Annotated in this window: 117 protein-coding genes and 2 pseudogenes (2 of these 119 running past the window's edge); 62 read left to right on the top strand and 57 right to left on the bottom strand. The window is 62.1% G+C overall.

Going from position 1 to position 111,670, the window contains the following annotated elements:
* A protein-coding gene (locus NMG46_RS16900) for a Gfo/Idh/MocA family protein (RefSeq protein WP_254818777.1) crosses the window boundary here: on the top strand, positions 1–958 show its 3' portion. 119 nt of this gene lie to the left of the window's left edge; 958 of the gene's 1,077 nt are visible here — the last part of the coding sequence; its start codon lies off the left edge, out of view; it ends in the stop codon at positions 956–958.
* Between the two features lies 1 nt (position 959).
* Positions 960–1,436, top strand: coding sequence for a MaoC/PaaZ C-terminal domain-containing protein (locus NMG46_RS16905; protein ID WP_254818778.1), 477 nt, complete (start codon positions 960–962; stop codon positions 1,434–1,436).
* Positions 1,437–1,679: 243 nt separating this feature from the next.
* Here NMG46_RS16905 and NMG46_RS16910 read toward each other — a convergent pair whose 3' ends face one another.
* The 9 genes from NMG46_RS16910 to NMG46_RS16950 form a co-directional block, all read right to left on the bottom strand.
* Positions 1,680–2,636: a C-terminal binding protein gene (locus NMG46_RS16910; RefSeq protein ID WP_254818779.1), complete on the bottom strand. Its 957-nt coding sequence runs from the start codon at positions 2,634–2,636 to the stop codon at positions 1,680–1,682.
* Between the two features lie 12 nt (positions 2,637–2,648).
* A complete protein-coding gene (locus tag NMG46_RS16915; protein ID WP_254818780.1) occupies positions 2,649–3,407 on the bottom strand; it encodes an HpcH/HpaI aldolase/citrate lyase family protein in 759 nt (252 codons plus the stop codon).
* Between the two features lie 41 nt (positions 3,408–3,448).
* Positions 3,449–4,162, bottom strand: a complete 714-nt coding sequence (locus NMG46_RS16920) for a hypothetical protein (protein ID WP_254818781.1) — start codon at positions 4,160–4,162, stop codon at positions 3,449–3,451.
* A 26-nt stretch (positions 4,163–4,188) separates the two neighbouring features.
* The gene (locus NMG46_RS16925) at positions 4,189–5,499 is read right to left on the bottom strand and encodes a TRAP transporter large permease subunit (protein WP_254818782.1); all 1,311 of its coding nucleotides are present in this window, start codon (positions 5,497–5,499) and stop codon (positions 4,189–4,191) included.
* Between the two features lie 3 nt (positions 5,500–5,502).
* A complete protein-coding gene (locus NMG46_RS16930; RefSeq protein ID WP_254818783.1) occupies positions 5,503–6,015 on the bottom strand; it encodes a TRAP transporter small permease in 513 nt (170 codons plus the stop codon).
* 77 nt (positions 6,016–6,092) lie between these two features.
* Positions 6,093–7,070: a TRAP transporter substrate-binding protein DctP gene (gene dctP / locus NMG46_RS16935; RefSeq protein ID WP_254818784.1), complete on the bottom strand. Its 978-nt coding sequence runs from the start codon at positions 7,068–7,070 to the stop codon at positions 6,093–6,095.
* A gap of 89 nt (positions 7,071–7,159) precedes the next feature.
* Positions 7,160–7,705 (bottom strand): flavin reductase family protein, encoded by a 546-nt coding sequence (locus NMG46_RS16940; protein WP_254818785.1) that lies wholly within the window; start codon positions 7,703–7,705, stop codon positions 7,160–7,162.
* Complete coding sequence (locus NMG46_RS16945) at positions 7,705–8,799, bottom strand: LLM class flavin-dependent oxidoreductase (RefSeq protein ID WP_254818907.1); 1,095 nt, start codon at positions 8,797–8,799, stop codon at positions 7,705–7,707. Before NMG46_RS16945 ends, NMG46_RS16940 begins: the two co-directional genes overlap by 1 nt.
* Positions 8,799–9,515, bottom strand: coding sequence for a GntR family transcriptional regulator (locus NMG46_RS16950; RefSeq protein ID WP_254818786.1), 717 nt, complete (start codon positions 9,513–9,515; stop codon positions 8,799–8,801). The genes NMG46_RS16945 and NMG46_RS16950 overlap by 1 nt, the downstream gene beginning before the upstream one ends.
* 443 nt (positions 9,516–9,958) lie before the next feature.
* Here NMG46_RS16950 and NMG46_RS16955 point away from each other — a divergent pair, with 443 nt between their 5' ends.
* A complete protein-coding gene (locus NMG46_RS16955; RefSeq protein WP_254818787.1) occupies positions 9,959–10,225 on the top strand; it encodes a hypothetical protein in 267 nt (88 codons plus the stop codon).
* Positions 10,226–10,266: 41 nt separating this feature from the next.
* Here NMG46_RS16955 and NMG46_RS16960 read toward each other — a convergent pair.
* The 7 genes and pseudogenes from NMG46_RS16960 to NMG46_RS16990 all read right to left on the bottom strand — a co-directional run bounded on the left by NMG46_RS16960 (position 10,267) and on the right by NMG46_RS16990 (position 15,413).
* Positions 10,267–10,484, bottom strand: a pseudogene (locus tag NMG46_RS16960) (hypothetical protein).
* 3 nt (positions 10,485–10,487) lie between these two features.
* Positions 10,488–10,673 (bottom strand): hypothetical protein, encoded by a 186-nt coding sequence (locus NMG46_RS16965; RefSeq protein ID WP_254818788.1) that lies wholly within the window; start codon positions 10,671–10,673, stop codon positions 10,488–10,490.
* 135 nt (positions 10,674–10,808) lie between these two features.
* Positions 10,809–11,021: a hypothetical protein gene (locus NMG46_RS16970; RefSeq protein WP_254818789.1), complete on the bottom strand. Its 213-nt coding sequence runs from the start codon at positions 11,019–11,021 to the stop codon at positions 10,809–10,811.
* Positions 11,022–11,115: 94 nt separating this feature from the next.
* Complete coding sequence (locus NMG46_RS16975) at positions 11,116–11,553, bottom strand: GFA family protein (RefSeq protein WP_254818790.1); 438 nt, start codon at positions 11,551–11,553, stop codon at positions 11,116–11,118.
* A 27-nt stretch (positions 11,554–11,580) separates the two neighbouring features.
* Positions 11,581–11,799 carry a hypothetical protein gene (locus NMG46_RS16980; protein ID WP_254818791.1) on the bottom strand — a complete coding sequence of 73 codons (219 nt, stop codon included), beginning with the start codon at positions 11,797–11,799 and terminating at the stop codon, positions 11,581–11,583.
* Between the two features lie 153 nt (positions 11,800–11,952).
* Positions 11,953–12,312 (bottom strand): response regulator, encoded by a 360-nt coding sequence (locus NMG46_RS16985; protein WP_254818792.1) that lies wholly within the window; start codon positions 12,310–12,312, stop codon positions 11,953–11,955.
* Positions 12,309–15,413, bottom strand: a complete 3,105-nt coding sequence (locus NMG46_RS16990; protein WP_254818793.1) for a CheR family methyltransferase — start codon at positions 15,411–15,413, stop codon at positions 12,309–12,311. Before NMG46_RS16990 ends, NMG46_RS16985 begins: the two co-directional genes overlap by 4 nt.
* A 366-nt stretch (positions 15,414–15,779) precedes the next feature.
* Here NMG46_RS16990 and NMG46_RS16995 point away from each other — a divergent pair, with 366 nt between their 5' ends.
* A complete protein-coding gene (locus tag NMG46_RS16995; protein ID WP_254818794.1) occupies positions 15,780–16,376 on the top strand; it encodes a response regulator in 597 nt (198 codons plus the stop codon).
* 29 nt (positions 16,377–16,405) lie between these two features.
* Here NMG46_RS16995 and NMG46_RS17000 read toward each other — a convergent pair whose 3' ends face one another.
* On the bottom strand, positions 16,406–16,678 hold the full coding sequence (locus NMG46_RS17000) for a hypothetical protein (RefSeq protein ID WP_254818795.1): 273 nt from the start codon (positions 16,676–16,678) through the stop codon (positions 16,406–16,408).
* A 257-nt stretch (positions 16,679–16,935) separates the two neighbouring features.
* Here NMG46_RS17000 and NMG46_RS17005 point away from each other — a divergent pair, with 257 nt between their 5' ends.
* Genes NMG46_RS17005 through NMG46_RS17040 form a run of 8 tightly spaced genes read left to right on the top strand, consistent with a single transcriptional unit; the run spans position 16,936 to position 25,892 of the window.
* Positions 16,936–18,042 carry an NAD-dependent epimerase/dehydratase family protein gene (locus NMG46_RS17005; RefSeq protein ID WP_254818796.1) on the top strand — a complete coding sequence of 369 codons (1,107 nt, stop codon included), beginning with the start codon at positions 16,936–16,938 and terminating at the stop codon, positions 18,040–18,042.
* Entirely contained in the window at positions 18,039–19,118 is a 1,080-nt protein-coding gene (locus tag NMG46_RS17010; protein ID WP_254818797.1) for an NAD-dependent epimerase/dehydratase family protein, read from the top strand. The genes NMG46_RS17005 and NMG46_RS17010 overlap by 4 nt, the downstream gene beginning before the upstream one ends.
* On the top strand, positions 19,115–20,407 hold the full coding sequence (locus NMG46_RS17015) for a TIGR04295 family B12-binding domain-containing radical SAM protein (RefSeq protein WP_254818798.1): 1,293 nt from the start codon (positions 19,115–19,117) through the stop codon (positions 20,405–20,407). Before NMG46_RS17010 ends, NMG46_RS17015 begins: the two co-directional genes overlap by 4 nt.
* The gene (locus NMG46_RS17020) at positions 20,392–21,492 is read left to right on the top strand and encodes a glycosyltransferase family 4 protein (RefSeq protein ID WP_254818799.1); all 1,101 of its coding nucleotides are present in this window, start codon (positions 20,392–20,394) and stop codon (positions 21,490–21,492) included. Before NMG46_RS17015 ends, NMG46_RS17020 begins: the two co-directional genes overlap by 16 nt.
* Before the next feature lie 2 nt (positions 21,493–21,494).
* On the top strand, positions 21,495–22,625 hold the full coding sequence (locus NMG46_RS17025) for a glycosyltransferase (RefSeq protein WP_254818800.1): 1,131 nt from the start codon (positions 21,495–21,497) through the stop codon (positions 22,623–22,625).
* Entirely contained in the window at positions 22,622–23,716 is a 1,095-nt protein-coding gene (locus NMG46_RS17030) for a glycosyltransferase (RefSeq protein ID WP_254818801.1), read from the top strand. Before NMG46_RS17025 ends, NMG46_RS17030 begins: the two co-directional genes overlap by 4 nt.
* Positions 23,713–24,822, top strand: a complete 1,110-nt coding sequence (locus NMG46_RS17035; RefSeq protein WP_254818802.1) for a glycosyltransferase — start codon at positions 23,713–23,715, stop codon at positions 24,820–24,822. The genes NMG46_RS17030 and NMG46_RS17035 overlap by 4 nt, the downstream gene beginning before the upstream one ends.
* A 23-nt stretch (positions 24,823–24,845) precedes the next feature.
* Positions 24,846–25,892, top strand: coding sequence for a UDP-glucuronic acid decarboxylase family protein (locus NMG46_RS17040; RefSeq protein WP_254818803.1), 1,047 nt, complete (start codon positions 24,846–24,848; stop codon positions 25,890–25,892).
* Positions 25,893–26,135: 243 nt separating this feature from the next.
* Here the strand turns inward: NMG46_RS17040 and NMG46_RS17045 are convergent, their stop codons facing one another.
* Positions 26,136–27,968, bottom strand: coding sequence for a hypothetical protein (locus tag NMG46_RS17045; protein WP_254818804.1), 1,833 nt, complete (start codon positions 27,966–27,968; stop codon positions 26,136–26,138).
* Between the two features lie 160 nt (positions 27,969–28,128).
* Here NMG46_RS17045 and NMG46_RS17050 point away from each other — a divergent pair, with 160 nt between their 5' ends.
* The 11 genes and pseudogenes from NMG46_RS17050 to NMG46_RS17100 all read left to right on the top strand — a co-directional run bounded on the left by NMG46_RS17050 (position 28,129) and on the right by NMG46_RS17100 (position 37,076).
* A complete protein-coding gene (locus NMG46_RS17050; RefSeq protein ID WP_254818805.1) occupies positions 28,129–29,232 on the top strand; it encodes an inositol-3-phosphate synthase in 1,104 nt (367 codons plus the stop codon).
* On the top strand, positions 29,229–29,825 hold the full coding sequence (locus NMG46_RS17055) for a histidine phosphatase family protein (protein WP_254818806.1): 597 nt from the start codon (positions 29,229–29,231) through the stop codon (positions 29,823–29,825). Before NMG46_RS17050 ends, NMG46_RS17055 begins: the two co-directional genes overlap by 4 nt.
* Positions 29,826–29,840: 15 nt before the next feature.
* Complete coding sequence (locus NMG46_RS17060) at positions 29,841–30,944, top strand: glycosyltransferase (RefSeq protein WP_254818807.1); 1,104 nt, start codon at positions 29,841–29,843, stop codon at positions 30,942–30,944.
* Positions 30,944–31,744 carry a nucleotidyltransferase family protein gene (locus NMG46_RS17065; protein ID WP_254818808.1) on the top strand — a complete coding sequence of 267 codons (801 nt, stop codon included), beginning with the start codon at positions 30,944–30,946 and terminating at the stop codon, positions 31,742–31,744. The genes NMG46_RS17060 and NMG46_RS17065 overlap by 1 nt, the downstream gene beginning before the upstream one ends.
* A gap of 2 nt (positions 31,745–31,746) precedes the next feature.
* Positions 31,747–32,508 (top strand): TIGR04290 family methyltransferase, encoded by a 762-nt coding sequence (locus NMG46_RS17070; protein WP_254818809.1) that lies wholly within the window; start codon positions 31,747–31,749, stop codon positions 32,506–32,508.
* Positions 32,501–33,433, top strand: coding sequence for a beta-xylosidase (locus NMG46_RS17075; RefSeq protein WP_254818810.1), 933 nt, complete (start codon positions 32,501–32,503; stop codon positions 33,431–33,433). The genes NMG46_RS17070 and NMG46_RS17075 overlap by 8 nt, the downstream gene beginning before the upstream one ends.
* Before the next feature lie 20 nt (positions 33,434–33,453).
* Positions 33,454–34,518 (top strand): glycosyltransferase family 4 protein, encoded by a 1,065-nt coding sequence (locus tag NMG46_RS17080; protein WP_254818811.1) that lies wholly within the window; start codon positions 33,454–33,456, stop codon positions 34,516–34,518.
* Between the two features lie 7 nt (positions 34,519–34,525).
* Complete coding sequence (locus NMG46_RS17085; RefSeq protein WP_254818812.1) at positions 34,526–35,512, top strand: GNAT family N-acetyltransferase; 987 nt, start codon at positions 34,526–34,528, stop codon at positions 35,510–35,512.
* 62 nt (positions 35,513–35,574) lie between these two features.
* A pseudogene (locus NMG46_RS17090) lies at positions 35,575–36,309 on the top strand (class I SAM-dependent methyltransferase); the annotation flags it as partial.
* Between the two features lie 192 nt (positions 36,310–36,501).
* On the top strand, positions 36,502–36,720 hold the full coding sequence (locus tag NMG46_RS17095) for a hypothetical protein (protein ID WP_023676213.1): 219 nt from the start codon (positions 36,502–36,504) through the stop codon (positions 36,718–36,720).
* Positions 36,721–36,899: 179 nt separating this feature from the next.
* Positions 36,900–37,076, top strand: a complete 177-nt coding sequence (locus NMG46_RS17100) for a hypothetical protein (protein WP_254818813.1) — start codon at positions 36,900–36,902, stop codon at positions 37,074–37,076.
* An 11-nt stretch (positions 37,077–37,087) separates the two neighbouring features.
* Here the strand turns inward: NMG46_RS17100 and NMG46_RS17105 are convergent, their stop codons facing one another.
* Entirely contained in the window at positions 37,088–37,672 is a 585-nt protein-coding gene (locus NMG46_RS17105) for a sigma-70 family RNA polymerase sigma factor (RefSeq protein WP_254818908.1), read from the bottom strand.
* Between the two features lie 294 nt (positions 37,673–37,966).
* Here NMG46_RS17105 and NMG46_RS17110 point away from each other — a divergent pair, with 294 nt between their 5' ends.
* The 3 genes from NMG46_RS17110 to NMG46_RS29940 all read left to right on the top strand — a co-directional run bounded on the left by NMG46_RS17110 (position 37,967) and on the right by NMG46_RS29940 (position 38,968).
* Positions 37,967–38,170 (top strand): hypothetical protein, encoded by a 204-nt coding sequence (locus tag NMG46_RS17110; protein WP_254818814.1) that lies wholly within the window; start codon positions 37,967–37,969, stop codon positions 38,168–38,170.
* Positions 38,171–38,288: 118 nt separating this feature from the next.
* A complete protein-coding gene (locus tag NMG46_RS17115) occupies positions 38,289–38,636 on the top strand; it encodes a DUF982 domain-containing protein (protein WP_254818815.1) in 348 nt (115 codons plus the stop codon).
* A gap of 32 nt (positions 38,637–38,668) precedes the next feature.
* Positions 38,669–38,968, top strand: a complete 300-nt coding sequence (locus NMG46_RS29940) for a DUF982 domain-containing protein (protein WP_352476454.1) — start codon at positions 38,669–38,671, stop codon at positions 38,966–38,968.
* A 41-nt stretch (positions 38,969–39,009) separates the two neighbouring features.
* Here NMG46_RS29940 and NMG46_RS17120 read toward each other — a convergent pair whose 3' ends face one another.
* From NMG46_RS17120 to NMG46_RS17135, 4 genes are all read right to left on the bottom strand, one after another.
* On the bottom strand, positions 39,010–39,507 hold the full coding sequence (locus NMG46_RS17120) for a hypothetical protein (protein ID WP_254818816.1): 498 nt from the start codon (positions 39,505–39,507) through the stop codon (positions 39,010–39,012).
* 82 nt (positions 39,508–39,589) lie between these two features.
* Positions 39,590–40,180, bottom strand: a complete 591-nt coding sequence (locus NMG46_RS17125) for a LysE family translocator (protein ID WP_254818817.1) — start codon at positions 40,178–40,180, stop codon at positions 39,590–39,592.
* A gap of 49 nt (positions 40,181–40,229) precedes the next feature.
* Positions 40,230–40,388 carry a hypothetical protein gene (locus NMG46_RS17130; RefSeq protein WP_254818818.1) on the bottom strand — a complete coding sequence of 53 codons (159 nt, stop codon included), beginning with the start codon at positions 40,386–40,388 and terminating at the stop codon, positions 40,230–40,232.
* A 110-nt stretch (positions 40,389–40,498) separates the two neighbouring features.
* Entirely contained in the window at positions 40,499–41,251 is a 753-nt protein-coding gene (locus NMG46_RS17135) for an SIR2 family protein (protein WP_352897881.1), read from the bottom strand.
* A gap of 292 nt (positions 41,252–41,543) precedes the next feature.
* Here NMG46_RS17135 and NMG46_RS17140 point away from each other — a divergent pair, with 292 nt between their 5' ends.
* The 10 genes from NMG46_RS17140 to NMG46_RS17185 all read left to right on the top strand — a co-directional run bounded on the left by NMG46_RS17140 (position 41,544) and on the right by NMG46_RS17185 (position 50,927).
* Complete coding sequence (locus tag NMG46_RS17140) at positions 41,544–42,323, top strand: heme-binding protein (RefSeq protein WP_254818820.1); 780 nt, start codon at positions 41,544–41,546, stop codon at positions 42,321–42,323.
* A gap of 104 nt (positions 42,324–42,427) precedes the next feature.
* Positions 42,428–44,185 (top strand): methanol/ethanol family PQQ-dependent dehydrogenase, encoded by a 1,758-nt coding sequence (locus NMG46_RS17145; protein WP_302895836.1) that lies wholly within the window; start codon positions 42,428–42,430, stop codon positions 44,183–44,185.
* Positions 44,166–45,035, top strand: a complete 870-nt coding sequence (locus NMG46_RS17150; protein ID WP_254818822.1) for a substrate-binding domain-containing protein — start codon at positions 44,166–44,168, stop codon at positions 45,033–45,035. The genes NMG46_RS17145 and NMG46_RS17150 overlap by 20 nt, the downstream gene beginning before the upstream one ends.
* Positions 45,032–45,565, top strand: a complete 534-nt coding sequence (locus NMG46_RS17155) for a c-type cytochrome (protein WP_254818823.1) — start codon at positions 45,032–45,034, stop codon at positions 45,563–45,565. Before NMG46_RS17150 ends, NMG46_RS17155 begins: the two co-directional genes overlap by 4 nt.
* Before the next feature lie 38 nt (positions 45,566–45,603).
* Positions 45,604–46,578, top strand: coding sequence for a cytochrome c oxidase subunit II (coxB, locus tag NMG46_RS17160; RefSeq protein WP_254818824.1), 975 nt, complete (start codon positions 45,604–45,606; stop codon positions 46,576–46,578).
* Positions 46,575–48,551, top strand: a complete 1,977-nt coding sequence (gene ctaD / locus NMG46_RS17165; RefSeq protein ID WP_254818825.1) for a cytochrome c oxidase subunit I — start codon at positions 46,575–46,577, stop codon at positions 48,549–48,551. The genes coxB and ctaD overlap by 4 nt, the downstream gene beginning before the upstream one ends.
* Positions 48,548–49,153 (top strand): cytochrome c oxidase subunit 3, encoded by a 606-nt coding sequence (locus NMG46_RS17170; RefSeq protein ID WP_254818826.1) that lies wholly within the window; start codon positions 48,548–48,550, stop codon positions 49,151–49,153. Before ctaD ends, NMG46_RS17170 begins: the two co-directional genes overlap by 4 nt.
* A 1-nt stretch (position 49,154) precedes the next feature.
* Positions 49,155–49,496, top strand: a complete 342-nt coding sequence (locus NMG46_RS17175; protein ID WP_254818827.1) for a hypothetical protein — start codon at positions 49,155–49,157, stop codon at positions 49,494–49,496.
* Positions 49,493–50,377 carry a cytochrome c oxidase assembly protein gene (locus NMG46_RS17180; RefSeq protein ID WP_254818828.1) on the top strand — a complete coding sequence of 295 codons (885 nt, stop codon included), beginning with the start codon at positions 49,493–49,495 and terminating at the stop codon, positions 50,375–50,377. Before NMG46_RS17175 ends, NMG46_RS17180 begins: the two co-directional genes overlap by 4 nt.
* Entirely contained in the window at positions 50,358–50,927 is a 570-nt protein-coding gene (locus tag NMG46_RS17185) for a cytochrome c (protein WP_254818829.1), read from the top strand. Before NMG46_RS17180 ends, NMG46_RS17185 begins: the two co-directional genes overlap by 20 nt.
* 538 nt (positions 50,928–51,465) lie before the next feature.
* Here the strand turns inward: NMG46_RS17185 and NMG46_RS17190 are convergent.
* From NMG46_RS17190 to NMG46_RS17230, 9 genes are all read right to left on the bottom strand, one after another.
* Positions 51,466–52,395 (bottom strand): hypothetical protein, encoded by a 930-nt coding sequence (locus tag NMG46_RS17190; protein ID WP_254818830.1) that lies wholly within the window; start codon positions 52,393–52,395, stop codon positions 51,466–51,468.
* Positions 52,392–52,787, bottom strand: a complete 396-nt coding sequence (locus NMG46_RS17195) for a phage holin family protein (protein WP_254818831.1) — start codon at positions 52,785–52,787, stop codon at positions 52,392–52,394. Before NMG46_RS17195 ends, NMG46_RS17190 begins: the two co-directional genes overlap by 4 nt.
* The gene (locus tag NMG46_RS17200; RefSeq protein ID WP_254818832.1) at positions 52,784–53,512 is read right to left on the bottom strand and encodes a WXG100 family type VII secretion target; all 729 of its coding nucleotides are present in this window, start codon (positions 53,510–53,512) and stop codon (positions 52,784–52,786) included. The genes NMG46_RS17195 and NMG46_RS17200 overlap by 4 nt, the downstream gene beginning before the upstream one ends.
* A gap of 269 nt (positions 53,513–53,781) precedes the next feature.
* Entirely contained in the window at positions 53,782–54,255 is a 474-nt protein-coding gene (locus NMG46_RS17205; protein WP_254818833.1) for a DUF2269 family protein, read from the bottom strand.
* On the bottom strand, positions 54,255–55,541 hold the full coding sequence (locus tag NMG46_RS17210; protein WP_254818834.1) for an SDR family oxidoreductase: 1,287 nt from the start codon (positions 55,539–55,541) through the stop codon (positions 54,255–54,257). Before NMG46_RS17210 ends, NMG46_RS17205 begins: the two co-directional genes overlap by 1 nt.
* A gap of 34 nt (positions 55,542–55,575) precedes the next feature.
* Positions 55,576–55,914, bottom strand: a complete 339-nt coding sequence (locus NMG46_RS17215; protein ID WP_254818835.1) for a hypothetical protein — start codon at positions 55,912–55,914, stop codon at positions 55,576–55,578.
* Positions 55,914–56,276 carry a hypothetical protein gene (locus tag NMG46_RS17220; protein ID WP_254818836.1) on the bottom strand — a complete coding sequence of 121 codons (363 nt, stop codon included), beginning with the start codon at positions 56,274–56,276 and terminating at the stop codon, positions 55,914–55,916. The genes NMG46_RS17215 and NMG46_RS17220 overlap by 1 nt, the downstream gene beginning before the upstream one ends.
* Positions 56,276–57,496 (bottom strand): NRAMP family divalent metal transporter, encoded by a 1,221-nt coding sequence (locus tag NMG46_RS17225; protein WP_254818837.1) that lies wholly within the window; start codon positions 57,494–57,496, stop codon positions 56,276–56,278. The genes NMG46_RS17220 and NMG46_RS17225 overlap by 1 nt, the downstream gene beginning before the upstream one ends.
* Entirely contained in the window at positions 57,493–57,963 is a 471-nt protein-coding gene (locus NMG46_RS17230) for a hypothetical protein (RefSeq protein WP_254818838.1), read from the bottom strand. The genes NMG46_RS17225 and NMG46_RS17230 overlap by 4 nt, the downstream gene beginning before the upstream one ends.
* A gap of 148 nt (positions 57,964–58,111) precedes the next feature.
* Between NMG46_RS17230 and NMG46_RS17235 the strand changes: the two genes are divergently transcribed.
* A complete protein-coding gene (locus NMG46_RS17235; protein ID WP_254818839.1) occupies positions 58,112–58,324 on the top strand; it encodes a DUF2934 domain-containing protein in 213 nt (70 codons plus the stop codon).
* A gap of 397 nt (positions 58,325–58,721) precedes the next feature.
* On the opposite strand, the gene NMG46_RS17240 is transcribed toward NMG46_RS17235, so the two are convergent.
* The 6 genes from NMG46_RS17240 to NMG46_RS17265 all read right to left on the bottom strand — a co-directional run bounded on the left by NMG46_RS17240 (position 58,722) and on the right by NMG46_RS17265 (position 64,469).
* Entirely contained in the window at positions 58,722–59,492 is a 771-nt protein-coding gene (locus NMG46_RS17240; RefSeq protein WP_254818840.1) for a GntR family transcriptional regulator, read from the bottom strand.
* A gap of 71 nt (positions 59,493–59,563) precedes the next feature.
* Positions 59,564–60,346 (bottom strand): SDR family NAD(P)-dependent oxidoreductase, encoded by a 783-nt coding sequence (locus NMG46_RS17245; protein ID WP_254818841.1) that lies wholly within the window; start codon positions 60,344–60,346, stop codon positions 59,564–59,566.
* 96 nt (positions 60,347–60,442) lie between these two features.
* Positions 60,443–61,357, bottom strand: a complete 915-nt coding sequence (locus NMG46_RS17250) for a PfkB family carbohydrate kinase (protein WP_254818842.1) — start codon at positions 61,355–61,357, stop codon at positions 60,443–60,445.
* A complete protein-coding gene (gene uxuA, locus NMG46_RS17255) occupies positions 61,354–62,550 on the bottom strand; it encodes a mannonate dehydratase (protein WP_254818843.1) in 1,197 nt (398 codons plus the stop codon). The genes NMG46_RS17250 and uxuA overlap by 4 nt, the downstream gene beginning before the upstream one ends.
* 150 nt (positions 62,551–62,700) lie before the next feature.
* The gene (locus NMG46_RS17260) at positions 62,701–63,360 is read right to left on the bottom strand and encodes a ThuA domain-containing protein (protein WP_254818844.1); all 660 of its coding nucleotides are present in this window, start codon (positions 63,358–63,360) and stop codon (positions 62,701–62,703) included.
* 11 nt (positions 63,361–63,371) lie between these two features.
* Positions 63,372–64,469, bottom strand: coding sequence for a Gfo/Idh/MocA family protein (locus NMG46_RS17265; RefSeq protein WP_254818845.1), 1,098 nt, complete (start codon positions 64,467–64,469; stop codon positions 63,372–63,374).
* A 265-nt stretch (positions 64,470–64,734) separates the two neighbouring features.
* Here NMG46_RS17265 and NMG46_RS17270 point away from each other — a divergent pair, with 265 nt between their 5' ends.
* Complete coding sequence (locus NMG46_RS17270) at positions 64,735–65,643, top strand: dihydrodipicolinate synthase family protein (RefSeq protein ID WP_254818846.1); 909 nt, start codon at positions 64,735–64,737, stop codon at positions 65,641–65,643.
* Here NMG46_RS17270 and NMG46_RS17275 read toward each other — a convergent pair whose 3' ends face one another.
* From NMG46_RS17275 to NMG46_RS17300, 6 genes are all read right to left on the bottom strand, one after another.
* On the bottom strand, positions 65,644–66,042 hold the full coding sequence (locus NMG46_RS17275) for a DUF1801 domain-containing protein (RefSeq protein WP_254818909.1): 399 nt from the start codon (positions 66,040–66,042) through the stop codon (positions 65,644–65,646). It abuts the gene before it with no gap.
* A gap of 91 nt (positions 66,043–66,133) precedes the next feature.
* Complete coding sequence (locus NMG46_RS17280; RefSeq protein WP_254818847.1) at positions 66,134–66,604, bottom strand: DUF1801 domain-containing protein; 471 nt, start codon at positions 66,602–66,604, stop codon at positions 66,134–66,136.
* Positions 66,605–66,608: 4 nt separating this feature from the next.
* Complete coding sequence (locus NMG46_RS17285) at positions 66,609–66,839, bottom strand: hypothetical protein (RefSeq protein WP_254818848.1); 231 nt, start codon at positions 66,837–66,839, stop codon at positions 66,609–66,611.
* An 86-nt stretch (positions 66,840–66,925) separates the two neighbouring features.
* Positions 66,926–67,318: a VOC family protein gene (locus tag NMG46_RS17290; protein WP_254818849.1), complete on the bottom strand. Its 393-nt coding sequence runs from the start codon at positions 67,316–67,318 to the stop codon at positions 66,926–66,928.
* 74 nt (positions 67,319–67,392) lie between these two features.
* Complete coding sequence (locus NMG46_RS17295; protein ID WP_254818850.1) at positions 67,393–67,803, bottom strand: SRPBCC domain-containing protein; 411 nt, start codon at positions 67,801–67,803, stop codon at positions 67,393–67,395.
* Complete coding sequence (locus NMG46_RS17300; RefSeq protein ID WP_254818851.1) at positions 67,800–68,123, bottom strand: helix-turn-helix transcriptional regulator; 324 nt, start codon at positions 68,121–68,123, stop codon at positions 67,800–67,802. The genes NMG46_RS17295 and NMG46_RS17300 overlap by 4 nt, the downstream gene beginning before the upstream one ends.
* Before the next feature lie 193 nt (positions 68,124–68,316).
* Here NMG46_RS17300 and NMG46_RS17305 point away from each other — a divergent pair, with 193 nt between their 5' ends.
* Positions 68,317–68,559 carry a type II toxin-antitoxin system Phd/YefM family antitoxin gene (locus NMG46_RS17305; protein WP_254818852.1) on the top strand — a complete coding sequence of 81 codons (243 nt, stop codon included), beginning with the start codon at positions 68,317–68,319 and terminating at the stop codon, positions 68,557–68,559.
* Positions 68,559–68,984 (top strand): type II toxin-antitoxin system VapC family toxin, encoded by a 426-nt coding sequence (locus NMG46_RS17310; protein WP_254818853.1) that lies wholly within the window; start codon positions 68,559–68,561, stop codon positions 68,982–68,984. The genes NMG46_RS17305 and NMG46_RS17310 overlap by 1 nt, the downstream gene beginning before the upstream one ends.
* A gap of 137 nt (positions 68,985–69,121) precedes the next feature.
* On the opposite strand, the gene NMG46_RS17315 is transcribed toward NMG46_RS17310, so the two are convergent.
* From NMG46_RS17315 to NMG46_RS17355, 9 genes are all read right to left on the bottom strand, one after another.
* Positions 69,122–70,378, bottom strand: coding sequence for an RNA polymerase sigma factor (locus tag NMG46_RS17315; RefSeq protein WP_254818854.1), 1,257 nt, complete (start codon positions 70,376–70,378; stop codon positions 69,122–69,124).
* Positions 70,379–70,463: 85 nt separating this feature from the next.
* The gene (locus NMG46_RS17320; protein WP_254818855.1) at positions 70,464–70,865 is read right to left on the bottom strand and encodes a YciI family protein; all 402 of its coding nucleotides are present in this window, start codon (positions 70,863–70,865) and stop codon (positions 70,464–70,466) included.
* 265 nt (positions 70,866–71,130) lie between these two features.
* Positions 71,131–71,913 (bottom strand): ABC transporter ATP-binding protein, encoded by a 783-nt coding sequence (locus NMG46_RS17325; protein WP_254818856.1) that lies wholly within the window; start codon positions 71,911–71,913, stop codon positions 71,131–71,133.
* A 10-nt stretch (positions 71,914–71,923) separates the two neighbouring features.
* On the bottom strand, positions 71,924–72,721 hold the full coding sequence (locus NMG46_RS17330) for an ABC transporter permease (RefSeq protein WP_254818910.1): 798 nt from the start codon (positions 72,719–72,721) through the stop codon (positions 71,924–71,926).
* Positions 72,722–72,818: 97 nt separating this feature from the next.
* A complete protein-coding gene (locus NMG46_RS17335; RefSeq protein WP_254818857.1) occupies positions 72,819–73,784 on the bottom strand; it encodes an ABC transporter substrate-binding protein in 966 nt (321 codons plus the stop codon).
* A gap of 260 nt (positions 73,785–74,044) precedes the next feature.
* Entirely contained in the window at positions 74,045–74,776 is a 732-nt protein-coding gene (gene hutC, locus NMG46_RS17340; RefSeq protein ID WP_254818858.1) for a histidine utilization repressor, read from the bottom strand.
* A gap of 30 nt (positions 74,777–74,806) precedes the next feature.
* Positions 74,807–75,829 (bottom strand): zinc-binding dehydrogenase, encoded by a 1,023-nt coding sequence (locus NMG46_RS17345; protein ID WP_254818859.1) that lies wholly within the window; start codon positions 75,827–75,829, stop codon positions 74,807–74,809.
* Between the two features lie 15 nt (positions 75,830–75,844).
* Positions 75,845–77,167, bottom strand: a complete 1,323-nt coding sequence (hisD, locus tag NMG46_RS17350) for a histidinol dehydrogenase (protein WP_254818860.1) — start codon at positions 77,165–77,167, stop codon at positions 75,845–75,847.
* Between the two features lie 80 nt (positions 77,168–77,247).
* Complete coding sequence (locus tag NMG46_RS17355; RefSeq protein ID WP_254818861.1) at positions 77,248–78,021, bottom strand: SDR family NAD(P)-dependent oxidoreductase; 774 nt, start codon at positions 78,019–78,021, stop codon at positions 77,248–77,250.
* Positions 78,022–78,219: 198 nt separating this feature from the next.
* Between NMG46_RS17355 and NMG46_RS17360 the strand changes: the two genes are divergently transcribed.
* The 4 genes from NMG46_RS17360 (at position 78,220) to NMG46_RS17375 (ending at position 85,076) form a co-directional block, all read left to right on the top strand.
* The gene (locus NMG46_RS17360; protein ID WP_254818862.1) at positions 78,220–80,280 is read left to right on the top strand and encodes a N,N-dimethylformamidase beta subunit family domain-containing protein; all 2,061 of its coding nucleotides are present in this window, start codon (positions 78,220–78,222) and stop codon (positions 80,278–80,280) included.
* 1,142 nt (positions 80,281–81,422) lie between these two features.
* Positions 81,423–82,637, top strand: coding sequence for a glycosyltransferase family protein (locus NMG46_RS17365; RefSeq protein ID WP_254818863.1), 1,215 nt, complete (start codon positions 81,423–81,425; stop codon positions 82,635–82,637).
* 1 nt (position 82,638) lies between these two features.
* A complete protein-coding gene (locus tag NMG46_RS17370) occupies positions 82,639–83,883 on the top strand; it encodes a glycosyltransferase (protein WP_254818864.1) in 1,245 nt (414 codons plus the stop codon).
* The gene (locus NMG46_RS17375) at positions 83,880–85,076 is read left to right on the top strand and encodes a glycosyltransferase family protein (protein WP_254818865.1); all 1,197 of its coding nucleotides are present in this window, start codon (positions 83,880–83,882) and stop codon (positions 85,074–85,076) included. Before NMG46_RS17370 ends, NMG46_RS17375 begins: the two co-directional genes overlap by 4 nt.
* A 96-nt stretch (positions 85,077–85,172) precedes the next feature.
* Here NMG46_RS17375 and NMG46_RS17380 read toward each other — a convergent pair whose 3' ends face one another.
* Positions 85,173–85,841, bottom strand: coding sequence for a class I SAM-dependent methyltransferase (locus NMG46_RS17380; RefSeq protein WP_254818911.1), 669 nt, complete (start codon positions 85,839–85,841; stop codon positions 85,173–85,175).
* A 79-nt stretch (positions 85,842–85,920) separates the two neighbouring features.
* Between NMG46_RS17380 and NMG46_RS17385 the strand changes: the two genes are divergently transcribed.
* The 4 genes from NMG46_RS17385 to NMG46_RS17400 all read left to right on the top strand — a co-directional run bounded on the left by NMG46_RS17385 (position 85,921) and on the right by NMG46_RS17400 (position 90,476).
* Positions 85,921–86,160 (top strand): hypothetical protein, encoded by a 240-nt coding sequence (locus NMG46_RS17385; protein WP_254818866.1) that lies wholly within the window; start codon positions 85,921–85,923, stop codon positions 86,158–86,160.
* Between the two features lie 17 nt (positions 86,161–86,177).
* Positions 86,178–88,892: an ABC transporter ATP-binding protein gene (locus NMG46_RS17390; RefSeq protein WP_254818867.1), complete on the top strand. Its 2,715-nt coding sequence runs from the start codon at positions 86,178–86,180 to the stop codon at positions 88,890–88,892.
* Positions 88,893–89,049: 157 nt separating this feature from the next.
* Complete coding sequence (locus tag NMG46_RS17395) at positions 89,050–89,499, top strand: cyclic nucleotide-binding domain-containing protein (protein ID WP_023675957.1); 450 nt, start codon at positions 89,050–89,052, stop codon at positions 89,497–89,499.
* Between the two features lie 122 nt (positions 89,500–89,621).
* Positions 89,622–90,476 carry an MBL fold metallo-hydrolase gene (locus tag NMG46_RS17400; RefSeq protein ID WP_254818868.1) on the top strand — a complete coding sequence of 285 codons (855 nt, stop codon included), beginning with the start codon at positions 89,622–89,624 and terminating at the stop codon, positions 90,474–90,476.
* Positions 90,477–90,527: 51 nt separating this feature from the next.
* Here NMG46_RS17400 and NMG46_RS17405 read toward each other — a convergent pair whose 3' ends face one another.
* Both NMG46_RS17405 and NMG46_RS17410 read right to left on the bottom strand, forming a co-directional pair.
* Positions 90,528–91,304, bottom strand: coding sequence for a polysaccharide deacetylase family protein (locus NMG46_RS17405; RefSeq protein ID WP_254818869.1), 777 nt, complete (start codon positions 91,302–91,304; stop codon positions 90,528–90,530).
* Positions 91,301–92,389: a glycosyltransferase family 4 protein gene (locus tag NMG46_RS17410; RefSeq protein ID WP_254818870.1), complete on the bottom strand. Its 1,089-nt coding sequence runs from the start codon at positions 92,387–92,389 to the stop codon at positions 91,301–91,303. Before NMG46_RS17410 ends, NMG46_RS17405 begins: the two co-directional genes overlap by 4 nt.
* A gap of 92 nt (positions 92,390–92,481) precedes the next feature.
* Between NMG46_RS17410 and NMG46_RS17415 the strand changes: the two genes are divergently transcribed.
* The 8 genes from NMG46_RS17415 to NMG46_RS17450 all read left to right on the top strand — a co-directional run bounded on the left by NMG46_RS17415 (position 92,482) and on the right by NMG46_RS17450 (position 103,290).
* Positions 92,482–93,642: a DUF3095 domain-containing protein gene (locus NMG46_RS17415; RefSeq protein WP_254818912.1), complete on the top strand. Its 1,161-nt coding sequence runs from the start codon at positions 92,482–92,484 to the stop codon at positions 93,640–93,642.
* A 63-nt stretch (positions 93,643–93,705) separates the two neighbouring features.
* Positions 93,706–95,091 (top strand): nucleotide sugar dehydrogenase, encoded by a 1,386-nt coding sequence (locus NMG46_RS17420; RefSeq protein WP_368389306.1) that lies wholly within the window; start codon positions 93,706–93,708, stop codon positions 95,089–95,091.
* Positions 95,092–95,142: 51 nt separating this feature from the next.
* Positions 95,143–96,483 (top strand): adenylate/guanylate cyclase domain-containing protein, encoded by a 1,341-nt coding sequence (locus NMG46_RS17425; RefSeq protein ID WP_254818872.1) that lies wholly within the window; start codon positions 95,143–95,145, stop codon positions 96,481–96,483.
* A gap of 149 nt (positions 96,484–96,632) precedes the next feature.
* A complete protein-coding gene (locus NMG46_RS17430; protein ID WP_254818873.1) occupies positions 96,633–98,528 on the top strand; it encodes an ABC transporter ATP-binding protein in 1,896 nt (631 codons plus the stop codon).
* Positions 98,525–100,423 carry an ABC transporter substrate-binding protein gene (locus tag NMG46_RS17435; protein ID WP_254818874.1) on the top strand — a complete coding sequence of 633 codons (1,899 nt, stop codon included), beginning with the start codon at positions 98,525–98,527 and terminating at the stop codon, positions 100,421–100,423. The genes NMG46_RS17430 and NMG46_RS17435 overlap by 4 nt, the downstream gene beginning before the upstream one ends.
* Positions 100,424–100,425: 2 nt before the next feature.
* Positions 100,426–101,424: an ABC transporter permease gene (locus NMG46_RS17440; protein ID WP_254818875.1), complete on the top strand. Its 999-nt coding sequence runs from the start codon at positions 100,426–100,428 to the stop codon at positions 101,422–101,424.
* Positions 101,421–102,602, top strand: a complete 1,182-nt coding sequence (locus tag NMG46_RS17445) for an ABC transporter permease (protein ID WP_254818876.1) — start codon at positions 101,421–101,423, stop codon at positions 102,600–102,602. The genes NMG46_RS17440 and NMG46_RS17445 overlap by 4 nt, the downstream gene beginning before the upstream one ends.
* 208 nt (positions 102,603–102,810) lie before the next feature.
* A complete protein-coding gene (locus NMG46_RS17450; protein WP_254818877.1) occupies positions 102,811–103,290 on the top strand; it encodes a class I SAM-dependent methyltransferase in 480 nt (159 codons plus the stop codon).
* A gap of 51 nt (positions 103,291–103,341) precedes the next feature.
* Here NMG46_RS17450 and NMG46_RS17455 read toward each other — a convergent pair whose 3' ends face one another.
* Complete coding sequence (locus tag NMG46_RS17455; RefSeq protein WP_254818878.1) at positions 103,342–104,757, bottom strand: adenylate/guanylate cyclase domain-containing protein; 1,416 nt, start codon at positions 104,755–104,757, stop codon at positions 103,342–103,344.
* 196 nt (positions 104,758–104,953) lie between these two features.
* On the opposite strand from NMG46_RS17455, the gene NMG46_RS17460 reads away from it, so the two are divergent.
* The 6 genes from NMG46_RS17460 to NMG46_RS17485 all read left to right on the top strand — a co-directional run.
* Complete coding sequence (locus NMG46_RS17460; RefSeq protein WP_254818879.1) at positions 104,954–105,367, top strand: hypothetical protein; 414 nt, start codon at positions 104,954–104,956, stop codon at positions 105,365–105,367.
* Positions 105,368–105,393: 26 nt separating this feature from the next.
* On the top strand, positions 105,394–105,777 hold the full coding sequence (locus NMG46_RS17465; RefSeq protein ID WP_254818880.1) for a hypothetical protein: 384 nt from the start codon (positions 105,394–105,396) through the stop codon (positions 105,775–105,777).
* 73 nt (positions 105,778–105,850) lie between these two features.
* Entirely contained in the window at positions 105,851–106,375 is a 525-nt protein-coding gene (locus NMG46_RS17470; protein ID WP_302895874.1) for a GNAT family N-acetyltransferase, read from the top strand.
* A 123-nt stretch (positions 106,376–106,498) separates the two neighbouring features.
* Entirely contained in the window at positions 106,499–107,884 is a 1,386-nt protein-coding gene (locus tag NMG46_RS17475; RefSeq protein ID WP_254818882.1) for a hypothetical protein, read from the top strand.
* A gap of 210 nt (positions 107,885–108,094) precedes the next feature.
* Complete coding sequence (locus tag NMG46_RS17480; protein WP_254818883.1) at positions 108,095–111,394, top strand: adenylate/guanylate cyclase domain-containing protein; 3,300 nt, start codon at positions 108,095–108,097, stop codon at positions 111,392–111,394.
* Between the two features lie 19 nt (positions 111,395–111,413).
* Positions 111,414–111,670, top strand: partial view of a redoxin domain-containing protein gene (locus tag NMG46_RS17485; protein ID WP_254818884.1) — the 5' portion only. It continues 424 nt past the right edge of the window; the window shows 257 of its 681 coding nt (coding positions 1–257); the start codon lies at positions 111,414–111,416; its stop codon lies off the right edge, out of view.

Consider the following 111,670-nt stretch of genomic DNA (forward strand, 5'->3'; position numbering starts at 1 on the left):
CTATGGGAAAGCCGGTTTCCCGGTTGTCGGGCTTTTCGACCCCGACCTGGCCAAGGCGGAAAAACTGGCGCAGAAATGGGGCGTCACCGCTTACCGGTCGCTCGAGGAAGCTGCGTCAATCAAGGACGCCGTCTTCGACCTGGCGACACCGCCGGCTAATCACGCCGGCGTGCTCAGGGCGCTGCCCGATGGTGCGGTGGCGCTGATCCAGAAGCCGATGGGCAGCGACCTCACCGAGGCGACGGACATCCTCGAAATCTGCCGCTCCAAAAACCTCAGGGCCGCTGTGAATTTCCAGCTCCGTTTTGCGCCGATGATGCTGGCGCTGAAGGATGCGATCGCCAAGGGCTGGCTGGGCGAAGTGGTCGATTTCGACGCATGGCTGGCGCTGGCGACACCCTGGCAGCTCTGGGAATTCCTGTTGCAGGCGCCACGTGTCGAGATCGCCATGCATTCGATCCATTATCTCGACCTGATCCGGCAATTGCTCGGCGATCCCAAGGGGGTTCACGCCAAGACACTCGGCCACCCCGGCCATAAGGTTGCGCAAACGCGAACCAGCGCGATCCTCGACTATGGCGACACCGTGCGCTGTGCGCTGTCGATCAACCACGATCACAAATTCGGTCGAAAACACCAGGCTTGCGAATTCCGCATCTGCGGCACCGAGGGCGCCGCTTACCTCAAATTAGGCGTCAACCTCGACTATCCGCGCGGCGAGCCGGACATTCTCGAAATCTACCCCAAAGGCGGCAAGGACTGGATGGCGGTTCCACTCGTCGGCTCATGGTTTCCCGACGCCTTTGCCGGCCGCATGGCCAATGTCCAGCGCTACGCGTCGGGCGAGGACGCCGAGCTTGTCAGTTCGGTCGAGGACGGCTGGAGCACCATGGCGCTGGTCGAAGCCGCCTATCAATCGAGCGCGGCGCCGGCAACACCGATAGCGGCGAGGCCCTGACATGCAGACGATCTACTTCGAGGACTACCAGATCGGGTCGTCGCGCGTGACCAGCGGGCGCACCATCACCGAGACCGATTTCGTCGTCCATGCCGGCCATACCGGCGATTTCTTTCCCCACCACATGGACGCCGAGTTCATGAAGACGACGCCGTTTGGCCAGCGCATCGCCCACGGCACGCTGGTCTTTTCGGTCGGCGTCGGGCTGACGGCAAGCGTCGTCAACCCGGTTGCCTTCTCCTATGGCTACGACAGGCTGCGCTTCATCAAGCCGGTGTTCATCGGCGATACGATCCGGACCCGCACCACCATCTCGGCCAGGGAAGACGACCCGAAGCGACCCGATTCAGGCCGGGTCGTCGAGCGCTGCGAGGTGATCAACCAGCATGGCGACGTGGTGTTGGTCGCCGACCACATCTACATCGTCGAGCGTCGCGACAAGCCGAGCAGAGCCTCGACGGATGGCGCTGAAACCTAGCTAAAAGCAAAAAACCCGCCTTGCGACGGGTCCTCGGTGCGAATCAGCACCATACATAGATTAGTAGCATAGCTGCCGGCACAAAGCAAGAACAAAATGTGGCGCTGTCGGCAAAAAATGCGAATTCGCTCTTCACCCCTTCCCGTCTCTATCCGCTAGCCGAGGTCGCGCTCAAGGGCGCCTGCCCGGACGTCAAGGTGGAACTGTCGACAGGCAGCGGATGGTGCCGACATCGGGAATTGGTCATATCCGGTTGACCGGATATACCGGCTTGCCGCCGCGCAGGACCGATGCGACATCGGCAAACACCTTGTTGCGAACCTCCGCGTAAGACTGGGTCGAGTAGTGCGCCGCGTGTGGACTGACCAGGACGGTGTCCAGCGCCAGCAGCGGATTGTCGGGCGAAGGCGGCTCCCGCTCAAAAGTGTCGATGCCGGCGCCAGCCAGATGGCGACGCCGGATCAGATCCGCCAAGGCGACCTCGTCGACGAGGCCGCCGCGGGACACGTTGATGAGTATCGCCCCTTCCTTCATCCGCGACAGGGCTTGCGCCGACATGATGTTTCTGGTCTCCGGTGTCGCGGGAACGTGCAGCGAGACGACGTCGGCGCTGGCAAGCAACTCGTCGAAGCCGACCGGTTCAGCACCACCGGCCGTGATGCGCTCGGCCGGCATGTACGGGTCGTAGGCGATGATGTGGTAGCCGAAGACCCGTGCCCGCTCGGCAGTCAGGCGCCCGATCTGGCCGAAGCCGATCAGGCCGATGATCTGCCTGTCGGGCCGTATGATGCCGGCGCCATCGGTCATTGCAGCCCAGCGGCCGGCGCGCACCGCGCTGTCGAACTGCTTCAGCCTGCGCGTCAAGGCCAGGATCAGGGCCATGGCGTGGGTGCTGACTTCAACCAGATTGGCGTCCGGCACGTAGGTTACCTGAACACCGGCACGGCTGGCGGCCTCGACGTCGATCGAGTCGAGCCCTACGCCGAACCGTCCGATGACCTTGAGCCTCTTCAGTTCCGCCAAAACGCGAGCCGTGATCGGCTCTCGCAATACCATCAATGCGTCGGCGTCGCGGCAGTGTTCGATCAGGGCATCTTCCGTGAGCAGCGTCTTTTCGACAAACTCGGCGCCCAAGCCGTCGAGGTAGCGCAACTGCTCTTCCTCGACTGACAACACGCCGTCGGTCTTGATGATCTTCATGCCAAACTCTTGCTATGAGGCACTGCGCGCCGACGCGACACCGGCGGTAAGGCCGGCTCCGAGAAACATCGTGTCGCTGGCCAGCACGTGGAAGCTGATGCCGTGCCGCGACCATGTGCCGACATCATCCGCCGAAGGGCGAAAGATGCCGACGGCCTTGCGGGCCGTGCGCGCCGCGGTCGCGATCCTCATAATCGCGGCATTGAGCTTGTCCTGGCCGGCCGGCCCCATGGCGTCGATCGAGACCGACAGGTCGCCGGGGCCGATGAAGACCACGTCGACGCCGTCGACCTGGACGATGTCGTCGATGTTGGCGAGGCCTTCGGCCGTCTCGACCTGGATGGCGACCGTCAGGACCTCGTTGGCCGATTTTAGGTAGTCCGGAATGCTGTAGCCATAACGGGCGGCGCGGCCTGGGCCGACACCGCGGGCGCCGACCGGCGGGTAACGGCAGGCCATGACCGCCATGCGGGCTTGCTCGGCCGTGGAGACGCGCGGCACCAGGACGCCCGACGCGCCGGCGTCGAGCGCGGCCGCGATCCACTCCGGCGTGTGGCCGGGAACGCGCACCATCGCGGGAACCTTGTGAACATCGGCGGCGCGGATCAGATCCTCGAGCCGTTCGCGGCCGATCTGCGAATGCTCCCAGTCGATGCACAGGAAATCGACCCCGCTCGCGGCCGCCACTTCGACCGCCACAGGGTGCGGGATGGCGCAGAAGGTGCCGATGAGGCGATCGAGAGAGATACATTTCTTGCGAAAGTCGTACATGAAATCTCCAGAAATTTTCGGCGTCGGCAAACCCTGTTTGCCTACGAGGCCCTTGACGAAGGATGCACGGCTTCCGTCGACATCGGAAAATGCCGGCTGCCGCCTGAAAACGGCGGAAAAGTCTTGTAGTCGGCGCGCATCTCCAGCCGCGCCGGCGATTGCAGCGCGTGCGTCAATGCAGCGGGACTGTCGAACATGACGCGATTGCGCTGCATATGGTCGATCCGCGGCCAAGGCAGCGAACCGCACCAATCCAGTCGCGACAGAACCTCGATGTGGCGAATGCCGGGGAAGCCCCGCATCAATTGCGGATGATGCGTCACATAGTGGTGGAGCCAGACATTCATGTCTTCGGCCGGCCCGGGATAGTGGACAAGATAGCTGCAGGGCAGCCCGGACGTCTTGACGCCAGCGTCATCGACGGGAAACGGACGCACGCACATTGCCTGTTGCGTCGGCCTCGAACCGGCGATGCTCGACAGCATACCAGGTGCGGCAAGTGCCTGCAGATGGCCGGACGGCGCCAGCGCCGCCTCCATGTCCGCCAAGTCGTCGAAATAGAGCTGGAAGCCAAAGACCGGCGGTGGACCATCGTTGTTGAACATGTCCGTCGCCACTTCGGGCAGGTAGATGTTGGCAAGCGCAAGGCCCGGGGTCGACACAATCACGCGCCGCACAGCGTCAACGTCTTCACCGGCGATGGCCAAACTTGCCTCGCGGTCGTCATGGAAGAAGGCAAGATAGGCAAAGCGCATGTGGAGACCCTCTGGATCGAGTTCGGCTAGATCAAATTCGGAAGAAAGAGAGCGATCTGCGGAAAGAGGACAATCAGCAGGATCAGCAGAAGCGTCAGCGCGATGTAAGGCGCCGCTGACATGGCAACCGTTTTGAGCGACGTGCCTTTCGGCGCGACACCGATCATGATGAACAGCAGCAGACCAAACGGCGGCGTGGTGAAGCCGACCTCGTAGGCGAGCAGCAGGATCAGCCCGAACCATACGGGCTCGTAGCCGAATTGCTGGGCGATCGGCAGGAAGATCGGCAGCGTGATCAGCATCATCGAGACCTGATCCATGAACATGCCGAGCAGCAGGATGACGAGCACCATCATAAGCAGCATGGGATACGGTCCAAGATCGTAGCCGACGATGAACTGGATAAAGCCGTTGGAGGCGCCGGAGAAGGCGAATATCTGCGAGAACGTCGTCGAAGCCGAGATGATCAGGAAGGTCATGCCGGTGACCTTCATCGCATCGTCCAGCGACTTCCAGACAACCGACCAGCTGAACCGTCGGTAGACAAACAACAAGGCGAAAACCGCGGCACAGCCGAGTCCCGCCGATTCCGTCGGCGTCGCTATCCCAAGGATGATCGTGCCGACCACCATGAACACGATGACGCTCATCGGAATGATGTTGACGGCGACCGCCCTCACCTTCTCGGCCGCGGGAACGGCGGGCACCGGATAGTGCGGAGCGGCGTCCGGGTCGATCTTCGTCTGGGCGAAGATCAGCGCTGCGTACATGACAACGAGCAGCAGCCCGGGCAGAGCCCCCGCTATGAGCAGCGCGCCGACGTCGATCTGGGCAAGCGAGCCGAGCAACACAGCCAGCGAGGATGGCGGGATGATGACGGCAAGGCTTCCGGCGCCAAGCACCGGGCCGTAGGCCATATGCGGCTTGTAGCCCCGCTTCAGCATCTCGGGCACCATCAGCGAGCCCATCATGCCGGTATTGGCGAGGCTCGAGCCCGACAGCGCGGAAAAGATCGTGCCGGCGGCGAGGACGACATAGGCGAGGCGTCCGCGCAGATTGCCGATGCACAGGTCGAGCGCGTAGATGACCTTCTCGCCGAGGCCGGAGCGGAAGAACAGGCTGCCCATGACAAGAAACATCGGCAGCGGGGCAAGCGCGTAGGTCGAGACAGCGTCGGAGAAGTTGGCGACCATCTGCGTCACGCCGATCGAACCGCCGAAGAACAGGTACAGCCCGATCACATTGGTGACGAAGAACGCGAAGGCGACCGGCAGCCCCAGCCCCATCAACACCAGGATGGTGCCAACGAGCACGGCGAATGGAAACAGCCAGGCCACCGGTCAGAGCCCTTCCATTTCCAGAGGATCCAGCGTGTACAGCGTGTCACGGACGAGAAGATATCTTAGCCATTCCAGCGCCGAGAGGTAGAAGGCGAGCATGATGGGCAGAAAGACCAGCCATTTCGGCATGTCGAAGCTGCGCGTTTCATATTCGCCGCCCGCCACGGCACTTGTCAGGGACGACAGAGCGACGCTGCCGAGGTAGAGGCTGACGGCAATGCAGGCGAGATAGACCAGCTTTTCAAGCACCGCCCGTGCCCGCACCGGCAGCGCCTTGCGCAGGAACTCGACGAAGACATGGCCCTTGCTGTGGACCAGCCAGGGCATCGGCAGAAATGCCGCGTAAAGCAGGCCGTATTCCGTCGCGGATACGGCCCAGGCAAGCGGCCTCAGGCCCAGATTGCGGACGCATACATCAGCAACCACCGCGACAATGATGAGGCCAAGCACCACTTTTGCCACCGCCGCCAACGCAAGGCTCAGCTTCCCAATCGCTGCAAACAATCTGTCCATGCCCGACGACCCTGATGTCCACCTTTGCCCCTTGGCCCAGCTTTGATGGAGGGCGCACAAGGCACCCTCGGCTCGGGCTACTGAAAGAATTTCTTCAACTGATCGATGTTGGTGGGATCGCGTTTGGCCATTCTCGCCCAGCTCGCCTGCGTGGCAGCCGCCAGGAATTTGTCGCGGCCGGCGCCGGTCAAGCTGACAACCTTCTGCCCGCCGTCGATCATCGCCTGTGCCTGCTTTTCGGATTCGGCAAGGTTGGCGTCATAGCTCGCGCGCTCGTATTCGACGGCCGTGTCGGCAAGCAGCTTCTGCGCCTCGGGCGACAGCGTGTCCCATCTGGCCTTGTTGATCGAGATCAGCACGTCGGTTTTGAAGAATTGCGGATCGACACGGTATTTGGTGAATTTGTCCCAGCCGAAGGATGCATAGCCAAATACAGTATAGGCGTTGGCATTGACGACGCCGCGCTCGAGCGAGGTATAGACATCCCCCGGCGCTTGCACGATCACTGTCGCGCCCAGGGATTCGAGGAAATCGCGATAGAGCGGCGACGAGCGGATCTTCAAACTGCCCCAGTCGATGCTGCCTTCGCTGTTGAGCTTGGGTTCGTCGACGGTGAAGACGTTGAAGCCCGAGCCCGCGTCGACATGCGCCAGCAGATGGGCATTGGCCTTCTTCTCGAAAATTGCGCTGATGAAGTCCCAGCCGCCATTGTCGCGAACCTCCCAGGGCGTCTTGGTCGATGCGGAGAAAACCTCGCCTTCGGGCACGAGTTCGAGGAACTGCCCTGCCGGTGTGTCGATCACATCGATCAGGCCGCTCCTGAGCGCCGCGCCCTGCTGGATCGGTGGAATGACCTCCGGCCCGCCACGCACGTTGATCTGGACCAAGCCCTTGCCCTTTTCGTTCACCTTCTGAACGAACTTCAGGAAGCTCTGGGCGTAGCCGTTCTGCGTCGGCGTAAAATGCACGGCGTTGAGGACGACCTCTTCGGCCATGGCGATACCCGCCACACCCGACATGAGTGCAGCCAGAACAAGGGATTTCCAAATGCGCATTGCCGTATTCCCTCTGATAGATTCACTTCGCCGGAGCCCATCATCGGGCCGATCTGAAATTGCACGCTTCGCCGCCACACGAACGGCGGTTAGTTGACATCATCTCCTACTGTCAGGAACCGCCCATGCGCGTAGAAGACCGGCGATCGGTGAGCGCGATCCAGCGCAACGCCCGAGACGATGCCGATGACGATCATGTGCGACGCCCGCACAATGATTTCGGCCACCCGGCATTCGAACATTGCCCTCGCGCCGACAAGCAAGGGCGCGCCGGTTTCGCCGCGCACCCATGATCCGGACGAGAACCGCGCGGCGCCCTTGGCTTTGGTCATGCCGCCAAACGCACGCACAACGTTCTCCTGGTCGCCGGCGGGAAGATTGACCGAAAAAGGCAAACCTTCGCGAATGGCCGAGGCAAAGGTGCTGCCGCGGTTGACACAGGCAAGCAGCGAAGGCGGCTCGGCACTGAACGAGCAGAGAGCGGTCGCCGTGATGCCGCAAAAGCCGATCTCGTCATGCTCCGACGCGAGGATGGCGACGGAGCCCGCCACGGCCCGCATAGCCTGTTTGAACGCGCGCGGATCGATGGCGTTGTGCCCATCCACCCATAGCGTCGGAATGGCGGCGGCCGGCATCAATTTACTCGAAGCCCGGCCTGGCGCATCAGCGGCAGCACGCGGTCGCAGAAGAAGGGCAGTTCGTAGGTGTAGTTGACGAATGTCAGGGCGGCGCCGGAATAACCCTGTTCCATAATCTCGGTGAGGTCGTCGACGATCTTTTCCGGCGTGCCGATGAGGGGGAAGGTCCCGGCACCGCCGGCGAACCTCTGCCGATATTCGGTGAAGGCCTTCGCGTCATGCGAGTTCGCGAATTCCTTCTTCTTGCGCATATGCTCGTCGACGGCACCCTCGTCCGCGCATTCCAGCGCGTAGTGCCGGTAGTAATCCTCGGCTTCCTGCTGGGTCTCCCGGCAGACGACGTGACAGACCGTATAGACGCCGACTTCGCGCCCGACTTCGGCCGCGCGGTTGGTAATGTCGACCACATGCGCACGGCCGTCGGCAATTTCGGAAAAAGTCGAAAACAGATAGTCACAGTGGCGCGCCGCGTAGTTGCGCCCCGGCGCGCCGAAGGCGGCGTTCATGGTCACCGGTCGTGGCACTTGCAAGCTTGACGGCCGGCTAACGACACTCTTCAGATCATAGAACTCGCCGCTGAAGTCGAACGGCTCCCTCGATTGATAGGCACGCACGATGATGTTGATCCATTCCTCGGCCTGATCGTAGGTCCGCTCGCCGACCGTCTGCCCGAACATGGCGAACTCGTCCGGGTTCCAGCCGCAGACGATGTTCAAGCCGGCACGCCCGTTGGAGATGTGGTCGACCGTCGCAAGCGCTTTGGCAGCCTGCAGCGGATGAACCAGCGGCACATGCACCGTCATGAACAGGCCGATGTTTTCCGTGGCGACAGCAAGACCCGCCGCCCAGGTGAACGTCTCGAACGACCATTCCCGCACATGCGTCAAACCGCCGAAGCCGCGCCAGCGGGCGATCGGCAGCAGAAACTCGAGGCCGGCGCGGTCGGCGATGCAGGCGGAATTGAGGTTGTCTTCCCAGCGGGCACGCCAGCGCTCGGGAACGGTGGTCATTGCCAGGCCGCCATCGGCGTTCATGGAAAAGACGCCGAGCTTGAACCTGTTCGGCCCTTTCAGCGGGTGCTGCTTCCTGATCATGGTTTCCCCCGCTGCGACATGCTCTCACCTTCACCGGTGGAATTTTGAGACGGAGGGCTCAGCTTCATGAAACGCTCCTCGGCGTTCTGAATGAAGTGGGTCATGCGGTCGTAAGCGGCGACGGCGTCGCGCTTGACGAATGCCTCATAGATTGCGCGCATGCCGGCTACGACGACGGCCTGCGTCGGCTGGTGCGACAGCGTCCTTAAACGGACGACGAGGACATGGTCGGCGAACCTTGCAATGGTTTGTGAAAGGCGCTGGTTCTCGACAGCGCCGAGCCAACAATTCCTGAATGCCGAATTGGCCTGGAAAAAGCGGTCGGCATCGCCGGCGGCGGCCGCAGCCTCCGCCTCCCGAAGCGCGGCCGCAAGCGTCTTGAGGCCAGCGGCGTCGAGTGTCCGCGCAGCGTGTGCGGCGGCCCGCGGCTCGAGCAAGCGGCGGACCTCGAAGATGTCGGCGACATCCGTTGCGGTAAGCGTGGGCAGCGTGAAGCCGCGTGTGGTGCCGACGAGATAGCCCTCATGCACCAACTGCATCAAGGCGTCGCGGACAGGCATTCTGGAAATACCGAGCTGGGCGGCAATGTCGACATCGACGAGCTTCTGGCCAGGCGCCAATTCGCCATGCTGTATGGTCAGACGGATTTGTTGATAGACCTGGGCACGCAGATTGCCATCGCCAACCCGTTTGAGCTCTATCGTTTCCGTCATCCACGCCTTCCCATGCGAAGATTTCGTATATCGTTTGAGGCTGGTGTTCTCGCAGTGATCCGTTGAATTGCAGCTACATATCGAGAGAATTCGACCTGCAGACCACGTTCCAGCGCGAAGTGGAGCACAGGCTGGATCGCCTGGCAAGATGTTTTAAGTTTATAATGTATACTGTTTGGGTTCGTTGTCCGGAAGGCAGAGGGTCACGCCATCCGTGCGGTCGCGCCGCGCGCCGCGGGGAGAGCCAGCGATCCGTGCGGTTCGGTAAAAACGTACAGACGTTTTCGCGTGACACATCGAGGCTGGCGGATTTAACTAAAAATACTTGCGATCTGCGCGCGCCGGCACGCCCACCCGATCCCCTCGCCGGTGCGCATTACTGGATCGCCCGCCGTATCGAAAGGTGCGGCGGGCTTTTCGTTTCGTTTGGCGGGGAGGCGCTTATGCGAGACTTGCCCAGGGATATCGACGCAGACGTCGTGATCGAAATCAGCAAGCTGCTCGACGACCGGGCGAAGTCCGTGCCGGTGCCGGTGCACAAGCTGGCGGCGATGATCCGACTGGGCGTCGAGACGCGTCTGACCAATCACTCCATCGAAGAGCTGATCGTGGAGATGGCCACGACGCGAGGGCTTCCGATGCTGTTTGATTTGCCGACGGCAAATGTCGACAATGTCGTGCCGTTCGCCTCGGCGCGCCGTCCCCGCTGAAATTTCGCTCGAGCCACCGATCTTCGCGTCGCCACCCGATTTCACTTGCCCTGATGCGCAGGCCGGGTGTCGCCTTTCTTTTCGGGGTCGTGGGTATGGTGGCTGTCGCGTTCGCCGCCGCCACCGGAGACCTTGCTGTGGCTGCGCCGGTCGGAATCGGCCGCGGCTTTTCGACGCTCAGCGGCTTCTTGGCGTTTTCGTGCGCCGCGCCGGGACCACCCTGGCGGATGCTGGCAGGAGTCTTCTTCGATGTGGACATGGCCTAGCGATCCTGGACGTTGCCTTGATGGGTGGTGTTGACCTTCGTATTGCCTTGCTGGCCCTGCTTGTCGGGATCCGGCACGGTCGATTGGCCGTGCGGTGCTTGGTCGGCGGCTACCGGTTTTTTGTCACCGGCTCCTTTTGGGCTCAGATTCTCCGGTGGAACAGGGGGAGGTTTTGTGCTCATGGCGTTTCTCCTTCCGCCACCCAAACAAGCGGCTCGGGAGAAAGGTTCCCGAGGGTCCGATACGAACGGCGCTTGTCGCAACGAGCCGGGTCCCGGACCACGGCTTGAGGCCAGGGGACGCCTGCACATCCCGGGTTATTTCTTGATGATGGTTCCGTGGTTCAGATCGAAGGCCTCGGTACCGAAGGCCTGCCTGTAGAAATCCTGCTGCAGTTCGCCCCATTCGCCGAGATAGGCGCCGCAATTGCTGCAATAGATCGGCGTCGAATCCTTCGGATTGTCGGGAATCTCCATCAGGATCGTCCCGCACGCCTTGCAATCGAGCTTGTCATCCAAACGGCGGCCCATCGGCGCATCATGGCGCGTTTTCGGCCGCGCGCCAATTGTTGTTTTCGTACCAAGCCCCGAATGGCACGTTTTCCAACCTGCAACGGATCGCAGGCTAGCGGTCCGCCGGATTTCCGAAGGCAGGATCTCGCCGCCTCGAATACGTCCCCACCCGCGGCAGATCGTCTGGAAAGTCGACCCAGGGCAGCCTCATGTCCCAATATGCATGGGCCTGTGGCGGAAATCGTACGGGATGATCGAGGAAGCCGATCGTCAGATAGAGTTCGTCCGGCAGGCCCTGGTCGACATAGCCGATCGATGTCCCGCAATCCGCGCAGAAGGACCGTAGCACGCCGGGGGTTTTCGAGAAGGTTTTCGGTGTGCCGGTGAGCAATGTGAATTCAGAAGGCCGATAGCCGACCCACACCGTTAGCGGGCTTCCTATCGCCTTGCGGCAGTCGTCATCGTGGTCGGAGCAAATCCAGAAAGGCTCGCCGCGCATCTCCGCCGTTATGGCGCCGCAAAAACAGGAGCCCGTTTCAGTTCGTGGCATTGGTTAACTTCATTGCTGGACCGGCCTTCATTGCTGGCCTGGCATTTCGGTATTTTCCTTGGGGTTCTTCTTGATGCCGGCGGCAGGCGAAGTATCGGCCGGAGCATTGCCACCCTGGTTCTGTTCAGGGGCTCTTTTGAGCGGCGAGGTTTGCCAGCCCATATCGCCGTACAAAAAGCCTATGAGAAAGCCGACGATGATGATGGCCGAAATCACCATCGCAATTAACGCGTTACGTCGCTCCATTTCGCGCGGCTCCTTTCTTCGAGCCGAACAAACGATGGCGGAAATGGTTCCGGCAGGCCTCGACCCGGAATCGGCGGCGGCAGGCTGGCACCATGCCGCGCCCGACCGACAAGCCGCTGGATTGAAAAGGCGGGCCGCTGGAATGACAGGAATTCAGCAAGCTCGCGCGAGTTCATCCACGGCATTCAGGATCGCGCTCTGGCTCGCCGGCTTCTGCACGATCCTGCAAGTGCGGAACTCGGCCGGAATTTCGCGTTCGCCGTACCCGGAGAGGAAGGCGAACGGAACACCGCTCGTTTGCAACGCTTCCGCGATCGGATAGCTGGTTTCGTCGTTCAACTGGATGTCCAACAACGCCGCGTCGATGCCGCCTTCGCCAACGAGCCGAAGTGCCGCCGTCACCGACGACACCGGTCCAACCACCTGATGGCCGGCTTTGCGCAGGTAAACCGCCGCGTCGTCGGCGATCAGCCATTCGTCCTCGACAATCAGCACGCGCATCTGTCCGGTCACGACGAGCCCTCGCGGGTCAGTGGGAATGCGATTTCCGCCTCCAAACCATTCGAGTGGAAAGTTGTTTCAACCTTTCCGCCCAGTCGGTAACCGATTTCTCCGCGTAGAAGGGTTAGGCCGAAGCCGCTGTCGGTTGGCTGCTTGATGCGAGGGCCGCCCTTCTCGCGCCAGACGAGCCTGAAGGTCACGTCCGCCACCGACCACTTAACAACTATCCGCCCGGCTGGCTTCGACAATGCGCCATATTTGGCGGCATTGGTCGCCAGCTCATGAATCGCCATGCCGAACGAAAGCCCTTGTGCCGGCTTGAGGCTTACCCTCTCGCCATCAAGCGTAAACCGTTCAGGCCCGAAGGGGTCGAGTTCCTGGCGCAGCAATTCCTCGACGGAGGCTTCCGTCCAGCTCTCACGCGAGAGCAGACTGTAGGCTCGTGACATCGCATGCAGGCGACCTATCAAGGCGTCGGCGAACTCGTCTTTCGACGCCGAGTATTCACGCGTACGGTTGGTGATGCTGGCGACAACCGCCAGCATGTTCTTGACCCGGTGGTTCAGCTCGGAGATGAGCACCTGCTGACGCTCTTCAGCCTGCGCCAGTGTCGTCACGTCGATCAGTGTCACGACCACGCCCTGGATGCTGCCGCTCTTGTCCCGATAGGGGTTGATGCGAACCAGGTGAGAGCGGTCGTTGTCGTCGCGCGCAAGATGATGGTTCAGGGTCTCTCCCGACTCGAACACAGCCTGGATGTGCCCCTTCAGCTCGGGGTAGTCGAGCCGGCTCGAAAGATCGGTCAGCGGCCGGCCGACATCGGATGGACGCAAGTTGAAGAAGGACGATGCCGCGGGCGTAAAAGTCCGCACCACAAGGTTGCGGTCGAGGAAGATGGTCGCGATTTCTGTGCTTTCGAACAGGTTTTTGAGATCGTTGTTTGCGCGATCGAGCTCCTCTATCTTGCCGGTCAACTCGGCGTTGATGGTGTTGAGCTCTTCGTTGAGCGACTGCATCTCCTCCTTCGAGGCCTCAAGCTCTTCGTTTGTCGACTGCGCCTCTTCATTGACGGAGACGAGCTCCTCGTTCGAAGACTTTACTTCCTCCAGCGCGGTTTCGTATTCTTCGATGGTCGACTGCAGCCGATCGCGCGTGTCGCGCAACTCCCGTTCGAGTTCAGACGCGCCGTCGGTGCCACTGCTTTTGCTTGCCGGCTCGAAGCGTAGCTGGGCCTGTGCCACCGGATTGAACAGGACGAGGTAGAGGGGCTCGCCATTGCCGCGCCCGGTGTACGGTTCGACCGTCAGCGTGATGAACTGAAGCTGTCCGTCGTCTTCCTCGACAGCTATGTTCTCCCGCACGACCGTGCGGCGCGTCGCGACTGCTTCCCGCAACGCGGCGCGCAGCTCAAGTCTCAGCCCGCGGCGGGCCAGGGTCAGCAACTGCCGGCTCGGGGCGCCTTGCGGCGCTTCCAGATATTTGCCAGTCCGCGCCGAATAGTAGACGATGTCGCCATCGCCATTGACCAGCACGTGAGGCGGGGCGAACCGCTCCAGCACCTGAGCCTCGATCGCCTGGCGGAGAGAACGGCCGGCGACATCCTTTTTGGAGCCGCCGCTTGCGACCGGAAAGGCAGCCGTGCGGCCATTGCCGACCAGGACCGGCGGCCGTGGCGTGGCATGTTCCCGCGCCTGGAATATCCGGTGCTTCTTGTCGACCGTGGCAAACAGGTCGCTGTACTGACCGACGCTTTCCGACGTGCCCAGGAACAGATAACCGCCCGGCCTCAGCGCGTAATGGAAGATCGGAATGACGCGGTTCTGGATCTGCGGGCCGAAATAGATCAGCAGGTTGCGGCACGAAATCATGTCGATGCGCGAGAAGGGAGGATCGCGGATTACGCTGTGCGGTGAAAAAATGCAGAGTTCCCGCACCTCTGGACCCAGCACATAGCTCTCGCCGTCGCTGTGGAAAAAGCGTTGCCTGCGCTGTGGCGATAGTCCGTGCAGCAACGCTTCGGGATAACGCGCCGCTCGCGCCACCGCGAGCGCCGGCTCGACGATGTCGGTCGCGAATATCTGGACGCGCGGCGGCGCCGAAAGCTTGTCAATGCGCTCGCGCATCAGCATGCCGATCGAGAATACTTCCTCGCCGGTGGCGCAGCCGGGCACCCAGACGCGCACCGCATCGGAGGCGCTCTTGCCTTCGAAAATCTGCGGTATGATCTTGTCCTCCAGCAATTTGAACGCTTCGGCGTCGCGAAAAAAGCTGGTGACATTGATGAGCAGGTCGCGAAACAGCTTCGCCACCTCGTCGGGATCCCTCTTCAGCCGCTCTATATAGGTGGTGATCGACTGTAGCTGCGTGATCTGCATGCGCCGCCTTACGCGACGCAGGAACGTCTTGGGTTTGTAGCCGGAAAAGTCGTGACCGGAATGGCTGCGCAAAATGGCGTAGATTTCATCGCGGGCCCGATCCATCTCTGCCTTGTGCTCGTCGCCCGCTTCGACGAGGCCGTTCAGCACATCGAAGCCGCGGGCAAACGCCTGAAGCTTTGCGCCGATCTGCTCGGCGGGCGCCGCTATGTCGATCAGGCCGCTCGAAATCGCACTCTGCGGCATATCTGGATTGCGGGGGCCGTAGCCGTTGGAGGCCTGGGCAATGGTCAGCCCGCCATGTTCCTTGATGGCCCGGGCGCCGAGCGTGCCGTCCGAATCGCCACCCGACAGGATAACGCCGACGGCATACTCGCCCTGGTCCTCGGCCAATGCGCTGAAGAAGATGTCGATCGGCTTGCGTTCGCGGTTGAGCGTGTTCGGCCGGCGCAGCGAAAGCGCGCCGTTACGGATGGTGAGGACGACGTTTTGCGGCATCACATAGACCTGGTCCGGTTGCACCGCCACGCCCTCCTCGGCCACGACGACCGGCATTTCGGTGTAATGTCGGATGACCTCGTGCAGCAGGCTCTCCCGTTCCGGGCTGAGATGCGTGACGACGACAAACGCCATGCCGGTGCCGCCGGTCAGTCCTTTGAACAGGCCCTCCATCGCGGGAATGCCGCCAGCGGATGCGCCGACGCCGACAATGGGAAATCTTCCATTCTGGAACACCATGCCATGCCTCGGTAACAGCCGCGCCGCGAAATCGCCAAATCGGCCCTCAGACTAAGACCGGGCCGAGCCTCGGGCCAGTAAATAGTTCACGAACGGAACAAAGCACCGCTGGTGGGCATTAACATCCGGTTTTCGAGGCGGTTCCAATGGCAAAACGACCATCTGAGACAAAGCCGGCAAAACAAATCTCGTTACGCTCGCCGGATCTGGCCAAGGTCCCGGTATCCGAAGAAATCCCGCCTCGCCTGCTCGCGCTCGCGGAACGGTTGCAAGAGGCGCGGAACGGTTGCAAGAGGCTATGGCCCGCCATTTTGGACAAGTCCGCGCCGACAGCCGTAAATCCCCGCAGGAAGAAGGAACAATGAGGTGCGCGACCTGCAAGGCTTGCATATTCTGATCGTCGAGGACGAATGGATGCTGGCGGGCGATCTTGCACGTTATTTCAGCAAGATGGGCGCCGTGGTGCTTGGCCCCGTGGCGACGGTCGAACAGGCATCGAAACATACGGATGAGGCGGAAGCCGCGATCCTGGACGTCAATCTCAACGGACGACGGGTATTCCCGATCGCGGACGAACTGATGCGCCGCGGCGTGCCATTCGTGTTTTTCAGCGGCGACGAAGACATCATCATTCCGGAGCGGCTTCGCCACGCCAGCAGCCTGAGAAAATCCTCGGACGGCCAAGCCGTGTTCGATGCTCTTTTCCCGCCCGATACGTCAGCATCGAAAGAGGGCCAGGTGCCGGAGCCGTCCGATGACGTATTCTCGCTTCTACCGAAGCTCAGGCTCGCGGCACGTCTGCTGCTGGGAGACGTGGACGCTTCCGACCGGCTGGTCGAGCGGACGCTGGAGCAGGCGATCGGCGAGATCGACAGCAGGCGATCCGGCTCCTCCACCGAGGACTGGCTCAACGGCATCATGCGAAACATTGTCAGGGCACGTGGAGCGAACCTGCTGCACTGACCGCGGCAGTTGCCGTCAATCTGACGAGGTCAGCCTTTCCGGCTGCGTTCGACGAATTTGTTGAAGCGGCTGGTTTTGCCGCCGCTGGTCTCTTCCTGGTAGAGGAAGGCCAGTTCGTTCTCATCGAATATCCTGAAGAACTCGTCCCACTCGACGGGGTCGAACGTCTCTTCAGGCTCGCCGAAGTCGATGCGCAGTATGCCGCCCTCGCCCTTGGTGCGCACCACCGCCGGCCGGCCATCGCGATTCTCGGCCCAACGGCGGATTTCATCATGATCGGTGGTCGTCTTCGATTCAGACATTCCAATCTCCCTTCGATTCCACCGCACACCGCGAGATCCTGGTCTGCCGTCGTACAACCAGCAGATGCATTGCTGCCGAGCATAGGCGCGCGGTTGGTCGATTATGGCTCCTAACACCAAGCGCGCTTCGATGTTCCCGTGCCCAGCCCAAGGCGGTCGCTTCCGGAGCGCAGCGGTCGGGAACTTTGTTGAAGCAAGGGAACAAACCTTTCGCCCGGAAGTTTGGGGCGGCAAAGCCATTCGTATGAGGAGTTGTCGTGAAACGTATACTGGTCACGGGAGGCTGCGGTTTTATCGGCCGCCACGTCGCCCAGGAACTCGTTGAACATGGCTATGGGGTTTCAATTCTCGATGCGTTGCTGGACCAGGTGCATGGCGGCGAGGCAATCAGCCTGCCGCCAGGCGCCAAGCTGATCAAAGGCGACGTTCGCGATCGCGAGGCCATCGCAGAGGCGGTCGACGATGTCGACGCGATCATTCACCTGGCGGCCGAAGTCGGCGTCGGCCAGTCCATGTACGAGATCGCCCGCTATGTCGGCGCCAACGACCTCGGCACCGCCACGCTGCTGGAGGCGCTGATCAAACGCCCCATCGAACGGATCGTCGTTGCTTCGTCGATGAGCGTCTATGGCGAGGGTCTCTATGCCACGCCGGACGGCCGGCGCATCGACAATGCAAGACGGCAGCCGGACGATATCCGCAGCGGCCAATGGAATCCCCTGTCGCCGGCAGGCGAAGTCCTGTCGCCGCTGCCCACGGACGAGCAGAAACCGGTCGACCTCGCCTCGATCTACGCGCTGACAAAATACGCCCAGGAACGCGCCGTACTGATCTTCGGTGAAGCCTATGGCGTCGACGCGGTGGCACTGCGCCTGTTCAATGTCTTCGGCGCCGGACAGGCGCTCTCGAACCCGTATACCGGCGTCCTGGCGAACTTCGCCTCGCGCATCGCCAATGGCCAGCGGCCGCTGATTTTCGAGGACGGCGAACAGCAGCGCGATTTCGTGCACGTGCGCGACGTTGCCCGCGCCTTCCGGCTGGCGCTGGAGCAGCCCCAGGCGCGCAGCCACGTCATCAACATCGGCAGCGGGCGGGCCTACGCAGTCAGCGACGTCGCCCGGCTGCTCGCCGAAGCAATGGGCGTGCCTGGCCGCCAGCCGGAAATCCTCGGCAAGGCACGCTCCGGCGATATCCGCAATTGCTTTGCCGACATATCGAAGGCGCGCGAACTGCTCGGCTTCCAGCCGCAATACCGGCTGGAGCATTCGCTCGGCGATTTCGTCGCATGGGTGCGCAACACCGTCGCCATCGATCGCAGCGCCGAGATGAAGCGGGAACTTGAAGCGCGAGGGCTGGTATCATGAGACCGGATTCACCCGATTTTCGCGAAGCGCCCGTCGCCATTATCGGCGGCAGCGGCTTCATCGGCTCCAACCTCGCCGACAGCCTGTTGTCGGATGGCGAACCGGTTCTGGTAATCGACAATCTGAGCCGTCCCGGCGTCGAGCAGAACCTCGAATGGCTGACGCAAAAGCACGGCAGCCGTCTCACCACTGAAATCATCGACATCCGCGAGGCCGAGGCGCTGATGCCGCTGGTGGCTGGTTCGAAGGCGGTTTTCCACTTTGCCGCGCAGACCGCCGTCACCACGAGCCTGGTTCGGCCGGACGAGGATTTCGACATCAACCTGCGCGGAACGTTCAACGTCCTGGAAGCCGCTCGCCGCAGCGGCAAACGCATCCCCGTCGTTTTCGCCAGCACCAACAAGGTCTATGGGCGGCTCGCTGACATTGCGATGCGCGAAGAGGACGGCAAATATGCGCCTTGCGACGCCAGCATCCAGGCGCACGGCATTGACGAGACGCGCGGCCTTGATTTCTGCACGCCCTATGGCTGCTCCAAGGGCGCGGCGGACCAGTATGTCCTCGACTACGCCAAGTCATACGATCTGCCGACGGCGGTGCTGCGCATGAGCTGTATCTATGGACCGCGCCAGTTCGGGACGGAGGATCAGGGCTGGGTCGCCCATTTCCTGCTTAGCGCGTTCTCCGACCGGCCGATCACCATCTATGGCGACGGCAAGCAGGTGCGCGACATCCTGCATGTTGCCGACGCGGTAGCGGCCTACCGCGCGGTGCTCGACCGGATCGAGGAAATCAAGGGCCAGGCATTCAATCTCGGCGGCGGACCGGAAAACGCCGTCAGCCTGCGCATGCTACTGAACGAGATTTGCGACATAACGAAACGGGACGTTTCGATCCGTTACGACCGCGAACGCACCGGCGACCAACCATTCTTCGTCGCCGACACACGCGCGATCGAGGCGGCGCTAGGATGGAAAGCGCATGTCTCGTGGCGAAACGGCATCCGCGACCTCGCCGACTGGCTGCATCGTCATCGCGTCGACCCGCATCCCGAACCGGCGAGGTACGTGGCATGAAGGTCGCTCTGGTCAATCCGTCCTGGACCTACCAGGACAGCATCTATTTCGGCTGCCGCCAGCCGCATCTGCCGCTCGAACTCGGCTATTCGAAAGCCTTGCTCGAAGCCGCCGGCCACGAGGTACTGATGCTGGACGGGCAGATCCAGAAGCTCGACAATGCCGCGCTTGCCGATCGCGTCGCCACTTTCGAGCCTGATATGACCGTCGTCAGCACCGCGCCGACCTACCTGTTCTGGCGCTGCGCACCGCCCGAGTTGCGCGTGCCGGCTGAGTTCCTCAACCATCTTGCCGGGCGCGGCGGCCGCACCGTCGCCGTCGGGCCGCATGGCTCGGCGACGCCGGCGCCGACTTTGCGCAAGCTTGGCGTCGACATTGTCGTGCGCGGCGAATGCGAGGAAGTGGTCGCGGAACTCGCCCGGCGCGACGACTGGAATGCTGCGCCGTCCACCGCCCATTTTGAGGATGGAGAACTGGTTTCGAACGGCGGCGTGCATGCGAGCTCGTTCATCGATCACCCAGCGCTCGAATGGCCATCGGACTGGATAGCCGCCCATTCGCACCACCATCACCGCTTCGACGACAACCAGGTCGGCTTTGGCGCCGAGGTCGAGGCGTCGCGCGGCTGCCCGTATAATTGCAGCTTCTGCGCCAAGATCGATTTCCGCGACGCCTATCGCCGCCGGAACCACGAAGCGGTGATCGCCGAGATCGACCGGCTGATCGCACAGGGCGTCGGCTACATCTACTTCATCGACGAGATATTCCTGCCGCAAAAGGCGTTGCTGGAAGCGTTGGTCGATCGCGATGTGAAGTTCGGCGTGCAGACGCGCATCGACCTCTGGAAACCGGAACTGCTGAAACTGCTCGGCGCCGCCGGCTGCGTCTCGATCGAGGCGGGGCTCGAAAGCCTGACGGTGGAAGGCCGCGCCATGCTGGCAAAACGCTGCCGGCTGGGCACCGAGGAACTGGCCGCGTTGCTGGTCGACGCAAGGCGCCATGTGCCGTTCGTTCAGGCCAATCTCATCGGCGTGGTCGAAGACGATCCCGCGCTGGTCGACTATTGGCGAAAGCACCTGATCGACAACGGCGTTTGGGCCAACGAACCGGTGCCGCTTTATCCTTATCCGAGTTCGCCCAGCTACCGCGAACTTTGGGGCGAGCCGGACGACCTCGCCTGGGAGCGCGCGCATGAACATTACCTCGCATCCTTCCGGACGTTCAGCGACATCCAGGAGAAGCGTCCGCGTCCGCTGGCTGAATTGGAGGCCACATGTTGCGGACACTGAGCCCGCCGCGTCGCATCCTGATGACTGTCGATGCCGTCGGCGGCGTCTGGCGCTATGCGCTCGATCTGGCCAGGCAACTGGTCGCCGGCGGCGACAGTGTCGTGCTTGCCGGGCTTGGTCCGGAACCGTCCAGGCAGCAGGCCGAGGAGGCGCAGTCATTCGCGGCGCTGACCTGGCTCAACACGCCGCCCGACTGGATGACCCGCGACGAGCAAGACCTCGACGCGTTGCAGCAGGAGCTGCTCCCGCTCATCCGTGACTACGCCATCGACATCGTCCATCTCAACGCGCCGACGCAGGCTGCGGGGCTCGACGTGCCCTGCCCGGTCGTGGCGGTGTCGCATTCCTGCGTGGTGACATGGTTCCACGCCGTCAAGGGACAGGCGGCGGACGGCGATTGGGCCTGGCAGAAGGACCGCAACCGGCGCGGTCTCGACGACGCAGGCATGGTCGTTGCACCCAGCCGCAGCCATGCCGACATGCTTGAAACCTGCTACGGGCCGATCGCCCGCCTGAGCGTCGTCAGCAACGGTGCACGGCCCGGGCCGAAGAGCGAAAGGCGGGAATCGGTCGTTTTCGCCGCCGCGCGCTGGTGGGACGAAGGAAAGAATGCGGCGGTGCTGGACCGGGCCGCCTCCCTGACGCAATGGCCGATCTTCGTCGCCGGCTCGCTGCAAGGGCCGGACGGCCAGCATGTTGGCTTCAGCCACGCCGTTCCCGTCGGGCCGGTACCGCATGAGGAAGTGCGCCTGCTGATGGCGCGGGCCGGCATTTTTGTATCGCCGTCGCTCTACGAACCGTTCGGTCTGGCCACGCTGGAAGCCGCGATGTCGAAGACGCCTTTGGTGCTCGCCGATATTTCGACCTATCGCGAACTGTGGGACGGCGCGGCCATGTTCTACGACGCGCGCGATCCGGGCGATCTCGCCAGATGCATCAGCAGCCTTTGCAGCGACGCGCAGCGCCGGCGAGAACTCGGTGAGGCGGCGGCCCGCCGAAGCCGCAGATTTTCATTGGCAAGACAGGCGACCGCTATGCGCGGCGTCTACGACAAGGCGGCCCTGGCCACCATGGCGGATAGTTGATTATGCGGTTTTTGTTCTACACCCATTCGATCGTTTCCGACTGGAACCACGGCAACGCACATTTCCTGCGCGGCATCATGCGTGAGCTGGTCGTGCGCGGGCACCAGGCTATCGCGCTGGAGCCTGCCGACGGCTGGAGCCGGTCGAACCTGCTGGCCGAGAAAGGGTCCTTCGCGATCGAACGATTCCGGAAGGACTTTCCCGAGTTGATGCCCCTCACCTATGACGCTGCCTTCGACCACGAAGCCTGGATCTCCGATGCCGATGTGGTGATCGTGCATGAGTGGACCGAGCCGGATCTTGTCGCGCGGCTGGGCAGGGCGAAAGCGAATGGCGGGCGTTTCACGCTGCTGTTCCACGACACGCACCATCGGGCTATATCGGCCACGCAAGCGATCTCCTGCTTGCGGCTTGAACATTATGACGGCGTGCTCGCCTTCGGCGAGGCGCTGCGGGAAAGCTATCTCCGTGCCGGATGGGGCAAGCGGGTCTTCACCTGGCACGAGGCAGCCGATGACCACCTGTTCCAGCCGCATCCTGAAATCGAGCGTAGTTCCGACCTTATCTGGATCGGCAATTGGGGCGACGACGAGCGCAGCGCCGAAATTAGGGAGTTCCTGGTCGGCCCGGTGCGTGAGCTCGGCCTGAGCGGAACCGTCCACGGCGTTCGCTATCCGCCGGAGGCGCTCGCCGACCTTGCGGCCGCCGGCCTGCGCTACGAAGGCTGGATCGCCAATGCCGACGTGCCGAAGGCGTTCGCGGCGAACCGCATCACGGTTCACATCCCGCGGCGTCCATATCGCGAAAGCCTGCCCGGCATCCCGACCATCCGCATGTTCGAGGCGCTCGCCTGCGGCATTCCGCTCGTTTCGGCGCCCTGGTCCGATGTCGAACGCTTGTTCAGGCCCGGCACCGATTTCCTGTTTGCAAATAATGGCTTCGAGATGCGGCGTCATCTTCGCGCCGTGCTGCACGATGCGGATCTCGCCGCTTCTCTGGCGACCTCGGGCCTCGAGACCATCCGCTTGCGGCACACATGCCGGCACCGGGCGGATGAATTGTTCGGCGTGCTCGCCGAATGCGGGCACCGCCGAGCCGCCGACACGATCCTTGCAAAGGAGGCCGCCGAATGAAGATCGCATTCTACGGATCGAGCCTGCTGTCGTCCTATTGGAACGGCGCGGCAACCTATTACCGCGGATTGCTCAAGGCCCTGGCAAGGCTCGGCTATGACATCACCTTCTACGAGCCGGACGTCTACGATCGCCAGAAAAACCGCGACATCGAGGCGCCGGACTGGTGTGCCGTGGTCGTCTACGAGGCCACCCCGCATGCCATGATGCAGGTGGCCGCGCGGGCGGCGGAGGCGGATATCGTAGTCAAGGCGAGTGGCGTCGGTTTCGCCGACGACGCGCTGTTGCGGGCGGTGCTCGATCACGCCCGTGCCGATGCGCTGACCGTATTCTGGGATGTCGATGCGCCGGCGACGCTCGGCCAGTTGCGCGACGAGCCCGACCATCCGCTGCATCGCGCACTGCAGGAAATCGACCTCGTGCTGACCTATGGCGGCGGCGACCCGGTGGTCTGGGCCTATCGGGCCATGGGAGCGGCCGAATGCGTGCCGATCTACAATGCGCTCGATCCGGAAACGCATCATCCGGTCGGCAAGGATATGCGTTTTGCCTGCGATCTCGCCTTCCTCGGCAACCGGCTGCCGGACCGCGAGGCGCGCGTCGAGGCCTTCTTCCTCGACCCGGCCGGCCGCTCGGCCGATCAGCGCTTCCTGCTCGGCGGGTCTGGCTGGGGCGACAAGCAGATGCCTGCCAATGTCCGATGGCTGGGCCATGTCGGCACGCGTGACCACAATGCACTGAACGTCACGGCTAAGGCGGTGCTCAACATCAGCCGCGACAGCATGGCGGCCAACGGCTTCTCACCGGCGACGCGCGTGTTCGAGGCAGCCGGCGCCGGCGCGTGCCTCATCACCGACGCCTGGCTCGGTGTGGACCTGTTCCTGAAACCCGGCGAGGAAATCCTGGTCGCGCGCGATGGCGAGGATGTCGCCGAGATCATGCAAAGCCTTAGCGCCGAACGGGCCAAGGCGATCGGGGCATCCGCGCTTCGGCGGGTACTTGGCGAACATACCTATACGACACGGGCCGTTTTGGCCGACGCCATTTTCAGGCGCCATTTCGAGCGTCCGACCGTGGAGGCGGCCGAATGACGAAGCCGCTCGACATCGTCTTTCTTGGGCTGTCGCTCTCCTCGTCCTGGGGAAACGGCCACGCCACCACCTTTCGGGGGCTGCTTAAAGGTCTCCACGAACTCGGTCACCGCGTCACCTTTCTCGAACGCGACGTGCCGTGGTACGCAAGTCACCGGGATCTGCGCGATCCCGATTTCTGCGCGTTGCGCTACTATGAAACGACCGATGATCTTCGCCGCAATTTTGCGCGCTGCCTGCGCGATGCCGATATCGTGGTCGTCGGCTCCTTCGTTCCGCAAGGCCCTGAAATCATCGACGTCGTGGCATCGCTGTGCACAGGTCAGTTCTGCTTCTACGACATCGACACGCCGGTCACGCTGGCAAAGCTTTCAAGCGATGATTGCGAGTATATTGCTAGGCGGCAGGTCCCGTATTTCGATGTCTACTTCTCCTTCACCGGCGGGCCGACGCTTGCCCGTCTGACGGCGGAATTCGGCGCGAGGCGGGCCGAGCCGCTCTACTGCTCCGTCGACCCGGAACGGCATCACGGAACCGGCGACCCGATCCGCTGGGATCTCGGCTATCTCGGCACTTACAGCCCCGACCGCCAGACGGCGCTGGAGGCCCTGCTGTTCGAACCGGCGCGTCGCATGCCGCAGCGTCGCTTCGTCGTTGCCGGCTCGCAATATCCGCGCGAAATCGCCTGGCCGGACAATGTCGATCGCATCGAACACCTGCCGCCGGCAGACCATGCCGCCTTTTACAGCCGCCAACGCTACACGTTGAACGTCACGCGCAGTTCCATGATCGCGGCCGGATGGTCGCCTAGCGTGCGACTCTTCGAGGCAGCCGCCTGCGGCACGGCGATCATCAGCGATTGCTGGGCCGGACTGGACAGCCTGTTTCCAGGGCGGACGATCCACACGGCGCGCAGGACCGAGGACGTAATCGGTATCCTGTCTGGAGAATCCGACGGCGCCCGGCTTGCCATGGCCAAGCAGGCGCGCGTGCTCATCCTGGCAGCTCACACTAGCATCGCAAGAGCCCGCGAATTCGTTGCGCTGTTGGGGCAGGCCAAATCGCCACGTTCTGTTCTCGATCTGGACGTCGAGAGCGCAGCATGACCCGCAGACGGGAGAAGATAGAGATGCAGCTATCAAGAAAGGCGCAACGGACCAGGACCGTACTTGTCGCCGGCGGCGCCGGCTTCCTCGGTTCGCATCTTTGCGAGACAATGCTCCAGGCCGGCTGGCGCGTGATCTGCGTCGACAATTTCCTTACCGGCCGCATGGAGAACATAGCATCGATCGCCGATCGTCCGGATTTTCGGCTGATCGAGCAAGACATTTGCCGGCCGTTGGAGCTTGGCGAACCGGTGGATCGCATCTTCAACATGGCATGCGCGGCATCGCCGCCGCGTTACCAGGCCGACCCGGTCCACACGACGCGGACTTGTGTCATCGGGACGCTCAATCTGCTGGAGCTCGCCGCCCGTAGTGGCGCCCGCTTCCTGCAGGCGTCCACCAGCGAAATTTATGGCGATCCCGAACAGCATCCGCAGAAGGAAGACTATGTCGGCCACGTGAACTGCATCGGCCCCCGCGCCTGCTATGACGAAGGCAAGCGCACCGCCGAAACCTTATGCTTCGATTATTTGAGAATGGGAAAAGCCGATATCCGTGTCGCGCGCATCTTCAACACCTACGGCCCCAGGATGGACCCTGCGGACGGACGGATCGTTTCCAATCTGATCATGCAGGCACTCGAGAGACGGCCGCTGACGATATTCGGCGACGGGCTGCAGACCAGGTCGTTCTGCTACGTTTCCGATCTGGTCGACGGCTTGATCCGGTTGATGGAGGTCGATCCCAATCCACGCCAGCCGGTCAATCTGGGCAATCCGGGGGAGTTCACCATCCTGCAACTGGCGAGCCTGGTGAGAGGCATGACCGCAACCAAATCGGGCCTGAAATTCCTGCCGCTGCCGCAAGACGATCCTCGTCGTCGGCAACCCGACATTTCCCGCGCAAAGAAGCTTCTCGGTTGGTCGCCAAAAGTGCCGCTCAGGCAAGGTTTGATGCGCACGATCGGCTATTTTGCCGAGCTTGAGACGGCGCAGATGATCGACAGAAGACGTCAAATTGCCGCCACCGTGCGTTCTGCCTCAGGCCGGCTGCAAAACCTGCCGGCCTGAGGCGGGGAGCGTCTGGCCGCTGCATGATCGCGCGGTCGTTTCGGATTTGGTCACTTTTTCTCGTCGCGGGAACAACCCGTCCAGCTTCTGGTTCTGCCAAGGTACCGGCATGGAGACGACCGTGCATCCGAAGCGATCCGCCAAAGACATCGAGCAAATGGCCGCAAAGGAGACGGCTGCCTTCCTGCGGCGCGCCTCCATCACCTATCTGGAATGTTGCGTGAGCCTGATGATGACGCATCTTCAGCGCGAGGAGGTAGTCGCCATCCTCGAAAAGGAAGCGGATATGCTTCGCCGGCTGGACTGATCCTGGTCGAAGGGCCGCAGCTCCCCTTGGTTCTCCAGGAAACGAAGCAACATCGAGGTATAACGTCTTGCCGCGGCCGCCAGCCGGATCTGTTCCCGATCATCGCCACATCGTGCAGCCATGCTCCACAAGCCAAGCTGGAACGCAAGATAGCAGGGCTCATAGTATTGGACCAGATTGGCATCGACGGGACGGGAGGCTCTCGCTTCCACGGCCTTGCAAAGCGCCCCAGTCGCCGGGTCGGAGAGGCTGTACTCGACACGGGCGCCGGCAATGTCCCAGGCGATGTCCTGGCAGCCGATCAGATCGTGCGATCGGCAATGATCGAGGGCGTCCGTCTTGACCAGCGTTCCACTGCGCGAAAGGATGAACTCCCACGGATGAAGCCGCCCGTCGATCTGGACCCGCTGCATGGTCTTGGGGGGAGCCTGTTTCGAGAACCAGGTCTGCAGCTCCGCCGCGCGGCGTTCGCCCAGCGCCTCACTTGTATTCCGCACGGCCATGTCCGCAAGCGCCTCCAGCGAGGCACCTGGCTCCGAGGCGGGCAGATTGGCTGCGCGCCAGGCGAAATAGCCCGCCAGGTGAGCGACCAATTTTTCGTTCGAAAGCGTTGCCCGGTCCAGCGTTGTGCCGTCGATCCAACGTTCGACCAGAAAGCCATGGCACAGCCCCGCGACTTCCGGGCCAAAGCCTGCGTCGTGCAGCCTCCTGGCGGTCTCGGCCTTGTGCATTCCGATTTCACCGAGGCCGACGAATTTGACCGACCATTTTTCCCGGCCCGCGGAAGCGAGGAACTTCCGCCGCTCGAAGCCGCGATGAACGGGCGGCCAATGATCCTGCGAGCCATAATGCAAGCGACGCCACTCTCCGGCGGATATTTCCATCAGGCTGACCGCTGTGCGGCCGATCATTCTAGCCACCCAATCCCGCAGCGCCGGCAGAGCGGATCCAGCGGGGAAAGTCCGTTCGAAATCCGCGGTGTGTTTTTGGCACACCGTCCATGCCTCACGGATGTCCGCCGACGTCTCGGCGCCCGGGCCACCCAAATGACTTGGGAACAGATGGATGCGCCTGGTATCGATGCCCAGCGCTTGTAGCCATGCGACGACGGCATGGAACGAGCTGCCGGACAGACCCGGGCCCTCATCGACGATGGCAAAGCGGGCCGACGGCTTCGTCATCCAGCCGCCGATCAGCTCCGGATCGGCGGCAAGCCGCCTGCGAAACGGGTGGCCGATCGGACGGACGCTGACGGGTGCTGGCGCGCCGATGGCTGCCGCCACCATCGCTGCAAGCCCCAGGCCGATGCTGCGGATGCCGATTACGCATGTGTTCGCATCGAGACCCGACTGCCGCGCGGCGACGAAATAGCTCTCCGGATAAAGCCCGTAATGAGCGTAGCCCTCAGCCGCGCCGGTCAGAATGTCGCCATCGCATTCGAGTTCGGCCAACATTCGCGGCACTTCGGCATCGACCGGGCCGTCGACGGCGAATCCGGCCCTCCACGATCTGCCCACGTCCCGGGCCAAGCCGACCAGGAGATTTGCGCCCGCGATCCGTTGTGGGGAATTCCTGTCCGTGCCCTTGGCCTCGAATTCCGCGTCGGCAAGGCCCTGGACCAATTCCGAGACCTTGATGAACAGGCCGACCAGGGCCGCGTGCCGTCCGATCCCGCTTGGCATGTCCGCAATGTGCCCGGCCGCGTCGCGAGCCGAGGCGCGAACATATCGCGCGCTCTCAGTTTGCTTGTGGTCGCCATAGACGATCATTGTCTCGTCCCGGTTGGCCTCACCCCCCGGCTGCACAACTCGGCGGGCGCTACTTTGATCCACCGTCGGTTGCACGATTTTTACAGCCGGCAAGGAACAATCCGGGAGGAAGGCGGTTTGGCACGAAGAACTTACCTTCAACAGCATAGGCAGCGGTTTCGTGGGATCGAAGAAAGTTCGGATCGGAATAGTCGGCGTCGGCAACTGCGCCTCCTCCCTTGTTCAGGGCATCACCTATTACCGCGACGCAAGGAGCAATGAACCCATACCGGGGCTGATGCATGCCGATCTTGGCGGCTACCATGTCAAGGACATCGAGGTGGTCTGCGCTTTCGACGTCGCCAAGGGCAAGGTCGGACATGATGTGGCAGACGCGATCTACAGCGCGCCCAACAATACTTTCCGCTTTGCCAATGTTGCGCCTACCGGCGTTCGCGTCGAACGCGGACCGACGCTGGACGGCATCGGCAAATATCTGCGCGACGAGATCGAGGAGGCCGACGAGCCGGTCGCCAACGTCGGCAAGATCCTCGCCGAAAGCGGCGCCGAGATCCTGGTGTCCTATCTGCCTGTCGGTTCGGAGGAGGCAACACGCTTTTATGCCGAGTGCGCGCTCGAGGGGGGCTGCGCCTTCGTCAACTGCATACCAGTCTTCATCGCCTCGCGGCCGGAGTGGCGCCGGCGCTTCGAGCAGCACGGGCTGCCGCTGATCGGCGACGACATCAAGAGCCAGGTCGGTGCGACGATCGTCCACCGGCTGCTCGCCAACCTGTTCCGTGAGCGCGGCGTGCGCATCGATCGCACCTACCAGCTCAATTTCGGCGGCAACACCGACTTCCTCAACATGCTGGAGCGCGAGCGGCTGGAATCAAAGAAGATCTCAAAGACGCAATCCGTCACCAGCCAGATCGACGTCCCCCTGGAGCCCGGCAACATTCACGTCGGGCCGAGCGACCATGTCCCGTGGCTGACCGACCGCAAGTGGGCCTATATCCGGGTCGAAGGCACGACCTTCGGCGGCGTGCCGCTGAATGCCGAGCTCAAGCTGGAAGTGTGGGATTCGCCCAATTCGGCCGGCGTCGTCATCGATGCGGTGCGTTGCGCCAAGCTGGCGCTCGACCGCGGCATCGCGGGCGCGCTGACCGGCCCCTGCAGCTATTTCATGAAATCGCCGCCCGAGCAGTTCACCGACGCGGAAGCCCGCCAGCGCACGCTCTCTTTCATCGCCGGCAAGGACGAGCCGATGCTCGATGCGGCGGAATGACGACGACGTTTTTTCTGGTGCGCCACGCCGCGCATGACAATGTCGGCTGTTATCTTGCCGGGCGGATGGCCGGCGTTTGCCTCGGCGAAGCCGGCAGGGCACAGGCCTCGCATCTGGCTGACCGTATGGCACGCGAGCCGGTAGCGGCGATCTTCTGCAGCCCGCGCGAACGCACGCAGGAGACTGCGAATCCGATGGCGCTCGCCTGTAATGCCGGTGAAATCGTGATCCGCGAGGAACTCGATGAGATCGACTTCGGCACCTGGTCGGGAAAGACCTTCGAGGAGCTGAACAAGGATGCCGACTGGCGAGCGTGGAACGACCAGCGTCAGCAGGCTAGAACGCCGAGCGGCGAGACCATGCTGGACGTGCAGCAACGCGTCGTCTTGCTGATCGAACAGGTCCGCGGCACCTACCAGAACCAATGCGTTGCACTGGTCAGCCATGCCGACGTCATCAAGGCCGCGGTGTGCAAAGTGCTCGGCCTGTCGCTGGGGAACTGCTTTCGCTTCGATATCGACCCAGCGTCGATCACCACGGTTGTTTGGGGGGACTGGGGGTCGAAGCTGATCAGACTCAATGAAGCTGCCTGACGAGGAATTTGCCGGATGCGCATGGTCATTTTCGGTCTTACCGTGACATCGTCGTGGGGCAACGGTCACGCCACGCTGTGGCGCGGATTGATCCGGGCGATGGCCGGGCTGGGCTGGTCCATCACCTTCTTCGAACGCAACACCCCCTATTATGCCGGTACACGCGATCTCGACCAGTTGGATGGCGGCAACCTTGTCCTTTACCCGGATTGGGAGGACATCCAGCGCGTTGCCGAGCAGGCGATGAAAGAGGCCGATGTCGTCATCGTCACCTCCTATTGCCCCGATGCCGTGAGCGCGTCGCGCCTTGCTCACCAGGCCTGTCGCGGGCTGAAGGTCTTCTACGATCTGGACACGCCGGTGACGCTGGCGCGGATCGAACAAGGCGAGCCTCCGGCCTATTTCGGGCCGGAAGGGCTTCGCGATTTCGATCTCGTGCTGAGCTACACGGGAGGAACCGCGATCGACGCATTGAGGTCGACGCTGGGTGCACGCCGCGTCATGCCGCTCTACGGCCATGTCGATCCAGAGCGACACCGGCCCGCCCCGCCCAGGCCGGAGTTTGCCGGCGACCTGTCCTATCTTGGAACCTATGCGGCAGACCGCCAGGCCGGGGTCGAGAGGTTGCTGGTCAGCCCGGCTGCGCGCCTGCCGGATCGCCGTTTCATTATTGGCGGCGCACAATATCCGCAGGAATTCCCGTGGAGCGACAATATCTTCTTCGTCCGGCATCTGCCGCCGGCCGACCACCCCGCCTTCTTTTCATCATCACGACTGACCCTGAACGTGACCCGCGAGGCGATGGCCGAACGGGGCTGGTGTCCTTCCGGCCGGCTGTTCGAAGCCGCCGCTTGCGGGGCTGCGATGGTGAGCGACACATGGCCCGGACTGGAGGCCTTTTTCCGGCCCGGTGAAGAGATCGTCGTGGCCAACAGCACCGACGACGTGATCGGCGCGCTCGACCTGTCCGACGCCGAGCTTGACGCGATCCGCCGCCGTGCGCGCGAGCGGGTGCTGGACGAACACACCTCCGCGCGGCGCGCGAAGGAATTCGACCGCATCCTGTCCGATGCACTGCACGGCTCCACGCATGGGGAGCCGTTGAAGGAGGCAGTTTGATGTTGGGCATCGTGCCCGCAGCCGGACGGGGAAGCCGCATCCAGCCGCTCGGCTTTTCGAAGGAGCTTCTGCCGGTCGGCAGCCGCATCGACGGCAACACCGAGCGGCCTTGCGCGGTCAGCGAATACCTGGTGCGCCGCATGGTGCGCGCCGGCGCCGACAAGATCTGCTTCGTCATCGGCTCGGGTAAGTCGGATATCCTGGAATATTATTCTGCCGGCTATGCCGACGCGGCCGCTCTGTTTGTGGTGCAGCCCTCTCCGGTCGGCCTTTGCGACGCCATCTTCCGCGCCGCACCGCTCGTCGCAGCCGACGAGACCGTTCTGGTCGGGTTGCCCGATACGATCTGGTTTCCCGAAGACGGGTTCCTGGCCCTCCCGGACGACGGCCTGTCCTTCCTGCTGTTTCCGGTGGACCAGCCGGAGTTCTTCGATGCCGTGGTTGTCGACGAGGACGGCCGGGTGAAGCAAATCCAGGTCAAGCAACAGAATGCCGCGTCGAACTGGATCTGGGGTGCGTTCAAGATGCCCGGCCGCACCCTTCATCAGCTCGCCGCGCTGTGGCGGGAACGGGACCGGTGCGACGAATATATCGGCACGCTGGTCAACGCCTATCTCGCCGCCGGTGGCGAAGCCTATGGCATCAAGGCTGGTACCGCCTATGTCGACGTCGGCACCTTCAACGGTTACCGCACCGCATTGCGGCTGCTTGAAAGCGCCGCCGGTACCAAGGACGACCAAGCCGCCATTACGCTGCCCGGCCACCAGCACGTCCCTATCCTCGCAGGCGAAGGAGGCTAGCCATGCTGCATTCCGATGCCGAGATCCGCCGCCGTATCGATGCGCTCGGCCCATGGTTCCACAATATGGAGCTGGCCGGCATCGAAACCGCTCCCGACCATTTCCTTGGCAACTATCCGCTGATCAAATGGCGCAAATTCGCCGACGCGATTCCCGCCGATCTTTCCGGTAAGGCGGTGCTCGACATAGGCTGCAATGCGGGTTTCTACTCGATCGAGATGAAACGTCGCGGCGCCGGCCGCGTGCTAGGCATCGACTTCGATGAAGCTTACCTGGCGCAGGCGCGCTTTGCCGCCGAGGTCGCAGACTGCGACATCGAATTCCGGCAGCTCTCGGTCTACGACGTTGGCGCCCTGCATGAGCGGTTCGACATCGTGCTGTTCATGGGCGTGCTCTACCATTTGCGCCATCCTCTGCTCGCACTCGATCTGATCCGGGAGCACGTCGCCAAGGACCTGATGATCTTCCAGTCGATGCAGCGCGGCAGCACCAACGTGCCGGCGCTCGAGCAGAACTATCATTTCTGGACCCACGACCTGTTCGACCGGCCGGAATTCCCAAAGCTGCATTTCATCGAGTATCGTTACGCCGACGACCCGACCAACTGGTGGATTCCCAATCGCGCATGCACCGAAGCCATGCTTCGCAGCGCCGGCTTCAAGATCGTGCTGCAACCGGAACAGGAGGTCTATTTCTGCCGCACCGCCGACGTGCCGGCCGGCGGCGGCGCCGTCTACCCGTCGAAAGGACAGATAAATGATTGAAGCCGCGATGATCTGGAACGAGCCCAACAACAAATCCCACTGGGATCCCGAGCTCGACCCCGACTGGAGCCGCTTCGCCGCTACGGCAATCCTGGCCGCCGATGCAATCGCGGCGGAGAATCCCGCCTTGACCAAGGTGCTGGGCGGCATCTCGCCGATCGATGCCGGCTTCATGACCCGGATGAAGGAATTCGGCGTGCTCGATCACGTCGACGCGGTCGCCGTGCACGGCTTTCCGCTCGACTGGAACCTCTGGCAGATCCACGAATGGCCGCAGAAGGTCGGCGAGATCTCGGCTGTCACCGATCTTCCGGTATGGGTCAGCGAGGTCGGCGTGTCGACCTTCGGCGCCGAGGAGGTACAGGTCTGGGGCCTGCGCCGGACCGCGGAATTGCTGATCGGCAACGCACCGCGCATCCAATGGTACAGCCTCTACGACCTGCCGCGCGAGTGGGAAGCGACGACGCGCCATCGCGAGGCGGAAGGCTCGTCTTACTATCGCCATTTCTACATGGGCCTGCTTCGCCAGGACGGCACGCCAAAGCCCGCGCTCGAGGAGTTCCTGCACCACACGCCGGCATTAGGACTGGTGCAGTGGTTCCATTTCGAAGATCACCGGCTTGATGACGCCGTTGCCTGGATGAAACGCCTCGGTGTCACCAATCTGCGTACCGGGCTTTCCTGGGCCGACAGCTTCAGGCCGAATGCGCTTGACTGGTTCGACCGGCAGATCGAGGCGCTGGCCGACTTCGACGTGACCGTTACTTTCTGCTTCACGCCGGAGCATCGCGGAATGATGCCGCACCACAGCAGTCCGCCGCTGGTGCCGGAGGAATTCGCCGAGTTCTGCGCGGCAATGACGCGCCGCTATGCCGGCAGCATCGCTGCCCCTTCCGTCGGCAGGCTACGCGCCTCCGCGGCGTGAGGAGCTTCGGCTCTCCAGCCATGACGCTCACCGTCCTCAACGTCGCCTATCCCCTCGCCCCGGTCGGGCCGGATGCGGTCGGCGGTGCCGAGCAGGTGCTGTCGATGCTCGACCAGGCGCTCGTACAGGCCGGACACCGCTCGATCGTGATCGGCTGCCAGGGCTCGAGCGCTGAGGGCACTCTCATCGAGACGCCGGCCGAACCGGGCGTGCTCGATGAAGCGGCGAAGCGCCGGGCGCAGCGTGCTCATCGCGCTGCAATCGCTACCGCACGCGCTCGCTGGCCAATCGACGTGGTTCATTTGCACGGCATCGATTTCGACGCCTATCTGCCGGGCGACGGGCCGACATTGGTGACCCTGCACTTGCCGCTCGACTGGTATCCGGCCGACGCTCTCAATCCGACACGGGAGGATCTGTGGCTGCATGCGGTATCAGCGGCTCAGCAAAGAACCGCGCCGCCGGGAGCCAGGCTCATCGAACCGATCCCGAACGGAGTGGACATCGACGCGCTCAGCGAGCGGCAGGCCAAGCGCGACTTTGCCCTCGTGCTCAGCCGCGTCTGCCCGGAAAAGGGCATCCATCTGGCGCTGGACGCAGCCAAGAAGGCCAGTGTGCCGTTGGTCATCGGCGGCAAAGTCTACCCTTACGAAACCCACACCGCGTATTTTGGCGACGAGGTCGAACCTCGGCTGGACGACCGGCGCCGCTTCCTTGGTCCGGTCGGCTTTGTCGCCAAGCGGCACCTGCTGAACACAGCCCGATGCCTGGTCATCCCGAGCCTTGCCGCGGAAACCAGTTCGCTCGTGGCCATGGAGGCGCTCGCCTGCGGCACACCCGTGGTGGCCTTCCCGAATGGCGCACTGCCGGATGTGGTCGAGCACGGCAAGACCGGGTATCTGGTCGGGGATGTCGACGAGATGGCGCAAGCCATCCTTGCCGCGCCCGGCCTGGATCCCGAGACCTGCCGGGCCGAGGCGCGGCGGCGCTTTTCACTCGACCGCATGGTTTCCTCCTACATGGACGCCTATCGGGCGCTGGCACGGCTCGGCACAGACAGCGGGCAGCTCGCGACGGCGAAGTGAGCGGAACATGCTTCGCGGTGAGATCATCGACGATCCGGCCGGCCTCGAAGCCCTTGAGCCGCACTGGTGGGAACTCTGGTCGCTCAGCCCCTCGGCGACGCCGTTCCAGTCTCCCGCATGGTTGCTGCCATGGTGGCGGACATTCGCTCCCGGCGAGCTAGCGACGGTCGCCGTCTGGAGTGGCGACGATCTGGTCGGCCTGGCGCCACTCTATCTGGAACGCCAGGACGCCGGCGCGCGGCTGCTTCCGCTCGGCATTTCGTTGAGCGACTATCTGGATGTCCTCTGTATTCCCGAAACCGCCGCACCGGTCGCCGTCGCCATCGCCGACACGGTTCTTTCCCTCGGCTGGTCGCAGTGGATCTTGCAGGACCTGCCTCCCGGCGGCGCCGGCCTTGCCATCAGGCATGCCGCGCTCGAATCGTGCCAAGCCGTCAGTCATACCGCTTGCCCGGTGCTCGCTCTCGCCGGCGACCAGACGCTTCAAGGCTGCGTTCCGGCGCGGCGGAGGCGCCAATTGCGCCGCGCCCTCGGGGCCGCGTCGAGACGCGGCAGGGTCTCCATCGAATCCGCTTTGTCCGATCCGCAGACATTTCTCGATCACCTGATCCGCCTTCACCGCGCGCGCTGGGCCGGACACGGCGACGGCGTTCTGTCCGATTCCCGCGTGGAAGCATTCCACCGGCAGGCGCTGCCGCAGCTGGTCGCACAAGTGCTTGCCCGATGCTGGCTCATCACCATTGGTGACGTGATCGTGGGGGCCTATTACGGGTTCCATCATCGGGGCCGCGCTTACGCTTATCTCGGTGGCTTCGATCCGGCCTATGCCGATGAAAGTCCCGGCGCGCTGCTCATCGGCCAGGCGATAAGGCAGGCGATCTGCGAAGGCGCGGAAGAGTTCGATTTTCTGCGCGGACAAGAGGCCTACAAATACAGCTGGGGCGCCGTCGACCGGTGGACGATGCGCAAGATCTGGACGCGGAGCAAAGGGTGATGAGCGCGGCCCAGCCACGACCTCGGCGGTCGACATCAGCAAGGCGGGTGGTGGAGGACTGCATGGCAGACGGTGCCGGCGTCGAAGCCGTCATCGCCAGGCTGGCTCTCCGTTTCGAGACAGGAATCGAAGCCGCAGAACTGGCGAAGATTGCACAAAACACGCATTCGGCCGATCCGCGAAAGACGGCAAAACTACGACGGATTGCGGACCTGCTTCAGCGCAGGCCTGAGATCTTCGCCACGCTGCGCAAAACAGGTGCTGCCGTTCGGCACGAGCGTGGCGATGGCGAGACCGACGATGCGGTCGTCAACCGGCTGGCGGCAGGGTTTGACGCGGCGGCGGCGATCTCCCCGGCGGCGAGCGTCCAGCTATCGTCGCTGGGCGATGAGGAAAAGCTCGCGGCCGCTACGGCTGAAATCGTTGCATGGCTGGAGGGGCGAGGCTTTACCGGAACCGGCCGCGACATACTGGATATCGGCTGTGGCATCGGTCGGTTCGAACAGGCGCTCTCCGCTCTGTCGCACCGGATCGTCGGCAGCGATATATCCCCGGCGATGATCTCGATCGCCCGCCGGCGATGCGCCGGGCTCGGCAATGTAGAATTCCGCCCTACCCGCGGTTTCGATCTTGCCGATTTCCAGGATGCCAGCTTCGACCGCGTGCTGGCCGTCGACAGCTTTCCCTATCTGGTGCTGGCCGGCCTCGCGGAACGACATTTCGTGGAAATCGCACGCGTGCTGAAGAGGCCAGGCATGGCCGTGCTTTTGAATTATTCATATCGCGGATCGCCGGCGCTGGATCGCGCCGACGTTCATAACTTCGCCAACGCAAATGGCATGCAAGTTGTCGTCGACGGCGAAAAGCCGTTCCGGCACTGGGACGGCGATGCCTTCCTGCTTACGATTTCCGGCGGAACATTGCGGCCCAACGCAGGTTCGGATGCCGAACGGGAAAAGCCGCTATTCGACAGCAGGAAGGAGGACGAGATGGCGTCCGGCAGCAAGAAGCACATCGGTCGCGGCAGTCACGGCAAAGGCGCCGGCGCTGGCGCGATGACCGATCTTCCCAAGGACAAGATCGGAGAGAACGCCGTTCTGTCCAACAGAGACAAGAAGCAGCACACCAAGGAGCGTGGGCTCGACGGCAATCGGGTCAAGTCCGAGCAGTACCAGGATCATTCAGCGGATCGGCGGCCTGAAGACTGATCGTTGCGGCGGCATATGGCTTGCAGCCGGCGAGCAATTGAAACGCAGCGAGAGCCCAACCGCTGACGAAGCTGTGCAAGGACCGAAGCCGGTCGCATGGATGGCCTGCAAATTCTTGCAAACTCGCACTGTTGCCGCCAGAGTGAGATGAAGGGACCAACATTTGCCAAGAGAACGCGATGTCTCGCGCAAGGGAAGATTCCGTCGGCACGCGCGCCGATCTGACGATAGACCGGGAAATCGCTTCCTTGCTTGCGGCAATCGAGCAGGAAAGGGTTCCTGACCGGCTGACCAAACTTGCGATCGAATTGCAGCATGCGCTTGTCGAAAGACGCTTGCGCGGAACCAGTAACTAACGTGACATATATTAGCGGCGCCTCTCGGCTTCGAAGTCCAGTTGTCCTTCGGACAGATAGCTGCGCCTTTCCATCAGGGTTTGCGAGGAACTTTCGCCTAGGTATTCAAGCACGCCGGCGCGGGCCCTGTTGAGCCGGCTCTTCACGGTTCCCACCGCGCAACCGCATATTTCGGCGGTTTCCTCATAGCTGACGCCCAGCACGCCTATCAGCATCAGAACCTCGCGCTGATGCTCAGGAAGGCTCTGGATGGCCTGGTGGACTTCCTTGCCCTGTACGGACCATTCCTGCGTCGCTTCCGAGATCGGCCGCAGCGAAGCACAGTCGAGCAGGCCAGGCGCTTCCCTCACGGCGGCCCTGACACGCGTGTAGTAGGTGTTGCGCATGATCGTGAAGAGCCATGACTTCATACGCGTTCCAGCTTCGAACTTGTCAATGTTGGCCAGGCCCTTGGTCAGCGTCTCCTGGACCAGGTCGTCGGCATCATCGGGAGTGCGGCAGAAGGTGCGGGCGAAAGCCCTCAAAGCGGGTATGAGGTCGACGATGGAAACGTCTTCGGTTTCGCGGGTCGCTAAGGCGTAGGCTGTGGGTGGCAATGGTCCAGCTCCCGTCCAGAATGAGTTCGCGAGCGCAGACCAGTTAAATGCATTGGGCGAAAGATCGTTCCGGTTGCGAAAATCACCCGCTCCAGAAAACCGGAGAGGGCTTGGCTGAGCAATCCCGGCCGATGGCGATATTTTTGACGGAACAACCATCGGGATCGCGGAGTTCAAAATCAAGGTCGTCCGACAATTCGGGCGCCGCCATTTGGCGCGTCGAAATGCGATTCGCAGCGAGCCTTGGCCGCGACCTCAAGGGCGGCCTGCCACCTCAAGAAACAGGAGGAGTCCATGACAGGAAACAAGCACGCCAAAGGCAAAACGCCGGCCGATAGCGATCTTGCCAACGATCCCGGCATCGGCAGTTCCAGGGGCACGATCAAGGAGGGCGACCGGCTCGATCAGGGCACCAATACGTTCGAAGGCGATGTCGAGAACGACACCACGCCGCAAGGCGGTATCAATCCTCGGCAAAAGATGCGGACCAACAAGTGACCGGCCGCGCACGATCGAACAAACCTGCTGCAACCCGTGCAGCAATCCCGCGTTAAAGAGCATGAGCCTCGGGTCCGCCCCGGGCGTTGATGCGACAGGCTCTTTCGCGGAGACACAGATGACAAAAAAATTGTTTGGCCGCCCGGTTCCAATTCTCGTCGGCCTTGGTTTCCCCCGCTATGTCGAAAATATCTGGCAGGCCTATGACGTCTTAAATGAATGGCCGAGCCGCGGTCCGGCGCACAAGGCGGCGTTCGACGCCTGTCGCGCCGGGCTGGCTGACGAGGTCGACGTCGAGACGGTGCGCGCGGCGTTCGATAAATTCGCCCGCAAGGCGGGCATTCTGGCCTACGATATCGCAGCCGAAACACCAGCACGCGCCAAAACAGCTGCGAAGGCCTACGACGTTTGGCTGAAACGCCCGTCGGACAGTCGTGTAGACCCTGAAGACACGCAGCTTGCTTGAAGCGACACCTTGCTTGAACCGGGAGGAATACGGTGCAGAGAATAGAGTTCGATACACCTGTTTGCATCTATTTCGGCAAGCCCGGGCGATCGCGATTGGTCAGTTCCGTTTTCGAAGCAGTACATTGCCTGAAAAGCGAGAAATGGCCGGCGCGCAATGCCCCACTGGCGCTGGCGGCCGCTGATGTATTGAATCGCGCCCGAACCGGTGAAATTACGGCCGGCAAAGCGCGGCAAGCGTTTGTCGACGCCGCGTGGGAGGCAAACATTCTTGTCGAAGGCGAGCCGCATGACGGGCATGCCACGACAGCCTTCATATCGGACTGCGGCTGAAGCGGCAGGCTGCCTCCCTGAAGTTCCGCCCAAAGCTTGGTTTATCGCGAATGATTGGCGTCCTCGGCCTTTTTCTCGCGCTGCTGCCTGAGGATTTCGTCGGTTCCGACGAGCTTCTTCGATCCGCCCGGGATCGCGGTGGAGACGACCGCCGGTGGGTCGCTTGCCGGGAAGGAATCTTCCAGGCCTGCCTGCAATTGGTCTTCCAGCGTTTGCGGCTCTTCAGAGCGGCCGGGGGTCCTTCGGGTATCTACGCTCTCCAGCGGCTGTGTCATGTCCGGCGAAGACCTGACTTCTCGAATCCAGCCATAGAGCTGTTCGATGGCAAATTCCTTCATCGTGTCGAAATCGGCCTTTTCGTCACGCAATGCCTCGATTTGGTCGACCATGGTCTTCTCGAAACGTTCGAGGCTATCGCTTCCGCAGGCCCGGCAGAGACGCACCAGCGCCTGGCGCAGTATGAGTGGCGCAAAGTGCGCCGTTGCCTCAAGCCTGAGCTGCTGCAAACGCTCCGGGGTAGCGGCTTGGAACTTCGACATGCTCGACCTCTTCGCCTTGTGGAGCATGTCAACGAAAATTGTCGGCGGATGTTCCATCGGCGGCCGCTGCATCGCTCGATCCTCAGCGGTGCACGCCACCACCGACTGCCATGCGGATACCGAGACCGACGACGACGCAGCCTGCCACCCGCTGCTGCCAGAGCCTTACCTTCGGACGTTTCATAATCCAGGCCCCGAGCGTGCCGGATGCGAGTGCATATGTGCCCAGCACCAGCACACCGGTCATTTTCTGGGTGCCACCGAGCAGCAGCAATTGCAGCGTGACCGATCCGCGAGCAGGATCGACGAACTGCGGAAGGAATGCCACCATAAAGGTTATCGGCCAAGGATTTATCAGATTGGCGATCATTCCTTCGCGTGCGGCCACAAGCGGTCCGACATTGCGCGCCTCCTCGACGGCGACGCTGGCTGACGGCAACAGCACCAGACGCGATCCAAGCCAAACGAGATAAGCTGCACCCGCCCAGCGAAGCATGGCAAAGGCAAGCGGCGATGCCTGGAGCAGCGACGATATGCCGAGGGCAAGGAGCGGCAGCTGGACCATACCGGCGCCGAGGGTCATTCCGAGGACGGTGAACAGGGCAATATCACGGCCCTGCCCGATGCCGCGCGCAATCACCAGCAGACTGTCGGGCCCCGGCGGCATCTGCATTAGGATGACCGTTCCGACAAAAGCCGTCCACGAAGCGGGATCCACGCCGCTACTTCGCCCCGGTTTCGTAAGATGCCTTCGCGCTGTCCTTCAACCGGCCGGCATCTCGCATCACCTTGAGTGCTTCGTCCCTCGTCAGGCCGCAACTGCGGGCAAAAAAATCGATCTCATAGGCCAACTCGGCCGACAGGTCGTGTTTGGCATGCATTCTTCGCTTGTGTTGCGTGCGCCCATTCAGGCTCGGTCCCGGATACGTTAGTCCTCCCGAACTCACATCGGATCAGTCGGTTCCACGGCCGGACCAATCCGCAGGTTTTCTCACGCGCTGTCTGGCCGGCCCACCCTATCCTTGAGTTCGTTCAGGAACGCGAGCAGCGCGTCCTCAGGATCGTCGGCCTCTTCGGTCAGCATATCGATGCCCCAGTGGCCGAGAACAGCCTCCTGGACGATGCTCGGCTGCGACATGAAGATGAAGGATTTCGGGCGGCTCTTCTCGTAGCCCGACCGTCGCCAGGTCTGCCAAAGCCTGTGCAACAGCAGACGGATGTTCATATCAGACATGCTGTAGCCGATGAACAGGATGGTGCGCCCCAGTGCGTCGGCGCGAAACTTCACGTCGAGCGGCGAATCGAACGAAAGCCGGTCGAAATAGTCGGTCTCCGCCAGGACCAGCGATTTGTCGTCGTCGAAATCGCCGTGGAATTTGATGATCTGCGTCACCTCGCCGGTCGTCTTGGGCAAGTCCTTTGCGTTGGCCACCTTCACAAAGGGCCGGCCATGAATCTCGAAGGCAACCTCGAGGTTGCGATCATAATTGGTGGTATAGATGATCGGAAAATCGAGCGATACGATGAGCTTGTGGATTGCCGACCGCCGCACTTCTTCCCGCGAGACGCTCCATTCACGATCCATCCAACTGCGCAAAGGGCCGAGGCTCCCCTGCTTCAGCCGGTAATATTCGGCAAGCGCCTGATAGCTGGCCTCCGGTGCGCCGATCATATCCTCGTCAAGGCCGAGCTCGTTTTGCATGTGTTCGATGAGCTTTTGCCAAGACGGCAGGCCGACGCTCATCGACACCCCGGCTCCAACGAACAAGATAGCTCGTCGCTCTTTCACCGATTGAGCCAGTTGCTCGACTGCGGACAGCATTCGACACAACTGCCAGAAGTGCTGCTCTGTTCCGACGGCGCCTGGACCATCGCAAGAATAACTCCGATTTCCGGTTGAGTGCCAACACCCAGATCGGCTGTCCCGAGTTCCGGTCCCCGAGTTTGTCCGACCGAATCCGATATTTATTTCGTTCCCTTTGGCACTTCTGCGCCTCCTACGCGTTGGAGAGTGTTCAACAAAGACGGCGCAGCTAATGGATCGCCATCGGATTGTCTCGGTAGCATTATGTCTGTTCCTGCTTACGATCGGCGCCGTCCAGCAAAAGGCTTGGGCTCAAGCACCTTGCCCGGCCGACCATGACAAGTTGCTGGCCGCCCTCAAGGCCAACGTCAAATCCAGCGGCGGTCCCGGCAATGGCGGCTTCGACACTAATGAATGGGCGGCAGTCGTGGCTCGCGACGGAACTGTCTGCGCCGTCGCCTTCAGTGGGCCTACCGCCGACGCCCAGTGGCCTGGCAGCCGGCTGATCGCCGCCGAAAAAGCCAATACCGCCAACGGGCTCAGCCTTGCCCACATGGCGTTGTCCACCGCGAACCTCTATGCGCCGGTGCAGCCCGGCGGTCCTCTATTCGGCCTGCAGGCCACCAATCCGGTCAATCCAGCGGTGGCCTATGCCGGCGATCCTTCGACGTTTGGAAGCTCCAGCGATCCATTGCTGGGAAAGCCTATCGGCGGTGTCGTCGTGTTTGGCGGCGGCCTGGCTCTCTACGACGGCAAGGGGATCGTCGGGGCCTTGGGGATAAGCGGCGATTCCTCCTGTGCCGACCACAATGTCGCCTGGCGTGTGCGCGCCGCGCTCGGGCTGGATAAGGTACCGGCAGGCGTCAACCCAAACCGCAAGGACGCTATCATTTACGACCTCGATCCCGGCGGCAAGAGCGCCTCCGGCTGGGGCCATCCATTGTGTGCCGGAAGCGAGGCGGACGTGGCGGCGGAGCTTGGCGCCGGGGTCGGCGGCTCGATACGCAAATGAGGAAAGGGCGACAGGTGGCGGCGAAAACTCGTGTGTCAGCCAAAGGCGGAAACAGGCCAATAGCTGCGAGGCTGGGATGGACGCTGCTGGCGGGGTTTGCACTGATGACGGCGGCGGTTGCTCAGTCTTTATCAGGCCCTGCGATAAATCCGCCGGCCGCAGCTGCTCCGCCCGACGACGGCCAGTGGGCGATGCCGGCAAAGAACTACGCCTCGACCCGCTACAGCGAACTTGCGGAGATCACCGAAGACAACGTCAAAAACCTGCAGGTGGCCTTCACCTTCTCGACCGGCGTCAACAAGGGTCAGGAGGCTGCGCCCCTGGTCGTCGGCAACACGATGTACATCGTGACGCCGTTTCCCAACATCCTCTATGCGCTTGACCTCACCAAGCCCGGCGCGCCGATGAAGTGGAAATTCGAGCCCAACCCCGAGCCCGCCGCGCAGGGCGTTGCCTGTTGCGACGTGGTCAACCGTGGTGCGGCCTTCTTCGACGGGCGCATCTATTTCAACACGCTCGATGGTCATGCCATCGCCGTCGATGCGGCCACCGGCAAACCGGTCTGGAACACCCATATCGGCAACATCAATATCGGCGAGACCATCACGATGGCGCCGCTGGTGGTGAAGGGGAAGGTACTGGTCGGCAATTCCGGCGGCGAAATGGGCGTACGCGGCTGGATCAAGGCGCTCGACGCCGGCGACGGGCACGTCGTCTGGACGGCCTACAATACCGGCCCGGACGCCGAGGTGCTGATCGGCCCTGATTTCAAGCCGCATTACGACATGGACAAGGGCAAGGATCTCGGGGTGACATCGTGGCCGCCCGACGCCTGGAAGATCGGCGGCGGCAATGTGTGGGGCTGGATCTCCTATGACCCGGACCTCAACCTGATCTTCCACGGCACCGGAAATCCCGGTCCGTGGAATCCGGATCTGCGGCCCGGCGACAACAAATGGACCGCCGGCATCTTTGCCCGCGATCCCGACACCGGCGCAGCCAAATGGTTTTACCAATGGACCCCGCACGATTTGCACGACTACGACGGCATCAACGAACAGGTGCTGCTCGACATGACCTGGCAGGGCAAGCCCCGCAAGGTGCTGGTCCGACCGGAACGCAACGGCTACGTCTATCTGTTGGACCGCACTACGGGCGAAGTACTGTCGGCAGTGCCGTTCGGGCCTGTCAATTCCAGCAAGGGCGTCGACCTGAAGACCGGCCGACTGATTGTAAATCCGGATAAGAAGACCGGCACCGGCAAGGTCGTCCGCGACATCTGTCCCACCGCATCGGGCCTCAAGGACTGGCAACCTTCGGCGTTCTCGCCCAAGACCGGCCTGCTCTACATCCCGCATAATAACATGTGCATGGACGAAGAAGGCGTCGAGGTGAATTACATCGCCGGCACGCCCTATGTCGGCATGAACGTGCGCATGATTCCCGGGCCGGGCGGCAATCGCGGTGCATTTACTGCCTGGGATGTCGCCGCCGCCAAGCCAGCGTGGAGCCTGAAGGAGAACTTTCCGGTGTGGAGCGGCGCCGTCGCCACCGCCGGCAACGTCGTATTCTATGGCACGATGGAAGGCTGGTTCAAGGCGGTCAGCGCCAGGACCGGCGAACTGCTTTGGCAGTTCAAGACGTCGTCCGGCATCATCGGCCAGCCGATCACCTATCGCGGCCCGGACGGGCACCAATATGTTGCGGTTCTTTCGGGCGTCGGTGGCTGGGCCGGTGCGATCGTATCCGGCGATCTCGACCCGCGCGACGCCACCGCCGCGCTCGGCTTCGTCAACGTCATGAAGGATCTGAAGGATGTAACCACGCCGGGAGGTACGCTGTATGTGTTCCGGCTGCCTTGAGACGATCGGCCGCGTTATGTGCTCACGGAAAACGCGTTCGCGGCGGCTTGCCGCCGCGGTTGGCGCACTGGCGCTCTCGCTTGTCGCCGCCGTTGCCGATGCGCGCGAGTTGAGGATCTGCGCAGATCCCAACAACATGCCGTTCTCCAATGCCGCCAGGCAGGGCTTTGAAAACAAGATTGCCGAACTCGTCGGCCGGGAGCTTGGCGCGACTATTTCCTACACGTGGTGGGCTCAGCGGCGCGGCTTCGTCCGCAACACGCTGAAAGCCGGCCTGTGCGATCTGGTGCCCGGCACGCCCACCAATCTCGAGATGCTGCGCACCACCGCGCCCTACTACCGGTCTTCCTACGTCTTCGTGACACGCAGAGATGCGCCGGAAATCGCGTCCTTCAACGATCCTCGCCTGCGCGATCTGCACATCGGCGTCCAGCTGATCGGCGACGACGGCGCCAACTCGCCACCCGTCCAGGCGCTCGGCAGTCGCGGCATCGTCGGCCATCTCGTCGGTTTCCCCGTCTATGGCGACTATTCGGCGCCGAACCCGCCAGCGCGCATCATTGAGGCGGTCGCGAATGGCGACATCGATATGGCCGTCGTCTGGGGGCCGTTGGCCGGCTATTTCGGTGCCAGGCAAAAAGTACCGTTGCGGATTACGCCGGTTGCACCGCGCATCGACGGTCCGCTGCTGCCGATGATCTACGACATTTCGATGGGCGTGCGCCGCGACGACGATGCGCTGCGCAGCGAGGTAGACGCAGCGCTCGCCAAACACCGCGCCGAGATCGATGCAATCCTGGCGGCATATGACGTGCCTCGCCTCGACGTCGCCGGGGCGGCAGCGCGATGAACCGCGGCCTTCCATGCGTGCTGTCGGCGATGCTCGTTCTTGCCGCTTGCCAGCGTGAGGAACGCGACACGCGTCCACAGTCGGCGCTCGGCTCGGGCGACCAACCGGCAGCCGTCACAGCCCTCGAGCCGGGCGGCCAGCGGCCAGCCTCGTCCAACAACAAGGCCGGAGTGTTCGAGGCCAACGCCTTCCACCTCAGCGAGGGCAAGCGTCTGTTCAACTGGTTCAACTGTTCCGGCTGCCATGCCAATGGCGGTGGCGGCATGGGCCCGGCGCTCATGGACCAGAAGTGGCTCTATGGCAGCTCGATCGAAAGCATCCACGCCACGATCAGGGACGGTCGGCCAAACGGCATGCCGAGCTTTCGGGACAAGATCCCGGACGACCAGATCTGGGAGCTTGCCGCCTTCGTCCGCGCGTTGAGCGGCAACGCGCCGAAATCGGCTGCGCCGAGCCGCGACGACGACATGATGCCCCATCCGTCCGAAAATCGCCTGCCGGATGCCGCAACCCTGGGGAAGTCGCCGTGAACCGCCTTGTCTGCAGCGTGTGCTGCGGCGCAGCCTGCATGCTGCTCCTTGCAGGATGCAGCGGCTGGCAATCCGCGCTTGACCCAAAAGGCCCGGCCGCGGGCGAGCTTGCATGGCTGATCTGGTTCTTCACAGCATTGTGCACGGTGGTCTGGCTTTTGGTGATGGCGGTGCTGATCCTGCCATTGGCCCGACGCCCCGCGCCGGTCGGCGATCCGCTTGTCCTCGACGCTGCCGCCGAGCGCGGCAAGATGCGAATTGTCGTCGCCGCACTCGCCGCTACCGCCCTGATCCTGGTCGGCCTGACGCTGCTGAGCTACTTCGCTAACCGGACGCTTGCCGCCATCGGCTCGGATGCGGCGCTGACGATCCGGGTGACCGGGCATCAATGGTGGTGGGAGGTGCGCTACGAAAACGATCAGCCGAACCGCATCCTGACGACCGCCAATGAAATCCACATCCCGGCGGGCGAGCCGGTGCGGCTTGTAGTAACCTCGACCGACGTCATACATTCCTTCTGGGTGCCGAACCTCTCGGGCAAGCTGGACCTCATTCCAGGCCACGAGAACGTTCTCGATCTGAAGGCTGACAAGCCCGGCGTCTATCGCGGCCAGTGCGCCGAGTTCTGCGGCGCGCAGCACGCCAATATGAGCACCTTCATCATCGCCGAACCTCGGCCCGTCTTCGACGCGTGGCTGAAAGATCAGCTGCGGCCGGCAGCTGCTCCCGTGTCGACGGAGGCCCAAACCGGCCACGACCTGTTCCTCAAACGACCATGCGTGATGTGCCACAAGATCGGCGGCACCATCGCCGGCGGCACGGTCGCTCCCGACCTTACACATATCGCAAGCCGGCGGACGCTCGCTGCCGGAACGCTGGCGATGAGCCGCGGCAATCTCGCAGCCTGGATAGCCGATCCGCAAGGGATCAAGCCAGGTGCCCACATGCCCGTGGTGGGACTGAACGGGGACGAGCTGAATGCGATAGTAGCCTATCTCGAGGGCTTGAAATGAGCAGCGCCGACCTAGCCCATGGGCGAGACCTCGCCCCGCAACGCGCCGCAGCACAAAAGGGTGACCTGGCTCCCGAGCGCGACGGCCCTCGCGATACCGGCCTCGACGACGCCAGCCTCGAGCGCTGGCTGGCGCGGACATGGCAGACCGTGCCGGGCATCATCGGTGCGCTCTCGAGCGTCGACCACAAAATTGTCGCGCGGCGGTACCTGATCACCGCTTTCGTGTTCCTGTGCCTCGGTGGCCTCAGCGCCGTTGCCATGCGCATCCAACTGTCGGGGCCGGAGCGCGGGCTGATCGGGCCGGACCGCTACAACCAGCTGTTCACCATGCATGGCGTGACCATGATGTTCCTGTTTGCAGTGCCAATCGTTCAGGCGACCGGCATCTATCTCGTGCCGCTGATGGTCGGCACCCGCAACATCGCCTTTCCGCGCCTCAATGCATTCAGCTTCTGGATTTATCTCTCCGGTGGCCTCTTCGCCTGGGTGTCGTTTGCACTCGACATGGCGCCCGACGTCGGCTGGTTTTCCTACGTGCCGCTGTCCGGTCCTGAATTCGGGCCAGGCAAACGTTCCGACGTGTGGGCGCAGATGATCACCTATACCGAAGTGTCGTCGTTGGCGGTCGCGGTTGCCACCATCGTCACCGTGCTGAAGCAACGCGCGCCGGGCATGTCGCTGGACAAGATTCCGCTCTATGTCTGGGCGATGCTGGTCACCTCTTTCGTCATCGTGTTCGCCATGCCGGCGGTCATGATCACGTCGACCTTCCTGATCCTCGACCGTCTGGTCGGCACACATATCTTCAATCCCGCCGAGGGTGGCGACGTACTGCTGTTCCAGCACCTGTTCTGGTTCTTCGGCCACCCCGAAGTCTACATCATTTTCCTGCCGGCCACCGGCATGGTGTCCTCGATCATCGCCGCTTTCGCCCGGCGTCCGGTATTCGGCTATCTGGGCATGGTTCTGTCGCTGATTTCGGTCGGCTTCCTGTCGTTCGGCCTGTGGGTTCACCACATGTTCGCAACCGGCCTACCCAAGCTCGGCGCGAGCTTCTTCACCGCCTCAAGCATGCTGATCGCCATCCCGAACGGGCTGCAGATCTTCTGCTGGCTGGCGACATTGTGGGACGGACGCCCGATAATCAGGACGCCGCTGCTGTTCGTGTTCGGCTTCTTCTTCACGTTCGTCGCGGGCGGCCTGACCGGCGTGATGCTGGCGTCGGTGCCATTGGACCTGCAAGTACACGACACCTATTTCGTTACCGCGCATTTCCACTACGTGCTGATCGGCGGGTCGGTGTTCCCGCTGCTCGGCGCGACCTATTTCTGGTTCCCCAAGATCACCGGCCGGATGATGAGCGAGCGTCTTGGACGCTGGCACTTCTGGCTTGCCTTCATAGGCTTCAATGCGGCGTTCTTTCCGATGCACATTGTCGGGCTATGGGGCATGCCGCGCCGGGTCTACACCTATCCGGTGGAGCTCGGCTGGGGCAACATCAACCTGTTCATCACAGCCGGCGCGGTCGTCCTGTTCCTAAGCTTCGTTCTGTTCACCATAAACCTGGTGTACAGCGCCTCGAGGGGCGCCCCGGCCGGGGACAATCCCTGGAATGCGGGCACGCTTGAATGGGCGACAAGCTCCCCGCCGCCGAGCTATAATTTCGCTCGGATTCCGGTGGTTACCCACTCCGAGCCGCTCTGGGCCGAACGTGACACGCTGCCTGTCGCGACCGGGCTTCGCGTCGACGTGCGCGAACTTGTTATTTCGACCGTGGCAGAAGCGTATCCAGATGTGCGCGAGAAGTCCGCGACGCCGTCGATCTGGCCATTGTTCGCCGCGCTCGCCGTCGGCGCCACCTTTCTCTATTCGATCTTCAGCCCGTGGGCGGTGGTCTGGGGAGCCGGGCCAATCGCCATCACTTTGATCGGTTGGTTCTGGCCGAAAGGCGATCCGGAGGATGAGGAATGAAACAGCGTCCTGCCGCCGATCTTTCCAAACTCCCGACCTTCGGGATCGGACCGCGCAGCCCGACCTGGTGGGGCACTCTCGCCTTCATGGCGCTGGAGGGCACCGGCTTCGCGCTCGCCGCAGGCGCCTATCTTTACCTCGCCTATCTGTCGCCCGAATGGCCATTGGGCGTGCCGCCGCCCAACCATTGGCCGGGCACCATCGTCACGCTGTTGCTGCTCGCCAGCGTGGTGCCCAACCACATACTGAACCGCTACGCCGAAGCCTGTGCCATGGTGCCCGTGCGCATCGGCCTGATCGTCATGACGCTGCTCGGTATCGCACCGCTTGTCGTGCGGTGGTTCGAATTTCCGGCCCTCAACATCTATTGGGATACCAATGCGTACGGCTCAATGCTGTGGGTCCTGCTCGGCCTCCACACCACACACCTGATCACCGACGTCGGCGACACGCTGGTGCTGACGGTCCTGATGTTCACGCGCCATGGCTATAGCGGGCGGCGTTTCGGGGATGTTGGCGACAACGTCTTCTACTGGGATTTCGTGGTCGCGACCTGGATCCCGATCTATCTGTTGATCTATTGGATGCCGAGGCTTGACTGAGATGCGTGCGCTTCGCTTGGGCACATCATGGGGCGGGCTGTTGTCCGGGCCTCTGGCCTGGGCGGTGTCGACGCAGCTGAATTACGCGGTCGTGGAGTGGCAGTGCGCCCACGGCATTCCTGTCATACCGGTCGTTGCGCTGATGCTGACAGTGCTGGCCTTGCTCGGCGGGGCGCTGTCGTGGCGGGCGCGACAGCAAGGTGGCGCCGCCTTTAAACCGGACCGTGCGCGCGGCACTGAAGATTTCGTCGCCAATATCGGCATTCTCAGCGCGTTGCTGTTTGCGCTGGTAATCGTCATGCAAGGCGCCGCCTCGCTCGTTCTCGACGGCTGTCTGCGATGAGCTTCGACGCGCTCTTCTCAACCTCGATCTGCTACGGTGCCGGTGCCCCGCAGGCCGGCTGGACGCTGGCGTTGCCGATCACGCTGCCGCTAGGCGTAGTCGCACTGCTTTACGCGGCAGGCGCCTTTCGGCTGTGGCGGCGGAGCGCCCGCAGCCGCCCGTTGCGGATGCGACAAGCCCTGCTGTTCGCGACCGGCTGGGCTATTTTGGCGGCAGCACTGGTCAGTCCGCTCCATGCATTGGGTGAGCGCGTCTTCACCGCCCACATGATCGAGCATGAGCTGTTGATGGCGGTGGTGGCACCCCTGCTGGTCGCCTCCCGTCCGGCGGCGGCGATGATGTGGGCATTGCCGATCAAGCTGCGGCTGGCATTTGGCGCAGCCGGGCAGGCGAAGATGCTTCGAACCGTTTGGGCCGCCATCAGCCGCCCTGTTGCCGCGACCTTCCTGCACGGCGTCGCGATATGGGCGTGGCACGTTCCGGCGCTGTTCGAGGCGGCGCTTGCACGGGGTGTCCTGCATTATGCGCAACATGCCTGCTTCTTCGGCACAGGGCTGCTGTTCTGGTGGGTGCTGCTGCCGCGTTCAGGCCGCGAACAAGCCTATGGCAGCGCAGTCATGCACCTCTTCTTCACCTCGCTGCATACCGCCCTGCTCGGGGTGCTGCTGCTGGTCTCGCCAAGGCTGTGGTATCCGGTGAACGCAGCCGGTGCGAAATTGTGGAACCTTAGTCCGCTCGAGGACCAGCAGCTCGCCGGTCTGGTGATGTGGGTTCCGGCCGGCCTGATCTATGGCGGCGCGGCTTTGCTGCTGGCCGGCCTGTGGATCCGCTCCAGTGGACAGAGAAGATGGGAGACGTCGCATGCGCTCCAAGCTGTCTAAGCTGGTCATTGGTGCCGGGACGGCAATTGTCGTGCTGGCCGCAGCTTGGACGGCGCTGACGTTGTGGCCGGAGCGCCTCGTCAGGGTCGCGCATAAAACGGACAATGCCACCAGCAGCATCGGTGTGCGCGCCACATCGCGCTTTACTCCGTCCGGACCCATACTCGGCGCCGCAGCAATTGTCTTGCTCGTTGCAGTCCTGGCCGGGATCGCGTTGTACTTCGAGCAAAGCCGCCGAGTGGAGCAGAAGGCCGACAATGCAACCGGCGGTGTTGGCGCCCGCGCTATACCCATCATGATGGCCAATGGCTGTGCTGGATGCCACACGATCACCGGCGTTCCCAGCGCGCAAGGGTTGGTCGGTCCACGCCTCGACGCCAGCTTGGCCACCCGGGTCTATATCGGCGGCGTATTGTCCAACAACCCGCGAAACATGGTCCGTTGGATACGGGCCGCAAGGGAGATCAATCCGCACGCGGCAATGCCTTCGACAAGGATTTCCGAGCAGGAGGCGCGGGACGTCGCTGCCTACCTCTATTCGCTGAAATGACATCGTTGCTCGCCTAGCCGAGATCAAACCCTGCCGGCAGTCTACCGATGCCGGTTTGCCGGGACCGGCAATCGTCACCGCCTTCGGCTCGATGCCTTAGTTGCCGACGAACCTTTCGGAACCGGCCCGCATCGGCGAGGCTGCCCGCGATCAGTCGGACATCGCCGAGCGCCGCCATGCCCGGTAATCTGCTGTGCGGATTGTTTCGCGGGCATCTCGGATATGAGCTTCTTTGGCGAGTGGGCCGAGTGCAATCTCGACGTCGTCGTCCCAGTCGAATTGACGGGGTGGTTGTTTTTTTTAGAATTGGACAGTGCTGCTGAGAATTGCGTGCCACGCCGTGGGCAGACACGCCTCATGGAGCCGAAGAACCGAACCGATTTAGAGCGAAGAATCGGAACGGACCGGAGCGCCTCGGCTAATGACTTGAGCGCCGCAATCACATTTGTCAGCGGAAGGTTGCGGGCTCCTAGCCGACTTCGATGTTCCAACCGCGAGGCGACCGCGGTCGGAGTCGCCACGAACGACCGTAGCGCAATCACGTCGTTTCGGGAGACTCGTTCGATTTGGGAGCCTCGTCGGTCTCCGGCAAACGATCGCGAATGGCTTCCTCGGTTTTGCTTGCCGTCTTTTTCACGACTTTCTCGACGCGGTCGACCAACGTCTCGGCGTCGCCGCTGGAACCCTGTCGGTCAGCCTCTTCCTTTACAGTCTCATATGCTTCGGCGGCGACCTGCTTGGCTTGCTCCACGCCTTCTTCAAAGACTTCCTCGGCACTGTCACGAAGCTTGTCGCGGTAGGGGCCGAGTTGCGCGTCCTCAGCGGCGGTGTGAGGCAGCATCACGCCAATGGCGGTGCCCACGGCAAGGCCTACCGCGGCCATTGCCAGAGGTTCGCGCTGGAACAGGTCCTGAGCCGACTGCCGCACCCGCCCCGTCCTATCGGTGGCGGCCGAGCCGACCTGCCCGGCTGTGCTTCTCAATCTTTCTTTGGCGCCGCTCGCAACGTCTGCCACAGCCTCAGCCGCACCGCCTGCCACGGACGCAACCGAGCGGGCGGTATCGGAGAGCATGGAGCCGGCGGAACCTTCGCCCTCGGCACCGTACTCATCGCCGCGTGAGTCCTGCCAGGCCCCGCCCAAGCCCCTCTGGTCAGAGAAGTTTCGGGTGCCGTCAGGTTCCCTGCCGGTCGAATAGGCACCAAGTGCTGAACTGTCTACCGACGTGCCCTTGCCTAGCATCAGCCAGGCTAGGCCCGCGCCGACCAATGTAAGCGGCAACGGATTGTCCCTGACCTGAGTCTTAAGATTGCTGAGCATGGCGGATCCCTCGCCGCTGAACATCCCGGTGAATTCGTCGATCAGCTGACCTGGTGTCATCTTGCTCCGGATCGAGTCTGCCGTGTCCGTTATCTTGGCACGGGCAATGTCGGCATCGCGTTCGAGTTCGGCTGCGGATTTGTCGGTCATCTTATCTGGTCCTTGATCACGCGTGCGTCGCGTTTAAGTTGGTCTTGTGTCCGGTCGGGGGTCAACTCTGAGGGAGCCATGCTTGCCTTGCCGGAGCGCAGGAGTATGACGCCCAGTACTGCCACCACGACGCCGACGAGCAGCGAGGACCATCCGGCTCCCAGGCCGGCGCTCGCCAAGGCAATCACCAGCGCCTGCAAAAGCACCATCAGGGCGGCAAGCAGGCAAATGACGCCTCCCATTACCTCCACGGCGCCGGCGCCGGCCTTGCTTAACTTTTCTGACATTTCAGCCCGCAACAGCCTGCTTTCGGTTTGAAGCAGTGTTGTGACCTGCTGTGCCAGATCGCTGACAAGGGTTGTCAGGCTGCGAGTGTCCTGGTTGTCAGTCATGGGTTTCGCTCCAGGCTTGCATTGGCCCAGTCATCGCCGGACTGATCGGATCCTAACGGGGCTGGTTCAACTGGCTCTGCCGATCGCCATCCCGACTCATTCGAGCTAGGACCCGTCTCGGGCGCCCGGCCTTTTCCCGACTGGCCCGGTGCTCCGGTTTGGGCAGAGGGTGGCGAGCTCTTGATGAACCGCCCCAAAGCCAGGCCTGCCAATACCGAGCCGGCGATCAGCGCCCCCGAGTTTTCGCGGCCGAACGACTGAATTTCGCCAAGCACCTCGTCGAACGGTTTATCCTTCAGGGACGAGGAAAGCCGCTCGAGCCCGCCTGCGGCGTCAAGGGCGAATTTCGAAGCGGTCCGTTGATCATTGTTGGCAAGATGCTCGCTTGCCGCGCGCAATGCGCCGCTGAAGGCCTTGAGACTGGCGCTCATGTCGCGCTGCGTTCCCTCCGCCTTGTTGAACAATGCTTGCTTTGCTTCCGATGCGTAATCTCCGGCTTTCCTGGTGATCTCGTCACGCGCATCGTGGAGCGCTTCCGTCGCGGTCTGCTTTTCCCGTTGTAGTCTTTCCGAAAGCTCGCTTCTGGCTGTCTCGAAATCGGCCGTCTGACGGCCTTGATCGTCTTTGTCCTGCATGGTGTCTCCTAGTGGAATCCGAGGAAGGAGAGGATCGCAAGCACGACGACGACAAGGCCGATGAGATAAATAACACTGTTCATGGCGCAATCTCCTCCACTGCGCACCGAACTTGCATGTGCTTCCCGTGTTCCCCTCAGGCGTCATCTTTTTGTAAGCGAAGCCTAACCAGCCTCAAGACGGGATCTTGTCCTGTGCCGATGGGCGTGAGCGCGCGGTTGGAAATGATACGAGACCGGACTCCGGTGCGACTTACAGGTCGAGACGCACGTCCGCTCCGGCAGATATTCGCGGTGCAGGGGTCGGAATTTTCCGCAGTGCTTTGACTGGGCATTATCGCAGTGGGACCTGCCTGCGACCTACCACTCGATCGCTGGCCGCGCGATCATCAGCCAGAAAATCCCGAGCACGGCAGCGAAGGCGGGGAAGCCGAAGGCGAACCACAACCAGAACAGCCTATGATAGCGCGGCGGCAACGGCGCGCCTGCAGCGGCGGCTTGCGATGCCAGCTTGCGCATCTCCATTTGCATCCAGACGACCGGGAGCCAGAACATTCCGGTGAAGATATAGAGCGCGACCGAAAGTACGATCCAGCCCTCCGACAGCGAGTAGCCTGCCTGCCAGGCGAGCGCGGCTCCAGTCAAAGGTTGCGCGACCACGGCCGTCGCTGTGAAAACGAAGTCGGCGACGACGACGATACGCGCCACCGCCGCAACCGTCGCGGCAATGCCGGTCCTGTGGGCGAGCAGCATGAAGAAAGCGATGCCGGCGCCGGTGCCAAGCAGCACAGATGCGCCGATGACATGCAGAAATTTCAGCAGGAAATAGAGCATCAGCGCTCCTCCAGCACTGCCAAGGCCACAAAGTGCAGCACCAGGATCGGCAGCACTTTGAGGAACGGCCCAAGCGGGTCGTTCCACAGATCGGGGCTCAGGAAGCTTCCGACGACCAGATAGAAAAGCGAGAGCGCGATGCCGCCATAGAGGCCTTTTCGCGCCGCCGGCCGCCAGGCTATGAGCACGCCGATGGCGATGTCGGCAAGAGCGCCGGCGATCACGATCGGTGCCGATAAGATGCCGGCCCCCGTGCCTTGCATCAGATCGACGCCGCTGCCGTAGCCGGTTGTCAGCGACACGATTCCCGTCATGATCCAGAAGACGGGCAGGACGACGAAGATCGCCGGCTTGATGAAATACAGCCGGGCAAACCATTTCTCCGGCACCGTTGCCGGATTGAGCGCGAGGAAGCCCGCCAGGGTTTGCGGGCGTATGCCGGTCGCGGCGGTCCAGTCCGAGGGATCTCCACCCGCTCCTCGGGCGATCTCCCTGGCCGCGTTGGTGCGCATCGGTGGACGCCAGCCGAACATCGCGGCAAGGTCGCCTAGGCCGTAGAGAAGCCTTGCAACAGGCGCCGGCAAGACAAACCTGGCTGCCGGAGCCCAACCGAGCCATCGGCGATAACTGCCGACGACCTCGTCCATGCTCAGTTGTTCGGGACCGACAAGTTCCAGCACGACGCGAGATGGACTGGCGGGATCGAGAAGGAAAACGACCGTTGAGACCACATCGTCGAGTAGTACCACCTGGAGCCGGCCGGTGCCGGGCATGGACGGCAGCACTGGCAGCGAAGCGAGACCCCGAAACAATGCGCTGGCCCCAAACACCGGCCGGCCGAGCACCACGGACGGGCGCAGGACCACCCAATCCAGATCAAGCGTCATAAGCGCCTGGTCCCCGGCCAGTTTCGTCGCCGAGAACGCCGAAGGCTGCGCCCGATCGACGCCGATCGCCGAAAAGTGGATCACCCGGGCAACCCCTGCCCGCGCACAGGCGCGAAAGAGTGCGACCGCCGCATCGCGATGGACTTCGCGCGTCTTTTCACGGGGGCTGTCCTGGAGAACGCCGGCACAATTCACGACGGCGTCGACACCCCTGAGATGCGGTAGCCAGTCTTCGGGCTGCAGCGCCACCGCCATGTCCAGCACCAGCAATTGGTAATTGCCGGCCCGGTTTGCACCGGGGCTGCGGACCAATCCGATTACCTCATGCCCTTCGGAAAGAAGGCGTGCCACGACGGAGGCACCGATCAGGCCGGTGGCGCCGGTAACCAGGACTTTCACTGAACCCCATTCTCCGACGGCGGGAAAGTGTCGTTCATTCCGGTTTATCGCCCTCGATACTGCCCTTCATAGCGGAAAGTTCTTCCATCGTGCACAACAGTCGCGGCTGCGTCGGGTCGGAGATGTCGAGCTTGTCCCAGGGAATGCGGTACATGCTGTCGCGACTGCGCAGTCGAAAGACTTCGAGGACCGCCGTGCCGATGGCCGAAGCGGAAAGACGCTCGAACGCCGCGTAGATGCCGACATGGTACTCGGTAACCACGAGGTCGTCGCCATCCGGTTCGGCGCGTATCTCCTCGATATGGCCGATGCTTTTGCCGCGCTGCGAAAGCACATTTCTGCCTGCCAATTGCTCAAGGTTGACGGTGGCCATCATCCGGCTCCCGGGATACGCCTTATGACATGGTCGCGCAGCCAATCCTGCCAGTCGAAAATCGCCGTTTCACGCACGTCGATGTCGAATTCGATGTCGACGCCGATGTCGCGCACCTTGGTCCAGGCGATGCGGTGCGGTTCGGCATGGCGCTTGCCGCCGAGCCTTGCCGCAAGGCGCGCCATCCAGCGCCCGGATCGCTCGCCAAGCCGACGCGCCAGCGTGATCGAGCCGAGTTCGACAGCAACGATTTTGGGTGGCTTGCCCGGCCTGACCTCGGCTACCAGCCCGTCCACCTTGCCGATCTTGACCTGCTCACGGTCAACCACTTGCTTGTCCAGGATGTCGCGCAGCAAATCCATCACGTGCCTGCGAATATCTGCAAAGGAATGGTCACGATCGCGAGCACGAAACCGAGCGCAATGATGAAGATGACCGCGGCATTCGCGATCATGCCATTGCGGTGCTCGCCGACATAACGCTCGTCATTCAGCAGGAAAAGGAACGGCACCACGGTCAGCGGCAGGCTGGCGGCCGTCAGCGCCATGGAAAAGATGGTTAGCTTCAGCGGATCGAGACCCAGGGCGATCGGAATGGCGGCGAGAAACAGCGAGACCGTGTAGACGGTGCTGAAGCCGGGATCGTCGCGCGGTTTCAGGTCCTCGCCCCAGGTCCAGCCGAAACCCTGCGCCACCAAGTACGCTTGCTGCAGTCCGATTTCGAGCGCAGCGCCGAAGCAGGCTATGCCTAGTGAAGCAACGAACAGGACGAACCCCCAGAAACCGAAGATCTGGATCAGCATCAGCGGCAATTGATGGTAGTCGTCGACCTGCTCTATGCCGTGCGCCGCCAGCACGAGCGCCGCCACGATCAGCACGCCGATCGAGATTGTGCCGCCAAAACTCATTCCCAATCCGGCAATGGCCCGATTGGTCCCGAGATAGCTCTTGTCCCACTGGTCCTCGATGGCTCCCGACGAATAGAACATGAACAGGTAGGGCGAGACCGACGCACCAAGAATACTGACCGCCATGAACCAGTAATTGGCCGCGTCGTGCTCGGGCAGAGTGGGCACGGCACCGGCCGCGACCTGCCCCCAATCGGGCTTCAGCATGACGGCGCCAACCACGAAGCACAACGTGACCAGGCCGAGGATCGAGACGCCCTTTTCAATGAAGCCGAACGTGCCTTTCCAGAGGAACAGCCATGCCAGAAAAGCGACCGGCAGGGCCCACCACTGAAAGCCGATGCCGGTGGCGAGCTCAAGCGCAATGGCGACACCGCCGATCTCGGCTGCCATGACCATGAAGTTGACCAGCAAAGTCGCAAGCAACGGCCACAGAAAGGCGGTGAAGCCAAACCGTTCCCGAATCCCGTCGGCGATGGTGTGATGGCTGACGGCGGCGAAGCGGCCGGCCATCTCGACCAGGAAGATGATGCAGATCGTGCCCAGGAGGACGGCCCAGATCAGCTGGAACCTGAACGCTGCACCCGCCTGTGCGGCGGTTGCCATCGATCCGACCTCGAGAAAGCCACCGACGCTGGTGACGATGCCCAGCGATATTTCGAGCAGCTTCTTCATGGTTTCGGCGCGAAATGTTTGGCGTAGGATGCATTCAGGGCGGCGGTGGCAGCCTGGATATCCTGCTGCGCCTGTTCCGCCTCCGATCGGTTGCCGTCCTGCACCGCCGTCGCGGCGCGTGTCACCGCCGCCGACAGCTGTCCGACTACCGCCGTCAGACCGGCTTGCTCGCTGGGCTCAGGCGACTTGGCGGACTGGATTTGCGCACCGGCATCGACGAGCGCCTTGCCGACCGATTGCAACGTGCGCGACGTATATGTCGAAGGGGCTGCCCCGGCGGCCCAGGCACCCAGGACCAGCGATGCTGTCTGTGCGGCCGAAGCCGCGGTTTTCGACTGCTGCTCGATCTGGTCGGAAGGCGAGCATGCCGTCAGCACAAACGTTGTCAGCAGCAGGCACAGCCGGTCTGGTCGAAGACCGAAAGCTGCAATGGCATCTACAATACGTGCTTGTAGCGTTGCTGCCACACGATTGTTCTCCCCGGCACCAGGCGACCTCGGCGTACAATTTCATCTAGGGCGCCCGGTGGTCACGTCAACTGAACCGTCGGGAACTGCCTGGCAACGCGGAACAAACCTTCGATCGCCGGATTAGGGATATCAGGAGGCAAAGGTCATGGACAAGGAAGAGCGTATCAGGCAGCGGGCCCATGAGATATGGGAGCGCGAAGGCCGTCCGCAAGGACGCGAGCGCGAGCATTGGGACCAGGCCGTGCAGGAGATCGAAGCTGAGGGCTCCGAAGCCGAACGCGGTCCGGTCGTGCCCGATCCAACGGTTGAGACCGGCTCCGATCCCGAGGTGCGCGGCAGCAAGCGGCGGGGGAAGTGAGCCCCAATGCCTCGTCTCGTCGCCTGGATCGTGGTCGTACTGGTCGTGCTCTTCGCCGCATGGCTGATGCTTGGGCGCGACAGGACCAGCACTGGTGGCGAAACTCAGCCCTCGCCACATGCAATAGACCAGAATGGATAGGAGCTGACATGACGGCTAGGGAGAGCCATCCCGAACAGGACCCTGCGGAAGGATCGCGATCGACGATAGAAAAGCAGCTCCGCAAGGAGCAAGGCGGCGAGGCGCAAAATCGTGAAGCCAAGCCAACTTCCGACAAATCCGGCAGCAAGGCCAAGTTGCCTCCGAAAGCGCCGAAGAAAGGCTCAGGCCTGGACTGAGCGGCTGGTTTCACGTTTCCACGTCGTCATTCCTCCTCGCTCCGTCGCGCGAATGGTTGTCATTCGGGCAGATCGGCGGCAGCCGCTTCTGTCCTCTTTCCAGTCGAGCCCGGTGCCTTGAAATAATGGGGATAGCGTTCCCGGACGATTGCGAGCACCTCGAAGATGCGGCGAAGATGCGTTCGCATCGCCTCTTCCGCCGCAAGGGCGTCGGCCCGCTCGAGCGCATCGACGATCCGCCGATGTTGGCCGAGAACCACCGACATGCTGTCGAGGCGCGGGAAAGACAGGAAGCGGAAGCGGTCCATGTGCAGCTTCGCCGCGCTGATGTCGGCCCAGATTCCGGGGAAGCCGGCATGGCTGGCGATGTGCTGGTGGAACAGCTCGTCCGACTTGAAGAAGCGCCCGTCGTCCGAGATGGAGGCGAACGTCTCCTGGACCGCCAGTTCGCCTTTGAGCATGGCGAGTAGTTCGGCGCGGCGCGGGCTCTCGACCGCACGTTTGACCAGGCCGACTTCGAGCGATTCGCGCAGGAACTGCGATTTCTCGAGATCGGCGATCCGCAGCGGCGCCACCATGCTGCCGCGCTGCGGATAGATGTCGATCAGGCCAAGTCCAGCCAGCCGGGCGAGCGCCTCCCTGACCGGCGTGCGGCTCACGCCAAGGGCTTCCGACATCGCCTTTTCGGAAATCAGCTCGTGCGGCTTCAGGCGGAAGGTCAGGATCTGGTCGAGCAGGACCTCGAACGTCCTCGCCGCGACTGAAGCGCCGGGGCCGGTTTCGCCAAGCCGCCCCTCGGTGATGGTCCGCATTCCCAAAAGCCCTGCCATCGGCAATTCCCTTAAAGGCTCGGCAGCTTCAAGCCATTCATGAAATGGCTGCGCAAGCAGCAGCGCCGACGTTATTCCTTGCGCGGAGAACCGCCGATGCGCGCCAGCAGGCCGCCATCAACACGCACGACTTCGCCGGTGACGAAGGAGGCATCGTCGGACAGCAGGAAGGCAACGACGGCCGCAATCTCTTGCGGCTGGGCGGTGCGGCCGAGCGGATGCATGTTGTCAAGGATGCGCATGATCTCGTCGGGCTTATCGTTCAGCCTGACCGCATCCCGCAGCATCGGCGTGTCGACCGCGCCCGGAGCCACGGCATTGACGCGCACACCGAGCGGCGCATAGTCGACGGCCATGGATTTGACCAGCCCGATCAAGCCGTGCTTGGCCGTGCTGTAGGCCAGAACCCCTTCCTGGCTGGCCAGGCCTTGCACCGAGCTCATATGGACGATGGCGCCGCGGCTTTGCCGCAGCAGCGGCATCGCCGCGCGGGAGAGCAGATAGGCAGCCTTGAGGTTGACGTTCATCACCTCGTCCCAAAGCGCCTCGTCCGTGGTCTCCACCGTTCCGTAACGCTGGATGCCGGCATTGTGGGAAAGCATGTCGAGCCCGCCGAACGCGGACCGGGCAAGCTCGACGGCGCGGCAGCAGGCTTCAGTGTCGGCGGTCGAGCCGAGCACGGTGTGCACGGTCACGCCGCGCGCCGCAAGCTGCGCCGCGACCTCGTCCAGCTGATCGCCCACACGGTCGAAGAGGATCAGGTCGACACCTTGCTGGGCCAGCCTTTCGGCGACAGCACGGCCGATGCCCATGGCCGCCCCGGTGACCAGTGCGCGTTTCTTGAACTCAGCCATTTCTCCTCCCACGAACAGTTGCAGCGGCTGCCATGGTAGTCGGTCAGCGACGCATGGCGTACCCTTTTCGCCGAGCGGGCCCGAGCGTATGCGGCGTCATGTCGATCCTTGCATGAAGGCCAGTGTTTCCGCGCGCGTCGGCGCGCCGAGCCGTCCGCCAAAACGCAGGCACTTCAGCGCAGCGGCGGCGCTTGCCACCGCTATCGCCCGCTCTTCGTCCCAACCTTCAGCCAGCCCCAGAGCGAAGGTGCCGTGAAACACGTCGCCCGCCGCCAGCGTGTCGACGGCTTCGACTCGCGGCGACGGCAGATGACGGACATCATTGCTGCTCGGGTGCTGGAACGCGGTGCCGTTCGCCCCATCGGTGATCGCGACGAAGGCGCCGGTCCGTTCGCCCAGAATAGCGACGGCGGAACCGGCGGAAACCTCTGGACCGCAAAGGATACGCGCCGCGGGCAGCGAAGCAACGACATGCGAGGCGAGCGGCAGCAATCGGTCGAGCACGGGTCGCGACGCAATATCGGCATCGAGGATCGCCGGAATGCCGCATTCGCGGGCCTGCGCCAGCGCCATCGCGGCGGCTCCGGGCCAACGAACGTCGACCAGGACGGCGTCGAAGCGGGAAAAATCCACGGGCGGAAGACGGTCCGGATCGGCTTGCGTGACGGAATCGTAGAAGGGCACAATCATGCGCTCGCCGGCGGCATCGACCAGGATCGTGGCAATGGCCGAGCGGCCACCTTCAACCCTGCGCACCAACGAACAGTCGACCCGCTCCGCCTCCATCTGGGCGATGACATCGCGGCCGACGGCATCGTTGCCGACGCTTGCCCATAGCCAGACCTGCCCGCCCTGGCGGCTTGCCGACGCGGCGGCACTTGCCGCCATGCCGGCGGCGATCTGCACGGCCTCGCTCGGCAGGAACTTGCCGGCGCCGGACGGCAGGACATCGAGGCGCAAGATCGTGTCGTAGGTGAGCGCGCCGACGCAGAGCAGGCGGGGCGCCCTCATTGCAGCCTATAACCGCGCTGATGGGCAATCGCCGTCATTACGCCTCTCAGTTCGGCAAGGCCGCGAAGACGGCCGATCACGGGGTAGCCGGGATGGGTGTGCCGCGTGGCGTCATCGATCAGCTCGTGGCCGTGATCCGGGCGAAACGGCAGCAGCGCCGGTTGCCCGGCGTCGCGGCGGCGTTGCTGCTCGTCGAGCAAGATCGAGACCACCGAAACCATGTCGACATCCCCGTTCAGATGCTCGGACTCCATGAACGACCCGTCCGGATCCTTGCTGACGTTGCGCAGGTGCACGAAGTTGATCTTGTGCGCAAAGCGCCTGGCGATGGCGGGCACGTCATTGGCCGGATTGGCGCCCAGCGACCCCGTGCACAAGGTAAGGCCGCTATGGGCCGATGGCACCGCATCCAGGATAAAGGCGATGTCGTCGGCGTTCTTGACGATCCGGCACAGGCCGACGAGATCGCGCGGCGGATCGTCCGGGTGGATCGCCAACGTGACGCCCGCCTCTTCGGCCGCCGGCAGCACGTGTTCGAGAAAACGGACGAGATTCTCGCGCAGCCGGTCGTGAGACAGGCTAGACTGCTCGGCCACCACTTCGCGCAATTCCGCTATGTCATAGCGCTTGAAGGCGCCCGGCAGGCCGGCCATGATGTTGGCAAGCAGACGCTCTTTTGACGCATCCGGCGTCGCCTCGAACCATTCGCTTGCCCGCTGGAGAACATCGGACGCATAGTCGCGCTCAGATCCATTGCGCTGCAGCATGTAACAATCGAACGCGGCAAGCTCGTGCATGTTCATGCGGAGCGCCCGTCCGCCGCCCGGCAGCGGCGCAGCCAGGTCGGTCCGGGTCCAGTCGAGGATCAGCATGAAGTTGTAGCAGACCGTGCGCACACCGCAGGCGCCGAGATTGCGTAAGGTCTGCCTGAAATTGTCGTAGAGCCGGTCGAGATCGCCGCGGCCGAGCTTGATGTCCTCGTGCACGGGCACGCTCTCGACGACGCTCCATTTGAGGCCCATCGCCTGATCCGCCTCGATAAGCGCCTGGCGCTGCCTGATGGCGTGGATCGGCCAGACTTCGCCGTAAGGAATGTCGTGCAATGCCGTCACGATGCCGGTCGCGCCGGCCTGCCTGGCATGGGCAAGCGTTGCCGCGTCGCTCGGGCCAAACCATCGCCACGTCTGCTCCATTCGACCTCCAGCTACGGCTCCCCGACGAGACTGCTGTCTATTGGATGCTACCATGGCAGTCAATTGCTTGCCGCAGCCCAGTGCTGTGTCCGCGTTCGGGCGGCCGCCCTATGAGAGATTACAACGATACGTGGCGTTCAGATTGAACAGCTACGCAAGATCCGGGTTTCGGCTGGCCCAAAGCATGCCGCGCTCGAACATCGTACGCATTTGCGGCACTGCGAACTCGTCGGCGGTGTGGCCGAGTGCGCTGTAGAAGACGCGGCCCTTGCCGTAGCGGCGCTTCCAGACAACCGGCATGACGACGCCGGCGATGAAATCGAGATGCTCGCCGGTGAAAGTAGTCGTCGCCAGCACCTCGTTGGTCGGATCGACATGCATGTAATACTGCTCTGAACGGTAGGCGAAGCCGTCGATGCCCTGCATGACCGGATCGTCTGGCATGGTGATCTCGACGTGATAGTCGATGATGTTGCCGGGATGGGCGACCCACTGGCCGCCGGTCATGAACTGGTATTCCGGCTCGTTGCGGAAGCTGTCGCACATCGTGCCGTGAAAGCCCGCAAGGCCGGTGCCGGCCCCGACGGCGTTGGTCAGGTTTTGCAGTTCCGGCTTTTCGATCGTCGACATGGTGATCACCGGGACAATGAGATCGAGCTTGCCCAGTTGCGGATCGGCAAGCGCCGAAGTCCCCTGCTCCAGCTGCACGTCGAAGCCGTTGCCGGCCAGCATCTCCTTGACGATGTGGGCGCTACGGGCCGGCGTGTGGCCTTCCCAGCCGCCCCAGAAAATCAGTGCCGTCTTGCTCATCGTGTCATCCCCTATTCCAGAATTCCGAAAGGCAGATCGGCGTGCATTGGCGCCGGCCGCGCGCAGCCATATCTCAGGTCGATACGCCGCCCTGTCTCTGCTGAAGAGATGATCGATTCCATGATTTCCAGGACATGGAGGGAAAGATCGAGGCTGGCGCGGTGTTGCCTGCCCGAGACGATCGCCTGCGCCATGTCGGCGAGGCCGAGGCCCCGGTAATTGCCGTCGCCATAGGAATGGATCTGATCGGCCACCGTCCAGTCGCCCTTGCGCTGGCTGGTCCTGATGTCGCCCTGGAACTGATTGGGGTCGGAGACGATCATCGAGCCGGTGGTTCCGTAAAGTTCGATGTGATTGTGTTCATGCTTCCAGACGTCGAAGCTGGTGGTGATCGAAACCGCCGCGCCGTTCTCGAATGTGAGCAGGCCGGAAATATGGGTCGGCACCTCGACGTGTATCGTTTCGCCCTGGCGCGGTCCGGAACCGATGGTGCGGGTGGGATAGGATGCCTTTGCCTGCCCGATCACGGATTTTGCCGGACCCAGGAGATTGACTAGGCAGGTCAGATAGTACGGTCCCATGTCGAGCATCGGCCCACCGCCGGGCTGATAGTAGAAATCCGGATTGGGATGCCAGAGCTCGTGGCCGGGCACCTGCATGAAGGCAGAGCCGGCGACAATAGTCCCAACCGCATCCTCATCGACCAGGCGCCGCGCCGTCTGGTGGGAGCCGCCAAGAAAGGTGTCGGGTGCGCAGCCGACACGCACGCCCTTTTCGCGCGCGGCCGCGACGAGCCGCTCGGCGTCGCTGAGCGTCGTTGCCAGCGGCTTCTCGGAATAGACGTGCTTGCCTTGCCCGACAGCCTGCAGGCCGACCGGCACATGATGCTGCGGCGTCGTCAGATTGAGCACGATCTCGACGCGCGGATCGGCCAACAGCGCGTCGACCGGCATCGCAGCCAGGCCGTAGGCCGCTGCCTTGGCCTCGGCTGCCGCCCGGTTGATGTCGGCGGCGCCGATAATGTCGAGCACCGGGAATTGCGGTGATGCCTTCAGATAGGCATCCGAAATGTTGCCGCAGCCGATAATGCCGACACCGATCCTCCGCATGGGCTTCTCCTCAAAAGGCGGCATTGATGAAACAGCAGAACTCGTTTGTCACCCCCCTTTTCGGCCGGACGCGGTTGTCCCGTGACAAGGGCTTACCTCGAGAGCCTCAGAACCGCCGCCCGATCACAATCGCGCGCTTATGCGCGAGCCGCTTGCTTTCGAGGTCGAACGGCCGGTACTCAGCAACACTGCTTCCTGTAGCTTGCTCGACATTTTGATGCCGGCTTTGAGCACAGCACAGATTTTCACCCGTAGAAGGACGCACATGACCCGCCCACAAGGAACCATCGCTCCGATCCTGACGCCGTTCGAAAACGACGGCTGCATTGCCCGCGACCTCTGGATATCACACGCCAAGTGGGTGCTGGATCAGGGAGCGCATTTCCTGTCGCCGTTCGGCACCACGGGCGAGGCCTTGTCCGTCTCGTTGCGCGAGCGCGTGCAAGCGCTGGAGTGGCTGGTCGAGGCCGGCATTTCGCCAAGCCGGCTTATGCCCGGCACCGGTGTCACAGCACTTGCCGAGACTGTCGAGCTGACCGCGCATGCCGTCGGGCTCGGCTGTGCTGCGGTGATGGTGCTGCCGTCGTTCTTCTATACGGCCGCCGGTGACAACGGACAGGCCCGCTACTATGGCGAGCTGATCGAACGGGTGGCGAACCCGGCGATGAGGATGATCCTCTACCACATCCCGCAAAATTCCGGCGTAGCGGTGAGCCCGGCGCTGACCGCCCGATTGAGCGAAGCGTTTCCCGATGTCGTGGTGGCTTACAAGGACAGCGCCGGCGACTGGAACAACACCGCGGCGGTCATTGCGGCAGCCCCAAGGGTCGCGGTGTTCCCGAGTTCGGAAGCACAGCTGACGAAAGGGCTCGCCAACGGTGCTGCCGGCTGCATCTCGGCGACAGTCAATCTGAATGCCGCAGCGATCCGGGCCCTCTACGACGCAGTGCTGGCGGGAGAGGACACTACGGACGCGGATGCCGCCATCAGGGCGTTCCGCAAAATCATCCAGGACGCCGGCCTCATCACTGCGATGAAGGCAGTGCTGGCGGTCCGGTCCGGCGACAGACGCTGGCTGAATCTGCGCGCGCCGCATGAGAACGCGACGCAAGCCACCGGCGAAGCCTTGCTCGCCGCTCTCGGCCCGCTAGCCGACCATATCGGCCGGAGCTGACTATCGGGCCGTGTTCAGGGCGGCAGCAGCGCGTATCAGCGCCTTGAACGCATTCTCATCTATGTCTTCGCCCTCACGGATATCGATGGCGCGCCTGGTGTTGCCGTCGAGGCTGGAGTTGAACAGGCCGGAAGGGTCCGGCAGCGAGGCGCCCTTTGCGAAGGTCACCTTCACGATATTCTTGTAGGTCTCGCCGGTGCAGATTATTCCGGCGTGCGACCACACCGGAACGCCCCGCCACTTCCACTCCTCGACCACTTCCGGGTCGGCCTGCTTGATGAGGGCGCGGATACGGGAAAGCGTCTTGCCTCGCCAATCGCCCAGCTCGCTGATCCTCGCATCGATCAGCTGAGAGGGAGAGTTGCCTGCATTTCCTTCCATCGAGTCACTCTTCGTCATCATTGTCGCTTTCCCTTGGGTTGTTGCCGCTCGCCCGTCACATGAATACCGCTAGTCGGCACCGGATTTGCCGGGATGACTGGCATTCCACTCACATTCGCTCGCCTGGCAACTGGCTGGCTTGCTTTATCCAGTCGGCGAGTTGAGCTTCGTCGAGCAGGTCGTCCTCGTAAATATCGAGGTAGCGCACGTCCTTGTGCTTGGACTCACCGGGTGGGACGGGACGCAGCGACGCGCCGCGGAAGAAAGCCAGCTTGATGTACTTTGTGAAGCAATGGAAGTTGAGGAACCAGCCTTGGCCTTCGACGCCATAGAAGGGCGAGTTCCATTTGACGGCCTTGCGCACGTCAGGGACGTTGCGCACGATGAGCGCGTCGAGGCGACGCCCGACGTCGCGTTTCCAGCCCGGCATGGCCGCGATGTAGGCCTGCACAGGAGCGTCACCATCACCCTTCGGGATCTGCGGGTTGCCGCCTGCGAGGAGGACCGGCTTGGCGGCTGCAGGCTTGGCGGCGGACTTCTTCGCGACCGCCGATGACCTGATGGACGTCTTGTTGGCCATTCGTTCACTCCAATGCGCCGGTGCCCCCCGCGCTGCGCCGCTTGGGCGCGTAAGGCAGCACGAACATGTACAGTCCGGTAAGCAGGAGCAAGCCGAGTGGAAACAGCGGCAAGAGGTATACCCAGTAGGAGGGTTCCTTGCCTACTCCCAGGCTGATGAAGATGGCGGCGACGACCGCGGCAAAGATGATCGACAGCCAGCGGTGGATCTGCCGAACCCATTTGTTCCACTCCATTGAGACCTCCTCTGAAGACGAACCGAGCGGATCGGGCGGCCCGTTTGGCGGCTCCCGCCGGGCAGCCACGCCACTGAATGCGTGCCTTACCAGCGCGCCAGCTGTGTGATTTGAACGAGATTGCCGCAGTTGTCGTTCAGCTGGGCTATGATCGAGCCGGTTACTTCGGTTGGCGGCATGGTGAACTTGGCGCCGCGCGCTTTGATGCGCTCGTAGTCCCCCTTGACGTTATCGGTGAAGAACATGACCGCGGGCTGGCCCTGCTGGAAAATGGCTTGCTGGTAGGTCTTTGCAGCGGGGTTGTCATTGAGCGCGAGTTGCAGCTCGGCACCGTCCGGCTCGTCGGGTGATGCGACGGTCAGCCAGCGAAACGGCCCTTTGCTGAAATCGGCCTTCTTGGTAAAGCCGAGCGTTTCGGTGTAGAAACCCAGAGCCTTTTCCTGGTCATCCACGTATACTTTGGTCAACTTGATCTTCATTGGCTTGCCTCCATTATCGCTCCGCCATCTGCCGCCCTGTAACAGAGCCCTTGCTTGAATAGCGCTGGCGGATCTCAGTCCGTTCGCGCCAGAACCTGCTCCAGATCGTCAAAGAACCTTGGCCAGCCGACTTTGGCACCCCGGAAGTAAGGCTGCTGATCCGGCCGAAAGCCGGACTGTTCCATGCGCAAGCGGGCGCCGGTGCTCGTGGGGGTGATCGTCCAGGAGACGACACTCTTGAGATCCTTGGTATTCCACGTGTAAGTCAGCGTTCTGTTCGGCTCGACCGTCTGGACCTGACATTCGACAGAGCCCCAGGCCGCGTGAAGGTTGAAACGGTGGTCCGCGACAGGTTTGAAGTCGTTTTTCATAAGCCACTCCTCGATCAAGTGTGGTTGCGTGAGCGCGCGCCAGATCTTCTCGGGCGGATAAGCGATTTCCCGTTCGACAATGACGGAGAGCGTTTCGCTCGCTATTTCGTTCACTGGTCCATCCTTTTGAGCAGGTCCTCGAGGTCGTCGAACCGGCTCTGCCAGAACCCGGTCATCTGGCTTGTCCAGTCGATCAGGGGGGCAAGCGCGGCGAGCTGCGCGCTATAATGGGTCTGCCGTCCCGCATGGCGGTCGCGCACCAGCCCCGCCTGCCGCAAAATCCCGAGATGTTTCGACACGGCCGGTTGCGATATCCCGGCCTGAGCCGTCAGAGCGCCGACTGTCTGCTCTCCCTCGCGACACAGTCGCTCAAAAATAGCGCGCCGAGTCGGATCGGCAAGCGTTCTGAAGAGCACATCGTGAGCGTTTGGCATTAGGATAGATAACCCTTCGGCTATTGATCAATGCATAACCACCGGGATATGTGTGAGTCAAGCGGGAAGCGGCATAATTCTCGTTGCAGGAGCAATCACTTGCTTCGCTCACGCAGCCAGTTGCTTATTCGCCGTGCACTGGAATTGTCACACGTGATTCGCTATATGAGCATCTACATGGTCAGGAGCTGACATGGACGCGGTCAATCTGGCGGACGCCAAGGCACATCTGAGTGAGCTCATCGACCGGGTCGAGGCTGGAGACTCGATCGACATAACCCGGCGTGGCAAGCCGGTCGCCAGGCTCACGGCCGTGGCCCGCCCTCGCAAACGGATCGACGCCGTCCTGCTCCAATCCCTGACCGCAACCATGCCTCTGCAGGCTCAGGCTGCCGCCGATCTGGTGCGATCGATGCGAGATGGCGATCGCTTTTGATGTCCTATCTCGATACTTCGCTGATCCTCGCGACGCTATCCAACGAAGCCATGACCGCGCGCGTTCAGGGCTGGCTGGCGGAGCAGGACCCAGCGCAACTTGTGATCAGCGACTGGACCATCACCGAGATGTCCTCCGCCATGGCGATCAAGCTTCGGACCGGACAGATCGACTTGGAGCAGCGCGCGGCTGCGCTCGCGATGTTCAATAAGCTGGTCGCTGAGAGCTTCACCGTGTTGCCGGTGACGGGCGGGCATTTTCAGGTCGCCGCGAAATTCGCCGATCAGCATATGCTCGGGCTTCGTGCTGGCGACGCCCTGCACCTCGCGACGGCATCGGAGCATGGCGCCACAGTGTGGACCCTCGACCAGCGGCTCGCCGAGGCAGGACCGATTCTCGGCGTACCGACGCAGTTGCTGGCATGATCAAGGCCTCTCCTCCAAATGAATATACCCAAGCTGCGTTGCGAGTTGATCACGCTCATTGAAGGGAGCTGGCCGGGAGCGAACTGACGGCTTTCGATGTTGCCCTAGCGGCGCGTCGGGCACGCAGAGCGATGCTGTCAACCACAAGCGTCTGCACGGGCGAGGAGAAAGGCCGCTTCGCGCGCGTTGCGGGTGAGCTTGGCCGCAGCCTCGAATTCGGCGCGGGCCTCGGCCAGCCGGCCGGCCCGAAACAGAAAATCGCCCCTCGCCGCCGACAATGGCGCATAATTGCGCAAGGCGGCGGCGTCGGCAATCTCGTCCACCAGCCGCAGGCCCGCTTCAGGCCCGAAGGCCATGCTGTGGGCGACCGCTCGATTGAGATCGACCACCGGCGAGGGCATCACTGCTCGTAGCCGGTCGTAGAGCGCTGCGATGCGGGGCCAGTCGGTATCGGCCGGACTGCGCGCCCGCGCGTGACAGGCTGCAAGCGCGGCCTGCAACACATAGGGGCCATCGCCCCCGAGAGCTTCGGCACGGGCCAGCGCGTCAAGGCCCCGGCGGATCAGCAGTCGGTCCCAGCGTGCGCGGTTTTGCTCGGTCAGGGTCAAGAGGGCGCCGTCCGGCCCGATGCGTGCGGGCAGGCGCGATGCCTGGATTTCCATCAGAGCCAGCAGACCGAACACCTCGGCATCCTCGGCCATCAGACCCGCCAGCATACGGCCCAGCCGTTGTGCCTCCAGGCACAGGCCCGGCCGGACAAGGTCGTCGCCCGCCGTGGCAGCATAGCCTTCATTGAAGATGAGGTAGATGACCTCCAGCACCGAGGAAAGACGCACTGCACGCTCGGCACCGCGCGGCACCTCGAAGCTAAGCCCGGCCTTTCCGATCGTCCTCTTCGCGCGGACGATGCGCTGGGCGATCGTCACCTCGCTCGACAGGAAAGCACGGGCGATCTCGTCCGTCGTCAGGCCGCCGATGACACGCAGCGTGAGCGCTGCGCGAGCGTCGGCCGAAAGTATCGGGTGGCAGGCTGTGAAGATGAGGCCCAGCAGCTCGTCGCCAAGATCGTCGTTCATCGCCATTTCGTTTCCCTCGGCCGTACGGTCGCACTCGCCGTCCAGCTCCCGGGCGATCTCCTCATGCTTGCGCTCGCGCATCTTGTCGCGACGGATCGCGTCGATGGCGCGGCGTTTGGCGACCGTCATCAGCCAAGCGCCGGGATTGGCCGGAACGCCGGTCCTGGACCATTCGGAGAGGGCTATGACCAGGGCGTCCTGCACCAGTTCCTCTGCAAGGTCGACATTGCGCACGAGGCGGGCCAGGCCCGAAATGAGCCGGGCTCGTTCAATGCGAAAAATCGCCTCGATCGCCTGGTGCGTCTCGCCTGCGGTCATGCTGCCTTGTCGGCCAAAGCCACAATGGAGGCAAGCAGGTTGCGGCCGACAGGTTCAGTTGCCGGTGCGCTTCTCGCGCGTCCGGTCACGGATTTCCGTGACCTCCGGCGTCAGATTCCCATTGCCAATCAGCCATCTCGTACAGCGGCCGGATTTCGATCTCGCTCGGTCCTGGCATGGGATTGGGGCAGCGCTTCACCCAGGCGACCGCCTCGTCCATGTCCTTGACTTCCCAGAGCCAAAAACCGGCGACCAGTTCGCGAGTCTCGGCGAAAGGCCCGTCGATGACCGTCCGGCGGGGACCATCGAACGTAACGCGCTTGCCCTGCGAGGAGGGCTTGAGGCCGTCGGCGTCGAGCAAGATGCCGGCATTGCGCAGCTCGTCGTTAAATTTGCCCATCGCCTCCATCGCCTCTTTCGCCTCGGGCGTCGGGAGAAAGCCCTTTTCGCTGTCTTCGGTAGCCTTCACGAGCACCATCACACGCATCGTCTGTCTCCTTGTTTGAGCCGGCCTCACCGACCGGCAGCGAAACGACGAACGGAGTTTAGGAAATCGACATTGTCCTGCAGATTTTTTTTCGAGCTTGAAGAGAAAGATGCCGATGGCTGCTCCCCTGGTCAGGGGTCGCGATGGCGCGATATCGAGATTGGGCGCTACGCTGGTCGCCGATTGTAAGTAATTCTACGCTAGAGTCCTCCGCGTCCAGCCGCGTTGGTTCCGCTCTTGGACCCGACACGCATGAGTGGCCTGCCTAAACCATTTCGGGACGTTTAGAAGCCTCGCGGATCGCCTTGTGCACGCGGCGCTGCAAATCCATGAAGGCCGGAGTTTCCATGATCTCTTCCCGGCGCGGGCGCTCGATATCGACATTGAAGGTCTGCATGATGCGTCCCGGCCCGATCCCCATCACGACGATGCGGTCCGACAGGTAGACGGCTTCTTCCACATCATGGGTGACGAAGAGCACGGTGAGCCTGTGCTCCTCCCAGATCTGCGTCAGGAGTTCCTGCATCTGATACCTGGTCAAGGCATCGAGCGCGCCAAAGGGCTCGTCCATCAGAAGCATTTTGGGTCGATAGGAAAGGGCACGCGCTATGGCCACGCGTTGCTTCATGCCGCCAGAAAGCTCAGACGGATAGCGATTGGCGCTATGAGGGAGCTTGACCAGATCGAGATGCTCGCGCGCTATTCTGCGGCAGGTCGCGCGGTCATGACCCGCGGCCTTGAGCGCGAACTCGATGTTCTGCTGCGCCGTCAGCCAGGGAAGCAGGGTGTAGGACTGAAAGACGACGCCGCGGTCGAGGCCCGGCTGCAGGATCGGCGCACCATCGATAGCAAGATCTCCCGCGTCGAAATCCTGCAGTCCGGCAACGATCGAGAGCAGCGTGCTCTTGCCGCAACCCGACGTGCCCACCAGCGAGACGAACTCGTTGTCGGCAAGATCGAGATTGATATCGCGCAGCACTTCCGTGCGCCGCGCGCCCGTGCCGAAGCTTTTGTGGAGGCCTTCGATCCGCAGTTTGGGCAAACTCATCGGCCCGGCCTCATTGCACGTGGCCCTCCTGCCGGAACAGCACTTTTCCAAGTGCCTTCATGACTTGGTCGGTAATGAGGCCAAGCACGCCCAGCAGCAGGATGTAGCCGATGATGGTGTTTGTCTGGAAATAGCGCTGGGACACGGTGATGCGGTAGCCGAGGCCTGATGTCGCCGCGACAAGTTCTGCCAACACCAGCCAGGTCCATGCCCAGCCGAGACTGATGCGCAGCGTATCCCAAATGCCTGGCAAGGCGCTGGGAACGACGATGCGCGTCAGGATCTTGCGATCCGGCAGGCCGAGCGTCCTGCCAAGGCCGATGAAATCAGCGGGAACCCGCTTCACATTGTCCATGATCATCAGCACCTGCTGGAAGAAGGTGCCGATGAAGATGATCAGGAATTTCTGGGCATCGCCCGTCCCCGACCACAGGATGGAGAGAGGCACGAAAGCGACCACCGGCATGTAGCGGATGAAATCCACAAGCGGCTCAATCGCCGCTTCCCAGGTCCTGAAGCTGCCGATCAGCACGCCAATCGGAATCGCCAAGGCCGAGGCGATGAGGAAGCCAACAGAAATACGGTATATCGAGGTCCTGAGATCCAGCCACAGCGTGCCGTCACCCGAGAGCTTGCCGAGCTGGGTCACCACGCTTCCCGGCGACGGCAGGAAAATTGGCTTTACCAATCCCAGCCCCGTTGCCGCCCACCAGGCGAGGCCGAGGCCGGCAAAGACGGCCACTGCTATCATCAGGAAGCGCGAGCGTGCGATGGGCGCGCCGATCCCGGAGGATCGGCGACGGCGCATCGGCTGTTTGATCACCGGCCCCGGCGCTGCGTGAGACGGGCTTGGCTTGGTCGCACGCTGCTCGGACATTTGCGTCACCACCGCGAGCCGGCCCTCGTCATTTCGCGGCCTTGACGAATGACGGGTCGATCATCTGTTCCGGCGTCACGTCCGCCTGCAGCAGCCCGGCGTTCTTGGCGGCCGCCTCTACATCCGCAAATGTCTTGGTGGAGAACTCCCCGGTCAGCGCATCCTTGTTTTCGGCGAGAGTATAGTAACGCACGCCATCAAAGGCGGTGTTGAGGTCTTCGACGCTCGACCCGACCGCCTTGGAGATGATCGCCCGGCCGTCGGGCGTGTCGGCGTTGTAGGCCTTCAGGGCCGCATCCCAGGTCTTGATCATGGCAAGCACCTGGCCGGGACGCGACTTGATCACCTCGTCGCGCACCACGAATACGTCACTGATCAGGCCGGGATCTTCGCCCGCGGTGAAGAGCAGCTTGAGGTCCTTGTTCTGCGCTCTTGCCGCGGTGAGATAAGGCTCATAGGTGACTGCGACTGGAACCTGGCCGGCGATCAAGGCGCTGCCGGCATCCGCCGCCGGCATTGGAACCGGCTGGACATCGGCGATCGACATGCCGTTCTTGGCGAGCGCGTATTTGAGCAGGATGTCGCTCGTCGTGCCTTCTTCGAAAGCAACCTGTTTGCCCTTGAGGTCGGCGACGGTGGCGATGTCCTTGCCGGCGATCATGGCGTCTGCCGTCATGCTGACGTCGAGCAGAAGCACGATCTTCACCGGCAGGCCGGCCGCAACCATTCCCATAGCCGTGTGCGTCGCGATGTTGGCGGCATCGAGCTGGCCGCTCGCCAGGGCGGCATTGATATCCTTGTCCTCCGCGAAGTTCACGATCTGCACGTCGGACAGCCCGCTTGCCTTGAACAGGCCCTTGGCCTCGGCGACGTGCCACTGGCCGTAGCCCAGCCATGGCTCGATGCCGATCTTGAACGTTCCTGCCTCAGGCGTCGCCGGAATTGTCGTGTCGGCCGCGTAGGCCGCCGGGGCAAACCCGACAGCAGCAGCCATAACGAGCGCCCGAAATTGTCCTGCTAGATTACGCATCATCTTGTTCCCCTTGATGATCACGCCGCTTTTTTGAACCAAACTCCGGCCTGGTGAGAATGCCGGCGTCTGCTCTTGCGGCACCGTGCCTCGGCATCTTAGCTGCCCGTTCAACGAAAGTGCGACGACACTTCAACGTTAGCAATAGCGGATGTCAAGGCTAAATACATACATGCATATACAAGTTAGACCCCTCCTTCCAAGTCTGATTGGCTTCACTGCTATCAAGTTTTTTTGGACGGAGAATACCGGCTGCCAAGCGAATAGCGGCTGCCAACGTAAGTCAGCTTGCTGATCGTGGCAACGATGGCGCCCGTCCATGTCCGGCGATGCAGAAACAGGCAGCAGCTGCCGACATCGATGCCCAGATACCGCGCCGTCTCCGCATCGGCAGGGGTCGCCGAGATGATGTGCTCGACCTCCGTCACCGGGGTTTTCTGCATGAGGTAGTCGTAGGTTGCTGTCTTGGAAAAGTCCTGCTTGTCGTAGTCGGGTATCAGGCCCGGGTTCACGAAGCGCTCTTCCAGTTGCACAGGCAGGTCGTTCTCGAAGTTGACGACGATGGAATGATAGACCGGCGCGCGTTTTGCGAACTCGAAGGAAAGCGCGAGCTCCTTTGTCGGCGTGATCTTTTCGAGCACGATAACCTCGGAGCGATGCCTGTTTCCCCGCGCGACAATTTCCGCCGCGATGTTGTTGATCTCGATCAGTGCTGATTGCGGTCGAGGTGGCGCGATGAATGTGCCGACGCCCTGAAGCCGGATCAGAAAACCCGCAGAGGTCAACTCCCGCAAGGCACGATGAACCGTCATCCGGGACACGCCGAGTGTCGCCACGAATTCATTTTCGGACGGCAGCTTCCGGTCCTTGCTCCATCGGCCCATTCCGATGTTCGTCAGGATGTAGTCCTTGACCTTCTCGTAAAGAGGGCTGGCGGTGTCGGGCAAAGTGATCATTTCAAAATCCTTTCCGGCAACGTTCGGAAATCACACGGGCCCGGAAGACCGCATCCGGATGATTGTTTTCAAACCATCGCCCTGCCCCGCCAACAGCCGCTCATAGGCTGCGGGAACATCATCCAGGCCGATCTCGCGGTCGATCAGTTCGACCATGGGCTCGGTCAATTCGCCGAGCATCCGAATGGCGTCGGGAAGCTCATCGGCAAAGGCGTGGCATCCCAGCAATGCGATTTCGCGTTCAACTAGGATGTTGGGATCGATGTCGAGGCGCCCATGGAATATGCCGACCATCGCAACGGTGCCACCGGCATCGAGAACGCCGAGCAACTGGCTGAGTGCTGCGATGCTGCCGGTCGCTTCGACGGCAGCAAGCAGGGGGGCATCCGCGGTGGCGGCGGCAATGGCGTCCCGGTTCAAGTCGACGATGCTGGCACCGGTCACCCGCGCCACCCGGGCGCATCGGCCAGGGTTGCGATCGGCGACGAGCACGGTACCTGCGAATGTCCGGGAAAGCAGCAGTGCGGCAAGCCCGCCAATAGTCCCGCAGCCGACCACAAGAACGGAGCCGGCCGTTTTCGGCAGACGCCGCACTGCGTGCAACGCTACAGCCAGCGGCTCGGCCATCGCAGCGACCCGTTCGTCAAGCGCGGCATCGACGACGTGCAGCAGGCGTGCGGGCAGGACCGCCTGTTCGGCAAATCCGCCGTCGCATATCTCGCCGACAAAGCCCAGCGACGTGCAAAGGTGCCGCCTGCCTGCATGGCATTGCGCGCATTCTCCACACCAGAAACGGGAATCGGCGACCACGCGGTCGCCAACAGCAACGATGTCCACGCCCTCGCCGATGGCGATCACCGTGCCTGTCAGCTCATGGCCAGCCGTCGAGGGCGCCCGGCTTATCCATTGGCCCGTGCGAAAGTTGTGAAGATCGGAACCGCAAATGCCTGCGGCATCGACCCTCAGCTTCACCCAGCCTGGCTCGGGAGCGCCTGGCGCGGCGATATCCTCGACGCGCAGGTCGCCGGGTCCATGGAGTCGCGCCGCCCTCATCGTCATCGTTTCCGCTCAGCCGGCGAGATAGCGATCGCGGATCTCCGAAACCGCGTTCTCATGCGAGCTGAACCCTTCGTAGCGGGCGAGCCTGCGGGCATGCAACGCGAGTTCCGGATAGGCCGCCGAGGTCACATAGCCGACCGACGATCTCTTGACGAAATCCGTCACGGAAAGCGGTCCAAAGGTTCGCGCCCACCGGCTGGTCGGCAGCACCGCATTGGGTCCCAGGACGAAGTTAGCGAGGGTCACCGGCGTGTGCGGTCCCATGAGGATCTCGGCGGCTTCTGTGATACGTCCAAGATGCGCAAATGGCTCCGTTGACAGAATCTCGAGGTGCTCCGGGGCATAATCGTTGATGAAACGGTAGCTGTCCTCCAGCGACTCGGTCAGCACGATGCCGCCGCGCTTTCCAGTCAACACCGCGCGCGAGAACTCCACACGCTGTTCGCTCATTCGGGACCAGTGTTCCGGTATGGCAATCAACGCGGCTTCGGCGACCTTGCGGTTATGCGTCACCAGATAGGCCGACGAATCCGGGCCGTGCTCGGCCTCTATCAACAGGTCAAGAGCGGCCAGGCCGCCGTCGACGCTGTCATCAGCAAAGATGATCGCTTCGGACGGGCCGGCAGGCAGGCCTGTGTTGATGATCGGGGACAACACGCTCTTTGCCGCCACCACCCACGGGCTCCCCGGCCCGACGATCTTGACGGCAGGCTTCACGGTCTCGGTTCCATAGGCGACGGCGGCGACCGCATGGGCGCCGCCGCACTTGTACACGGTCTCCACGCCGGCAATGCGGGCAGCAACCAGCGTCGCGGCGTCGACGGAACCATCCGAAGTCGCAGGCGTCACGATCGCGATCTGGGGAACCCCGGCAATCACCGCCGGAACCGACGTCATCATCGTCACCGAGGGGAAGGCGCCTTTGCCGCGCGGAACATAAAGCGCAACGGAAGCAATCGGTGTGTATCGGTCACCCGCATAGGCGCCCGGCCGAACTTCCTTGAGCCACATCGTTTCCGGGCGCTGCTCCTCGTGGAAATGCCTTATGTTCTCAATGCCGAACCCGATACTCTCCACGACATCCTTGTCGACCTTGTCGAATGCCGCGTCGAACTCCGCTTCCGAAACTTTCAGCCCACCGTCGGCAACATCGGCTTTGTCGAGTTCGCGCGCAAACCGGAGCAAGGCCGCGTCACCTTCATCCTTGACGGCCTGGATGATTGGACGGACCTTTTCGATGAAGGAAGACAGATCTCCTTCGGCGCGTTTCAGTAAACTGGACCGCTGATCGACACTGAGGGATGACAGGCGGTGGAAGCTGACGTCAGACATGGCGGCTCCTTTTCTTAGGACGCAATTACGGTTAGCGCTTGTCGATCACTTCTGGGACACATCTCCGGCCCCTGAAGCCTTCAAATCGATGCGAGAAAGCCTCCATCCACGGGAATGGACTGGCCGGTTATGTAGGCTGCCGCATCCGAAGCGAGGAACACCGCGATTCCGTGCAGGTCCGGGAGATCACCAAAACGGCGCTGCGGAATCTTGGCGAGCATCGATTGCTGCCATGCCTGGTTGCTGTAGAACACGTCTGTCATCGCTGTCCTGAAATAGCCAGGCGCAATGGCGTTGACCCGGATCCCAAGATCGGCCCACTCCACCGCAAGCGCCCGCGTCATGCCGAGGAGGCCTGATTTCGACGAGCCGTACGGCACCGCCGTGGGAACCCCAACCTCGGAGGTCAACGAACAGAGATTGATAATGACGCCGGGCCGTCCGGCGTCTCTCATCTGCCGCGCAGCGGCCTGGGCGCAGAAGAAGGCGCCTTTGAGATTCGTATCGACAATCCTGTCCCACAAGGCCTCGTCGACATCGAGTGAAGGCCGGATCTCTTCCGTACCTGCATTGTTGACGAGAATATCGAGACCTCCGAGCAGGCTGCCGGCCTCGGCTGTCGCCGTCCGGCACCGGTCGACGTCAGTGACGTCCAGGGCGACGGCGTGCGCGACCCCGCCGGCGGTGCGGATGGCGGCTATCGTCTTCTCGAGCGAGGCCACACTGCGCGCCGTGACGGCGACGTCGGCGCCGGCCGCGCTGAGCGCCTCGGCGATGCTGCGCCCGATGCCACGGCTTGCGCCGGTTACAAGCGCCTTCCTGCCTGACAGATCGAAGAGAGATGCGTTGCGCATGTCATCCTCCTTGGTAATGTCGCGCTTGGACCGATCGCGTCGAGACTATCCGAATGCAGCTTATCTATACAAGCATGTACATCATGGCTGTAGTGCGCCATGCGAAACTCTGCTTGTCAGAGCGGCAGCGCATTGGCCGACATCGGACCGGTCTACGCGGTTCGCCCCAGCCCATCTGGAGTTCATCGGGAGGGATATATGAAGCGCGCAGTAGACCACGACGCGATGAGCGTGGTGGGCTATACCACCCCCTGGAGTGCCAAAGCAGGCCAGCGGATCAAGCTCAGCCTGTCATGCGATCGGCCGATAAAGACCACACGAATTTGCCGGCTCGACAAGCCGGCTCCGGAATTTCTCGCCTGGCCCATCGAAACGGTAGGTGAAGCACGGCATCGGCATTTCGACCAGGGGTCGTTCCTGTTCGTGCGAGCCGGCGAACTGGCCAAGGTACAAGCCCTCCACGGCATACGTTTTGAGCTGTTCCTCACGCGCAACGAAGGTGCGCGCACGATCCTGGAGGCAGGCGCCCTCGGGCTGCGCCTCCGCGACGGCGCATTTGTCGTGGAAATCGGCGGCGAAACTCTTGTCGAGAAGAAGGCGCCAACCGGTGTGTGGCTCGCTGTCGAGTTGGATCTGCGGCAGGAACAATCGCGTCTGCGCATCAAATCCCATGATCTTCTCGCGCCTTACGAACTCCGTGAAGGTTTTGGCAGCCCGGCGCGGAATCTCCAAGGGCACGGCATCCATTTCGGCGCAAGTGCCACCAACCACGAACCTACCCTCAACGCGAAATTTGCTGCGATCCGGATCGACACCCCACAGGGGACTGTTGCCTGGGATTTCCCGACGCTGTTACCAACGCAACCGATCCTGTCGTCTGGCGGAGCAGATCCGCTGCTCCTAGATGTGATCAATCAGCCAGCCTTCTGCGTGACTTCGGCACGCTGGGACGGATCGAGCTTCGAGCCTCGCTTGGTGCCGTCGCACTACGACGCTATCCATTGCCACGACGACGACATCGGCCCGCTTGAGTGGCCGGCATCGCACCGCGTGACGATCCCTGAAAACGCACACCCAGGCGTCTACGCGTTCCAGGTCGAATGGGAGGGTGGCTACGAACGCGTGGTGTTCTTCGTCACCTCGTCACAGGTCTCGTCGCCGCTGTTGTATCTCGTGCCGACGGCCACCTATCTCGCTTATGCCGACGAATATCTCCCGGATCATCTTTATGAATGGAAAGGCGACGACCGGGGACATCGCTTCGCGATCGCCAACAATCTGAAATCTCTTTACGACTACCATTCCGACCTCAGCGGTGTTTCCATCTGTTCCTACAAAAAGCCGAAAGTGACGCTCAGGGACGATTACGATTATCCGCTCTGCGGCTGCCCACACAATTTGCCGGTCGATCTGCACTTCCTCCGATTCTGCCACGGAAATGGAATCATGTTTGACGTCCTGACCGATCACGACTTGCACGAATGCGGCATAGACGGTCTGCGTCGACATCAAGCCGTCGTCACCGGCAGTCACCCCGAATATATGTCGATCGAGATGGAGCAGGCGCTGCGGCAGTTTGTGGCCGAAGGCGGCAGCATCGCCTATCTCGGCGGAAACGGCTTCGCTGCCACTGTGGCCTTCAAGGACGACCTGATGGAGCTGCGGCGCTCGCCGCTGGAGGCAGGCCGCACCTGGGATGGCCCGGTCGCCGAACAGGCGCTGTCGATCACCAACGAACCAGGCGGCTATCTCCGCTCGCGCGGCCGAGGCGAATTCTCGCTGATCGGCGGCGCGATCTCACTGATGGGATTCGAAGGCGCGCGCCCCTTCACGCGCACTGAGGAAAGCCGTGAAGCAGCATGCGCATGGCTGTTCGAAGGCGTTGAAAATGCCACCTTCGGCACGGACGGCATCGTGCTGGGCGGTGCCGCGGGCTACGAAGTGGATGCGACAGATCCAGCCCTCGGCACTTCCGCTGACACCGTCGTGATCGCGCGGGCGACGGGATTTCCGGACAGCTTCTTCCAGGATCCGACGCGCTGGTATGAGGGCGGCGATACGCAACGCATCGCCCGCCGCTGCGCCGAAATGACCCTGCGAAAGCTCGCAGCAGGCGGCTTGATCTTTTCGGCAAGCTCGGTTGCCTGGTGCGGCGCGCTGCCAGCCGCAGGCGCCATGAACGATGTCGGCAGGATCACGCTCAATCTGCTTAACCGCCTCGGCACCACGAAAGAAGAACCCGGCCGAGAAAATCAATAACCTTCGGCGAAGGTACTGACCAGCGGACTGCGGGACCTCGAGGAGCGCGGCGTCCCCGATAGCGGGCGGGCATTTAGAGAGTGGTACTGCGCAGTGACTTGGGCCCTCCAAGAGTCTAAGCAGCCAGCATGCTTCTGACAGCATGAAGGAAAAACCGCTGCATACCCCGCTTTCTTGCCGTCTACACCATGAAGCCCGAAGACCTCGCTCGCTTTCGCAGCCTGCCTAAGCCGAGCAGGATGCGATTGATGCCGTCGGCTTGCAGCAATGGGCGGACTGGGAGGAGAGAAATGCCGCATTTTTCCCCGATCGCGGCGACTTCAACGCCGTCAAAAAATTATGCTCTTGATTCTAACGGCTAAAGTAGCCGCAAAAATATTTTGAGGTTTCGCCAACTGTCGGGACCAATCGAGCGGTTTTTGCACCTCGCGACGTTCGATGGCCCGCTCAGGTCGTCTCAAAAAGTACCGTCACCGCCCCGGCTAAGGCATTAGCCAGAGGCCATAGCGATTGACAAGCAACCGGTGTTGCACACACCCCGCTGCGGGCGGTGCGTTGTGAGCGCTGGCATCCACTCGATTCCTGGCGAAATTCAGGCTAGCTTGGGCGATAGATGGCTCAGTTCTGGTCGGTGAATCATAATCAGACCGCTCGTCAAGAGATTGATGGGCAGCACCTTTGGTCTCCCAAGACCGAGAGCGATGGCGCGCGAAACGAGTTCTGCAACAACAACATGTGCCGTGCGACGCCCGGCGACCCTGTCCTTTCGTATACCGATCAAGCAATTGACTATATGGGCAGGATCGAGGAATTCGCTTTCACCGCTCCGAAACCATCGAGTTCGGAGAGACCGGAGCTTATTGGAATCAAGAGGGATGACTTCTGCCGATCTTTTGGACACCGCTTTCCCCTTCGATTCATCCCAAAACAACAACGGGGAGTCTCGGCCCGCTCCCGCCGAGGCGATATTCGCCACTCCATCTAGTTTCGGACTCAGGCAATCAGAAAGCCCTATCTGACAGGCATTCCACAGAAGTAATGCAAATTCAAAATCGCGGCCTCATGTTTCAAAACCAGGATGGTTTCGAAGCCGGCGGGTCGCTCACGGTCCTCAAAGCGAGAATTCTAAGAGACGTTCAACAATGACCCAGCACGCAGAAAACGCTCGAATTCTCATGTACAGCCACGACACGTTCGGGCTGGGCCACTTGCAGCGCTGCCGAACTATCGCGCATTCGCTGGTCGAGGATTTCCGCGGACTTCAGGTGCTTATCATTTCGGGTGCGACTATCGCTGGCGCCTTCGACTACCGTGCCCGTGTCGACTTCGTGAAGATCCCCAGCGTCATCAAGCTGCGCAACGGCGAATACACCTCGCTGGAAAAGGACATCGATCTGCATGAGACGCTAAGGATGCGCCAGTCGATCATCCGCCACACGGCCGAGACCTTCCGGCCGGATATCTTCATCGTCGACAAGGAACCGCTCGGCCTGCGCGGTGAGATTGAGGACACGCTGTCCTACCTCAAGACGCGGGGCACCACGCTGGTGCTTGGCCTGCGCGAGGTGATGGATGCGCCGCATCTGCTCGAAGCAGAGTGGGCACGCCGGGACGTGATGCGCAAGATAGGCCTGTTCTACGACAAGGTCTGGGCCTATGGCCCGCCGGATTTCTACGATCCGTTGACCGGCTTGGATGTGCCGCCGGCTGTCAGGGCAAAGATGAGGTTCGTCGGTTTCCTGCAACGGAGCCTGCAGCGGAACGAGTTGCCCGGCCATCGGCCCGAGGGCGACTATATCCTCGTTACTACCGGTGGCGGCGGTGACGGCGCCGATCTGATTCACGACGTCATCGATGCCTATCAGCAGGATCCGCAATTGCAGCATAGGGCCCTGATCGTCCTTGGGCCTTACATGCCGGCGCGCAAGCGCAACAAGCTGCTCAAGAAGGGGTCCAAGGTCCCCTATATCAGGATCATCGAGTTCGACAATCGCATGGAAGACCTGATTGCCGGAGCCAAGGCGGTGGTGGCGATGGGCGGCTACAACACCTATTGCGAGATACTGTCTTTCGACAAGCCGGCGCTGATCGTGCCGCGCGTCGAGCCCCGCAAAGAACAACTGATCCGCGCACGGCGCGCGGCCGAACTCGGCCTCATCGAGATGTTTTTGCCGGAAGAAGCCGAGGATTCCCGGCGGTTTGCCGATGCACTGAAGGTGCTGCCGGACCGGCCCCGCCCATCGCAGAGCAATCCGCATCTGACGCTGGAAGGGCTGCCTCATATTTCCGAAATCGTCGCCGAACTGCTCGACCGGCGGGCCGGCCATCACCTTTCGGTCATTGAAGGAATGACGTGAGTTGCAACATCGCAAGATCGTCGTGGTTCTGAAGGGTTATCCGCGGCTGTCCGAAACCTTCATCGCGCAGGAACTGCTCGGTCTTGAGCGTGCGGGGTTCGACCTGATACTTGTCGCGCTCAGGCGGCCCACCGACGAAAAACGCCACCCCGTGCATGACGAGATCAAAGCGCCCGTCCATTATCTGCCGGAATATCTGCATGAAGAGCCGCTGCGCGTGTTTCGCTCGCTGTTTGCCTATCTGCTGCGTCCGGGCTTCTGGCGCGCGCTCGGATCGCTGGCTGCCGATATGCCCCGCGACTTTACGCGCAATCGCGCGCGCCGCTTCGGGCAAGCGCTCGTGCTGGCGGCCGAATGGCCGGAAAACGCGGGCTGGCTGCATGCCCATTTCGCGCACACGCCTGCATCGGTGACGCGCTATGCCAGCCAGCTTCGTGGCCTGCCCTGGACCTGCTCGGCCCATGCCAAGGACATCTGGACTTCGGCGGACTGGGATCTGGCCGGCAAGCTTTCCTCGGCGCGCTGGACGGTCACTTGCACGAAAACCGGCTTCGACCGTCTGAAAAAACTCGCTAACGGCAACTCGTCTGTGCATCTGAGCTATCATGGGCTCGACCTTGATCGCTTTGGCAGTTTCGATGAGGCGCGAAAGCAGCATGACGGCTCGGCTCCGGACGAACCGGTTGTCGTTCTGAGTGTCGGGCGCGCCGTTGAAAAGAAAGGTTACGATACCTTGCTGGAGGCCCTTGCCCTGTTGCCCGGCGATTTGGCGTGGCGTTTCGAGCATATCGGCGGCGGCGAAGAACTGGAACGGTTCAAGGCGCTGGCGCAAAAGCTCGGTGTGGATGATCGCGTCTCTTGGAAAGGCGCGCTTGCGCAGGAGGAGGTGCTTGAGCACTACCGCCGCGCCGACATCTTCGCCCTGGCCTGCCGGATCACCGCAAATGGCGACCGCGACGGTCTGCCGAATGTTCTGGTGGAGGCGGCTAGCCAGCGGCTTGCCTGCGTGTCGACCGATATTTCCGGCGTGCCAGAGCTTTTATCGCCGGATGAAACCGGCTTGCTGGTTCCGACGGAAAACCCGATTGCCCTGGCACAGGCGCTGGAGCGCCTGATCCGTGATCCCGTGCTCCGCGGCCGTCTCGGCGACGCCGCAGAGCGGCGCGTGCGCGGCAATTTCGATCATATGGCAAGCATTGGACAGCTCAAGGAACTGTTCGAGCGGGAGTGGCGGGCTGCCGAATGAAGCGGCTGCGCGCTTTCTTCTATGTCCAGCACCTGCTCGGCATCGGCCATCTCGCGCGCGCCAGCCGCATTGCGGCGGCTCTGGTCGATGACGGGTTTGACGTAACCGTCGTGACCGGTGGAGCGCCGATCGCCGGGTTTCCGGGACTGGGGGTAAAATCTGTAACCCTGCCACCTGTCACCTCCGGTGATGAAGGATTTTCGGGACTTGTCGACCTGCAAGGCAACCCGATCGACGATGATTTCAAGAAATGGCGTTCAGAGATGCTGCTGCAGGCATTCCGGGATTGCAGGCCTGATATCGTCATTGTCGAGGCGTTTCCATTTGGACGCCGGCAGATGCGTTTCGAACTCTTGCCGCTGATCGAGGCCATCGACGCGACGTCGCCCAGACCGCTGCTGGCGACGTCCGTCCGCGATATCCTCCAAGAGCGCGTCAAGCCGGGCCGAAACGAGGAAACGGTCGATCTCATCAACAGGCATTTCGACCTTGTTATGGTCCACGGCGATCCGGCTTTCGCAACCATCGACAAGACATTTCCATTGGCTGGGGCGATCAGGGCCGAGATCACCTACACAGGGCTCGTTGCCGCGCCGCCATCGCCCGCGGCCTCCGAGCGCTTCGACGTTCTGGTGTCGGTTGGCGGCGGGGCTGCCGGAAGGAGCCTTGTCAGTTCCACCATCGCAGCGGCGCGGAATGCCAACAACGCTTGGAAATGGTGTTTGATCACCGGCCCGAACCTGCCGAAAGACGAGTTTGACGCGATCGCACGCGATGTCACTCCGGGCCTGTCCATCTTCCGGTTCCGCGAGGATTTCGCCAGCCTGCTGACCGGCGCCCGCCTGTCAGTATCGCAGGCGGGTTACAACACGGTCTGCGATGTACTGCGGGCGGGTTGTCGCTCCCTGCTCGTCCCATTTGCAGCCGGCGGGGAAACCGAACAGACGGTTCGCGCCCTGATGCTCGAAGAACTCGGTCTTGTAACGGTGCTGACGGAAAAGGACCTGACGCCTGAAGGTTTGGCGCAAGCTATCGAACAGGCGCTTGTGGGACGGACGCCATCCGCGCATCGTCTCGATCTGGAAGGCGCGCGTCGCTCGGCGCAAATCCTGCGCGAGCGGTATCGAACATGGTCCCTAAATGTGGGGCCCGGTTTCGGAAAAGTTCATGATCAAACAGACGATAGATCCTAACGCGCGTAGCGTCTGTGAGGTTCGTGCGACGCGCTTCAAGTCCTGTTTTATGCGCGCCGTTGTCCCAAAACCGCTACGCACTTTGGGCGAAATGCATTAAACAGTTCCAATCAGCATGAAGCGCGTATAATTTTTTGTCGGCAGTTCGCCGGAGAACCGCACCTCCCGTAGCGCCGCCATCTCCTCGAAGGCTGCAAGCGAAGCCACGCAGTTGATGTGCGTCGGCTCGCTGAAATAATCGTTCGATTGCAGCAGTACATTCATGCCCGGCGGAAGCAGAGCAAGCCAGGCGCGCAGATCGGCTATGTGTTCGCAGCTCGTATTGACCATCAGGTCGGGCCGCCCGGCCGCATAATCGAGTGCGTACATATCTGCCGTCAGCGCCCGGAACCGGTCGCCGGCTTCCCGGTTGAGGGTCCGGGCGACCGGCGCGACTTCAGGATCGATGTCGATGCTATCGATCGCCGCGATGTCGAAGCGGGCATCGTTGAAAAGCATTGCCGGCAATACGCCGTACCATCCACCCAGAACCCATATGCGCCCGAAGCGGCCGCCGCCGCTTTCGAACAGCCTGTCGAGCGCCCACATCTTGCAGGCGACCTGCTTGTGGTTGAAGGCGTTGGCAATATCGGCCTTCGGATGCTTGGCGACGACGCGCGCCAGCCCTGCCACGAGAGGGCAGTTGACATAAGCAGCAATTCCCCGTGTGAGGTCCAAGGCTTGCTCATGCCAGTCCATGGCATTGCGTGGTTGCGTGACATCCATCATAATTCGTCTTGTATGTTGGGATTCTGGGCGACACAACGCAATCTTGCCTCCCGCAAGACTGTTTGATTCCGCGGACGTGATCATGCTGCAAGCCGCTTGGCTATTGCCCGGTGCCGGAGAGAGCCTATTGCATCTGTCCGGATCATCGGCGTCCATCCGCCAGCACCAGCCGCGCAGCTGCGGCCTCGTGCTGCTCAGCTGTTCGCCAAAGCCCTACGAAAGCCGCGGACCGTTTGGCCAGCTCGTTGGCGATGAAGAAATTGCCGATACGCCATTCGCCAGCAGGTGCTTTTACATCCTGCACGCTTCCAACTGAAGGGTCCACAGTCGCATATGGAAGCCAGCCTAGCCCGCTATATCTGGACGCACACCAAGAAGCAGCAGCTCTGGATATTGATGATCGTCGTGCTTTCGATGATCCCATATTTCATGTCTTTCGACCTGCCGAAGCTGATCGTCAACGGACCGATCCAAGGTCGCGGCTTCGAGCAACCGGGCGCGACCCAGCCATTCATGAGGCTACACTATAACCTGCCGTTCATTGGAGAGGTCCAGTTCTTCTCCGGTTTTCAGCTCGACCGCGAGGAGACCCTGTTTGCCCTGAGCCTTGTGTTCCTCTTGCTAGTCGTCATCAACGGCCTGTTCAAATTCTACATCAACACCTACAAGGGCCGCCTCGGCGAACGCATGCTGCGGCGTATCCGCTTCGATCTGGTCGACCGTGTGCTGCGGTTTCCGCCGGTTTACTTCAAGCGGGTGAAATCCGCCGAAGTGGCGACCATGGTGAAGGACGAGGTGGAGCCGCTGGGCGGCTTCATCGGCGACGCCTTCCTGCAGCCGGTACTGCTCGGCGGCCAAGCGCTGACGGCCATGCTGTTCATCATGATCCAGAACGTCTGGCTAGGAATGATAGCGGTCGTGATCGTGGCGATCCAGATCGTGCTCATCCCGCGAATGCGGCGGCGGCTGATCGTGCTCGGGCGCCAACGGCAGTTGACGGCGCGCGCGCTTTCGGGCCGGGTTGGCGAAATCGTCGACGGCATCGGCACGGTTCACGTCCACGATACATCAAACTACGAGCGCGCCGACATAGCTGCCCGGCTCGGGCTCATCTTCAAGATCCGCTTCGATCTTTACCAATGGAAATTCATGGTGAAGTTCCTCAACAATTTTCTCGCGCAGCTCACGCCCTTTCTGTTCTACATGCTCGGCGGGTATCTGGTCCTCCAGGGGCGGCTGGACGTCGGCCAGCTCGTGGCCGTGATCGGCGCCTACAAGGACCTGCCCGGACCGATGAAGGAACTGATCGACTGGGATCAGGATCGGCAGGATGTCCAGGTCAAATATCAACAGGTCGTTGAACAGTTCACCGTCGAAGGTCTCATCGCGCCGAGTATCATGGCATTGACGATGGACGATCCCGATCCGATGACCAAGCCGCTGTCAGCGATCAATCTGTCCATAGCAGACGATGGCGGTGCGATGCTCCTCAACCGTATCTCCCTCCAGGTCAAGCCGGGTGAGACGGTGGCACTGGTCAGTACCGCAACAGGTGGAGCGGAGGCGCTTGCAGAAGCCTTCGCGCGGCTGATCTGGCCGGACAGCGGAAAGGTCGCTTCGGGCACGGACGACCTGCTTGAACTCCCGGAAGCAGTAACCGGCCGGCGCATATCGTACGCCTCGTCGGATGTTTTCCTGTTCCAGGCAAGCCTCCGCGACAACCTGCTCTACGGGTTGAAGCATGCGCCGCTGACATCGGTGCCTTATGACGGTGCTGCGGCAGATCAGCACCGCTGGAACATTCACGAGGCGCGCCGGTCGGGCAATCCGGATCTTGATATCCACGGCGACTGGATCAACTATGCTTCCGCTGGCGCTACCGGCCCGCACGACCTCTTTGAAGCAGTGCGCCGGGTGCTCGACGCGGTTGTTCTGTCGCGTGACATTCTGGATCTCGGATTGCGCTCTTCAGCTGACCTCACCCGTCACACGGAGCTTGCCAGGCGGATCGTCGAACTGCGTGCGGCGCTGCGGACCCGGCTGGAACAAGAGGGGCTGAGCGGACTGGTGGTTCCTTTCGAACCGGGCGCCTACAACAAGGAAGCAACGATCGGCCAAAACCTGCTCTTCGGCGCTGCCGCCGGCCCCGAACTGGCCGACAGGGCGCTGGCGGCCAATCCCTATTTTGCTTCCGTGCTGAGGCAAGCCGGCCTCGACCGCACGCTCTACGAAATGGGCTTGGAGATCGCCAAACAGGCGATCGAGTTGTTTGCCGACCTGCCGCCCGATCACCAGTTCTTCCAGCAGCTCGCCTTCATGAGCGCGGAGGAGATACCCGCCTACGAAACCTTGCTGCAACGGCTCAAGAACCGTCCCTACGAGGCGGTTTCGGAGAACGATCGCGCCATGATCGTCACCTTGAGCTTTGCCTACATCGAGCCCCGGCACCGCTTCGGCCTGCTGAGCGACGAGCTGATGAGCAAGATCGTCGCTGCACGCAACCGGTTCTATGAAGACCTGCCGCCCGAGTTGCACAATGCGATCGAACGGTATGATCCTGCCAAATACATTGCCGCGGCCACCGTCATGGATAATGTCCTGTTCGGGCGTGTGGGCAACAATCATCCCGACGCGCCCGACCGCATACGCTCCATCGTCTATGACATTCTTGACGAACTCGGGCTTTATGGCGAACTTCTGGATGTCGGCCTGGACTTCAACGTCGGCTCCGGCGGGAGGCGGCTGACCGGTGGACAGCGACAGAAGCTCGATGTTGCCCGGGCCTTGCTCAAGCGTCCCGATTTTCTCATTCTCAACCGGCCGCTGTCGGCGCTCGACCAGCGCATGCAGGATAAAGTGCTGCGAAATGTGCTCGAGGAAGCCAGGCGCGACGGCCATTCGCCGGCAATTGTGTGGGTCGTGACGAATCCGGCAATGGCGATGATGTTCGATCGCGTTGTCGTCTTCGACTCGGGTCAGTTGGCGGAAGACGGAACACACGAGACACTTTTGGCGGGGAACGGTATCTTCAAGGAACTGTTGTCATAGAGCAACGGACATTCAGATGGATCATTCTGGGGGGTGCACGACATCGGGCTCGCCACCTTTCGCGTGGTTTGTCTCGCCATGCCGGAAAGAGAATTAATTCCATGTGGGCGTCCTTTGCTCTAGTCTGGCAAACGCGAATTTTGGAAGGTTTGCGACAATGCTGCTCAAGGATGAAGTTGGAATGCTGCAACGCGTTCCCTTGTTCTCTGCCATCGAGCCGACAAAGCTCAAGCTGCTTGCGTTCACATCCGATCGTGTGAGCTACAGCGCCGGCCAGATCCTTTTCAGGCAGGGCGACGAGGGAGACGCCGCCTATGTCATCCTTTCAGGCAGAGCGGATATTCTTGTCGATTCCGATAGCGGACCGATAAAAGTTGCCGAACTGGAGCCAAATTCGATCGTTGGCGAGATCGCCATATTGTGCAACAGCTCCCGCACTGCCACCGTCAGAGCGGCAAGTCCGCTGGAAGCCTTGAGAATCCGCAAGGATCATTTCCTGAGGCTTATGAGGGAGTTTCCGGAAATGACCATCGAGATATTGCGGGTTCTTGCCGATCGCCTAAGCCATACGACCGCGGATCTGATCGACGCACGAAGCGCCAAATAAGGAAAGACGTGCGCCCGATCCTCGCCGTCGTGACGGCACTGTCCTCTCGCTGAGAAGATCACCCGGAGAAAGCCTGTCTCGCCTAGCAGCAGTTGTTTGGATATGATGGGCGAAGGGGTAGCATGGACGACAACGTTTTCCTGGTCAGGTTTTGGGGTGTCCGCGGCAGCATTTCGGTATCAGGGCCAGAATTCTCTCGCTATGGCGGCAACTCAATCTGCGTCGAAATGCGATGCGGTAAGCATACGCTTCTGTTCGACGCAGGCTCTGGCCTACGGCCTGCCGGCGCCGCACTTCAGGCGTTGGGCGTGACCGATTTCGACCTGCTTTTCACCCATTGCCATTACGATCACATCATCGGGTTGCCGTCTTTTGCGCCGATCTATGATCGGGGCGCCAAGGTTACGCTTTGGTCCGGGCATCTTGCAGGACACATGACGACCCGGCAGATGGTCGATGAGTTCATGCAGCCGCCGTGGTTTCCGGTGAAACTGGAAGCCTGCAAGGCAAGCCTCGACTATCGCGATTTCGTATCCGGAGACGTGCTTCGCCCGCGCGAAGGGGTGGTGGTCCGAACCGGCAGTCTTATCCATCCGGGCGGCTGCATAGGCTACCGGGTCGAATGGGGCGGCCGCGTCGTGGCGATGATCACAGACACTGAGCACGAGCCGGACAAACTCGAACAGGCGGTGCTCGGCCTGATCGAAGATGCCGACCTCGTCATTTACGATTGCACCTACACCGAGGAGGAAATGGAACGCCGCCGCGGTTACGGGCACTCGACATGGCAACAGGGTGTCAAGCTCTGCGAGGCGGCCGGTGCGCGGAGGCTTGCGCTGTTTCACCACGATCCGACACGGACCGACGAGGAACTGGACGAGATCGAGAAACTGGCCAAAGACAGGTTTACCGGCGCTTTTGCCGCGCGGGATGGCCAGGCGCTCAAGTTTCCAGTCTCATTGCGCAAAAAGCGCTGAGCTGTTTTCCTCTATCTCTTTGTTTTCACGCAATTCCGGACGGAAAACCGTTCACACCTTTCCTGGAATTGCTCTGCCGGCGCTGCGCCCGATCAATGTCCTGATCGGAAGCCATACGCAGGCTTCAGTCTGTGCGGTGACTGTGAACAGCCGTTCGAGGAAGAGCCAGGCCGATTCATCATGCACGAGATGGTGGGTGAGCAGGCCGACCGGTTCGCCTTCATCGAATGCATGCTGCAACTGCGCGATGATGGCCTGAACCAATAGGCCATGATCGCGGCAGCCGCGCGTGCCATGCCAATCCATGATGTCGACATTGCTGTTGATGACCGCAAGTGAAGCCGGTCTTGGCGGCCCATAGACCGACAATGCCGAAAATCCTATCGATCCAAGTTCGGATACCAAGCCGGCGTCGATCCTGTTCCAGGGTGGCACCAGCATCGGAACGGCACGTGCGCCGTGCAGGCCGGTTATGTGCGACAGCCCGCGAGCCAGATCATCGAGCACCGCCTCGCGTGGCCGATGCGCGCCGAGCTCCTGCTTCTTCTGGCCCTCCGGAGCATGATTTCGGTGCGCCCACCCGTGGATGGCGACCGTGGCATGCGGCGCCTCGTCAAGCCGAACGACAAGCTTCTCGTCAGTCAGGGCGGGAATGACGGCCAGAGTCACCGGAACCGCGAATTCACCGGTGAGGTCGAGCAACCGATCAAGCGCAGGCGTCGGATCCACGGCGTCATCGTCGCGCAGCCAGAACTCTGCCTTACGGTCCGCCCGTTGCCGGCTCGCCAGTTCCTCCATCAAGGGTTGCCAGATTTGATCGGATGTCATGAGACCGGGATCTTCGCAAGAAGTTCGGCCAGACGCGCCGCCGCAGCACCGAGAGAACGTTCTTCGAGGATGAAACGTCTGGCTTCTGCGGCCATGATGGATCTTTCGTCGTTATGGGCCAGAAGCCTTTCAATGGCAGAAGCGAACGCCGCCACATCGCCCGGCGGGGTGAGAAACCCGGCCTGGCCATCCCGCACGACCTCCGGCACGCCGGCGACGTCCTGAGCCACAACCGGAAGGCCGGCGGCCTGTGCTTCAAGATAGGCAACGCCATAGGCCTCGCCGAAACCCGGCCAGACGTAAATTCCCCCACTGTAGAGGACATCCGGCACTGCGGCTGGCTCAAGCGCGCCAAGCCATTCGATACGCTCGGCGGGCAAGCCGGCGAATTGCGCTTTGATCTCCTCGCGGGCAGGTCCGTCCCCGACGACCGACATGGTCCAGGGCAGATGACCGATCGAACCGAGCGCCTGCGCCAGCATGCGATAGCTTTCGACTTTGTCGCCCGGGCGCATCATGGCGACGGTAACAAGGCGCGTCGGACAACCCCGTGCCGGTGTTTCCCGGAATAGCGATGTGTCGATGAAGGGTGAAAGCATGCCGAAAGCGGCGTCGGGTATCGCATCTGCCAGTCCCTGACGATCCCTTTGCGTGAAGCAGATGTTCAGTGCCGCCTGTTCGACGGCTCGCGCCACCAACGCTTGCGTATCGGCCCACAAACCGGTGTTGCGCCGCCTCGAATAGGAGGCTTCCGCTGTCACATAGGGAACGCCAAAGGCCAACGCCAGTTCGGGCCCGATCAGGTCGGGCGCCTTGTAATAGGGATGATAGGTGAACCACAGATCGGGCTTGCCGTCACGATCCCAAAGCCCTGCCAGCCGCGCGGCTTCCTCCCGGGCCTCGATGTTGAGCGCATCGAAACTTTTCGAATCCGGTTCGCGTAGATAGAAGCGCAATTCGGATGCCAGTTCGACGCTGTGCCCTCCATGCTCCAGCGCCTTGACCAGCATCCGTGCCATCTGACGGTCGCCGGAGGCAACGGGATGATTGGGCGACTTCAACGGCGCGTAGAAGGCAATTCGCATCGCCGGACCCTATCATCGGAAAGCCTGCGCAAGTCAATTTCGAAGCACGATCGACTTCACCCTCAAGCACTGGAATGTGCTATCTGATGCTCATGGAAACAGCTGCCGCGTCCGACCCGTTTGTCGCTTCCCTACCGGTCTTCGCCAGGTTCGAAAGCGTTGCCGATATCGATAACTATCGGCCTCTCCCCGATGGCTGGGCGCTGGCCACCGCAGATATTGTCGGCTCTACCAAGGCGATCGAGGCGGGGCGCTATAAAACCGTCAATATGGCCGGTGCCAGCGTCATTTCGGCGCTGCTCAATGCGCTGGGTAGGCAAGATCTTCCCTTTGTCTTCGGCGGCGACGGCGCGCTCGTGGCGTTTCCCGGTTCGGCGCTGGAGATCACCCGCAACGCGCTGGCGGCTGTCCAGAGATGGGTGGCGGACGAACTGGATCTGACCTTGCGTGCGGCAATCGTGCCGATAAAGGATATAAGAGCGCAAGGCCTCGACGTTCGCGTGGCGAGGTTCCAAGCCTCCGATGCGGTCTTCTATGCCATGTTCGCCGGAGGTGGCGGCAGTTGGGCGGAAGACGAGATGAAGGCCGGGCGCTACCGCATCGATCCTGCGCCGGCCGGCGCACGGCCGGATCTGACCGGCCTCTCGTGCCGCTGGAACCCGATCGAAGCCCGGCATGGCGAAATCGTCTCGATCATAGCCATACCGGGGGCGTCGCGCGACTTGCGCGGTTTTCAGTTTCTGGTTTCCGACATTATCGCCCTAGCCGGCAGGCAGGAACGCGATGGCCACCCGGTGCCAGTGAACGGGCCGGACTACAGTTTGCTGCCCGCCGGCCTCGATATCGAGGCGCGGGCCATGGCGCCGGCAGGACGGCGGTGGCTGTCGAAGCTGTGGATAGTGTTCCTGATGACGCTTACGGCTGTTACGGATAGATATGGCTGGACGATCGGCAGATTCGATCCGAAGATCTACAAACGCGAAGTGGCCAGCAATTCGGATTTCCGGAAGTTCGACGATGGCTTGAAGATGACCATCGACGTTGACGCGGATGTGTTGCAACGGATCGAGAACCGGCTGAAACAGGCGGAAGAGGCGGGCATCTGCAACTATGGCCTGCACCGCCAGAAATCGGCCTTGATGACATGCCTCGTCGCATCGCCGCTGCAGCGCGATCACGTTCATTTCATCGATGGCGCCGCCGGCGGCTATGCAATGGCTGCCGCGAGCCTTAAGGCGAAGGTGCCGGTCTGACGGCTTGCGGACATCGATTTTCCGCAATATGCCTCGGGGCTCTTGTGAGCGGTGAGCCTCACCATGGAAGCGGACGGCCTGTCCGAATTGACGGGAAGCACATTTTTGGACGCCTCACGATCGACATATGACCGTCTTCTGACCCGGATTTCGACGCGTGCCGCGCAAGTCGGCGTGATCGGACTGGGCTATGTCGGGTTGCCGCTGGCGGTTGCGATCGCACGCGCCGGCTTCCCGGTTTCCGGCTTCGACATCGAAGCCCAAAAGGTCGAGAGCCTGAACAACGGCCAATCCTACATCGAGGCGGTGACGTCGACAGCCCTTGCCGGCCAGGTGGCGAGCGGACGGTTCCGCGCCACTGCGGATTTTGCCGAACTGGCCATTTGCGATGTCATCATCATCTGCGTTCCGACACCACTGACGAAACACCGCGAGCCGGATCTCTCCTTTGTCAGGAACACGGCAGGTACCATCGCGAAGCATCTGCGTCTCGGCCAGCTGATCGTGCTGGAATCGACCACCTATCCCGGCACCACCGACGACGTGATCAAGCCCATCCTGGAAAAAACCGGCTTGCAGTCGAGGAGAGATTTCTTCCTCGCCTTCTCGCCCGAACGCGAGGATCCCGGCAACCGCAGCTTTGAAGTCGCGACGATCCCCAAGGTCGTGGCAGGTGACGGCACTGAGGCGGCGATGCTCGTGCAGGCTTTCTACCATGGCGTGGTCAAGACCGTCGTTCCGGTTTCCACCACGGCGACCGCCGAGGCGGTCAAGCTGACGGAAAACATCTTCCGCTCGGTCAACATAGCCCTCGTCAACGAGTTGAAGGTCGTGCTCGGTGCGATGGGAATCGACATCTGGGAGGTGATCGAGGCGGCAAAGACCAAGCCGTTCGGCTACATGCCTTTCTATCCTGGCCCTGGACTTGGCGGGCACTGCGTTCCGATCGATCCTTTCTACCTGACGTGGAAGGCGCGCGAATACGAACTGCCGACCCGCTTCATCGAGCTGGCGGCAGAGATCAACACGGCCATGCCGCGTCATGTGGTCGATGAACTGGCGAAGGCGCTGGACCGGCGCTGCGGCAAGGCGCTCAGCCGCTCGCGCATTCTCATCATCGGGCTCGCCTATAAGAAGAATGTGCCCGACATCCGCGAAAGCCCCTCATTGCGGCTCATTGAACTCATCGAGGAATGGGGCGGCAAGGCGGAATTCCACGATCCGCATGTTACCGAAATCCCGACCACACGGGAGCATATGGCGATCAAGGGGCGTCGCTCGGTCGAATTGACCGAGGTGGCCCTGAAGGATTTCGACGCTGTCGTCGTTGCAACCGACCACGACGCGATCGACTATCAGGCGATCGCGGATCACGCTCTACTGATCGTCGACACACGCAATATTTTTGGCCGCCTCGGGCTGGCCCGAGAGACGGTGGTGAAGGCCTGACGGCGTCCGAGCCGGCGAATTTGTGGCGGATCAAGGAGATTTCGAGATAGCATGAGCACAGCGCAAGCAGAAATTTCTGCCATTCTCATGGATAAGGTTGCCGATTGGCTGACGCAATCGGCGTTGGCGGGCGACGACCTGGAAACATTGGTAAGGGGCTTTTGTGAACGGCTGGCTGCTGCCGGCCTGCCGCTGAAGCGGGTGCATTTGAGCTTTTCGATGCTTCATCCGCTTTATGACGCGCTCGGCTTCACCTGGCTCCGCGGCCAGGGCCTGGAAGTGGAAGGCTTCCGCAAGGAGAACGGCGTTCATTCCGACAGATTCCTGACCAGCCCATACTACCATCTGCTCAGCCACAAGCTCGACCATCTGCGGCGCCGGCTCGACCCGTCGGTGCCGTCGGAATTTCCTGTTTTCGATGACCTCAAGCTGATGGGCGTCACCGATTACATGGCTTTCGTCCATCCCTTCAGCGGCAACACTAGTCAGGGCATGATCGGGTCTTGGTCCACCGACAGTGCCGCAGGCTTCAGCGACAGCATGATTGCGGCGCTGCTGCGCATCCAGAACCATCTCGCTATCGCAACCAAGATGGCGGTGCTCACCAAGCTTGCCGACAACATGATGACCACTTATCTCGGCGGCGACGCCGGCAGGCGCGTGCTCGACGGCCAGATCAAGCGCGGCGAGGGTGATACAATCCGGGCGGCACTGGTCATGGGCGACATGCGCGGGTCGTCAAGACTTGCCGAAACCTCCGGCCGCGAAGTCTATATCGATACGCTGAACCAGTTTTTCGACGCCGCTGCTGCACCTTTCAATCGCAAGGGCGGGCAGATCATGAGTTTCATAGGGGATGGCTTCATTGCCGTTTACCCTTGCGCAAGGCACCGTTCACAGTCCGAGATCGCCTGCCAGGCCGCTCTTGCAGCAGCGCACAAGGCCACCGCGCGCATGATGGATCTCAATCTGCGCAGAAAGCAGCAGGGATTGAGCGACATAAACTATGGTATCGGCCTGCATGTCGGCAATGTGATGTTCGGCAATGTCGGGCTTACCGACCGGCTCACATTCTCCGTCTTCGGCTCGGCTGTAAACGAGGTCCAGCGCCTCCAGACCCTGACCAAGAAATATCCGCACGCCGTTCTCGCCAGCAAGGACTTCGCCAGCTATTGCGGCGCCAACAACTGGCTGGCGCTCGGCATGGAGGAACTGGCGGGCATCAGGCAGAAGCTAACGGTGCTTTCACCCGATTTGTCGGGTGCTCTCTCGCTCGACGAAGACGCTGCGCTGGAGCCGATTTACGACCGAATATCGGACGCCGAGCAGGTCATGCTGCTTCATCGCAATGCCGCGCGGCCGTCCGCGGGCGACCCGAGGAAGCTCCAGTAAACCGCCACGATCTGATCCGAACGCGTTTGGTATGCAGTCCGATCGCCGGTTCCGCCAGGGAACTGGCGACTGTTCGAATCCAAGTTGCTCTAGGCTGGCAATGCGCTAGTCTCGCCTTCTGAGCGGCCAGAGTGGGGGCTGGTGTGAGAATGAATTTGGGCGTTGATCTGCTGCGGATCGAGGATGTGGGCATCTCTTTTGCCATTATTGGGGGACCGTTGCATGCCGTCAGGCGTGCGAATCTTCGCGTCTTGCCCGGCAAGGTTACCGCGCTTGTGGGCGAGTCCGGTTCCGGAAAATCGGTTCTCAGCCAGGCTGTGATGGGCATTTTGCCGAACACAGCCCATGTTCGCGGCCGTATCCTGTTTTCCGATCCTGAAAAGCCCGGCACGACGCAGGATATCCTGCAGATGCCGCGTGACGGACCCGAAATCCGGGCGTTGAGAGGCAGCCGCATCGGCAAAATATTTCAGGAGCCGATGACATCACTGTCGCCGCTGCATACGATCGGCAATCAGGTCAGCGAATCCCTGCAGATTCATACGCCCACGGCTCGGGTGGAGCGCAAGGCGCGGACCGAGGAAATGCTCGGACTTGTCGGCTTTCCCAACCCCAAGCGCGCCTATGACATGTATCCCTTTGAACTTTCGGGAGGATTGCGTCAACGCGCCATGATCGCCATGGCGCTTATCTGCCGGCCCGCCCTGTTGATCGCCGACGAGCCGACAACGGCGTTGGACGTCACCATCCAGGCGCAAATCCTGCAATTGCTGCGCGAGCTTCAGACGAAGCTGAACATGGCGATGCTGCTGATCACGCACGATCTTGGCGTAGTCGCCAATGTCGCCGACGAGGTGGTGGTCATGTACCATGGCGAGATCATGGAAGCGGGACCTGTGGAGGCGATATTCCGCCGGCCGGGCCACCCTTACCTGAAGGGCCTGATGGCAGCCGTTCCGCATTTCGACCTGAAGCCCGGCGAAAGGCTAAAGGCGCTCCGCGAGGTGCCGGTGAATGTCGGGAACCTGCTCGGCAAGCAGACGGCGCCGGCATCGAAGGGGCCGGACGACCTCCTGCTGTCGGTCAGGGATATGACAAAGACCTTCACGATCCGCAAGTCCGGATGGTTCGGCGGAGGTCATCAAACCTCTGTTCGCGCCGTGGACGGCGTGAGCTTTGATATCAGGCGGGGCGAGTGCCTGGGTCTTGTCGGCGAAAGCGGCTCCGGCAAAACCACCGTCAGCAAGGTCCTCATGCGGGCTGTCACCCCTAGCGGCGGCTCTGTGATCTTCAACGGCCGCGATGGTCCGATCGACGTGTTGAAAGCCGAGGGAGACGCCCTGCGCATGCTGCGCGCGAAAATCCAGATGGTCTTCCAGGATCCGGTTTCGTCGCTTTCACCTCGCATGACGGTGGAAAACATTTTGAGCGAGCCGCTGGAAATCCATCAACGTGGCAATGCCGCGTCCCGACTCGCCACGGTCAAGAACCTGATGCAGGCAATCGGACTCGACCCGCGCTTCATAAAGCGTTATCCGCACAGTTTCTCCGGCGGACAGCGTCAGCGTATCGGCATCGCGCGCGCGTTGGCGCTGGGGCCTGAACTCCTGATCTGCGACGAGCCAGTTTCGGCACTCGATGTCTCTGTCCAGGCGCAGATCCTGAATCTTCTGAAGGACCTGCAGAAGGAACTGGGCCTGACCTACCTGTTCATATCCCACAACCTGGCGGTGGTGGACTACATGGCAGACCGCATCGCGGTGATGTGCGGCGGGCGTATCGTCGAGCTAGCGCCGCGCGAAATTCTGCTTAGGAAACCGGTCCACCCGTACACGCGCTCACTGGTCGCCGCAGTCCCTTTCCCCGATCTCGACAGGCCGATGGATTTCAAGACTCTGAAGCTCAGCGGCGCTTCCGACACCAGCGCGTGGGGACCGCAATTCCGCGACCAGGGCGACGAGGACATGCTGTCGCCGCTCGATCTTGGCGGCGGCCACCTCGTGCTGGCGCGACGTTCGGCCGATGTCAGCGAGCTACGCCATTGATCAGCCGGCGCACCGTCCTTGGACTCATGGCTTCGGCATTTCTGCCGGGCACGTTGCGCGCCGGCGATCTGGAGCCGGAATTTCTTCAGCCGCAGCTGAAGGCCAGGGCGCTGCCGGCACTGGCCGAACGCCTGCCCAAGCGCCCGCGCGCGTTGAATCTCGCTGCGATGGGCCGGCAGCCCGGCCAATATGGCGGCACGCTGCGCACGATCATCGGCAGCCAGAAAGATATCCGGATGATGACGATCTACGGGTACGCTCGCCTGGTCGGCTATGACGAAAAGCTTAACCTGCAAGCCGACATTCTCGAAAGTTTCGATGTAGCGGATGACCGTGTCTTCACTTTCAAGATACGAGAAGGGCATAAATGGTCTGACGGTAGCCTGCTGACGTCGGAGGATTTTCGCTATTGCTGGGAAGATGTCTGGCTGAACGATGAGCTTTCGCAAGGCGGGCTCGCCCCGGCCCTGCTGGCGGACGGCAAGCCGCCACGCTTCGAGATCGTCGATCCGTTGACGGTCCGCTACAGTTGGGATGCGCCCAATCCCGACTTCCTGCCCAAGCTCGCCGCTGCTTCGCCCCTATCGCTTGTTCTGCCGGCCGCCTATCTCAAGCAGTTCCACAAGAAATACCAGGATCCATTCCGGCTCGCCGGCCTAATGAAGGAGAACCGGGCCAAGAAATGGACGCTCTTGCATATCCGCATGTCGCGGCAATATCGCCCGGAGAACCCGGAACTGCCGACGCTCGATCCCTGGCAGAACCGGACCAAGCCGCCGGCTGAGCAGTTCGTCTTCGAGCGGAACCCGTTCTTTCATCGAATAGACGAGAATGGCCGGCAACTGCCCTATGTCGACCGGATAGTCATGAACGTCAGCTCGTCGGCGATCATTTCCGCCAAGACCGGTGCGGGCGAGAGCGACCTGCAAGGCATGGGAATTGACTTCACCGATTACGCCTTCCTGAAGGATGCGGAGAAGCGCTACCCGGTGAAGATGCATCTCTGGAAACGCACACAAGGTTCGCGGCTGGCGCTGCTGCCCAATCTGAATTGTGCCGACCAAGTGTGGCGCGGCCTTTTTCGTGACGTGCGCGTGCGCCGCGCACTTTCGCTCGCTGTGGACAGGCGCGAGATCAATTTGGCCGTGTTCTACGGATTGGCGCAGGAAAGTGCCGATACGGTCCTGCAGGAGAGCCCGCTCTACCGGCCGGAATTCGCGAAAGCCTGGGTCGCCCATGATCCCGACCAGGCCAATGCCCTGCTCGACGAGGTCGGGCTTCAGGCGCGTGACGATGACGGCCTGCGGATACTTCCCGACGGACGCCCGGCGCAGCTCGTGGTGGAAACGGCCGGCGAAAGCACGCTGGAAACCGACGCGCTCGAGCTCATCACTGATCACTGGCGCAAGATCGGCATCGCTCTGTTCATCCGGACTTCGCAGCGCGACATCTTCCGCAGCCGCGCGCTTGGTGGCCAGATCATGATGTCGATGTGGTCGGGCATCGACAATGGCGTGCCGACCGCCGACATGAACCCCTACCAACTGGCCCCCACCGTCGACGACCAGCTGCAATGGCCGCTCTGGGGTGCTCACTACTTGTCCCGTGGCAAGGTCGGCGAAGCGCCGGATCTTCCGCCCGTGGTCGAGTTGATGGATTTACTCAAGCGCTGGAACGCATCGACCGAAGCCACGGAGCGCGCCGAGATCTGGAATTCAATGCTGTCGATCTATACCGATCAGGTGTTTTCGATCGGCACGGTGAACGGAACGCATCAGCCGGTTCTGGCATCCTCGCGGCTGCGCAATCTGCCCGACAAGGCGCTTTACGGCTACGACCCGACCGCCTATTTCGGTGTCTATATGCCGGATACATTCTGGCTTGGAGAGTCCTGAGCGTGCTTCGATATTTGGTCTGGCGCATCGCCGTGATGGTTCCAACGCTGCTGGTCATATCGGCACTGGTGTTCACGATCATCGAACTTCCCCCAGGCGACTATTTCGACAGCTATGTTGCCGAGCTTCGGGCTCAGGGCGAAGCGGTGGATTCCGATCGCATCGAGATGATGCGCAAGGAATATGGTTTCGACAAGCCACCGGTCATTCGCTACTTCTACTGGGTCGGCGGGATGCTGCACGGCGATTTCGGCTATTCCTTCGAATATGAGCTGCCGGTTCGCGACGTCGTCGGGGACCGAATGTGGCTGACGGTGCTGGTTTCCTTCGTCACGATCATCTTTACCTGGCTCATCGCCTTTCCGATCGGCATGTACTCCGCCACGCATCAATACAGCTGGGGCGACTACGGCCTGACTTTCTTCGGCCTTCTCGGCCTTGCGATTCCGAACTTCATGCTGGCGCTGATCCTGATGTATTTCGCCAACATCTGGTTCGGCACGTCTATCGGCCATCTCATGGACCAGCAATATCTCGGCGAGCCGATGAGCTGGGCCAAGGCGAAGTCGATCCTCGCCCATCTCTGGATTCCGGTCTTGATCATCGGCACCGGGGGCACGGCAAGCATGATCCGGCGGCTGCGAGCCAATCTGCTCGATGAGCTACATAAGCAATATGTCGTGACCGCGCGCGCCAAAGGCCTTCATCCCTTCAGGGCGCTGGTCAAATATCCGCTGCGCATGGCGCTCAATTTCTTCATTTCAGATATCGGCTCTATCCTGCCGGCCATCATCTCCGGCGCCGAAATCACGGCAATCGTGCTGTCTTTGGAGACGACCGGGCCGATGCTGATCAAGGCGCTGCAAAGCCAGGACATGTATCTCGCAGGGTCGTTCCTGATGTTCCTCGCCTTCCTGACGGTCATCGGCGTCCTGATTTCCGACCTGGCGCTGGCGCTACTTGATCCGCGAATTCGTTTGCAAGGCGGCAGCACCAAATGAACACGCAATCGCCGCTGCCCGCTCCGGGTGCCCCACTGCAACACTACGTTTCCATCGAGCCCTTTGACCTGCAGTCGGTCGAGGCGATGACGCCGGAGCAGGAGAAGGTCTTTCAGGCGTCGCAGCTGCGGCTGATGTGGTGGAAATTCCGCCGGCACCGGCTTGCCCTTGTATCCGGCATATTCCTGGCAACGCTTTATTTCGGGATACTGATCTGCGAGTTCCTGGCGCCCTACGATCTGCACACGCGCAACATGGACTACATCTATTCGCCGCCGCAGCGGGTGCACCTGTTCCACAACGGCCAGTTCGTCGGGCCGTTCGTCTATGGCCGCCAGATGACGCTGGATATGGACACGCTCAAGCGAAACTACATCGAGCAACAGGATGATGTTCAGCGGATCCGTTTCTTCTGCAAGGGCGACAAGTACCGGTTCTGGGGCCTGATCGAAGGTGACAGGCATTTTGTCTGCCCCGCCGAAAACGGCCAGCTCTTTCTGGCCGGCACTGACAGGCTGGGGCGCGATGTGCTGTCGCGCATCATCTATGGCGCACGCATTTCACTGACAATAGGCCTCGTCGGCATCAGTTTCAGCTTCCTGCTCGGCATTGTCATCGGCGGACTGGCCGGCTATCACGGCGGTATCTTCGATCTGATCGTTCAACGGATAATCGAAGTTCTGCAATCGATCCCCAGCATTCCGCTATGGCTGGCTCTGGCGGCGATCATGCCGATAACCTGGAGTCCGATCCTGATCTATTTCGGCATTACCGTCATCCTCGGGCTGCTCGACTGGACCGGACTGGCGCGGGCCGTGCGTTCGAAGCTTCTAGCCTTGCGCGAGGAGGATTACGTTCTGGCCGCGCAATTGATGGGCGCCAGAAGCAGCCGCATTATACGGCGGCATCTCATCCCCGGCTTCATGTCGCATCTGATCGCGACGGCAACGATCTCCATACCCGGCATGATCCTGGGCGAGACAGCGCTGAGCTTCCTCGGGCTCGGCCTGAGGGCGCCGATAACCAGCTGGGGCATCCTGCTCACCGAGGCGCGCAGCGTCAGCGTGATCGCGTTCTATCCATGGCTGCTTTTGCCGATGCTCCCCGTCGTTCTCGTCATCTTGGCGTTCAACTTCCTCGGCGATGGGTTGCGGGACGCCGCGGACCCCTACAAGTGACATCACCATTCCGCCGCGCGCCGCGCCGCCGACTCCACCCGGTATGATCCTTGTCGGCAGCCTGTTCCCTTGTTGCAGTGTTCATCGTTCGCCTCTACACGCGGCAAGACTCGATCGGGGTTTAACACGTCGCCTCTGGTTTCAGCCGCGAAACGCTCTGGTCGGGGGCAGTTGATTTCGTGGACTTGTTCAGGAGATACAATCGCGCATGAGTCGCCTCGACAGTTTCATCCGGAGGATGACCGCACAGCGCGACATACTCGATCATGTCTGCGCCGAGGTGGCGAAGATAGAGGGCCCCGTGCTCGAGCTCGGCCTCGGTAATGGCCGGACGTTCCACCATCTGCGCGAGCGCCTGCCCGGACGCCGGATCATAGCGTTCGACCGTGCACTTGCCGCACACGCCAGCTCAATTCCCGAAGCTGAAAACCTCGTGCTCGGCGAAATACGCGAGACGGCGAGCAGGTTCATTGGCATCGACGCCGCCCTTGTTCATGCCGACATCGGCACCGGCTATGAAGATCGCGATGCAGTGATCTCTACCTGGCTTCCCGATCTGACCGCGCGCCTACTTCGCGTCGGCGGCATCGCGGTCAGCGGCACGCCGCTCGATCACCCGCAGTTGCAACGCCTCCCGCCGCCACCTTCGGTTCCCGCCGATCGTTATTTTATCTATAGGCGTGCGTGAGGGGCCGGGACGAGCCAAATCTTCAGGGCCAAGCCTTCAGGGGCCGAACCTTCAGGGGATCGTGTATACTGCTATCTCCCGGTCAATGCCGCGCAGCGAGACCTCGTGGGGCACGGGCGTCAGCGCATTCCTGTGCAAGAGATCAGCGGTGAGATTGTCGTCGACCACCGCTCGAGTGGCGAAGATCGCCTGTGCGTTGGCAAGGTTCTGGACCCGCGAAGCAATGTTGACCGTCTGGCCGAAATAGTCCTGTCGCTCATTCATAGACACGGCGATGCAGGGGCCGGCATGGACTCCGATCTTGAGCAGCAGATCCTCGCGCCCGCTCTTGTCGTTGAGCGTACGCATGGCATCGCGCATCCTGAGGGCTGCAGCGATCGCACGATCGGGCGTCGCGAAGGTCGCCATCACCGCATCACCGATCGTCTTCACCACCGCGCCTGCCTCCGCCGTGACGATCTCGTGCAGAACCTGGAAATGCTCGCGTACGAGATCGAAGGCTGAAAGGTCGCCCACCCGCTCGTAAAGCTCGGTCGATCCGCGCAGGTCGGTGAACAGGAACGTCAGGCTGGTGATCTTCAGGCGCTGGTTGATGTCGAGTGTATCCGTGCGATAGAGATCGCGGAACGTCTGGTTGGTGAGCAGGCGCTTGGCGGTCAGGAAGGGCCGGCGTTTTCCCAGGAAATCATGCAATGCCTGGCTGGCGATGAAGACCGTCGGCAGCACGCGGGTGCCGGTCCGGTTTTCCAGCGAAATGCGCAACGGGCCGGGTTGCATCTCCAGCGTCTGGTTCTGGACATGGTCGCGGTCGAAAACCAAAGAGAGGCTCCGGCGCTCCTTTGTTGGTTCACCCTTCCCGTCAATGAACTGCGCCGAGTGGGTGACCGGCTCGAAGACGATGATGAATTCGGACGGAAGCTGTATGGGCAGAACCGCCTTTTCACCGGGCGCAAGCTCGATATCCTCCAGCGAGAACGTTTCCATCTTTTCCGCGAAATGCTCTTCCGGCAGATCGACGCCGGACGCCCAGTAGATCTGGCGGAAATATTCCGCCACCGGCAGTTCGTGTGGATTGTGGGCGGCAATCCTGCGCACGCGAGGACTGACGGTGAATGTCACCTCGACCATCTCGTCGAGGGTCGGTGAATAGCCCTCGGAGCACAGCGCGCAGGTGTATTCGTCCTTTTGCAGGGTTTTCAGCGTGGCGTTGGTGTCGAGCACGCCGCCACAGCCGGGGCACAGAACATTCCAGGAAATGTCGAAGATGCCCACCCGCGCGGCATGGAGAAAGGCGCCTATTGCGCGCTCCTCGTCGAGGCCATGCTTGCTGGCGAAGGCTGGCGCATTGATGCGGCAAAGTTCGCGGTCCTCGCCCTCCGCGATGGTTCGCTTTATCGCGTCGATCGCCTGTGGATCGACATCGGCCGATTGTCGCAGAAGAGAGAACAGATCCTGAGCTTCGTTCATTGGCAGGCTCCGGAAAATGCACCCCGTGGCGTTTTGACCGGACCGGTCTTTGGTCCGAATGCTCCATCTTACTTCGAAACGAACCGTACGGCCATTCGAATGGATAAGCCTGGTGACCGTTCACTTAGACCGATTTTAACCGGCCGCAAGCAGCATTATGATGGTCCATGGAGCCTTATCTTTGGGATTTTCTCCCATGCCGACATCCGACAATCCGCCATTTCCCGCGACCCTGCGCCTTTTCTCTGCGGTCGTCATCATCGTCCTGATCGTAGGCGCCGGCCTGTTTTTCGTGCCTGTTCTGGTCAAACCGGGCTGGCCTTGGGCCGTCACGCCGTTCAATGCGCGCTTTCTCGGCAGCTTCTACACCGCCGAAATGATCGTGATGGCGGCGCTGCTGGTCTGGAATCGCTGGTCGCCCGGCAGGCTCGTGCTCGTCATGGCCTTCATCTTCACCGTCATCGTGTCGGTGGCTTCGTTCATCAATCTCGGCTATTTCAACTTCGAGCGCAAAGCGCCCTGGCTGTGGTTTTTGGTCTATCTTGCTTCGGTCGCGGTATCGGGCTGTTCCTGTGGCGGGCCAGAGCCCGTCCTTCTGCGAAAGGCGTGACCTTAAATCCCGCATGGCGCGGCTACATGCCGGTGGAATCCGCGATCGTTGGGCTCTATGGCGTCGGCCTGTTGCTGTTTCCCCTGACATTCCGTGGCATCTGGCCATGGCCGATCGATGCCTTCCACGCTCAGGTCTACAGCGCAATCTTCCTCGCCGGTGCGGGCGGTATATATCTCGTCTGGAGAAGCGCGCCGCGCGAGGAACTGCTGGTGCTCGGGTTGGCACAGTTTCTGGTTGGCCTGCTTGCCATCCTCGGCGTCGTCATGACCGACGCTGCGGTGCACCGGATCGACTGGACGGCGATCGGGACATTGTGCTGGCTCACGCTTTTCGGCTGGATCGGCATCAGCGGCGTCTTCAAACTCTACGCCGCCTCCCGGTATTTCAGCTCGCAATCGGCATCATAGGTTGAGAGACGGCTGGATTTTCAGGTGGCGTCCGGTGCATCGTACCGGGCCGATTGCCTTCGCCGGGAACTCCATGACCAGCACGACGTCGCCACCCTCCGAGAAAAGCCAGCCGCTGCTCCGGTCCGTCCGGCCAAGCGATGCAGAGGCGCTTTGCGCTATTTTCAACATGCCGGGCTTCCGCCAGGGCACGCTCAGGATGCCTTTTGAGATGGTGGAGCAGGTGGCGCGGCGCATCGCCAAGTCCGGCCCGGAAACCACCTGGATCGTTGCCGAGCTGGACGGCAAGGTCGTCGGCCACGGCAGCCTGGTCGTGCAGGGTTCACCCCGCCGTTCGCACATCGGCGAGATCAATATCGGCCTTGACGATGCCTTTGTCGGCAAAGGTATCGGCTCTGCCATACTTGGCGCGCTGCTTGACGTGGCCGACAACTGGCGCGCCCTGAAGCGAGTCGAATTGACCGTCTATGCCGACAACGAACCGGCCCTCCGTCTCTACAAGAGCCACGGCTTTGAGATCGAAGGCCGGCATGTGAAGGCCGGCTTTACCGACGGGCAGTACCACGATCTCCTGAGCATGGCCCGGCTGCGGTTCTAAGATCCGCCGTTTGCCTTAGCTGTTTAGCCAATCTGACAATTCGTGCCGAGTCAGCGAACAGGGCTGCATCCACCAAGTCTGCTCTCGCTTGGCGTTTACACCGCAAGCGGTTAGACGGGACCAATGACCGCCGTCTTTGATCCAACCCCTACCCCTCCGCTGGAAATTCTGGCTGTGCTGTCGCTGCTCTGCCCGGAGGTCGTGCGCGACATCGAGCAGAACTGGAATGCACCGGTTTCCGATTACGCCCACCATCTGTGGCGGCCGGTGGCAAGGCCTGCATCGGGCCCGGCGATCGCTGCCCGCTCGATCCTGCGCGAAGTCCTGCATCAGCGCCTCGGTAAAATCATGCAGCCTGAGGAGATCGGCAAAGCCCTCGACGAGTTCGAGCACAGACCGGTGATTCAGTCCGGCCTGCACTGCCTGCTTCTGATGGACCGGATCACCTTCGATGCCCTCCTGCTTGCCTGGCTCGGCGCGGTCGAAAACGGGCTGTCGGCCTTCGTCGGCTTCATGGGAACGACGATGACCATGGAGACAGTTGGCCGGGAGGGGCCGGGATGGCTCGATGTCGGCGACGACAAGGTCAACCTGTTCGGCATGGGGCGCCACAAACTGTGCCGCAAAAGCGCCTGCGTGGCCGGTCCCGTCTCCCTCAACAAGCGCGCGCTCGAAGCGGTGGGCGATGAAACGGATGCCAGCCGCTGGCTGGGCACACTGCTTGCCAGCCAGGACAAGGTGTTTGAAACCGCCGCCGATGCGCTGACTGCCCTGAACAAGGACCTGGTCGCCAATTGGGATCGTGCCGGCATGGCCCTGCCGGTTTTCATCGATGATCGGACCGCCGCGGCTGCCATGGCGCGGCATCTGGAATATGACGGCAGCCTTCTTTCCAGACTGCTCATTGAACCCGCAAGACGCCGGCGTCTCGAACGTGCCTGGCAAGATGCCGCATCGAGCCCATTTGGCAGATTCCTGCCCAATGCCACGGACTATTTCTGGGGCATCCGCGAGGAGCGCGTGCGCAAGCTCGTTCTCGAGAACGGGCACCTGATCGAGCCCGACAGGCCGCAAGGTCTTTCCATCCCGTTCGAGCGGCCCTATCTCAGGCAGGCGCTGCTGGACGGCGTGCTGCTGCCGAACTTGTTCCTGACATTCCTCGTCCTTGCCATATTGCCGCGCGCGCGGGTCGTGGGGGGCCTGAGACAGATTGGCTATGTAGCGCTTTTCCACTCGATCCTTCTGGCCGCGCTAGACGAAAACGCGCCGGAAGAGCGCGATCTGGCTGCGGAGCTGCAGGTTCGGGAAAATGCCTGGGGCATGCGGGTCATCGATGAAAAGATCTCAGTCCGCGAGCAGCTTGCCGGCCTGCCGGAAGGAGCGCTCTTCCCGGACCTGCTCCGGCAATACCGATTGCGGACATTTGCCGAGACGACCGACGGCCTAAAACTGGTTCGCGAAAACGCCAGATGGCGCAAGATCGGCCAGGCAGAGATCAAGCCGACCTGAGCCTAAGTCACAACCGCAAGCTGACAGCGAGCCAGCCGTTGCATCAAGAGGTCATGCGTAGCGCTCTGCCACCGGACCCACACGGATGGCTCGATGCCCATTTGCGCTGCCGCTTGCTCGTCGACGGCTATCGGTGCATCCTTGTGAATAGCCTGGCCGTGCAGTGCGGGCGAGATCACGCCGTCACGGCCACTAGTGAGGTCTTGTTCGATGGACTGCTCGGGCTGCGGTTTCGAGATTGAGGGCGGTTACGCCTTCTGTCCGAGGTGTGGCAGGCGCCAGCCCGTGCCATGCGCCAGTTGCGGCTACACCTGCGCACCTGATTTCGAGTTCTGTCCGAAATGTGGGGCAAGCGTCGGTGCGCCCGCAAAAGCCGTCGAACGGCCTGCTCCGGCACCAAGCCGGACCATTGTGCCGCCTTCTCGAACTCCGTCGCTGCTTCCGAACATCGAAAGCGAAGAAGGGCTGCATCCCGTCTCCGACGCCGATCGCCGGACCGTAACGGTCCTGTTCGCCGACCTTTGCGGCTTCACGACACTCAGCGAGCAGCTCGACCCCGAGGTCATGCAAGCGCTGCAGAATAAACTGTTCAAGGAATTGACGGCGGCCGTGCGAAACTTTGGTGGTTTCGTCGACAAATTCATCGGCGATGCACTGCTCGCTTTGTTCGGTGCGCCGGTCGCGCATGAGGACGATCCGGAACGTGCGCTTCGCGCCGCTCTCGACATGATCGCCCGGACGGCGCGGCTCGGCGAAAGCACCCCCCACTCCGGCTCGCCTCTGTTACTCCACATCGGCATAAACACTGGTCCGGTCGTTACTGGCGGATTGGGCATCGGCACCGCCAGATCCTATTCGGTGACCGGCGACACAGTGAATACGGCGCAACGCCTGCAATCGCTGGCCGCACCGGGTGAGGTGCTGGTAGGCGAGCTCACTCACAGGCTGACCCGGCATGCCTTCTCTTATGAGTCGCTCGGTGATGTCGTGTTTCGCGGCAAAGCTGGCAGCGTGCTCGTCCATCGACTGGACGCACCGTTAGCGGTGCCGCGTGCAGCGCGCGGGCTCGAGGCGCTCGGCCTCAGTGCGCCGCTAATTGGTCGTGGTGCGGAGCTCAATAGAATGCTGGCGAGCCTTGACCAGGCGTGCGGCGGCTCGGCCCAACTTGTTCGCCTCGTCGGAGAAGCCGGCATCGGGAAATCGCGGCTGGTGAAGGAGTTCGTCGCCCGCGTCGGCGACGAGGATCGTTTTCGCAACGTCGCCGTGCGGCAGGCCACGTGCTCACCGCTGGGTGAACAATCTTTTGGCGCCTTGGGCGCCGTGGTGCGCAGCGCTGCCGGGATGATGCAAAACGACAATGGCGACGAAATGCGGGGGAAGCTCGCAGGCTTGCTTGCCGATCTCGGCCTGCAGGGCGAGGAGGCGAAGCGGCTGATGCCTTTGCTCTATCATGTGCTCGGCCTTGGCGACCCCGATGCCACCTTGCAGCATGTCGAGCCTGAGCAGTTGCGGCGGCAAATTCTCTACGCAGTCCGCACAATCATCGAACGGCGGCTTGCGTTGTCGCCGCTGTTGATTGTCGTCGAAGACCTGCACTGGGCCGACGCCGTGTCGCTAGAGGCACTACGTTTCGTAATGGACAGGTTAGAACGCACGCGGTTGATGTTGCTGGTCACGCATCGTCCGGCGCCGGACAACGACCAGCTGGACTCAAGTCGGGTCAGTCACACAGCGCTCAGGCTTCCGCCGCTCAATAGTGATGACGGACGCAGGCTGCTCGCGGCGCTTTTCGGCGAGAGCTGGGTAAACTCCGCAGGAGGGCTTCTCGATCAGATCCTCGAGCGCGCGGGCGGCAACCCCCTTTTTGTAGAGGAGATCGTTCGCGGCCTTATCGATCGCGGTGTACTGATGCGAGAGGGCCAGCGATGGCGGACTGTGGCCGGCGAAGTCGCAACCGGCATCCCCGCCACTATCCAGGCGATGTTGCTTGCCCGCGTCGACCGGCTGCCCCCAGAGGTGCGCCGGTTGGCACAGGAGGCTGCGGTAATCGGCCCGCGCTTCGACGCCACACTTCTGAAATCCGTGACAGCCGACCCCGGCCGGCTTGAAGCCGGCTGCGAACTGCTTTGCGATGCGGAAATCATCGAGGAAGTTGCCGGATCAGGCTCGGTCTCGTCGCAAAGCTACCGCTTTACGCAAACATTGCTGCAGGACGTGATCTACCAGAATCTGCTCCTGCAACGCCGGACCGACATCCATGGGCGGGTCGGTGCTGCCTTGGAGCAACTGTGCGGCGACAAGCCGGAACGGCTCGAGGATTTGACCGTGCTCGGTCATCATTTCGCACAGAGCGCCGAGCGGGAGAAGGGCGCGCATTACCTGCAGGCGGCAGGCGATCGCGCTCGCATGATATACGCCAACGACGACGCCCTTCGTTTCTACGAGCGAGCACTGACAGCATTGGAAGCGATCGGGCAAACACCGCTCAAACTGGCAATTGCAGAGCGCATTGCCGATTTGAGCGGCCCGGCAGGCCGCCGCGAGGTCGCGCACCACCACTACGAGACGGTGTTGCAGGCATACCGCGAATCGGCCAATCGCGTCGCCTCGGCGCGAGTTTTGCGTAAGATCGGTCGGCTGCTCTGGGATGTCGGCAAGCGGGACAAGGCAGAACCCTGCTATGCTGAGGCGGCAGCGCTCCTCGATGGGGCGGATGCCCCGATCGAGCAGGCGCATCTGTGGCAAGAACGTGGCCGACAGGCGTTCCGTAGCGGAGATCACGCTCTCGCGGCAAAATGGGCAGACGCGGCGCTGGATTGCGTACGCAATCTGACAACGGAGCATGTCTCCGAGGTTGGGTGTGATGCCACTCTTGTGACCGCCGAGGCACTCAATACCAAGGCTGTCGCGCTGGCTCGCCTCGGGCGAAACCGTGAGGCCGTGCGTCAGATTGAGCGTAGCATTGAATTGGCCGAAGCCGCCGGTCTGCTGGGCGCGGCTTGCCGCGGCTACACCAATCTCGGCGTGCTATACACGACCATCGATCCGGCACAGGCGATGGAGGTCTGTCGGCGCGGTCTTGAAGTGGCGCGCCGTATTGGTGATTTGGGTTTCCAGGCGCGCCTCCTCGCCAATCTGGCGGTCGCTTGTTGTACTTTCACGGATCGCTGTCCAACGGAGGGCGTGCCTGCTGCCGAGAAGGCCATCGAGATCGACCGGGCGCTCGACCAGCGCGAGCACCTGCCGGTGCCGTTGATCGTGCTTGGGCAGATCCATCAGTGCAACGGCCGTCCGGACCTGGCCGTTGGTTTGTTCCACGAAGCACTGGACGTAGCCCGCGAAACGGGCGAACCCCAACTGCTGTTTCCGTGCTATGATGGTCTTGCAACGCTTAATCTCGACCTCGACAATCTGGCCGAGGCCGAACGCTACTTTTCCCTGGCGCAGGGTATTTGCGCCCAGCACGGGCTCGACCCGGAAGCGCTCGTGGTGCTGCCTTTTCTCGACTAGCCGGGGTTGGAGGTTGGAAATGTCCGCGCGTAGTGACTTGGTGCCGCTTCAACCGGGCGACCGTGCGCCGAACGTGGTACTCGACGCCATTACCCAGGAAGGCAAGATCGCGCTTGACGACTTTCGCGGACAAAAACCGGTGCTGGTCGGCCTGTTTCGAGGTCTGCATTGTGCGTTTTGCCGGCGCCATATCGCCGCCCAGGCGCGGCTTGATCCGGAGCTGCGCGAAAAGGGCGTGGAGAGCCTGACGGTGGTCAACACGCCGATCGAACGGGC

Origin of the sequence: Mesorhizobium sp. LMG 17147 (genome assembly GCF_024297145.1) — a bacterium.
Lineage (GTDB): Bacteria > Pseudomonadota > Alphaproteobacteria > Rhizobiales > Rhizobiaceae > Mesorhizobium.

What these genes read in the sequence shown, in the direction of transcription:
- NMG46_RS16905 (WP_254818778.1), top strand. Translation starts at nt 960, where the DNA reads ATGCAGACGATCTACTTCGAGGACTACCAGATCGGGTCGTCGCGCGTG.
- NMG46_RS16910 (WP_254818779.1), bottom strand. Translation starts at nt 2,636, where the DNA reads ATGAAGATCATCAAGACCGACGGCGTGTTGTCAGTCGAGGAAGAGCAG.
- NMG46_RS16915 (WP_254818780.1), bottom strand. Translation starts at nt 3,407, where the DNA reads ATGTACGACTTTCGCAAGAAATGTATCTCTCTCGATCGCCTCATCGGC.
- NMG46_RS16920 (WP_254818781.1), bottom strand. Translation starts at nt 4,162, where the DNA reads ATGCGCTTTGCCTATCTTGCCTTCTTCCATGACGACCGCGAGGCAAGT.
- NMG46_RS16930 (WP_254818783.1), bottom strand. Translation starts at nt 6,015, where the DNA reads ATGGACAGATTGTTTGCAGCGATTGGGAAGCTGAGCCTTGCGTTGGCG.
- dctP (WP_254818784.1), bottom strand. Translation starts at nt 7,070, where the DNA reads ATGCGCATTTGGAAATCCCTTGTTCTGGCTGCACTCATGTCGGGTGTG.
- NMG46_RS16940 (WP_254818785.1), bottom strand. Translation starts at nt 7,705, where the DNA reads ATGCCGGCCGCCGCCATTCCGACGCTATGGGTGGATGGGCACAACGCC.
- NMG46_RS16950 (WP_254818786.1), bottom strand. Translation starts at nt 9,515, where the DNA reads ATGACGGAAACGATAGAGCTCAAACGGGTTGGCGATGGCAATCTGCGT.
- NMG46_RS16955 (WP_254818787.1), top strand. Translation starts at nt 9,959, where the DNA reads ATGCGAGACTTGCCCAGGGATATCGACGCAGACGTCGTGATCGAAATC.
- NMG46_RS16965 (WP_254818788.1), bottom strand. Translation starts at nt 10,673, where the DNA reads ATGAGCACAAAACCTCCCCCTGTTCCACCGGAGAATCTGAGCCCAAAA.
- NMG46_RS16970 (WP_254818789.1), bottom strand. Translation starts at nt 11,021, where the DNA reads ATGGGCCGCCGTTTGGATGACAAGCTCGATTGCAAGGCGTGCGGGACG.
- NMG46_RS16975 (WP_254818790.1), bottom strand. Translation starts at nt 11,553, where the DNA reads ATGCCACGAACTGAAACGGGCTCCTGTTTTTGCGGCGCCATAACGGCG.
- NMG46_RS16980 (WP_254818791.1), bottom strand. Translation starts at nt 11,799, where the DNA reads ATGGAGCGACGTAACGCGTTAATTGCGATGGTGATTTCGGCCATCATC.
- NMG46_RS16990 (WP_254818793.1), bottom strand. Translation starts at nt 15,413, where the DNA reads ATGGTGTTCCAGAATGGAAGATTTCCCATTGTCGGCGTCGGCGCATCC.
- NMG46_RS17000 (WP_254818795.1), bottom strand. Translation starts at nt 16,678, where the DNA reads ATGTCTGAATCGAAGACGACCACCGATCATGATGAAATCCGCCGTTGG.
- NMG46_RS17010 (WP_254818797.1), top strand. Translation starts at nt 18,039, where the DNA reads ATGAGACCGGATTCACCCGATTTTCGCGAAGCGCCCGTCGCCATTATC.
- NMG46_RS17015 (WP_254818798.1), top strand. Translation starts at nt 19,115, where the DNA reads ATGAAGGTCGCTCTGGTCAATCCGTCCTGGACCTACCAGGACAGCATC.
- NMG46_RS17020 (WP_254818799.1), top strand. Translation starts at nt 20,392, where the DNA reads ATGTTGCGGACACTGAGCCCGCCGCGTCGCATCCTGATGACTGTCGAT.
- NMG46_RS17025 (WP_254818800.1), top strand. Translation starts at nt 21,495, where the DNA reads ATGCGGTTTTTGTTCTACACCCATTCGATCGTTTCCGACTGGAACCAC.
- NMG46_RS17030 (WP_254818801.1), top strand. Translation starts at nt 22,622, where the DNA reads ATGAAGATCGCATTCTACGGATCGAGCCTGCTGTCGTCCTATTGGAAC.
- NMG46_RS17035 (WP_254818802.1), top strand. Translation starts at nt 23,713, where the DNA reads ATGACGAAGCCGCTCGACATCGTCTTTCTTGGGCTGTCGCTCTCCTCG.
- NMG46_RS17040 (WP_254818803.1), top strand. Translation starts at nt 24,846, where the DNA reads ATGCAGCTATCAAGAAAGGCGCAACGGACCAGGACCGTACTTGTCGCC.
- NMG46_RS17045 (WP_254818804.1), bottom strand. Translation starts at nt 27,968, where the DNA reads ATGATCGTCTATGGCGACCACAAGCAAACTGAGAGCGCGCGATATGTT.
- NMG46_RS17055 (WP_254818806.1), top strand. Translation starts at nt 29,229, where the DNA reads ATGACGACGACGTTTTTTCTGGTGCGCCACGCCGCGCATGACAATGTC.
- NMG46_RS17060 (WP_254818807.1), top strand. Translation starts at nt 29,841, where the DNA reads ATGCGCATGGTCATTTTCGGTCTTACCGTGACATCGTCGTGGGGCAAC.
- NMG46_RS17065 (WP_254818808.1), top strand. Translation starts at nt 30,944, where the DNA reads ATGTTGGGCATCGTGCCCGCAGCCGGACGGGGAAGCCGCATCCAGCCG.
- NMG46_RS17070 (WP_254818809.1), top strand. Translation starts at nt 31,747, where the DNA reads ATGCTGCATTCCGATGCCGAGATCCGCCGCCGTATCGATGCGCTCGGC.
- NMG46_RS17075 (WP_254818810.1), top strand. Translation starts at nt 32,501, where the DNA reads ATGATTGAAGCCGCGATGATCTGGAACGAGCCCAACAACAAATCCCAC.
- NMG46_RS17080 (WP_254818811.1), top strand. Translation starts at nt 33,454, where the DNA reads ATGACGCTCACCGTCCTCAACGTCGCCTATCCCCTCGCCCCGGTCGGG.
- NMG46_RS17085 (WP_254818812.1), top strand. Translation starts at nt 34,526, where the DNA reads ATGCTTCGCGGTGAGATCATCGACGATCCGGCCGGCCTCGAAGCCCTT.
- NMG46_RS17095 (WP_023676213.1), top strand. Translation starts at nt 36,502, where the DNA reads ATGGCGTCCGGCAGCAAGAAGCACATCGGTCGCGGCAGTCACGGCAAA.
- NMG46_RS17100 (WP_254818813.1), top strand. Translation starts at nt 36,900, where the DNA reads ATGTCTCGCGCAAGGGAAGATTCCGTCGGCACGCGCGCCGATCTGACG.
- NMG46_RS17110 (WP_254818814.1), top strand. Translation starts at nt 37,967, where the DNA reads ATGACAGGAAACAAGCACGCCAAAGGCAAAACGCCGGCCGATAGCGAT.
- NMG46_RS17115 (WP_254818815.1), top strand. Translation starts at nt 38,289, where the DNA reads ATGACAAAAAAATTGTTTGGCCGCCCGGTTCCAATTCTCGTCGGCCTT.
- NMG46_RS17120 (WP_254818816.1), bottom strand. Translation starts at nt 39,507, where the DNA reads ATGTCGAAGTTCCAAGCCGCTACCCCGGAGCGTTTGCAGCAGCTCAGG.
- NMG46_RS17125 (WP_254818817.1), bottom strand. Translation starts at nt 40,180, where the DNA reads ATGCAGATGCCGCCGGGGCCCGACAGTCTGCTGGTGATTGCGCGCGGC.
- NMG46_RS17130 (WP_254818818.1), bottom strand. Translation starts at nt 40,388, where the DNA reads ATGCATGCCAAACACGACCTGTCGGCCGAGTTGGCCTATGAGATCGAT.
- NMG46_RS17135 (WP_352897881.1), bottom strand. Translation starts at nt 41,251, where the DNA reads ATGAGCGTCGGCCTGCCGTCTTGGCAAAAGCTCATCGAACACATGCAA.
- NMG46_RS17140 (WP_254818820.1), top strand. Translation starts at nt 41,544, where the DNA reads ATGGATCGCCATCGGATTGTCTCGGTAGCATTATGTCTGTTCCTGCTT.
- NMG46_RS17145 (WP_302895836.1), top strand. Translation starts at nt 42,428, where the DNA reads ATGACGGCGGCGGTTGCTCAGTCTTTATCAGGCCCTGCGATAAATCCG.
- NMG46_RS17150 (WP_254818822.1), top strand. Translation starts at nt 44,166, where the DNA reads ATGTGTTCCGGCTGCCTTGAGACGATCGGCCGCGTTATGTGCTCACGG.
- NMG46_RS17155 (WP_254818823.1), top strand. Translation starts at nt 45,032, where the DNA reads ATGAACCGCGGCCTTCCATGCGTGCTGTCGGCGATGCTCGTTCTTGCC.
- coxB (WP_254818824.1), top strand. Translation starts at nt 45,604, where the DNA reads ATGCTGCTCCTTGCAGGATGCAGCGGCTGGCAATCCGCGCTTGACCCA.
- ctaD (WP_254818825.1), top strand. Translation starts at nt 46,575, where the DNA reads ATGAGCAGCGCCGACCTAGCCCATGGGCGAGACCTCGCCCCGCAACGC.
- NMG46_RS17170 (WP_254818826.1), top strand. Translation starts at nt 48,548, where the DNA reads ATGAAACAGCGTCCTGCCGCCGATCTTTCCAAACTCCCGACCTTCGGG.
- NMG46_RS17175 (WP_254818827.1), top strand. Translation starts at nt 49,155, where the DNA reads ATGCGTGCGCTTCGCTTGGGCACATCATGGGGCGGGCTGTTGTCCGGG.
- NMG46_RS17180 (WP_254818828.1), top strand. Translation starts at nt 49,493, where the DNA reads ATGAGCTTCGACGCGCTCTTCTCAACCTCGATCTGCTACGGTGCCGGT.
- NMG46_RS17185 (WP_254818829.1), top strand. Translation starts at nt 50,358, where the DNA reads ATGCGCTCCAAGCTGTCTAAGCTGGTCATTGGTGCCGGGACGGCAATT.
- NMG46_RS17190 (WP_254818830.1), bottom strand. Translation starts at nt 52,395, where the DNA reads ATGACCGACAAATCCGCAGCCGAACTCGAACGCGATGCCGACATTGCC.
- NMG46_RS17195 (WP_254818831.1), bottom strand. Translation starts at nt 52,787, where the DNA reads ATGACTGACAACCAGGACACTCGCAGCCTGACAACCCTTGTCAGCGAT.
- NMG46_RS17205 (WP_254818833.1), bottom strand. Translation starts at nt 54,255, where the DNA reads ATGCTCTATTTCCTGCTGAAATTTCTGCATGTCATCGGCGCATCTGTG.
- NMG46_RS17215 (WP_254818835.1), bottom strand. Translation starts at nt 55,914, where the DNA reads ATGGCCACCGTCAACCTTGAGCAATTGGCAGGCAGAAATGTGCTTTCG.
- NMG46_RS17220 (WP_254818836.1), bottom strand. Translation starts at nt 56,276, where the DNA reads ATGGATTTGCTGCGCGACATCCTGGACAAGCAAGTGGTTGACCGTGAG.
- NMG46_RS17225 (WP_254818837.1), bottom strand. Translation starts at nt 57,496, where the DNA reads ATGAAGAAGCTGCTCGAAATATCGCTGGGCATCGTCACCAGCGTCGGT.
- NMG46_RS17235 (WP_254818839.1), top strand. Translation starts at nt 58,112, where the DNA reads ATGGACAAGGAAGAGCGTATCAGGCAGCGGGCCCATGAGATATGGGAG.
- NMG46_RS17240 (WP_254818840.1), bottom strand. Translation starts at nt 59,492, where the DNA reads ATGGCAGGGCTTTTGGGAATGCGGACCATCACCGAGGGGCGGCTTGGC.
- NMG46_RS17245 (WP_254818841.1), bottom strand. Translation starts at nt 60,346, where the DNA reads ATGGCTGAGTTCAAGAAACGCGCACTGGTCACCGGGGCGGCCATGGGC.
- NMG46_RS17250 (WP_254818842.1), bottom strand. Translation starts at nt 61,357, where the DNA reads ATGAGGGCGCCCCGCCTGCTCTGCGTCGGCGCGCTCACCTACGACACG.
- uxuA (WP_254818843.1), bottom strand. Translation starts at nt 62,550, where the DNA reads ATGGAGCAGACGTGGCGATGGTTTGGCCCGAGCGACGCGGCAACGCTT.
- NMG46_RS17260 (WP_254818844.1), bottom strand. Translation starts at nt 63,360, where the DNA reads ATGAGCAAGACGGCACTGATTTTCTGGGGCGGCTGGGAAGGCCACACG.
- NMG46_RS17265 (WP_254818845.1), bottom strand. Translation starts at nt 64,469, where the DNA reads ATGCGGAGGATCGGTGTCGGCATTATCGGCTGCGGCAACATTTCGGAT.
- NMG46_RS17270 (WP_254818846.1), top strand. Translation starts at nt 64,735, where the DNA reads ATGACCCGCCCACAAGGAACCATCGCTCCGATCCTGACGCCGTTCGAA.
- NMG46_RS17275 (WP_254818909.1), bottom strand. Translation starts at nt 66,042, where the DNA reads ATGACGAAGAGTGACTCGATGGAAGGAAATGCAGGCAACTCTCCCTCT.
- NMG46_RS17280 (WP_254818847.1), bottom strand. Translation starts at nt 66,604, where the DNA reads ATGGCCAACAAGACGTCCATCAGGTCATCGGCGGTCGCGAAGAAGTCC.
- NMG46_RS17285 (WP_254818848.1), bottom strand. Translation starts at nt 66,839, where the DNA reads ATGGAGTGGAACAAATGGGTTCGGCAGATCCACCGCTGGCTGTCGATC.
- NMG46_RS17290 (WP_254818849.1), bottom strand. Translation starts at nt 67,318, where the DNA reads ATGAAGATCAAGTTGACCAAAGTATACGTGGATGACCAGGAAAAGGCT.
- NMG46_RS17300 (WP_254818851.1), bottom strand. Translation starts at nt 68,123, where the DNA reads ATGCCAAACGCTCACGATGTGCTCTTCAGAACGCTTGCCGATCCGACT.
- NMG46_RS17305 (WP_254818852.1), top strand. Translation starts at nt 68,317, where the DNA reads ATGGACGCGGTCAATCTGGCGGACGCCAAGGCACATCTGAGTGAGCTC.
- NMG46_RS17310 (WP_254818853.1), top strand. Translation starts at nt 68,559, where the DNA reads ATGTCCTATCTCGATACTTCGCTGATCCTCGCGACGCTATCCAACGAA.
- NMG46_RS17315 (WP_254818854.1), bottom strand. Translation starts at nt 70,378, where the DNA reads ATGACCGCAGGCGAGACGCACCAGGCGATCGAGGCGATTTTTCGCATT.
- NMG46_RS17320 (WP_254818855.1), bottom strand. Translation starts at nt 70,865, where the DNA reads ATGCGTGTGATGGTGCTCGTGAAGGCTACCGAAGACAGCGAAAAGGGC.
- NMG46_RS17325 (WP_254818856.1), bottom strand. Translation starts at nt 71,913, where the DNA reads ATGAGTTTGCCCAAACTGCGGATCGAAGGCCTCCACAAAAGCTTCGGC.
- NMG46_RS17330 (WP_254818910.1), bottom strand. Translation starts at nt 72,721, where the DNA reads ATGCGCCGTCGCCGATCCTCCGGGATCGGCGCGCCCATCGCACGCTCG.
- NMG46_RS17335 (WP_254818857.1), bottom strand. Translation starts at nt 73,784, where the DNA reads ATGGCTGCTGCTGTCGGGTTTGCCCCGGCGGCCTACGCGGCCGACACG.
- hutC (WP_254818858.1), bottom strand. Translation starts at nt 74,776, where the DNA reads ATGATCACTTTGCCCGACACCGCCAGCCCTCTTTACGAGAAGGTCAAG.
- NMG46_RS17345 (WP_254818859.1), bottom strand. Translation starts at nt 75,829, where the DNA reads ATGAGGGCGGCGCGACTCCATGGACCCGGCGACCTGCGCGTCGAGGAT.
- hisD (WP_254818860.1), bottom strand. Translation starts at nt 77,167, where the DNA reads ATGTCTGACGTCAGCTTCCACCGCCTGTCATCCCTCAGTGTCGATCAG.
- NMG46_RS17355 (WP_254818861.1), bottom strand. Translation starts at nt 78,021, where the DNA reads ATGCGCAACGCATCTCTCTTCGATCTGTCAGGCAGGAAGGCGCTTGTA.
- NMG46_RS17360 (WP_254818862.1), top strand. Translation starts at nt 78,220, where the DNA reads ATGAAGCGCGCAGTAGACCACGACGCGATGAGCGTGGTGGGCTATACC.
- NMG46_RS17365 (WP_254818863.1), top strand. Translation starts at nt 81,423, where the DNA reads ATGACCCAGCACGCAGAAAACGCTCGAATTCTCATGTACAGCCACGAC.
- NMG46_RS17375 (WP_254818865.1), top strand. Translation starts at nt 83,880, where the DNA reads ATGAAGCGGCTGCGCGCTTTCTTCTATGTCCAGCACCTGCTCGGCATC.
- NMG46_RS17380 (WP_254818911.1), bottom strand. Translation starts at nt 85,841, where the DNA reads ATGGATGTCACGCAACCACGCAATGCCATGGACTGGCATGAGCAAGCC.
- NMG46_RS17390 (WP_254818867.1), top strand. Translation starts at nt 86,178, where the DNA reads ATGGAAGCCAGCCTAGCCCGCTATATCTGGACGCACACCAAGAAGCAG.
- NMG46_RS17395 (WP_023675957.1), top strand. Translation starts at nt 89,050, where the DNA reads ATGCTGCTCAAGGATGAAGTTGGAATGCTGCAACGCGTTCCCTTGTTC.
- NMG46_RS17400 (WP_254818868.1), top strand. Translation starts at nt 89,622, where the DNA reads ATGGACGACAACGTTTTCCTGGTCAGGTTTTGGGGTGTCCGCGGCAGC.
- NMG46_RS17405 (WP_254818869.1), bottom strand. Translation starts at nt 91,304, where the DNA reads ATGACATCCGATCAAATCTGGCAACCCTTGATGGAGGAACTGGCGAGC.
- NMG46_RS17410 (WP_254818870.1), bottom strand. Translation starts at nt 92,389, where the DNA reads ATGCGAATTGCCTTCTACGCGCCGTTGAAGTCGCCCAATCATCCCGTT.
- NMG46_RS17415 (WP_254818912.1), top strand. Translation starts at nt 92,482, where the DNA reads ATGGAAACAGCTGCCGCGTCCGACCCGTTTGTCGCTTCCCTACCGGTC.
- NMG46_RS17420 (WP_368389306.1), top strand. Translation starts at nt 93,706, where the DNA reads ATGGAAGCGGACGGCCTGTCCGAATTGACGGGAAGCACATTTTTGGAC.
- NMG46_RS17425 (WP_254818872.1), top strand. Translation starts at nt 95,143, where the DNA reads ATGAGCACAGCGCAAGCAGAAATTTCTGCCATTCTCATGGATAAGGTT.
- NMG46_RS17430 (WP_254818873.1), top strand. Translation starts at nt 96,633, where the DNA reads ATGAATTTGGGCGTTGATCTGCTGCGGATCGAGGATGTGGGCATCTCT.
- NMG46_RS17445 (WP_254818876.1), top strand. Translation starts at nt 101,421, where the DNA reads ATGAACACGCAATCGCCGCTGCCCGCTCCGGGTGCCCCACTGCAACAC.
- NMG46_RS17450 (WP_254818877.1), top strand. Translation starts at nt 102,811, where the DNA reads ATGAGTCGCCTCGACAGTTTCATCCGGAGGATGACCGCACAGCGCGAC.
- NMG46_RS17455 (WP_254818878.1), bottom strand. Translation starts at nt 104,757, where the DNA reads ATGAACGAAGCTCAGGATCTGTTCTCTCTTCTGCGACAATCGGCCGAT.
- NMG46_RS17460 (WP_254818879.1), top strand. Translation starts at nt 104,954, where the DNA reads ATGCCGACATCCGACAATCCGCCATTTCCCGCGACCCTGCGCCTTTTC.
- NMG46_RS17465 (WP_254818880.1), top strand. Translation starts at nt 105,394, where the DNA reads ATGCCGGTGGAATCCGCGATCGTTGGGCTCTATGGCGTCGGCCTGTTG.
- NMG46_RS17470 (WP_302895874.1), top strand. Translation starts at nt 105,851, where the DNA reads ATGACCAGCACGACGTCGCCACCCTCCGAGAAAAGCCAGCCGCTGCTC.
- NMG46_RS17475 (WP_254818882.1), top strand. Translation starts at nt 106,499, where the DNA reads ATGACCGCCGTCTTTGATCCAACCCCTACCCCTCCGCTGGAAATTCTG.
- NMG46_RS17480 (WP_254818883.1), top strand. Translation starts at nt 108,095, where the DNA reads ATGGACTGCTCGGGCTGCGGTTTCGAGATTGAGGGCGGTTACGCCTTC.